The sequence below is a fragment of the Winogradskyella sp. genome, assembly GCF_965228925.1.
GTDB lineage: Bacteria > Bacteroidota > Bacteroidia > Flavobacteriales > Flavobacteriaceae > Winogradskyella.
Window position 1 is genome coordinate 288358 of the sequence record NZ_OZ245845.1, and the last position, 115343, is coordinate 403700.

At 37.0% G+C, this 115343-nt stretch carries 92 protein-coding genes and 1 tRNA gene (2 of these 93 only partly in view); 56 read left to right on the plus strand and 37 right to left on the minus strand.

Annotated features, from left to right (window positions below; all coding sequences use genetic code 11):
• Positions 1 to 2658: the 3' portion of a DNA polymerase I gene (gene polA / locus ACO052_RS01080; protein ID WP_422106158.1), read on the plus strand. The gene continues 192 nt to the left of window position 1, outside the view; only the last 2658 of its 2850 coding nucleotides appear in the window; its start codon lies beyond the left edge, outside the window; it ends in the stop codon at positions 2656 to 2658.
• Between the two features lie 84 nt (positions 2659 to 2742).
• Here the strand turns inward: polA and ACO052_RS01085 are convergent, their stop codons facing one another.
• From ACO052_RS01085 to ACO052_RS01095, 3 genes are read right to left on the minus strand one after another with little or no spacing between them, the layout of a single operon-like run.
• A complete protein-coding gene (locus tag ACO052_RS01085; RefSeq protein ID WP_422106159.1) occupies positions 2743 to 3153 on the minus strand; it encodes a hypothetical protein in 411 nt (136 codons plus the stop codon).
• A 24-nt stretch (positions 3154 to 3177) separates the two neighbouring features.
• On the minus strand, positions 3178 to 3735 hold the full coding sequence (locus ACO052_RS01090) for a hypothetical protein (protein ID WP_422106160.1): 558 nt from the start codon (positions 3733 to 3735) through the stop codon (positions 3178 to 3180).
• Between the two features lie 12 nt (positions 3736 to 3747).
• Positions 3748 to 4227, minus strand: a complete 480-nt coding sequence (locus tag ACO052_RS01095; RefSeq protein ID WP_422106161.1) for a hypothetical protein — start codon at positions 4225 to 4227, stop codon at positions 3748 to 3750.
• A 178-nt stretch (positions 4228 to 4405) separates the two neighbouring features.
• Here ACO052_RS01095 and ACO052_RS01100 point away from each other — a divergent pair, with 178 nt between their 5' ends.
• From ACO052_RS01100 to ACO052_RS01165, 14 genes are all read left to right on the plus strand, one after another.
• Complete coding sequence (locus ACO052_RS01100; protein WP_422106162.1) at positions 4406 to 6334, plus strand: tetratricopeptide repeat-containing sensor histidine kinase; 1929 nt, start codon at positions 4406 to 4408, stop codon at positions 6332 to 6334.
• A complete protein-coding gene (locus tag ACO052_RS01105) occupies positions 6331 to 6960 on the plus strand; it encodes a response regulator (RefSeq protein WP_422106163.1) in 630 nt (209 codons plus the stop codon). The genes ACO052_RS01100 and ACO052_RS01105 overlap by 4 nt, the downstream gene beginning before the upstream one ends.
• Positions 6961 to 7007: 47 nt before the next feature.
• Positions 7008 to 7991: an L-threonylcarbamoyladenylate synthase gene (locus tag ACO052_RS01110; RefSeq protein WP_422106164.1), complete on the plus strand. Its 984-nt coding sequence runs from the start codon at positions 7008 to 7010 to the stop codon at positions 7989 to 7991.
• A gap of 196 nt (positions 7992 to 8187) precedes the next feature.
• Positions 8188 to 8643 (plus strand): 50S ribosomal protein L13, encoded by a 456-nt coding sequence (gene rplM, locus ACO052_RS01115; protein ID WP_422106165.1) that lies wholly within the window; start codon positions 8188 to 8190, stop codon positions 8641 to 8643.
• Complete coding sequence (rpsI, locus tag ACO052_RS01120; protein WP_422106166.1) at positions 8643 to 9029, plus strand: 30S ribosomal protein S9; 387 nt, start codon at positions 8643 to 8645, stop codon at positions 9027 to 9029. The genes rplM and rpsI overlap by 1 nt, the downstream gene beginning before the upstream one ends.
• 298 nt (positions 9030 to 9327) lie before the next feature.
• Positions 9328 to 10131 carry a 30S ribosomal protein S2 gene (gene rpsB / locus ACO052_RS01125; protein ID WP_422106167.1) on the plus strand — a complete coding sequence of 268 codons (804 nt, stop codon included), beginning with the start codon at positions 9328 to 9330 and terminating at the stop codon, positions 10129 to 10131.
• A 110-nt stretch (positions 10132 to 10241) separates the two neighbouring features.
• Positions 10242 to 11072: a translation elongation factor Ts gene (gene tsf, locus ACO052_RS01130; protein WP_422106168.1), complete on the plus strand. Its 831-nt coding sequence runs from the start codon at positions 10242 to 10244 to the stop codon at positions 11070 to 11072.
• 149 nt (positions 11073 to 11221) lie between these two features.
• A complete protein-coding gene (pyrH, locus tag ACO052_RS01135; RefSeq protein WP_422106169.1) occupies positions 11222 to 11929 on the plus strand; it encodes a UMP kinase in 708 nt (235 codons plus the stop codon).
• A 45-nt stretch (positions 11930 to 11974) separates the two neighbouring features.
• The gene (frr, locus tag ACO052_RS01140; protein WP_422106170.1) at positions 11975 to 12529 is read left to right on the plus strand and encodes a ribosome recycling factor; all 555 of its coding nucleotides are present in this window, start codon (positions 11975 to 11977) and stop codon (positions 12527 to 12529) included.
• A 96-nt stretch (positions 12530 to 12625) separates the two neighbouring features.
• The gene (locus tag ACO052_RS01145) at positions 12626 to 13906 is read left to right on the plus strand and encodes a DUF5686 family protein (protein ID WP_422106171.1); all 1281 of its coding nucleotides are present in this window, start codon (positions 12626 to 12628) and stop codon (positions 13904 to 13906) included.
• Positions 13907 to 13982: 76 nt separating this feature from the next.
• Positions 13983 to 16403, plus strand: a complete 2421-nt coding sequence (locus tag ACO052_RS01150; protein WP_422106172.1) for an efflux RND transporter permease subunit — start codon at positions 13983 to 13985, stop codon at positions 16401 to 16403.
• A 20-nt stretch (positions 16404 to 16423) separates the two neighbouring features.
• Positions 16424 to 17857: an asparagine--tRNA ligase gene (gene asnS, locus ACO052_RS01155; RefSeq protein WP_422106174.1), complete on the plus strand. Its 1434-nt coding sequence runs from the start codon at positions 16424 to 16426 to the stop codon at positions 17855 to 17857.
• A gap of 25 nt (positions 17858 to 17882) precedes the next feature.
• Complete coding sequence (gene rpoN, locus ACO052_RS01160; RefSeq protein WP_422106175.1) at positions 17883 to 19349, plus strand: RNA polymerase factor sigma-54; 1467 nt, start codon at positions 17883 to 17885, stop codon at positions 19347 to 19349.
• Between the two features lie 190 nt (positions 19350 to 19539).
• Positions 19540 to 19971, plus strand: coding sequence for a hypothetical protein (locus ACO052_RS01165; RefSeq protein WP_422106176.1), 432 nt, complete (start codon positions 19540 to 19542; stop codon positions 19969 to 19971).
• Here the strand turns inward: ACO052_RS01165 and ACO052_RS01170 are convergent.
• The 8 genes from ACO052_RS01170 to ACO052_RS01205 all read right to left on the minus strand — a co-directional run bounded on the left by ACO052_RS01170 (position 19966) and on the right by ACO052_RS01205 (position 25141).
• Positions 19966 to 20664: a porin family protein gene (locus tag ACO052_RS01170; RefSeq protein ID WP_422106177.1), complete on the minus strand. Its 699-nt coding sequence runs from the start codon at positions 20662 to 20664 to the stop codon at positions 19966 to 19968. The two genes, ACO052_RS01165 and ACO052_RS01170, sit on opposite strands and share 6 nt — an antisense overlap.
• A 72-nt stretch (positions 20665 to 20736) precedes the next feature.
• Positions 20737 to 21198 (minus strand): ExbD/TolR family protein, encoded by a 462-nt coding sequence (locus ACO052_RS01175; RefSeq protein WP_422106178.1) that lies wholly within the window; start codon positions 21196 to 21198, stop codon positions 20737 to 20739.
• A gap of 12 nt (positions 21199 to 21210) precedes the next feature.
• Positions 21211 to 21846, minus strand: coding sequence for an ExbD/TolR family protein (locus ACO052_RS01180; RefSeq protein ID WP_422106179.1), 636 nt, complete (start codon positions 21844 to 21846; stop codon positions 21211 to 21213).
• Positions 21847 to 21853: 7 nt separating this feature from the next.
• A complete protein-coding gene (locus tag ACO052_RS01185; protein ID WP_422106180.1) occupies positions 21854 to 22318 on the minus strand; it encodes a hypothetical protein in 465 nt (154 codons plus the stop codon).
• Positions 22319 to 22336: 18 nt separating this feature from the next.
• Complete coding sequence (locus tag ACO052_RS01190) at positions 22337 to 23107, minus strand: MotA/TolQ/ExbB proton channel family protein (RefSeq protein ID WP_422106181.1); 771 nt, start codon at positions 23105 to 23107, stop codon at positions 22337 to 22339.
• Between the two features lie 75 nt (positions 23108 to 23182).
• A tRNA-Ser gene (locus ACO052_RS01195) sits at positions 23183 to 23270 on the minus strand.
• A 74-nt stretch (positions 23271 to 23344) separates the two neighbouring features.
• Positions 23345 to 24370: an asparaginase gene (locus ACO052_RS01200; protein ID WP_422106182.1), complete on the minus strand. Its 1026-nt coding sequence runs from the start codon at positions 24368 to 24370 to the stop codon at positions 23345 to 23347.
• A gap of 3 nt (positions 24371 to 24373) precedes the next feature.
• Positions 24374 to 25141 carry a TatD family hydrolase gene (locus ACO052_RS01205; protein WP_422106183.1) on the minus strand — a complete coding sequence of 256 codons (768 nt, stop codon included), beginning with the start codon at positions 25139 to 25141 and terminating at the stop codon, positions 24374 to 24376.
• Positions 25142 to 25189: 48 nt separating this feature from the next.
• Between ACO052_RS01205 and ACO052_RS01210 the strand changes: the two genes are divergently transcribed.
• A complete protein-coding gene (locus ACO052_RS01210; protein ID WP_422106184.1) occupies positions 25190 to 25657 on the plus strand; it encodes a retropepsin-like aspartic protease family protein in 468 nt (155 codons plus the stop codon).
• A gap of 33 nt (positions 25658 to 25690) precedes the next feature.
• On the plus strand, positions 25691 to 26314 hold the full coding sequence (locus ACO052_RS01215) for a response regulator (RefSeq protein WP_422106185.1): 624 nt from the start codon (positions 25691 to 25693) through the stop codon (positions 26312 to 26314).
• Positions 26315 to 26808: 494 nt separating this feature from the next.
• Here ACO052_RS01215 and odhB read toward each other — a convergent pair whose 3' ends face one another.
• Together odhB and ACO052_RS01225 are read right to left on the minus strand one after the other, a co-directional pair.
• A complete protein-coding gene (gene odhB / locus ACO052_RS01220; RefSeq protein ID WP_422106186.1) occupies positions 26809 to 28020 on the minus strand; it encodes a 2-oxoglutarate dehydrogenase complex dihydrolipoyllysine-residue succinyltransferase in 1212 nt (403 codons plus the stop codon).
• Positions 28021 to 28054: 34 nt separating this feature from the next.
• A complete protein-coding gene (locus tag ACO052_RS01225; protein ID WP_422106188.1) occupies positions 28055 to 30823 on the minus strand; it encodes a 2-oxoglutarate dehydrogenase E1 component in 2769 nt (922 codons plus the stop codon).
• 111 nt (positions 30824 to 30934) lie between these two features.
• Between ACO052_RS01225 and ACO052_RS01230 the strand changes: the two genes are divergently transcribed.
• Positions 30935 to 31480: an alpha-ketoglutarate decarboxylase gene (locus ACO052_RS01230; RefSeq protein ID WP_422106189.1), complete on the plus strand. Its 546-nt coding sequence runs from the start codon at positions 30935 to 30937 to the stop codon at positions 31478 to 31480.
• Position 31481: 1 nt separating this feature from the next.
• On the opposite strand, the gene ACO052_RS01235 is transcribed toward ACO052_RS01230, so the two are convergent.
• On the minus strand, positions 31482 to 31913 hold the full coding sequence (locus ACO052_RS01235; RefSeq protein ID WP_422106190.1) for an RrF2 family transcriptional regulator: 432 nt from the start codon (positions 31911 to 31913) through the stop codon (positions 31482 to 31484).
• 121 nt (positions 31914 to 32034) lie between these two features.
• On the opposite strand from ACO052_RS01235, the gene ACO052_RS01240 reads away from it, so the two are divergent.
• From ACO052_RS01240 to ACO052_RS01290, 11 genes are all read left to right on the plus strand, one after another.
• Positions 32035 to 32514 (plus strand): c-type cytochrome, encoded by a 480-nt coding sequence (locus ACO052_RS01240; protein WP_422106191.1) that lies wholly within the window; start codon positions 32035 to 32037, stop codon positions 32512 to 32514.
• Positions 32515 to 32537: 23 nt separating this feature from the next.
• Positions 32538 to 33122, plus strand: coding sequence for a fasciclin domain-containing protein (locus ACO052_RS01245; RefSeq protein ID WP_422106192.1), 585 nt, complete (start codon positions 32538 to 32540; stop codon positions 33120 to 33122).
• A 30-nt stretch (positions 33123 to 33152) separates the two neighbouring features.
• Positions 33153 to 35105, plus strand: coding sequence for a Sec-dependent nitrous-oxide reductase (gene nosZ, locus ACO052_RS01250; protein WP_422106193.1), 1953 nt, complete (start codon positions 33153 to 33155; stop codon positions 35103 to 35105).
• 94 nt (positions 35106 to 35199) lie between these two features.
• Positions 35200 to 35817 (plus strand): hypothetical protein, encoded by a 618-nt coding sequence (locus ACO052_RS01255; RefSeq protein ID WP_422106194.1) that lies wholly within the window; start codon positions 35200 to 35202, stop codon positions 35815 to 35817.
• Positions 35814 to 36245 (plus strand): nitrous oxide reductase accessory protein NosL, encoded by a 432-nt coding sequence (locus tag ACO052_RS01260; RefSeq protein ID WP_422106195.1) that lies wholly within the window; start codon positions 35814 to 35816, stop codon positions 36243 to 36245. The genes ACO052_RS01255 and ACO052_RS01260 overlap by 4 nt, the downstream gene beginning before the upstream one ends.
• A gap of 7 nt (positions 36246 to 36252) precedes the next feature.
• Complete coding sequence (locus tag ACO052_RS01265; RefSeq protein ID WP_422106196.1) at positions 36253 to 37494, plus strand: nitrous oxide reductase family maturation protein NosD; 1242 nt, start codon at positions 36253 to 36255, stop codon at positions 37492 to 37494.
• Entirely contained in the window at positions 37488 to 38195 is a 708-nt protein-coding gene (locus ACO052_RS01270; RefSeq protein ID WP_422106197.1) for an ABC transporter ATP-binding protein, read from the plus strand. Before ACO052_RS01265 ends, ACO052_RS01270 begins: the two co-directional genes overlap by 7 nt.
• Positions 38188 to 38970, plus strand: a complete 783-nt coding sequence (locus ACO052_RS01275; protein ID WP_422106198.1) for an ABC transporter permease — start codon at positions 38188 to 38190, stop codon at positions 38968 to 38970. The genes ACO052_RS01270 and ACO052_RS01275 overlap by 8 nt, the downstream gene beginning before the upstream one ends.
• 82 nt (positions 38971 to 39052) lie before the next feature.
• Positions 39053 to 39448, plus strand: a complete 396-nt coding sequence (locus ACO052_RS01280; RefSeq protein ID WP_422106199.1) for a hypothetical protein — start codon at positions 39053 to 39055, stop codon at positions 39446 to 39448.
• Positions 39449 to 39546: 98 nt separating this feature from the next.
• The gene (locus ACO052_RS01285) at positions 39547 to 40392 is read left to right on the plus strand and encodes a hypothetical protein (protein ID WP_422106201.1); all 846 of its coding nucleotides are present in this window, start codon (positions 39547 to 39549) and stop codon (positions 40390 to 40392) included.
• Between the two features lie 107 nt (positions 40393 to 40499).
• A complete protein-coding gene (locus ACO052_RS01290; protein WP_422106203.1) occupies positions 40500 to 42503 on the plus strand; it encodes a TonB-dependent receptor plug domain-containing protein in 2004 nt (667 codons plus the stop codon).
• 31 nt (positions 42504 to 42534) lie between these two features.
• Here ACO052_RS01290 and ACO052_RS01295 read toward each other — a convergent pair whose 3' ends face one another.
• Entirely contained in the window at positions 42535 to 42882 is a 348-nt protein-coding gene (locus ACO052_RS01295; protein WP_422106204.1) for a hypothetical protein, read from the minus strand.
• Positions 42882 to 43856 (minus strand): polyprenyl synthetase family protein, encoded by a 975-nt coding sequence (locus ACO052_RS01300; RefSeq protein ID WP_422106205.1) that lies wholly within the window; start codon positions 43854 to 43856, stop codon positions 42882 to 42884. The genes ACO052_RS01295 and ACO052_RS01300 overlap by 1 nt, the downstream gene beginning before the upstream one ends.
• Positions 43857 to 43976: 120 nt before the next feature.
• Here ACO052_RS01300 and ACO052_RS01305 point away from each other — a divergent pair, with 120 nt between their 5' ends.
• The 7 genes from ACO052_RS01305 to ACO052_RS01335 all read left to right on the plus strand — a co-directional run bounded on the left by ACO052_RS01305 (position 43977) and on the right by ACO052_RS01335 (position 55253).
• The gene (locus tag ACO052_RS01305) at positions 43977 to 44582 is read left to right on the plus strand and encodes a TetR/AcrR family transcriptional regulator (protein WP_422106206.1); all 606 of its coding nucleotides are present in this window, start codon (positions 43977 to 43979) and stop codon (positions 44580 to 44582) included.
• 6 nt (positions 44583 to 44588) lie between these two features.
• A complete protein-coding gene (locus tag ACO052_RS01310) occupies positions 44589 to 45932 on the plus strand; it encodes a TolC family protein (protein WP_422106207.1) in 1344 nt (447 codons plus the stop codon).
• A 23-nt stretch (positions 45933 to 45955) separates the two neighbouring features.
• Entirely contained in the window at positions 45956 to 47119 is a 1164-nt protein-coding gene (locus ACO052_RS01315) for an efflux RND transporter periplasmic adaptor subunit (RefSeq protein WP_422106208.1), read from the plus strand.
• Between the two features lie 19 nt (positions 47120 to 47138).
• On the plus strand, positions 47139 to 50810 hold the full coding sequence (locus tag ACO052_RS01320) for an efflux RND transporter permease subunit (protein WP_422106210.1): 3672 nt from the start codon (positions 47139 to 47141) through the stop codon (positions 50808 to 50810).
• A 159-nt stretch (positions 50811 to 50969) separates the two neighbouring features.
• Entirely contained in the window at positions 50970 to 52718 is a 1749-nt protein-coding gene (gene aspS, locus ACO052_RS01325; RefSeq protein ID WP_422106211.1) for an aspartate--tRNA ligase, read from the plus strand.
• A 109-nt stretch (positions 52719 to 52827) separates the two neighbouring features.
• Entirely contained in the window at positions 52828 to 54609 is a 1782-nt protein-coding gene (locus tag ACO052_RS01330) for a chloride channel protein (protein WP_422106212.1), read from the plus strand.
• Positions 54610 to 55061: 452 nt separating this feature from the next.
• Positions 55062 to 55253 (plus strand): cold-shock protein, encoded by a 192-nt coding sequence (locus ACO052_RS01335; protein ID WP_422106213.1) that lies wholly within the window; start codon positions 55062 to 55064, stop codon positions 55251 to 55253.
• Positions 55254 to 55405: 152 nt separating this feature from the next.
• On the opposite strand, the gene ACO052_RS01340 is transcribed toward ACO052_RS01335, so the two are convergent.
• Positions 55406 to 55861 carry a hypothetical protein gene (locus ACO052_RS01340; RefSeq protein ID WP_422106214.1) on the minus strand — a complete coding sequence of 152 codons (456 nt, stop codon included), beginning with the start codon at positions 55859 to 55861 and terminating at the stop codon, positions 55406 to 55408.
• 11 nt (positions 55862 to 55872) lie between these two features.
• A complete protein-coding gene (locus ACO052_RS01345; protein WP_422106216.1) occupies positions 55873 to 56322 on the minus strand; it encodes a nucleoside deaminase in 450 nt (149 codons plus the stop codon).
• 59 nt (positions 56323 to 56381) lie between these two features.
• On the opposite strand from ACO052_RS01345, the gene ACO052_RS01350 reads away from it, so the two are divergent.
• Positions 56382 to 58157 (plus strand): 1-deoxy-D-xylulose-5-phosphate synthase, encoded by a 1776-nt coding sequence (locus tag ACO052_RS01350; protein WP_422106217.1) that lies wholly within the window; start codon positions 56382 to 56384, stop codon positions 58155 to 58157.
• On the opposite strand, the gene ACO052_RS01355 is transcribed toward ACO052_RS01350, so the two are convergent.
• Together ACO052_RS01355 and dgt are read right to left on the minus strand one after the other, a co-directional pair.
• Complete coding sequence (locus ACO052_RS01355; RefSeq protein WP_422106218.1) at positions 58131 to 58301, minus strand: hypothetical protein; 171 nt, start codon at positions 58299 to 58301, stop codon at positions 58131 to 58133. The genes ACO052_RS01350 and ACO052_RS01355 overlap by 27 nt on opposite strands.
• Before the next feature lie 80 nt (positions 58302 to 58381).
• A complete protein-coding gene (dgt, locus tag ACO052_RS01360) occupies positions 58382 to 59722 on the minus strand; it encodes a dGTP triphosphohydrolase (RefSeq protein ID WP_422106219.1) in 1341 nt (446 codons plus the stop codon).
• A 247-nt stretch (positions 59723 to 59969) separates the two neighbouring features.
• Between dgt and ACO052_RS01365 the strand changes: the two genes are divergently transcribed.
• Both ACO052_RS01365 and ACO052_RS01370 read left to right on the plus strand, forming a co-directional pair.
• Positions 59970 to 61304, plus strand: a complete 1335-nt coding sequence (locus ACO052_RS01365) for a hypothetical protein (protein WP_422106220.1) — start codon at positions 59970 to 59972, stop codon at positions 61302 to 61304.
• Between the two features lie 64 nt (positions 61305 to 61368).
• On the plus strand, positions 61369 to 64203 hold the full coding sequence (locus tag ACO052_RS01370; RefSeq protein WP_422106221.1) for a TonB-dependent receptor domain-containing protein: 2835 nt from the start codon (positions 61369 to 61371) through the stop codon (positions 64201 to 64203).
• A 95-nt stretch (positions 64204 to 64298) separates the two neighbouring features.
• Here ACO052_RS01370 and ACO052_RS01375 read toward each other — a convergent pair whose 3' ends face one another.
• A complete protein-coding gene (locus ACO052_RS01375; protein WP_422106222.1) occupies positions 64299 to 64658 on the minus strand; it encodes a toxin-antitoxin system YwqK family antitoxin in 360 nt (119 codons plus the stop codon).
• Between the two features lie 285 nt (positions 64659 to 64943).
• On the opposite strand from ACO052_RS01375, the gene ACO052_RS01380 reads away from it, so the two are divergent.
• From ACO052_RS01380 to ACO052_RS01395, 4 genes are all read left to right on the plus strand, one after another.
• Entirely contained in the window at positions 64944 to 67217 is a 2274-nt protein-coding gene (locus ACO052_RS01380; RefSeq protein WP_422106223.1) for an inorganic phosphate transporter, read from the plus strand.
• Positions 67218 to 67365: 148 nt separating this feature from the next.
• Positions 67366 to 68217, plus strand: a complete 852-nt coding sequence (locus tag ACO052_RS01385) for an OmpA/MotB family protein (RefSeq protein WP_422106224.1) — start codon at positions 67366 to 67368, stop codon at positions 68215 to 68217.
• 98 nt (positions 68218 to 68315) lie between these two features.
• Complete coding sequence (locus ACO052_RS01390; RefSeq protein WP_422106225.1) at positions 68316 to 69035, plus strand: DUF6503 family protein; 720 nt, start codon at positions 68316 to 68318, stop codon at positions 69033 to 69035.
• A gap of 6 nt (positions 69036 to 69041) precedes the next feature.
• Complete coding sequence (locus tag ACO052_RS01395; protein ID WP_422106226.1) at positions 69042 to 69464, plus strand: hypothetical protein; 423 nt, start codon at positions 69042 to 69044, stop codon at positions 69462 to 69464.
• A gap of 46 nt (positions 69465 to 69510) precedes the next feature.
• Here the strand turns inward: ACO052_RS01395 and ACO052_RS01400 are convergent, their stop codons facing one another.
• Positions 69511 to 71982 carry a ribonucleoside-diphosphate reductase subunit alpha gene (locus tag ACO052_RS01400; RefSeq protein ID WP_422106227.1) on the minus strand — a complete coding sequence of 824 codons (2472 nt, stop codon included), beginning with the start codon at positions 71980 to 71982 and terminating at the stop codon, positions 69511 to 69513.
• Between the two features lie 190 nt (positions 71983 to 72172).
• Positions 72173 to 73153: a ribonucleotide-diphosphate reductase subunit beta gene (locus tag ACO052_RS01405; RefSeq protein ID WP_422106228.1), complete on the minus strand. Its 981-nt coding sequence runs from the start codon at positions 73151 to 73153 to the stop codon at positions 72173 to 72175.
• Positions 73154 to 73840: 687 nt separating this feature from the next.
• Here ACO052_RS01405 and ACO052_RS01410 point away from each other — a divergent pair.
• Together ACO052_RS01410 and ACO052_RS01415 are read left to right on the plus strand one after the other, a co-directional pair.
• Positions 73841 to 74575, plus strand: a complete 735-nt coding sequence (locus ACO052_RS01410) for a LytR/AlgR family response regulator transcription factor (protein WP_422108027.1) — start codon at positions 73841 to 73843, stop codon at positions 74573 to 74575.
• A gap of 8 nt (positions 74576 to 74583) precedes the next feature.
• Positions 74584 to 76512 carry a tetratricopeptide repeat-containing sensor histidine kinase gene (locus tag ACO052_RS01415; protein ID WP_422106229.1) on the plus strand — a complete coding sequence of 643 codons (1929 nt, stop codon included), beginning with the start codon at positions 74584 to 74586 and terminating at the stop codon, positions 76510 to 76512.
• A gap of 3 nt (positions 76513 to 76515) precedes the next feature.
• Here the strand turns inward: ACO052_RS01415 and ACO052_RS01420 are convergent, their stop codons facing one another.
• Positions 76516 to 77088 carry a DUF3109 family protein gene (locus tag ACO052_RS01420; protein WP_422106230.1) on the minus strand — a complete coding sequence of 191 codons (573 nt, stop codon included), beginning with the start codon at positions 77086 to 77088 and terminating at the stop codon, positions 76516 to 76518.
• Between the two features lie 166 nt (positions 77089 to 77254).
• On the opposite strand from ACO052_RS01420, the gene ACO052_RS01425 reads away from it, so the two are divergent.
• The 3 genes from ACO052_RS01425 to ACO052_RS01435 are packed head-to-tail and all read left to right on the plus strand — an operon-like array spanning position 77255 to position 78659.
• Positions 77255 to 77836 (plus strand): MarC family protein, encoded by a 582-nt coding sequence (locus ACO052_RS01425; protein ID WP_422106231.1) that lies wholly within the window; start codon positions 77255 to 77257, stop codon positions 77834 to 77836.
• Positions 77837 to 77847: 11 nt separating this feature from the next.
• Positions 77848 to 78051: a hypothetical protein gene (locus ACO052_RS01430; RefSeq protein ID WP_422106232.1), complete on the plus strand. Its 204-nt coding sequence runs from the start codon at positions 77848 to 77850 to the stop codon at positions 78049 to 78051.
• Positions 78048 to 78659, plus strand: coding sequence for an NAD(P)-binding domain-containing protein (locus ACO052_RS01435; protein ID WP_422106233.1), 612 nt, complete (start codon positions 78048 to 78050; stop codon positions 78657 to 78659). Before ACO052_RS01430 ends, ACO052_RS01435 begins: the two co-directional genes overlap by 4 nt.
• Here ACO052_RS01435 and ACO052_RS01440 read toward each other — a convergent pair.
• The 3 genes from ACO052_RS01440 to ACO052_RS01450 all read right to left on the minus strand — a co-directional run bounded on the left by ACO052_RS01440 (position 78649) and on the right by ACO052_RS01450 (position 81375).
• Positions 78649 to 80256 (minus strand): S41 family peptidase, encoded by a 1608-nt coding sequence (locus ACO052_RS01440; protein ID WP_422106234.1) that lies wholly within the window; start codon positions 80254 to 80256, stop codon positions 78649 to 78651. The genes ACO052_RS01435 and ACO052_RS01440 overlap by 11 nt on opposite strands.
• On the minus strand, positions 80256 to 80687 hold the full coding sequence (locus tag ACO052_RS01445) for a deoxycytidylate deaminase (RefSeq protein ID WP_422106236.1): 432 nt from the start codon (positions 80685 to 80687) through the stop codon (positions 80256 to 80258). Before ACO052_RS01445 ends, ACO052_RS01440 begins: the two co-directional genes overlap by 1 nt.
• A 94-nt stretch (positions 80688 to 80781) precedes the next feature.
• The gene (locus ACO052_RS01450; RefSeq protein WP_422106237.1) at positions 80782 to 81375 is read right to left on the minus strand and encodes a HupE/UreJ family protein; all 594 of its coding nucleotides are present in this window, start codon (positions 81373 to 81375) and stop codon (positions 80782 to 80784) included.
• 363 nt (positions 81376 to 81738) lie between these two features.
• On the opposite strand from ACO052_RS01450, the gene ACO052_RS01455 reads away from it, so the two are divergent.
• Together ACO052_RS01455 and ACO052_RS01460 are read left to right on the plus strand one after the other, a co-directional pair.
• Entirely contained in the window at positions 81739 to 82233 is a 495-nt protein-coding gene (locus tag ACO052_RS01455; protein WP_422106238.1) for an OmpH family outer membrane protein, read from the plus strand.
• A 10-nt stretch (positions 82234 to 82243) separates the two neighbouring features.
• Positions 82244 to 82414, plus strand: coding sequence for a hypothetical protein (locus ACO052_RS01460; RefSeq protein ID WP_422106239.1), 171 nt, complete (start codon positions 82244 to 82246; stop codon positions 82412 to 82414).
• A gap of 118 nt (positions 82415 to 82532) precedes the next feature.
• Here the strand turns inward: ACO052_RS01460 and ACO052_RS01465 are convergent, their stop codons facing one another.
• Both ACO052_RS01465 and ACO052_RS01470 read right to left on the minus strand, forming a co-directional pair.
• Positions 82533 to 82862, minus strand: a complete 330-nt coding sequence (locus ACO052_RS01465) for a hypothetical protein (protein ID WP_422106240.1) — start codon at positions 82860 to 82862, stop codon at positions 82533 to 82535.
• 9 nt (positions 82863 to 82871) lie between these two features.
• Complete coding sequence (locus ACO052_RS01470) at positions 82872 to 83894, minus strand: RHS repeat-associated core domain-containing protein (RefSeq protein ID WP_422106241.1); 1023 nt, start codon at positions 83892 to 83894, stop codon at positions 82872 to 82874.
• Between the two features lie 460 nt (positions 83895 to 84354).
• Here ACO052_RS01470 and ACO052_RS01475 point away from each other — a divergent pair, with 460 nt between their 5' ends.
• Entirely contained in the window at positions 84355 to 85401 is a 1047-nt protein-coding gene (locus ACO052_RS01475) for a T9SS type A sorting domain-containing protein (protein ID WP_422106242.1), read from the plus strand.
• Positions 85402 to 85964: 563 nt separating this feature from the next.
• Here ACO052_RS01475 and ACO052_RS01480 read toward each other — a convergent pair.
• From ACO052_RS01480 to ACO052_RS01505, 6 genes are read right to left on the minus strand one after another with little or no spacing between them, the layout of a single operon-like run.
• Positions 85965 to 86648: a hypothetical protein gene (locus ACO052_RS01480; RefSeq protein WP_422106243.1), complete on the minus strand. Its 684-nt coding sequence runs from the start codon at positions 86646 to 86648 to the stop codon at positions 85965 to 85967.
• A gap of 9 nt (positions 86649 to 86657) precedes the next feature.
• Complete coding sequence (locus ACO052_RS01485; protein WP_422106244.1) at positions 86658 to 98987, minus strand: hypothetical protein; 12330 nt, start codon at positions 98985 to 98987, stop codon at positions 86658 to 86660.
• Positions 98988 to 99005: 18 nt separating this feature from the next.
• A complete protein-coding gene (locus tag ACO052_RS01490; protein ID WP_422106245.1) occupies positions 99006 to 99707 on the minus strand; it encodes a hypothetical protein in 702 nt (233 codons plus the stop codon).
• A gap of 4 nt (positions 99708 to 99711) precedes the next feature.
• Positions 99712 to 100902 (minus strand): hypothetical protein, encoded by a 1191-nt coding sequence (locus tag ACO052_RS01495; RefSeq protein WP_422106246.1) that lies wholly within the window; start codon positions 100900 to 100902, stop codon positions 99712 to 99714.
• 40 nt (positions 100903 to 100942) lie between these two features.
• Positions 100943 to 106882: a hypothetical protein gene (locus ACO052_RS01500; protein WP_422108101.1), complete on the minus strand. Its 5940-nt coding sequence runs from the start codon at positions 106880 to 106882 to the stop codon at positions 100943 to 100945.
• A 7-nt stretch (positions 106883 to 106889) separates the two neighbouring features.
• On the minus strand, positions 106890 to 107477 hold the full coding sequence (locus tag ACO052_RS01505) for a hypothetical protein (RefSeq protein ID WP_422106247.1): 588 nt from the start codon (positions 107475 to 107477) through the stop codon (positions 106890 to 106892).
• A 498-nt stretch (positions 107478 to 107975) separates the two neighbouring features.
• On the opposite strand from ACO052_RS01505, the gene ACO052_RS01510 reads away from it, so the two are divergent.
• Positions 107976 to 109055, plus strand: a complete 1080-nt coding sequence (locus ACO052_RS01510) for a hypothetical protein (RefSeq protein ID WP_422106248.1) — start codon at positions 107976 to 107978, stop codon at positions 109053 to 109055.
• Positions 109056 to 109064: 9 nt separating this feature from the next.
• The gene (locus ACO052_RS01515; RefSeq protein ID WP_422106243.1) at positions 109065 to 109748 is read left to right on the plus strand and encodes a hypothetical protein; all 684 of its coding nucleotides are present in this window, start codon (positions 109065 to 109067) and stop codon (positions 109746 to 109748) included.
• Between the two features lie 563 nt (positions 109749 to 110311).
• Here the strand turns inward: ACO052_RS01515 and ACO052_RS01520 are convergent.
• Positions 110312 to 111358, minus strand: a complete 1047-nt coding sequence (locus ACO052_RS01520) for a T9SS type A sorting domain-containing protein (RefSeq protein WP_422106242.1) — start codon at positions 111356 to 111358, stop codon at positions 110312 to 110314.
• Positions 111359 to 111818: 460 nt separating this feature from the next.
• Here ACO052_RS01520 and ACO052_RS01525 point away from each other — a divergent pair, with 460 nt between their 5' ends.
• Together ACO052_RS01525 and ACO052_RS01530 are read left to right on the plus strand one after the other, a co-directional pair.
• Entirely contained in the window at positions 111819 to 112895 is a 1077-nt protein-coding gene (locus ACO052_RS01525) for an RHS repeat domain-containing protein (protein ID WP_422106249.1), read from the plus strand.
• Between the two features lie 103 nt (positions 112896 to 112998).
• The gene (locus ACO052_RS01530; RefSeq protein WP_422106250.1) at positions 112999 to 113397 is read left to right on the plus strand and encodes a hypothetical protein; all 399 of its coding nucleotides are present in this window, start codon (positions 112999 to 113001) and stop codon (positions 113395 to 113397) included.
• A gap of 119 nt (positions 113398 to 113516) precedes the next feature.
• Here the strand turns inward: ACO052_RS01530 and ACO052_RS01535 are convergent, their stop codons facing one another.
• Positions 113517 to 114566, minus strand: coding sequence for a T9SS type A sorting domain-containing protein (locus tag ACO052_RS01535; protein ID WP_422106251.1), 1050 nt, complete (start codon positions 114564 to 114566; stop codon positions 113517 to 113519).
• A 348-nt stretch (positions 114567 to 114914) separates the two neighbouring features.
• On the opposite strand from ACO052_RS01535, the gene ACO052_RS01540 reads away from it, so the two are divergent.
• Positions 114915 to 115343: the 5' portion of a lipocalin family protein gene (locus ACO052_RS01540; protein ID WP_422106252.1), read on the plus strand. It continues 3 nt past the right edge of the window; 429 of the gene's 432 nt are visible here — the first part of the coding sequence; the start codon lies at positions 114915 to 114917; its stop codon lies off the right edge, out of view.

Genomic DNA, 115343 nt, shown 5'->3' on the forward strand with positions numbered 1-115343 from the left:
GGCGGTAGTGTGGATCGTGTTGAAATGTACGAAGCCTACAAAGCTAATAGAGATGAAACCCCCGAAGGTATTAGAACGGCAATTCCCCATATTTGCAACATCCTAGAAGCCATGCATATTCCTATTATGGTCAAGGAAGGTTACGAAGCTGATGATGTTATCGGCACACTCTCACGACAAGCTGAAAACGAAGGCTATAAGGTCTTTATGGTCACTCCAGATAAGGATTTTGCACAATTGGTGACCGATAATATTTTTATGTATAAGCCTGTTTTTGGCGGTGGTTATGAAACCTGGGGCATTCCTGAAGTTCAGAAAAAATTTGAGGTAGAGAACCCGCTTCAGGTGATTGACTTTTTGGGCATGATGGGAGACTCTAGTGATAATATTCCTGGACTGCCAGGTGTGGGAGAAAAAACGGCAAAGAAGTTTATCAATCAATTTGGGAGTATGGAAGGCCTCTTGGCTAATACAGACCAGTTGAAAGGTAAAATGAAAGAAAAAGTTGAGGCCAACGGAGAACTGGGATTACTCTCTAAGAAACTGGCGACTATTATGCTCGACGTCCCTGTACAATTTGATGCTAAAAACTTTGAATTGGACCATCCTGACATTGAAAAGGTAAAACAAATCTTTCAGGATTTAGAATTTAGGCGATTAACCGAAAATTTCTTAAAAACCTTCGCTACGGAAACTATAGCAACCGCTACCGAAACCCCTGAGAAAAAAGAACCCCCCAAAGCAACGCCTAAAGAGCAGAAAGCTGCTGGCGCAGGTCAGTTTTCGTTATTTGGTGCTGAGGACACAAATGGTACAGATACTGAAACGAGTTCAGCATATGAGAGAAAAACCGCCAAAACCACCTCGCATTTTTACCAAAGCATTGCTCCTGGAATGGCCACTAAATTGTTCGTCAAAAATTTAATGAGCCAAACTTCGGTATGTTTTGATACGGAAACTACTAGCATCAATCCACTGCAAGCCGAACTAGTGGGTATTGCCTTTTCTTGGGAAGCAGGTAAAGGATTCTACATACCATTCCCAGAAGATCGACAAGAAGCACAAACGCTTATAGAAGCCTTAAGGCCTTTCTTTGAAAGTGAAAGCATTGAAAAAATAGGTCAGAATTTAAAATACGATATCAAAGTCCTTGCTAAATATAACATTGACGTTAAAGGCAAACTCTTTGATACCATGTTAGCGCATTATTTAATCAACCCAGATATGCGCCACAATATGGATGTATTGGCCGAAACCTACTTAAATTATACACCTATTTCCATCACCGAACTCATTGGTAAAAAAGGAAAGAATCAGTTATCGATGCGCGAAGTCCCTCTTGATAAGCAAACTGAATATGCTGTAGAAGACGCTGACATCACACTTCAATTAAAAGAGCATTTTGAAAAGGAGCTCGGCGAAGCCAATACCCAAAAATTATTTGATGATATAGAAGTGCCGCTTCTAAGGGTTTTGGCAGATATGGAATTGGAAGGGATTAATTTAGACAAGGCCTTTTTAAATGCATTGTCCGAAGCCTTGGATACTGACATTGCCAATCTTGAGCAACGTATTTATGATGCCGCAGGGGAGGAATTCAATATTGCTTCTCCAAAACAATTAGGGGTTATTCTTTTCGAAAAAATGAAGTTGGTGGATAAGCCTAAAAAAACCAAGACCGGTCAGTATTCAACGGCAGAAGATGTCCTAAGTTATCTCGCCAAAGACCATGAGATTATTCAGAATATTTTGGACTTCAGAGGACTCAGTAAATTAAAAAGCACCTATGTAGATGCGCTTCCAACACAAGTGGATGAAAACACAGGTCGCGTCCATACCGATTATATGCAGACGGTCGCTGCCACTGGTCGATTGAGTAGTAATAATCCCAATTTGCAGAATATTCCCATTCGCACTGAACGCGGAAGACAAGTGCGTAAGGCCTTTATACCTAGGGATGCCGATTACACCTTACTAGCCGCGGATTATTCGCAAATAGAACTGCGAATTATTGCTGCCTTAAGTGAAGAGGAGACCATGATAGAAGCCTTTAAGAATGGTGAAGACATTCACGCTTCAACCGCCTCCAAAGTCTTTAATGTTCCTATTTCTGAGGTGACAAGAGAACAACGTAGCAATGCCAAAACCGTCAACTTCGGAATTATCTATGGCGTCTCTGCCTTTGGCCTGAGCAACCAAACCAATTTAACGCGTTCTGAATCCAAAGAACTGATTGACACCTATTATGCCACCTATCCAAAACTTAGAAATTACATCCAAGATCAGGTAGATTTTGCAAGAGACCATGGTTATGTGCAAACCGTCCTAGGGCGTCGACGTTACTTAAAAGATATCAATTCACGGAACGCTGTTGTTCGAGGTGCGGCAGAGCGCAATGCGGTTAATGCGCCTATACAAGGTAGTGCTGCCGATATTATTAAAATTGCCATGATCAACATTCACGAGAAATTAAAAGCCGGTAATTATAAATCCAAAATGCTTTTACAAGTCCATGATGAATTGGTATTCGATATTTATAAACCAGAGCTTGACGGTTTAAAAAACTTGATAAAAAGCGAAATGGAAAACGCCTATGAGCTTTCTGTGCCTTTAGATGTGGATTTCGATATTGGTGACAATTGGCTGGAAGCGCATTGACAAAAAAACGGAAAGCAAAAAACTGCTTTCCATTCTTCTCAAATAATTATAAGGATTGGTTAATAGCCTACATCATATCGAGCATCAAAAATTTTGAAAACTGAGGTCAAATGCTTCGCAAAAGCTAACAATGCGCGGTAAATCGTCTAAGGACTCTGGTCTTGAGTCTGTTCTTACGGATACGTTAGCGTCTGCAACAACATCATCATCAGATTGCTGTCTTACCTGAACATTTATAGATTCCCCATCTTCAACTAAAAGGTTAAGAAATCCCGTACCTTGGGGAGGTAAATCAATAAAGGCTTGGATATCGCGATAAGATACTACAAAGGTTACTGAATAGCTTGGAAAACATCCGCCGATGCCACGATCATTATTAAACGTTGCCAATACATTTTTTCGTTCTGGTTCTTCATTCTCATCTTCCTCTTCTTCACAGCCTAAAAAGAGTGTAAAACAAAGGCAAAATGTGAATATATATTTTATTGTTTTCATGGTTAACAAGTTTTTAATTGATCCTTATATATCTGGTTTTATAGTCACCGTACAGCTAATGGACACATCTGTGATGAAACTTACGGGATTATCCGACACCGATCCCGAATAAAAAAAAGCAATAACCCTAAGTTGGGTTAGCGCTTCATTCACATTAGTAAAATCGCCTTCTAGCGTAAATAAAGTATTGTTAAAATCTGCTTGCGATAAGTTAACTACGGCGGTTTCAAATTCCTCTCCAGCTTGTCCGACGGCTATGACAATTTCACCCTCGACAAAAGCATTTGTGTTACCCACAACATCTTTGTAAAAATAGCGTATGCTATTAACCCGAATTTTAGTAATCTCATCAGAATCTCCCAAGTATTCCATCACATTTGGATCTTCTCTAAAATCCCACAGGCCTGAATGGGATTGAAAATCCATAGGCGTTTCTGGTGTTGGGCCATTAGGAACATTAATTTCCAGCTCCGTGATAAACGTTGTTTCAATATCAATTTCTTCTTCTAATAATTCTTCTATTTCATCACAAGAGAAAAACACTAAAGGGCAAAAAAGGACTATGTATCTTAATATTCTCATTGTAACACACATTTAAATAGGGCATTCAATATAACCTTCTATAGCTTCTTCTGCCCCCGTTTCTAAATTCATCATGGTACCTTGAAATCGCATGCTGGTAGCTGTGCCCGCATCTACCAAATCCGCACTTCCTGATGTACTTACATAGGTTTCGACGACAACACCATTATCTGTTATTTGAAGGACCAAGAACGCATCGCTAGGGTCATCCAATTCGTCATTTAGATTAAAAGTCGCAGAAGTGCAAAAACCTTCATGGCTAATGGCAATCCCATAGGTCAGCCCATCCAACTGATAAAATCCAGAATAGACACAAGCCGTATCTAATCCGCCTTGAGATTCTACATTGCAGCCGCCTGTAGCTTCTGTGGTTTCTCCCAAAAAGGTCACAAAGCTGTCGTTGATAGAGCCACCATCATCGTCATCGCTGCTGCAACCGCCACCCTGTAAAACAATAAATAAGGGTAGTAATACAAGTAATTTGAGTTTCATAGTTAATAGCTTTTTGGTTATTGGTATAAAACTATTGCCACTAAAACTCCCATCATATACCTAATTGTAGGTATATAAAACTTTTGTTTAAGATGATATTTTTGAATACAAACCTAATGGTGGCTTTAAACCCGGTATAAAATATTTAGTAACTTTAGTACTTCGCTATTAACCCATTATGACCAAGCATCTCTATGCCATACTGTTAATGCTTTTATTTGGCGTGACATTTTCGCAAACCAAAGACATCGATAGTTTAATTACCGTCATTGAAAATACATCTAATCCCTATGACATTGCCAAAGCCAACTTATTATTGGCAAAACTCCATGAGCGCATAGACCTAAGTAAAGGAAAGGACTATGCCTATAAGGCTTACACCTACAAAACCGATGATTCCCTTTTGGCAGAAACCAATAATCAATTGGGACGTTTTCAGTTTTTTACCAATCAATTAGATTCGGCAACTGTATACTTTGAAAATGCCAGAACACTTTTAGAAAAATACAATGACCGAAACCGTGTAGCCATTATTAATATTAGTCTTGGCGCTATTTATTTGAGACAGGGCAACTATGAAAAAACAATTGCAACACTGACGGAAAGTGCTTCTTTTTTCGAGGCTACCAATGACGCGCTAAATGCCGCTAAATGCTACAGTAATATTTCGAGTGCTTTCGCCGAATTAGACAACTTTGACAAGGCCATAGACTATAGCGAGAAGGCTCTCAAAGTTTTTAGCGAAAATAACCTTACTCAGTTTCAGCTCATTACTTTACCCAATTTGGCTACACAACATTATAAAAAAGGAGATACTATAAGAGCCATTGATTATTACAATGAAGCTGAGGATTTAGCCAAAGCACTAAATAATAAGCGCTCACTATCTATGATATATAATAACCTAGGTAACCTTTATTTAGATAGTGATACAGATAAATCCAAAGCCTATTTAGAAAATGCACTAGAACTTAAAAATGAGCTTAACTTAACTTCGGGTATCGAGGTTACAAAAAGTAATTTGGGTTACATCCATCTTAAACAAAAGGACTTCCGAAAAGCTTTATCCTTTTTAAATGATGCTTTAATTGATGTAAAGGGAAAACAGGAGGTATTTGTTTATAATAACTTGTCCAAAGCCTATAAAGGGTTGAATGATTTTCCTAAAGCCTTAGAGTTTTCAGAAAAAGCGAAGCGGCTCAATGATAGTTTGCTAAGTGCTGCCAATCAAGAAACTATTTTAAACATTCAAACCAAATACGAAACTGAAAAGAAAGAAAAAGAGATTTTACAACTTCAAACAGAAAACCTACAGGCTAACTATAAGCGCAAACAAAATCGAAACCTATTGTTTGTGGCTTTGGCTGTATTGGTTCTATTATCGGTATTTATTTATTTGCAGTTAAAAAATGCACGTAGAAAACGTATCATCTTGCAGCAGGAACACACCATTAAAGCGCAAGAATTAGAACAAAAATTACACGAACAGGAGCTAGATGGTATTGACGCCATATTAGATGCACAAGAAGAAGAACGTTCTAAAATGGCTTCTGATTTACATGACAACTTAGGAAGCAAAGTCGCCACCCTTAAGCTTTACCTAGAAAGCTATGATAACAATGATGATTTTTCGGGCTTTTATAACAAACTGAAAACCTTAATGAACGACACTTACAATGAAATTAGGAGTATTTCAAAGAATAAAAACTTTGGAGCCCAAATTGACAAAGGTCTCATTCCTTCTGCAAAAAGTATTGCTAAACAAATATCGGATTCAAAAAAAATAGATATTAAGGTCATTAATGTGGACGTTAATAAGCGTATCGAAAACACACTCGAAATTCAGATATTTAGAATTATTCAGGAGCTACTGACCAATATAATTAAGCACGCTGCTGCAACCGAAGCTATAGTCCAATTTTCAGAACATAACAACGCACTTAATATTGTGGTCGAAGACAATGGAAAAGGATTTGACACTAAGTCAGCTAAAACGGGGATTGGATTGATTAATATCGAAAAACGAATAGAGAAAATTGATGGAGAGTTTGTTATTGACTCATCCAGGGGCAACGGCACTACTGTCATCTTAAATATTCCTATATGAGTATAAAAGTTATCATAGCAGATGACCACCAGCTCTTTATAGATGGCATAAAATCCATACTATCAAAGGCCATCGATATTGAAATCATTGGCGAAGCCAACAATGGTGTTGAAGTCTTAAAGCTTCTAGAACATGGTCTTTTACCAGAAATTATACTTACAGATATCAGAATGCCTGTATTAGATGGGGTTTCCTTAACCAAGACCTTAACAAAAGACTATCCAAACATTAAGGTTTTGGCACTCAGTATGTTTGATCAGACGCCCGATGTTATAGATATGCTCGATGCTGGAGCGAAAGGCTATGTGACTAAAAACGTCGAAAAAACAGAGTTGATTTCCGCAATCCATACCCTAATAAAGGGTGATTATTTTTTCAGTAACACCATACCAAAAGACATTAAAAACTGGTTTAATAAAGAAACAGCCTCCTTGCCAGAATCGGACTTAACCAAGAGAGAAAAAGAAATTCTTCAGCTTATAGTGAAAGGTCGAACATCGTTAGAAATGGCAAATCAGCTCAACTTAAGCAAGTATACCATAGATACACATCGCAAAAACATACATAAAAAATTGGGTATAAAAAGTAATACTGGCTTGGTCAACTATGCCTTAAAGCATTTATAACATACATTACATTTTTTTGAAGTAATATTGCAGTCATATGTAGGACTATGAGTATTATCTCTAAAGACATTTCAAAAGCAGCAGCACTATTATCTAATGAAGAATTAGTAGCCATACCTACCGAAACGGTTTACGGCCTGGCTGGTAACATCTACTCAGAAAAAGCGATTAAGGCTATTTTTGAAACCAAACAACGCCCTTTTTTTAATCCGCTGATTGTACATATACCGTCCGTGGATTATTTAGATCAAATCGTGGCGTCGATTCCAGAAAAGGCGCAACTCCTAGCAGATGCATTTTGGCCAGGACCTATTACCTTGGTCTTAAAAAAGAAAAGTACCATCCCAGATTTAATCACAGCTGGTAAGGATACGGTTGCCGTACGTATACCTAATCATCCAACAACGCTGGAGTTATTAAACCAATTAGATTTCCCTTTAGCCGCACCTAGCGCTAACCCATTTAATCGTATAAGTCCCACTAAGGCTGAACATGTAGAGGATTATTTTAGAGATCAAATCCAAATGGTTTTAGATGGGGGGCCTTGTAAAAAAGGTATTGAATCTACTATTATTGGCTTTGAAAATGACGACCCTATTATCTATCGTTTGGGCTCAACACCTCTTGAAGCTATTGAGGCCGTTGTTGGCAAAATCGAAATAAAGAACAGCACGGCTTTAGGTATTGAAAGTCAAAAAAAAATGGCTCCTAGTGCTCCTGGAATGCTGGAGCGTCATTATGCGCCAAAAACAAAAACCGTACTTACCGATAATCTTCAAAAATCCATTGCACAATATCAAGGAAAACGTATTGGGATATTACTTTATAATGACGTTTTAAATGATGATGGCATTGACTTCAAAATTGTTTTGACCCAAGGTCGAAATCTCAATGAGGCAGCATCCAAGCTCTATGATGCCCTTCATCAGCTCGATAAGCAAGATCTAGACATCATTATTGCGGAACGCCTCCCCGATTATGGGCTTGGCAAATCTATAAACGATAGATTAGACCGTGCTACTAAGCCATAAATGGTGACCTTATTACGCTTTTAGGCGCTATTGACCCCTGGATATCTCATTAGGAGTTAACACCTCTGATTTACAGTATAAAAAAACCTTGTATAGGTTTGGCAATCCAATAAGTTATCGTACATTTGCAAACTCTTTTTTGGAAGAGGCATGTTTAATCTATCACGCATTTTGCGTGATTATAAATCAAATTAGTGTGGATACATTAAGCTACAAAACAGTTTCAGCTAACAAAGCTACCGTTAATAAGGAGTGGGTTTTAGTGGATGCTGATGGACAAACTTTAGGTCGCTTGGCTTCGAAAGTAGCAGTACTTTTAAGAGGTAAGCACAAACCTAACTTTACGCCACACGTTGATTGCGGAGATAATGTGATTATTATCAATGCAGAAAAAATCAACTTAACTGGAAACAAGTGGACCGATAAGACTTATGTCCGTCACACGGGTTATCCAGGTGGTCAAAGAAGCTTGACTGCTACTGAAATGTTTGAGAAAGATCCAACCAGATTGGTAGAAAAGTCAGTAAAGGGAATGTTGCCTAAAAACAAATTAGGATCGCAACTTTTCCGCAACCTAACTGTTGTTGCTGGTGCTGAGCACGCTCACGAAGCTCAAAAACCAAAGACAATTAATTTAAACGATTTTAACTAATGGAAGTAATTCACAAAATCGGCCGTAGAAAGACGGCTGTTGCCCGTGTATATGTTGCCAAAGGAAAAGGTAACATTACGGTGAACAAAAAAGACATGGCAGATTACTTTGCTACTGCGCCATTGCAGTATAAAGTGAATCAACCTTTAGTCATGACTAACAATGATGGCAACTTTGATATTACTGTTAACGTATATGGAGGTGGTATCACCGGCCAGGCGGAAGCGATACGTTTAGCATTATCTCGCGCTATGTGCGAAGTAGATGCTGAAAACAGAGCAATATTAAAGCCAGAAGGTCTATTAACTAGAGATCCAAGAATGGTTGAGCGTAAGAAATTCGGTCAGAAGAAAGCGCGTAAGAAATTCCAGTTCTCTAAACGTTAATATCCAACACAAGCTATGTTATGCTGAGCGCAGTCGAAGCATATTTAAAATTCTATTGCGCTCGGTTAACATTAAACCTAGCCACGAGTTGGCATTTTATTGAAAAAGAACCTGAAACGATCCCGATAGCTATCGGGACAGGTAAAATTAACCAGTTATTGTTGTCCATGACGGTTCACCTTGGTTAAAACTATGGTGAACAAGTTGTCAGGATTTAGTTTAGCATCTAAATGCTAAAGGCCTTTACAAAAGCCACTTTAGCATTGCTAATTCAACAGAACGTAAACTATTACAAAAAATGGAAAAAGTAGAAGTAAAAGAACTACTAGAAGCAGGTGTACACTTCGGACACCTCACACGTAAGTGGAATCCTAACATGGCCCCTTACATTTATATGGAGCGCAACGGCATCCATATTATTAACCTTTACAAAACAGCCGCTAAAATTGAAGAAACCTGTGCTGCATTGAGTAAGATTGCAGCTTCAGGAAAGAAGATCTTATTTGTAGCTACCAAAAAACAAGCTAAAGATATCGTTGCTGAAAAAGCAGGTGCTGTCAACCAACCTTATATTACTGAGCGTTGGCCTGGTGGTATGTTAACCAACTTTGTGACAATTAGAAAAGCTGTTAAGAAAATGGCTTCAATTGATCGTATGAAAAAAGATGGTACGTTCGATTCTTTATCAAAGAAAGAGCGTTTACAAGTCAATCGTCAACGTGCTAAATTGGAAAAGAACCTTGGTTCTATATCCGATATGACCCGTTTGCCAGGTGCCTTATTTGTGGTTGATATTTTACGCGAGCATATTGCCATTAAAGAAGCACAAAAATTGAACATCCCAATCTTTGCAATGGTCGATACAAATTCTGACCCACGCCAGGTAGATTATGTCATTCCTGCAAACGATGATGCTTCAAAGTCTATCAATAAAGTTTTATCTATCGTTTCTTCTGCCATCGAAGATGGTTTAAACGAAAGAAAAGCAGAACGTGCTGAAAAAGACAATAAAGCAAAGGCTGATGCTTCGACAAGCTCAGCAACTGCTAAGAAAGCTGAAAAAGCCGAAGTAGCAGTAGCAGCACAAGAAGAAGAAGAATAAATAACATTAACACAATATTTAAAAGTCGTTTAATTCTTTTCTCCTGTCCTGAGCGTCGTCGAAGGGTTGTTGAAACTTAATTAAACGACTTTTTCAAATTTTAATATACTATGGAAAATACTGTAAAAATTACAGCGGCAGATGTGAATAAATTAAGAAAAGCTACTGGCGCTGGTATGATGGATTGTAAAAAAGCCTTAGTTGAAGCTAATGGTGATTTTGATAAAGCCATTGAAATCCTTCGTAAAAAAGGACAGAAAGTTGCTGCTAAGCGCGCCGACAGAGAATCTACAGAAGGTGCTGCTATCGCAAAGGTAAATGATTCTAAAACGGTTGGTGTATCTATCGTATTAGGTTGTGAAACAGATTTTGTTGGTAAGAATGACAACTTTGTAGCTTTGGCTCACGAATTAGCAGACTTGGCTTTAAACTTTAACTCTAAAGAAGAATTTTTAGCTGCTGATTTCAACGGTATCACGGTTGCTGAAAAATTAATTGAGCAAACTGGTGTTATTGGAGAAAAATTAGATATCAATGCTTTTGAAAAAATAGAAGCGCCTTACGTTGGGTCTTATATCCATGCTGGTAACAAAATTGCAACCTTAGTTGGTTTATCTGCTAATGTAGAAGGTGCAGATGTCGTTGCTAAGGATGTAGCTATGCAAGCTGCTGCAATGAACCCGATTGCGCTTAACGAGGAAGGTGTTGATGCTGCAACTATCGAAAAAGAAATCGAAATTGCTAAAGATCAATTACGTCAAGAAGGTAAGCCAGAAGCTATGTTAGATAATATTGCTAAAGGTAAATTAAAGCGTTTCTTCAAAGACAACACTTTAGTCAATCAGGCATTTATCAAAGACAGTAAGGTAAGCGTTGCCAATTATGTAAAAACTATTGGTGATGTTGAAATTACTGTATTTAAGCGTGTTGCTTTAGGATAATTAAAGCTCAATGCTATAAACATAAAGCGCCTTTCTCGAGAGAAAGGCGCTTTTTTTTCCCTATAGTGTGGATAGCTATCGGGATCGCGATTTTTCACTTTTACAGATGCTAATAATTATGTAGTTTTGTTCAACTTTCAAATGAACTAATGAAATACAAAAGAATACTACTTAAATTGTCCGGTGAGGCGCTAATGGGAGATCGTCAATATGGTATAGACCCTAAGCGACTGGCAGAATATGCAAAAGATATTAAAGAGATTACAGATCTCGGTGTAGAAGTTGCAATCGTTATAGGTGGAGGAAATATATTTAGAGGTGTCGCAGGAGCAATGAATGGTATGGATCGGGTACAAGGCGACCATATGGGTATGTTAGCTACAGTTATAAATGGTTTGGCATTGCAGAATGCCTTAGAAGATGCGGATGTAAAAACGCGTTTGCAAACGGCTATAAAAATCAATGAAGTTGCGGAACCATTTATTAGAAGAAAAGCACTGAGCCATTTGAGCAAAGGACGTGTTGTGATATTTGGAGGCGGTACTGGCAATCCGTATTTTACCACTGACTCTGCAGCAGTATTGCGCGCTATAGAAATTGGAGCCGATGTTATTCTAAAGGGAACACGTGTAGATGGTATTTATACGGCAGACCCAGAAAAAGACAGTAATGCCGTAAAATTTGACTATATTACTTTCGACGATGTGTTGAGTAAAGGACTTAAGGTTATGGACACTACGGCTTTTACGCTAAGTCAAGAAAATAAATTACCAATTGTAGTCTTTGATATGAACAAGAAAGGAAACTTACTTAAAGTAGTTTCTGGTGAGCCTATCGGTACCGAGGTTAATCTGTAATATTTGGCGCAACTTTTGATAGCTCTCAATTAAAATTATACTGATATGAACGAAGAAATTCAATTTATAATAGATACTGCAAAAGAAGCCATGGACAATGCCGTAAAGCATTTAGAAAAACAGTTGGCCAATATTAGAGCTGGTAAAGCAAGTCCCGCCATGCTTGGAAGTGTGATGGTCGATTACTACGGCTCACAGACTCCACTTAATCAGGTCGCCAATGTTAATACCCCTGATGGTAGAACCATTTCGGTGCAGCCATGGGAAAAAAGTATGCTCCAAGAAATTGAGCGTGGTATTATGCTAGCCAATTTGGGCTTTAATCCTATGAATAATGGAGAAATGATTATCATTAACGTACCTCCTTTAACCGAAGAACGTAGAAAAGACCTTGCCAAACAGGCTAAAGCTGAGGCCGAAGACGCTAAGATAGGGGTTCGTAATGCGCGTAAAGATGCCATGAACGATATCAAAAAAGTTGATGTCTCCGAAGATTTCCAAAAGAATTCAGAAATAGATGTACAAGAACTTACGGATTCCTACGTTAAGAAAATAGATAAAATTCTTGATGTTAAGGAAAGTGAGATTATGACGGTTTAGAAATAGTACTATTTACATTATTCTGTACCGATTCGGCAGATTTCAGACCCAGAACAGAATATCAGCTTTTTCTAATTTTAATTTTAATCCATTTAAATGCCAAAGCATCTCGTTGTTGTTTTTCTTTTTTGTTTTGCAACACATTGTTTTGCTCAGAATCCAATTACCAAAGAAAAGGATTCATCTAGAATAGCGCGAGACTCTATAAAAAAGGCCGAGCTTTTAAAAAATATCGGAAATGGTTATCTACCTATTGGCCCCTTTAACTTAGACCTGCGTTACCTTATAAAATACAATCAGTTCGAAGGTATTAGAACAGGATTGGGCGGCCTTACCAACGAACGTTTTTCTAAGCGTTACCGCATAAATGGCTATTTGGTTTATGGATTTTTGGATGAACGCTATAAGTTTAGTGTTGGCGGTGGTTTTAGAGTCAACGAAGCTTCTAATACTTGGATAAATCTATCGTATACCGATGACCTTCAAGAAACTGGCAGCTCTACATTTTTGACCGACAAACGTTTCTTTACTTTTTTTGAGCCGCGCCTTCTAAATATCAACTTATTTCATAGGCACATCACTAAATCCATAGGTTTACAGCATAAAATTTCTAACCATCTTTTGTCCGAAACACAATTCTCCAATAGCAAAGTAAATCCAACTTACAATTATAATTTTGTCCTAGATAATAATACTTACAATAGTTTTAATCTTAGTACAGCAAAAATAAGTTTACAGTGGAGTCCTTTTAGTAGGTTCGATATCAAAGATGATCGCGTCGTTGAAACCAAAAATGCGTATCCCAAATTTACATTACAGGTCACTCAGGGTTTTAAATCCGTCTTTGGTAGTGATTTTAATTTCTCCAAGCTAGACTTTAGAACCGTACAACAATTCGAGCATAAAAATGACGCCATTACTAACATAACCTTGGTTGCAGGTATTGCCGGTGGTGAGGCACCATTAACGCATTTATATCACGCTTATCCAAATAACATTAATAAAGAAACTATATTACAGCGGTTCTCCGTGGCTGGTCTTAATAGTTTTGAAACCATGTTTTTTAATGAATTTTTTAGCGATAAGTTTGCCACATTTCAGTTTAAGCACTTTTTTAGCCCGTTTAAAATCTCTGAGTGGTTTAAACCCCAATTGGTGCTTATTTCCCGTTACGCTCTTGGGGATATGAATAGTATAAACAGGCATCAAGGCATCTCCTTCGATACCCTTAATCACCTTTACTCAGAATCTGGCTTCGAAATCAATAAAATCCTCTTTGGTTTTGGACTAAGTTTTGCGTATCGATATGGGGCCTATCACCTCCCAAATTTGGAAGACAATATTGCTTTTAAATTTACCTTTAACATCTCCCTATAATTTAAATTATAATACTGTTAATATAATGGCTAATCCTTAGGTTTTTTCTACCTTTGCGGCTCATTTCTAAGCAGGCATGTTTAAACTATTAACCACAGGATTTTGGGAGGCTATTGCAAGGCTAATTCTTCGCAATAAAATCTTTATTCTCATCGCTGTAATTACAGCTACTGTGTTTTTTAGTATGCAGTGGAAACATATGCGCTTTACCTATACCGAAGCGAATATGCTACCTGATGACCATGAAGTCAATTTGGTGTATAACGATTTCCTAAAGGTCTTTGGGGAAGAAGGCAATCTTATTGTGCTCGGTGTAAAAGATTCGACTGTATTCTCCGTAGCGCAACTTAATCATTGGAACAGACTTGCAGAATCCTTTAAATCTTATGACGAGGTCGAAACGGTGCTATCCATCAAGGATCTTCAAAAATTAGTTAAGAATTCCAAAAAGGAACGCTTCGATTTAGAACCCTTCATAACGGATTCTATTACTAGTGTAGCACAAATCAATGCACTTCAAGAAGACTTGTTTAAGAAATATCCATTTTATGACAACTTCTTATTCAATGCAGAAACGAAAACGATACGAACGGCCATTTATTTAAAGAAAGAGATTGTAAACACCTCTGCAAGAAAGGATTTTATCATCAATATTCTAGATGCAAAAATTGAAGATTTTGAGGCACAAACAAATCTCGATGTTAGGGTTTCTGGCATGCCGTATATCAGAACGCTCAACTCTCAAAACATCGTGGATGAAATACCCATATTTATTGGGGCGGCCCTCTTTATAACATCTTTAATTTTCTTTTTATTTTTTAGATCTTTCAGAGCCACTTTCATTTCACTCATAGTGGTTTGTGTTGGGGTGATGTGGACCTTTGGCATCTTAGGGCTCTTAGGTTATGAGATTACCGTACTAACGGCTTTGATTCCTCCTTTAATCATTGTTATAGGTATCCCGAATTGTATTTTCTTAATCAATAAATACCAGCATGAAGTAAAGGCTCATGGCAACAAGGTTAAATCACTTCAGCGTGTCATCACAAAAATTGGCAATGCCACATTGATGACCAATGTCACTACAGCCTCGGGTTTTGCCACTTTTATCCTTACAGAAAGCACATTGCTAAAAGAATTTGGTATTGTCGCTTCGTTGAGTATCCTCGCTATATTCATCTTATGCCTACTCATCATACCAATAATGTATACGTTTTTGCCTTATCCAAAAGAACGGCATTTAGAGCATCTTAATAAACGTTGGATTGGCGGCTTTGTGGATTGGATGGAGCGTATGGTAAAACATAAAAAAATCACCATTTATGTCACGGCCTTTATTTTGATTATGGCAAGCATGATCGGTATCAATCGTATAGAGATATCTGGTAGTTTAATAGAAGATATGCCTAAGGATAAACAGTTCTTTATGGATATCCGTTTTTTTGAAGATGAATTCAATGGTATTATGCCCTTGGAAATTATGGTGGATACCAAGCGTAAGAAAGGGGTCATGAAATTAGCCACTTTAAAACGTATCAATGAGCTCGAAGAACTTATTGAAGACATTCCTGAACTATCCAAACCTATCTCGGTAGTAAGCTTGGTAAAGTATAGTAAACAAGCGTATTACAATGGTAACCCGAAATACTATCAATTACCGACCAGTCAAGAAAACAGTTTCATTTTATCCTATACCAAGAACTCATCCACTGATGTTGATTTGTTAAAGAATTTTGTAGATAGTACAGGTCAGTATGCACGTGTCACCACCTTTATGAAGGATATTGGAACCGATAAAATGGAACGCATTCAGGAAACCCTTCAAAATAAAATTAATAAGTTATTTCCAGAGGAACGTTATGAAGTCACCATGACCGGTAAGGCCTTGGTATTTCAGAAAGGTACCAAATACCTGGTGAGGAATCTCGTCATTTCATTGACACTGGCCATATTCTTGATTTCGCTGTTTATGGCTTATTTATTTCGTTCGTTTAGAATGATTATCGTTTCATTGATTCCTAATTTATTGCCACTCTTGGTGACTGCTGGATTAATGGGTTACTTGGGTGTACCTATAAAACCATCTACAATACTTGTTTTTAGTATTGCTTTTGGTATTTCGGTTGATGATACCATTCATTTTTTGGCAAAATACAGACAAGAGTTACAGGCCAATCATTGGAAAATTAGAAAATCGGTCTATGCAGCATTGCGCGAAACAGGTATTAGCATGTTCTACACCTCTATTGTGCTATTCTTCGGGTTTTCGGTATTTACTATTTCGAGTTTTGGCGGTACGGTAGCTTTAGGAGCATTGGTATCCATAACCTTGTTATTCGCCATGCTTTCTAATTTATTATTATTGCCTTCCCTTCTGTTGTCCTTAGAACGCAACATCGCTAACAAAGAGGTACTGCGCAAACCGGCAATTGATATTATTCCTTCAGAAGATGACGCTGAAGACCTTGTAAAAAACAAATCAGAAAATTTATCTTAGCATTTTCAAAATAATTTAAAATGACAACAAAAACTGTATCAGAATTATTATCACAGGATATTACTTTACAAGATGTTTCCGTAAAAGGATGGGTAAGAACCTTTAGGGCCAATCGTTTTATCGCCTTAAATGATGGTTCTACTATCAATAATATTCAGTGTGTTGTTGACTTTGAAAATTTTGAAGAAGACTTCCTAAAACGCATTACGACGGGTGCTGCCTTACACGTCAAAGGTGAATTGGTAGAAAGTCAAGGAAAAGGACAATCTGTAGAAATACAGGTAAAGGAATTGGAAATCTTAGGGGATTCCAATCCAGAAACTTATCCAATTCAACCTAGAAAGCATGGATTTGAATTTTTACGAACGCAAGCGCATTTAAGGACTCGTACTAATACATTCAGTGCCGTAATGCGTATGAGTTCTGCGCTATCCTTTGCGATTCACAAATACTTCACCGAAAACGGCTTTTACAACATGCATACACCAATTATTACTGGTAGTGACGCTGAGGGTGCAGGTGAAATGTTTCGCGTGAGCACTTTAGATGCTAAAAATCCTCCTCTAACTGATGATGGGGAAGTTAATTATAAGGAAGACTTCTTTGGTAAAGAAACCAATCTTACGGTTTCTGGTCAGTTAGAAGCAGAAACCTATGCCATGTCCCTTGGAAAGGTCTTTACATTTGGGCCTACCTTTAGGGCAGAAAACTCAAACACATCGCGTCATTTGGCCGAATTCTGGATGATCGAACCCGAAGTTGCCTTTATGGATTTGGCCGGTAATATGGATTTAGCTGAGGATTTTCTAAAATCTGTGCTCAGCTACGTTTTAGAGCACAACAGAGAAGATTTAGAGTTTTTGGATAAGCGCTTACAAGATGAAGAAAAGCGACTTCCACAAGCAGAACGCAGTCCTATGCCATTAATTGAGAAGATTAAATTTGTGGTAGACAATAACTTTAAACGTGTTAGTTATACCGAAGCTATCGATATTCTCAGAAATAGCAAACCCAACAAAAAGAAGAAATTTGCGTATCTCATAGACGAATGGGGAGCGGATTTACAATCTGAGCATGAGCGTTTCCTTGTGGAAAAGCATTTCAAATGCCCTGTTATTTTGTTCGATTACCCTGCCAATATAAAGGCCTTTTACATGCGCTTAAACGATGATGGAAAAACGGTAAGAGCCATGGATGTTCTTTTCCCTGGAGTCGGTGAAATGGTAGGTGGATCACAACGTGAAGAACGCTTAGAGGTTTTAAAGGAAAAGATGAAGGCACTAGACATTCCTGAAGAAGAATTATGGTGGTATCTTGACCTCCGTAAATACGGTACTGCCGTACATTCTGGTTTTGGTTTAGGATTTGAACGCCTTGTGATGTTCGCTACTGGAATGAGTAATATAAGGGATGTAATTCCTTATCCTAGATCCCCTCAAAATGCAGAGTTTTAATTACCTTTATCACTAAGGAAATTCTATGTCATTAAAACAGTACCTACAATTTAAACTTTCGCAAAAGCTGTCACCTCAGCAGATTCAACTCATGAAGTTGATTCAGCTTCCTACTCAAGCTTTTGAACAACGTTTAAAACAAGAACTGGAAGAAAATCCTGCACTTGATACGGGAAAAGAAACCGATACGTCCGAGGATGGTTTTGATGAATTCGATAATTCTGCAGACGACTTTAATGATAATGAAACTATCGAAGCGGAAGATATTAATGTGGATGAGTATTTAAGCGATGATGAAATACCCGATTACCGTACACAAGCCAATAATTATAGCTCTGATGATGAAGAAAAGCGCGTCCCTTATGCGGCTGGTACGTCTTTCACCCAGCATTTGATTAATCAGTTAAACACCTTTAGACTTTCTGAGCAAGAGGAGGAAATTGCTTATTTCTTAGTCGGCAGCGTGGATGAGAGTGGCTATATACGTCGTTCGCTATCTGATATTACTGATGATTTGGCTTTTACCCAAAATGTCTATACTACAGAAAAAGAGGTAGAAAAAGTGCTGAAGGTTGTACAGCAACTAGATCCCGCTGGTGTTGCTGCACGGAATCTTCAAGAATGCCTTAGTATTCAATTGAGCAGAAAAGAACAACATCCTGATGTTGAGTTGGCATCTGCCATAATCAACAAAGCCTTTGAACAGTTTACCAAAAAACACTATAAAAAATTAATGCAAAAATTTAGTGTTAATGAAGCGCAACTCAAGGATGCTATTGAAGAGATCGAACGGCTCAATCCAAAACCTGGGGGATCCTATGCAGGCAATAACAAAATTGTTGAACATATTGTCCCTGACTTTGCTATTAAAATAGTTGATGGTGAACTCGAGTTGACTTTAAATGGCAGAAATGCACCTGAGCTTCACGTTTCTAGGGAGTATAACAACATGCTTAAAGGCTATAAAGACACTAAAGAAAAGTCTAAAGCACAAAAGGATGCCGTACTATTTATTAAACAAAAGCTAGATGCAGCGAAATGGTTTATTGAAGCGGTAAGACAACGTCAGCAGACACTTTTTGTGACAATGAGCGCCATAATGCACTACCAAAAAGATTATTTTTTAACAGGCGATGAGCGTAAGCTACGACCTATGATCTTAAAGGACATTGCTGACGAAATTGATATGGATGTTTCTACAATTTCTCGGGTAGCCAATAGTAAATACGTCGATACACCTTATGGTACCAAGTTGATTAAAGAGTTCTTTTCAGAATCTATGACTAACGATCAAGGTGAAGAAGTTTCTACTAGAGAAATAAAAAAGATTCTCGAAACGGTCATTGAAGATGAAAACAAAAAGAAACCTCTTACCGACGAAGCACTTTCCAAGATTCTAAAAGAAAAAGGCTATCCAATCGCTAGACGCACAGTTGCTAAATACAGGGAACAGCTAGATATTCCTGTTGCGCGATTAAGAAAGGAGCTATAATAAAAACACTTGGATGAAGGATTTTATTCTTAGAAGCATATCGTTCGTTTTTCATCCGTTGATTATGCCACTGCTTGGTGTTATGTTTTACTTCCACAAAACACCTCGGTTTATACCAGAACCTTTGAAGAATGCTAAAATTTTTTCCATAATAATTTTAACTATTATACTTCCTATACTGCTTTTCTTCTTGCTTAAAACCATAAATAAGGTTAATACTATTTACTTAAAAAGTACCAAAGAGCGCTTAATTCCATTGTTTATCAACTGTATCATCATTACATTAATTCTGATACGAGTTTTAACCCCTAATGAAATTATAGAACTATACTATTTCTTTTTAGGTATATTATGCTCAACGCTGTCTTGCTTTATAATGGCTATTTTCAAAGTAAAAGCAAGTATTCATATGATAGCAGCCTCTGGGTTTTTTATGTTTGCCGTGGCTATTGGTATACATTTTAAAATAAACATTAATGGTACTATCGCATTAATGATGATTATTTTAGGAGCCATTGCGACATCACGCCTACATTTAAAGGCTCATACCAATCAAGAATTAATCATTGGCTTGTTCACAGGACTCTTCCCACAGTTGGTGTTAATGAACTATTGGCTATAATATATAGAACATCAACCCAATTTTGAAAGATCTCATATCAATAGCTTGATCATTCAATCTTGCCGAATTATCAAAGATGGAATTAAGACCGTAATACGCATGGAAATTCCAGGTGCCATAGCCTACACTGAGCGTCAATCCGTATTGGAGTCTATTAAATTCATCGATATTAGACAGCAATGTATCACCAGCATCACTCCTATACTTTGTGGAGTTATAAAAAAGATAGCCTACTTTAAATCCTGGATAAATTCGCAAAAAATTATAAACTGTTGGACTGGATCTTCGCCATCTGAACTCAAAAGGCACTTCTAACAGGTAGGTTGTAAACTTATTTTTAGAGACATCCACTTCACTCTCATCAATAATATTGAATACGACTTCATTATTGGCCTCTAAAATGGCAATGTTCTGATTGTATGAATTTGAAGACAAACCCAAGCCTATACCTATTGCCACATTTCTTTGGTCATTAATCGGCATGTCCCTAATAAAACCCAAATGAAAACCAGTAGAGAACCCACTCTGATTAACGTCATCGGGTTTTGTACTGAGAAGATTATAGGTCACCGAAATGTAGAACTGATCTTCCCGATAGTTTTCGTATAATTCTGATTTATCTGCATTATCGTTATTCTGCGAAAAACCAAAACCGCTTATTAAAAGCAAGACAACCAGTTGTACATTCTTCATAAAACTAAAAGTACATAAAATAAAAACGTCCTAATTACTCAGGACGTTTTATATATAAAATTAAGACTATTATTATTCTACTCTGGCATTAGCGATGTACATCACCTTTAGTGTATTTGCCTTTCTGAGTTCTTGTTTGATGTCCGATACTAAACCTGCATGCGTGTCTTTATCTATTTTTAGACCCACTACAAATTTAGGTTGCAGTTCTTCTACCAATTCAGCCTGTGCCGCCAAGACACTTGGTTTTACCTCCTCAACACTGATGATAACATCATTAAACTGAATTACTGGTTCCGTACCTAATTGAGAAAATTGGGCACTTGGCTTACCAGCATAAATGAAGGCTGTTCTATCTTTTTTTAACTTTTCTACCTGATCTGCACTCGGTAGCACATTCTCAATCATCAAGCTACTATCGCGCATTACCGTGGCCACCATGAAAAAGAAAAGCAACATAAATACAATATCCGGTAAGGATGCCGTAGAAATAGCCGGCAAATCTCCTTGTTTTCCTTTTTTAAATTTTGACATACTGTTACTTTTTTAATTTTTATCGGGCTCTGCTTCAGACAATTTCATAGGATATAATTTCTTAATGGTCTCTATACGACCATTTAAAACGGTATCCTTACTAAACTGGTTTTTCTCTTTTTCCTCGAGCATAGCTTTGTAAACGTTTTCTACATCTGGATAAAACCTTTTGTACAAACGATTAGCCTCTCTTTCCCTGAGGAAATTATATGCCGCCACAAGTTCGTTTTGCACATCCATATACTGCTCATAAGAGGTTTCTCTATCATGCTTCATAGAGATAATTGCTTTATCGGGATGATCGGACGAAGACGCCTCTCTTTTTCCTTTACAATAATCACAACTCTGCCCTGCTGCATTCGTGCCACCACCATTATCTAGAAAATCTATTGCTGCCTGTCTCAAATTCTTTAACTCCATTTGCTCCTCTTCTACAAGCAATTGGTTCTGACGGTTTATAAGCACTGTAAATAAATTCTTCTGCTTAATAATAGGTGGTTCAACTTCAGAATCATCAATAGGTGGCAAACTTCTTAATAATCCCTTATCTTTTTCTATAGTCGTTGTCACCAAGAAGAAAATAAGTAATAAGAAGGCAATGTCAGCCATTGACCCTGCATTTACTTCTGGTGCTGCTCTTTTTGCCATGTCCTATTTATTTACTAATTGTTTTTTTAACACCTGAAAAAATCATTGAAACCGCTGCAATAACGATTAAAATGTAGAAAGCTATCAGCCCTCCACCTACGATTTTTGATTCGCCCTCAGAGGCCATTGTATCACCGTACTTGTAGAATCCGGCATTGAATGATTCGTCAGGACCTACTGAAATAACATACGATATAATTAATACCGCTGCAAAAGCTCCTACGCCTATTAACGTGTTTTTTAGGCCTGAAGTATTAGTGAATAGATTTTTAACTACAAAAACTACCACAAATAATAACACCAGTCCCAATATAATATAGGCCACTATGGCCATTGGCTCCACGATAGCAGTATCACCTGCTAGAGCCGCTGCTTTAATCTCATCATCGCCTTCAGCTATTATTCTTCCTAGAAAAATAATACCTGCTACGCTTAGAATTAAAGCTACTATTTTTAATATTTTGTGTAACATAATGTAATGTGGTCTTTATTATTTTTTGTGTCTAACAAGTAAATCCATTAATGTAATTGATGCATCTTCCATATCATTTACAATACTATCTATCTTAGCAATGATGTAGTTGTAGAAAATTTGAAGAATAATAGCCACAATAAGACCAAATACCGTTGTTAAAAGTGCTACTTTAATACCACCTGCTACTAATGATGGTTGCATGTCACCTGCTGCTTCAATCTTATCGAAGGCCTGAATCATACCGATTACCGTACCCATGAAACCAAGCATTGGTGCTAAAGCAATAAATAAAGAAATCCAAGATACGTTTTTCTCTAATTGTCCCATTTGCACGCCGCCATAAGCTACAACAGCCTTTTCCGCAGCGTCAATGTCTTCATCAGCTCTGTCTAAACCTTGATAGAAAATAGAGGCAACAGGACCCTTAGTATTTCTACAAACTTCTTTTGCCGCTTCGATTCCACCAGATGCTAAGGCATCTTCTACATTCTGAGTCAGTTTTTTAGTATTTGTGGTTGAAAGATTTAAAAAGATAATTCGCTCTATAGCAATCGCCAACCCAAGAATTAAACATAAGAGTACAATACCCATAAAGCCTGGGCCACCTTCAATAAAACGCTTTTTTAATTCTTGATGAAAACTCAAATCTTCGGCTGGTGCCTCATCTTGAGTCACAGTAGTTGCTGTTACAGTTGCTGTCGTAGAAGCTAAAGTTGTTGCATTAGCGTTAACAGTTCCGATAGCCATTAAACAAGTTATGGCAAGGATAGAAAATAATCTTTTCATTGTTCTTAATCTTAATTTTATTAGTTAAAGTGTTAAAGATAAAAAAAATAATGTAACCTTTTTTGAAAATCTATGCAGAGAGGAAGGGATTCGAACCCTCGATACCCTTTTGGGGTATACACACTTTCCAGGCGTGCGCCTTCGACCACTCGGCCACCTCTCTGTAGGTTTTAACAATAGTTACGGTCTGCCAAATAACAAAAAAAACTTCAAACACTAAAATTTGTGTCGTTAATTTTAGGTCATTTCGCCCCTTAAAGGTTTTTCAAAATAAAACTGAAATTCTTCTGGACTAATATTGTACCCCAAAAGGTACATTAATTTAGCTGCCGCAGCTTCTGTGGTAATGTCTTTACCAGATATAACACCTATGCGTCTTAATTGAGCACTTGTGGCATACTTTCCCATAATAACACCTCCGCCAGAACACTGTGTCACATTAATAATGTGCAACCCCTTGTCGATAGCCGCTTTGAGTAAATCTATAAACCATTTTTCGGTGGTGGCATTTCCGGAACCATAAGATTCGATGATTAATCCCTTTAAGCCCTTAGTGTTTAAGACGGCCTCTACCAAAGGCTTGGAAATACCAGGGAATAGTTTTAGTACGCCAATATTTGTATCTAATTGGGTTCTTACTATAAGTCTTTCCGTAAATTCCTCTTTTCGCAAAAACTCATGGTTAACTTTTAGGTGAACTCCAGATTCAGCTATTGTCGGATAATTTGGCGAATCAAAGGCCTCAAAGTGTTCGGCATTAATCTTAGTGGTTCGGTTTCCACGGTAGAGCTTGTATTCAAAATACAAGCTTACCTCCTTTATAATAGGAATTCCATCATTGTGCAGGGAGGCTAGTTGAATTGAAGTGATTAGGTTTTCTTTGGCATCCGTGCGCAGATCACCTATAGGCAGTTGAGAGCCTGTAAATATAACTGGTTTTTCGAGGTTTTCTAGCATAAAGCTTAAAACGGAGGCGGAATAACTCATGGTATCGCTTCCATGTAAGACCACAAAACCACTAAAAGTATCGTAATTAACTTTGATAATCTCAGCCATAGCTTCCCAATACTTCGTATTCATATTCGAGGAATCAATGGGCTGATCAAAGGATACGGTGTCTATGTCGCAGTCTAATAATTTGAGTTCTGGAATTCTCGTCAATAAACTATTAAAATCAAAGGCTTCGAGTACCCCTGTATCTGCATCTTTTACCATTCCAATGGTACCACCGGTGTAAATTAATAAGATCTTCGGCTTTTTCATATCCTAGATACCAAATATGTGTTTTGAATTTTCGGTTGTGATTTTGGCAATCTCTTCCTTGCTGATGCCGTAAAGTTCGGATAATTTTTCCAATACCTTATTAATATAAAGGCTTTCATTTCGTTTACCGCGATAAGGTTTAGGAGCGAGATAAGGCGCATCTGTTTCTAGGACAATATGTTTTAAATCTATCTGATTGATAAATTGATCTATTTTCCCGTTCTTAAAAGTCACCACACCACCAATACCTAACTTCATATTATAGGATATGGCTTTATGTGCGTCTTCTAAGGTGCCTGTAAAGCAATGGAAAATTCCGAATAAGTCTTCAGATTGTTCTTGCTCCAGAACATCGAAAATTTCATCAAAAGACTCACGGCAATGAATAACAATAGGAAGTTTGTATTGTTTAGCGAGATGTATTTGATGTTTAAAGGCCTCTATTTGAATATCTAAGGTACTTTTATCCCAATATAAGTCAATCCCGATTTCCCCTACAGCATAAAACTTTCGATTTTTCAGCATCTGTTCTACATGTTCCAGTTCCTCTTTATAATTAGCTTTTACGTGTGTAGGGTGTAGCCCCATCATTAAAAAAATATGCTTTGGAAAGTCTCTTTCGAGCTGAAGCATGGCCTCGGTATAACTCGAGTCAATAGCAGGAATAAAAAAACGTTCTACATGGCCTTCTAGCGCTCTTTTAATCATCTCATGCCTGTCGTCTTCAAAAGCTTCACTGTACAAATGTGTATGTGTATCCGTTATAATCATTTTCCAAAAATAATCGTTTAGAATATTATATTTGCACAAATTTTAGAAATGGAAACGTTAAAAGATTTTCTCCTCAATAAGGGATACTCCAAAATAAAACTCAAACTAACCAAAACCAATCATTTTGAAATTAAAGCCTCTATAAATGGTGTTAAAGGTCGTTTTATTCTAGACACTGGCGCTTCGAGTAGCTGTGTAGGATTTGAAGCTATCCATCGGTTTAATCTAAAGGTAAAAGACTCCGAGATAAAAGCTGTTGGGGCCGGGGCATCCAACATGTCGACCCAGATTTCCAATTCAAATAATTTAAGAATTGGCACATGGAAAAAAAACCGTGTTGCTTTAATTCTGTTTAATCTGTCGCACGTCAATAACGGTCTTATTAATCATAACGCCGATCCCGTTGATGGTATTATCGGTGCCGATGTTCTAAAAAAAGGGAAAGCCATCATTGATTACGAAAAAAAATATCTCTATTTAAAACTAAAAGAAGTTTCATTACCTAAAGATTCTTAGTATATTTAAGTCCCTAGTTGAATTAATTGCATAATGAGTCCGACCATCATAATTGCAGATGATCACCCTTTAGTGCTTAAAGGTCTGAATGATTTTTTGTCCGAAAACAATTATAATGTTTTAGCAAGTGCTAAAAATGGCAAAGAAGCTTTAACCTTGATAAAAGCGCACGTCCCCGACATTGCTATTTTAGACATCAAGATGCCTTTTTACACCGGTTTACAAATTGCCGAAAAGTGCAAAGCGGCTAATATTGCGACTAAGATTATACTCATTACTTTCGAAAAGGATGAAAAGATTTATAATGACGCCAAACAATTGGGGATCTACGGTTATGTCCTAAAAGAATTTGCATTAGATGAAATAGAGAATTGTATTGCATCTGTTATTAAAGACAAAGCTTATTTTAGTCCTGAACTTTTGGCCTATATTGAAGTGGACGAAGCTCCAGAGGGTTTAGACACCTTAACTCAAGCTGAAACTAAAATTTTTAGGCTTATTGGAGCCAATAAAACGGCCACTGAAATAGCAAAAGAGCTCTTTATTTCGGTTAGAACGGTAGAAAAACACAAAAATAACATCCGACGCAAGCTCGCATTAGACTCAAAATCAGCCAGTTTGTATTTCTTCGCCAAAGAAAATCTAAAATATCTGTAAAAATACGTAGTTCTACGTATAGTATGGCATTATTTTATTTATGACATTTACATTGTTATTAATTAAGGGTTAATAACGAGCTATTAATTAGTTCTTAGGGGATTATTGAGCCTCGAACAACGTTCGGGGCTCTTTTTATTGAAAAAACCTGAAAAATACGTAGTTCTACGTATAGTATGGCATTATAATTATTCGCAATTTTACAGAGCTATTAATCAACGCCTCAGATTAAATTCTCAAAAGCTCTGAGCTGATTTAAAGTTTAGGGCTTTTTAAAAATATACTTATGCAGACAATGAAAGACAATACAGCGAAGAGGGATAGAATATTTATGATACTATTGATTGTAAGTTCTATCGTAGTCATTTCAGCCAATATAGCTGTTAATTTTTTTAGTTAATTTTAGTTAGTTGCTCTTTTTAGTTAGAGTATGAAAAAGCGCAATTTTGAGTAGAATTGCGCTTTTTTAGTTATTTATGTCTTTTTCTTAGGCCTTATAACTCTAATGCCTTTTTAGGATTATTATCCATCAATAGTTCTATCGGATTTTCAAGGGCCTCTTTTACCGCGACCAAGAAACCAACGGACTCCCTTCCATCAATAATTCTGTGGTCATAGGATAAGGCTACAAACATCACTGGGCGAATTTCTACCTTACCGTCTATTGCTACCGGACGTTCTACAATATTATGCATCCCTAAAATACCACTCTGTGGAGGGTTAATAATCGGTGTTGACAGCATACTACCAAATACACCACCGTTAGAAATAGTAAATGTACCACCTGTCATTTCATCAACGGTGATCTGACCATCTCTCGCCCTTAGTGCTAATCGTTTAACTTCCGATTCTACACCTCTAAAGCTTAGGTTTTCAGCATTCCTAATAACTGGTACCATTAAACCTTTTGGTCCCGAAACAGCAATACTAATATCCACAAAATCGTAGGTAATCATCTCTTTACCATCAATCATGGAGTTAACCGCAGGATATAGTTTTAAAGCCCTTACGACCGCCAAAGTAAAGAAACTCATAAAGCCAAGACTTACACCATGTTTTGCTTTAAAATCTTCTTTGTATTGTTTGCGTAAATCGAAGATTGGAGACATGTCGACCTCATTAAATGTGGTTAACATTGCTGTGGTATTTTTAGCTTCGACTAAACGCTCGGCTACTTTACGACGCAACATAGACATCTTACTTCGGGAAGAACCTCTGTTGCCACCTGTAGGCGTTCCCATGGAAGGTATAGCATTCACGGCATCATCTTTTGTTATTCTTCCGTCCCTACCGGTACCCGAAACTGTACTGGCATCAATGCCTTTCTCATCCAAAATTTTCTTTGCAGCTGGACTCGGTGTTCCCGTAGCATAAGTTTTAGCTTCAACTGGTGCAGCTTTTACCTCTTCCTTTTTAGGTTCTTGTTTCGGTGCTTCATCAGAACTGGTTGCTGAGCTTTTTGGAGCTTCTGCACTAGTATCAATTAAACATACCACTTCACCAACGGCTACCGCATCCCCTTCCTCTGCTTTAAGTGTAATAGTACCACTAGCTTCAGCGGGTAATTCTAGCGTCGCTTTATCACTATCTACCTCAGCAATAGCTTGATCTTTCTCTACATAATCACCATCTGAAACCAACCATTCTGCTATTTCTACTTCAGTAATAGACTCGCCTGGCGAAGGCACTTTCATTTCTAAAATCATACCTAATATTGTATTTAACTTTTATGGAGTTGAATTATTCTTTATATCTAACTTGGTTATTTTTGCTTTTATCAAAAACGTAATCTATAACTTCTTGATGTCTTATTTTTGAACGCACCGCACTTCCTGCTGCAGGTGCTCCATACGGTCGTCTACTTGCAGCCCTCCATTGTCTGGCTTCTTCAAGATGCATCAACATATGTCCATAGGCTCCCATATTTCTTGGCTCTTCTTGTGCCCAGACGACATCATCGGCATTACTATATTTCTTTAAGATAGTTCTAATACCCTCAGCTGGTAATGGGAATAATTGTTCTACCCTAACCAAGGCGACATCTGTTCTTCCCAATTTCTCTTGTTCTTCGAGCAGGTCATAATAGAATTTACCCGTAACAAACACCAGGGTTTTCACCTTAGCCGCATCGGCAGTTTCATCATCAATCAACATTTGGAAATTTCCATTAGCAAATTCATCAACGCTTGAAATGACTTTTGGGTGGCGCAATAGACTTTTTGGTGTAAATACAATCAGAGGTTTTCTATAATCGGCCTTCATTTGTCTGCGCAGTAAGTGAAACATGTTCGCTGGAGTCGTACAATCAGCCACGAACATGTTGTCCTTGGCACATAACTGTAAATAGCGCTCCATTCGACCAGAAGAATGCTCTGCGCCTTGCCCCTCGTAGCCATGTGGTAATAATAATACCAATCCATTAGACATTTTCCATTTATCCTCCCCAGAGGATATATATTGGTCTATCATGATCTGTGCACCATTACTAAAATCACCAAACTGTGCTTCCCATATAGTAAGCGTGTTAGGACTAGCCATGGCATAACCATAATCAAATCCTACAACCCCATATTCGGATAACAGTGAGTTGTAAATATTGAATTGTCCTTGATCTTCCGAGATACGATTTAATAAGACGATTTCTTCTTCGCTATTTTCAACTTTAACCACGGCATGGCGATGCGAGAATGTACCGCGTTCTACATCCTGACCAGAGATTCTTACATTAAAGCCTTCCAACAAAAGAGACCCATAAGCCAAATGCTCTGCCATAGCCCAATCCAGTCGATCCTCATCGAACATGACTTGTCTCGACTCCACGAGCCTCTGAATCTTTCGGAAAAATTTTTGATCCTGAGGAAGGTTGGAAATCACTTTGGTGATATCCGCCAACACATTTCTAGAAACCGTTGTATCAACCGACTCCATCATTTCAACTTCAGTAACGCGCTTAAAACCTTTCCATTCTTCTTGCATAAATGGCGTTATCTCGGTTTTATCTTCTTTGCGTGAATCTTCTAATTTTTCCTCGAGCTTCTCCTTATACTTTGCCTCTATATGCTTTACATAGCCTTCGTCTATAACACCTTCATCCAATAAGCGCTGTGCATAGATATCTCTAGGATTTCTGTGTTTTGCAATAGCTTTATACAAAAGTGGTTGGGTGAATTTGGGTTCATCACCCTCATTATGACCGTATTTTCTGTATCCCAATAAGTCTATAAAGACATCACGCTTAAACTTCATTCTAAAGTGCAAGGCGAAAAGGGCTGCATGAACCACAGATTCGGCATCATCTGCATTAACATGTAAAACCGGTGACAGTGTCACTTTTGCGACATCTGTACAATAGGTACTCGAACGACCATCTAGGTAATTCGTAGTAAATCCGATTTGGTTATTAACAACGATATGAATGGTCCCATTGGTCTTGTAACCATCTAGTTTTGCCATCTGCACTACCTCATAGACCAAGCCCTGACCTGCAATGGCAGCATCACCATGCACAACGATGGGCAATACCTGAGAGGCATCCGAAATCTCGTTTTTGTCTTGCTTAGCTCTTGTAATGCCCTGCACAACTGCACCAACAGTCTCAAGATGAGATGGGTTAGGAGCAATATTTAAGTTGATTTTTTTATTGTTATAGGTCTCACGGTTACTTGTCCAACCCAAGTGGTATTTTACATCACCATCAAAGACCTTCTGTTCGTAATCCTTGCCGTCAAATTCACTAAAGATATCTTTCGCCGATTTCCCAAAAATATTGGTTAAGGTACTTAAACGGCCACGATGTGCCATACCCATCACAAACTCTTTAACCCCTTCATCGGCTGCGCGTTCTATGATGGCATCCACAGCAGGCATTAGGGACTCGTTGCCCTCTAGGGAAAATCGTTTTTGACCCACGTATTTTGTGTGGAGGAAAGACTCAAAAGCCACCGCCTGATTCAACTTTTTAAGAATGTATTTTTTTTCGTCTACCGAAAACTGCGGATGGTTATCGTTGATATTAAGCTTATCTTGAATCCATTGAATTTCCTCAGGTTTTCTAATGTACATGTATTCGACACCAATAGCGTCGCAATAGATCCGCTCTAAGTGATCTATAATTACCTGTAAGGTGTTGGGGCCAATGCCTATAATATCTCCAGCCGAAAAAACGGTGTTTAAATCGCTCGCTGAAAGGCCAAAATTCTCAATCTCTAATGTAGGCGCGTATTTTCGTCGCGCTCTTACCGGATTGGTTCTTGTGAATAAATGGCCTCTACTTCGATAACCATCTATTAGCTTTACAACTTGAAATTCTTTTTGAAGTTGTTCTGGAATTTGAGTGGATACACCTTCTACAATTTCTCCATCCATCCCGTAATTTTCAGATCCAAAATCATAGCCCTGAAAAAAGGCGCGCCAACTGGGTTCTATGGCATCTGGATTTTGTAGGTATTGGTCGTATAAATCAGCAAAATATGCTGTATGTGCTGCGTTGAGAAAGGAATATTTATCCATTATTTTTACGAGACATTGTCGTTTCAACAAAATTTCTTCAAAAATACAACATTTAACAAAAATAACGGCTGTTTTATTATATTTATAACATAAAGAAAAGAACCCATTTTTATGATGAGAATATCAGATTTAACACGACTTAGAAAGGGTGGTATTATTGTCCTTTTGGGACTTGTTTTCAGCCTTTCTTCCTTAGCTCAAAATTCTAACGGCGGTAGTAATTTTTGGCGCAATGTGCAATTCGGAGGTGGTCTAGGTCTTAACTTTGGGGATGGCTTTTTTAGTGGAGCCATAGCCCCCAATGCGCTGTACAATATTAATCCTTATGTTGCTACCGGTATTGGCTTGAATTTTCAGTACAGTTCGCAGCGCGATGTCTTTAAATCTACGGTTGTTGGCGGAAGTGTTATAGGTTTGTTTAATCCTTTTCCTGAATTGCAATTGTCGACCGAATTTGAGCAGCTCTATGTCGATAGGGATTTTGATGAGCAGTTTGTGAGCAATGTAGATGATAATTATTGGTACCCTGCCCTGTTTTTGGGAGCCGGTTACCGAAGTGGAAACGTCACTTTCGGCATACGCTATGATATTCTTTATGATGAGGATACAAGCATACAAAACCAAGCTTGGATGCCTTTTATTAGGTTTTGGTTTTGATCTATATGGGTAATATAGATTTTCCGGTTTTAATATGTTCTACTAATTCCTCTAAACTTGTATTATTAAGTTTTCGAATTATAGTTTCTTTTTCATTATAAGCCAGATGATGGAGAGAACAAGGGTTGCTAATATTACACTCTTTTAGGCTTAATAGGCAAGAATTTATTCGTTGTTCCTCATCCATAGCTACGACTATATCATAAACTTTTACCCTCATATTCTCTTGACTTAAATAGAATCCCCCTTTTGGCCCTCTTGTTGAAGATATAAGATTTTTTTTTGACAGATCTTGTAAAATTTTGGCAATATATGCCTTTGGAACATTAATAGGCCTAGCGATATCATTTACAACAATCTTCTTTTTTTCGGATGAATTTACCGCTAAATACAGAACGGCTTTTATTGCATATTTAGTAGAATTAGAAAACATAAATCTAAACTTAAGATTTACACAAAAATAAAAAAGACCTTTTTATCTTAAATATGATTATTATCATATTTTATTAACAAACGGGCATCTATATTTGCTTCACACCAAATTATAGATTCCAATGAAAAAAACACTAAAACTCTTGACGTTTCTTATCATAGTACTACTATTTAGTTGTGGAGGAAATGATAAAAAGGAAGACGTCTCTTCTGATAAAAAGGAACCCGTAAAGAAAGACGTAAAGGTACCAGCATCTAAAAGAATTGACTTAACTAACAAAGGGGTTGGATCTATTACTTCGGTTGATTTAGCATTAGTTGTTGATCAAGACATGGCGGCAAATGGAAAAGAAATATATGATAGATTGTGTACTGCATGTCATAAGCCGGATAAGAAATTTATTGGCCCCTCACCGAAAGGAATTTTACAGCGCCGTACCCCAGAATGGGTGATGAATATGATTCTCGATCCTGAAAGAATGGTTAAAGAAGACCCTTTAGCGAAAGATTTATTAATAGAGTTTAACGGTTCACCAATGGCCAATCAAAACTTAACCAAGGAAGAAGCTAGAGCTGTTCTAGAATATTTTAGAACACTTTAATAAATAACTTTAAGATCAAACCAATGAAAACACTTATCAAATTATTCTATTCTGTTGTGCTTTTGGTTTGTTTTATTGCATGCAATAACAACACAAAAACAGATGAAAACACTGCTGAGAATAGTACGACTAACGAAAGTACTTCAGAAAAAAAAGGACAAGCTTTTATTCAAGATGAAGGAGGTAAGCCCAATGCACTTCAATTAGCAGTACAGTCAGAAGACCATACCACTTTAGTAGCTGCTGTACAAGCAGCTGGTGTAGAAAACGCCTTAGTTAATGTTGGTCCATTAACAGTTTTCGCCCCTAACAATACAGCCTTTGCCAAAATAGATGAGGCTACACTTAACGACTTATTAAAGCCTGAAAACAAAGGACAGTTAGCATTTATTTTAACCAACCATGTAGCACCTAGCAATTACCCTGTAGAAATGCTACAAAAAAATGCTGCGAAAAACAGAAAGCTATATATGGCTTCCGGGGAGTATGTAGAGGTCACCGAAAAAGATGGTGATTTATATGTAGGCGGTACAAAAATTATTGCCACAATCAATGTAAGTAACGGTTGGGTTCATGTTGTAGAAGATGTCATTTTACCCAAAGAATAAATAAATCAACTCATAATAAATCAGTACAATATGAATAAAATAGGTAAATATGTTTTGGGTATTGCTGCATTAGTTTTTATAACAAATTGTGGGAATAACGCCAACACAAATAATTCTGGTGCTATGGCTTCGAGCAAAGCTGAGAAGGTTTATGTTGCACCAGGCGAACATGATGAGTACTATGCCTTTTTCTCTGGAGGTTACAGTGGAAACATAACGGTTGCTGGGTTGCCTAGTGGTCGTATGTTAAAAGAAATCCCTGTATTTTCTCAATTCCCAACTTCAGGCTATGGCTACTCTGAAGAGACAAAACCCATGCTAAACACTTCTTTTGGATTTGTACCATGGGACGATTCTCACCACCCAGATATTTCTCAGACTAATGGTGAATTGGACGGTCGATGGATATTTATAAATGGAAACAACACACCACGTATTGCGAGAATAAGCTTAGAGACATTTGAGACTGAAGAAATAATCGAATTACCAAACTCTGCTGGTAATCACGCTTCTTCATTTATAACCGAAAATACCGAATACATCGTAGCAGGCACACGCTTTGCTGTGCCAAACCCACAGCGGGATATGCCTATAAGCGAAATGAAAGGAGAGTTCAAAGGCCCACTTTCGTTTGTAAGTATTGCTGAAAACGGAAGAATGAACTTAGAGTTCCAGCTAAATATGCCCGGTTTTAACTACGATTTAGCACATCCTGGGCGAGATAAATCTCATGGTTGGTTCTTCTTTACCAGTTATAACACTGAAGAAGCCAATACCTTGATGGAAGTCAATGCATCTCAAAACGATAAAGACTATGTAGCTGCTGTTAATTGGCAAAAAATTGCTGAGTACGTCAAAAATGGTGGAGGAAAAAAAGTTGATGCCACCTATGCTCATAATGTATATGATCATAAAACACACATGGCAACTTCCACCATGAAAGAAGATGTGACTATGGTAGACCCAAGAGAGGTAGAAGGTGCCGTATTTTATATACCAATTCCTAAATCACCTCACGGTTGTGATGTTGACCCGACTGGCCAGTATATAGTAGGTAGCGGTAAGCTTTCAACAGACTTAAGTGTGTATTCTTTCGATAAAATGATTACTGCTATTGAAAATAAGGATTTTGTTGATGAGTCCTACGGCATCCCCGTCTTAAGCTATGAAAACACTTTAGCAGGTGTTGTTAAGCAACCAGGCTTAGGCCCCTTACATACTGAATTTGATGATAAAGGTAACGCTTATACAACGTTCTTTATATCTTCTGAAGTAGTTAAATGGAGTTTAGAAACGTTTGAGGTATTAGACAGAGCACCAACATTTTACTCCGTTGGTCACCTTATGATCCCTGGCGGTAACTCTCGCAAACCATTTGGTAAGTACTTAGTGGCCATGAATAAAATTACTAAAGACCGTTACTTACCTACGGGGCCAGAGTTAGAACATTCTGCTCAACTATATGATATTTCTGGTGATAAAATGGAGTTATTATATGATTTTCCAACGCACGGAGAACCTCATTATGCAGCAGGTATAAGAGCGGATATTATTAAGGAAAAGAGTAAAAAGTATTATGACTTATCCGAAAATGAACATCCTTACGTAGCCAAGAGTGAGGCAGAGGCCAAAGTAACACGCAATGGCAATGAGGTGCATATTAATATGACTACCATTAGAAGCCACTTTGCACCAGACAACATCGAAGGTGTAAAAGTTGGAGATAAAGTATATTTTCATATTACTAACCTAGAACAGGATTTTGATGTCCCTCATGGATTCTCAATTATTGGCGCAAATACATCAGAGATATTAGTAATGCCTGGACAAACCAAAACTATTGTTTGGGAACCCAAAAAAGAAGGTGTCTGGCCATTCTATTGTACAGATTTCTGTTCTGCCTTACACCAAGAAATGCAAGGTTATGTTAGAGTTTCTGCTAAAAATTCAAACACACCACTAAAATATACATTAGATGAATAGAGTAAGAGTTAGATAGTTTTAGTGTTAAAAGATTAGTTAACTCAATTATGGGCGAGTAAAATTAGCTCGCCCATTTATTTTAAATCACAGTCTTATGAAATCAGCAAGTATCTTAATGATCATAGGTTCTGCTTTACTCTTAGGCTTGTTTATATTTCCGCTTTGGAGTATTAGCCTTGAAGCCCCTCAATATCCGAGTGGTATAGGAATGAACATTCATTTAGATGGATTAGAAGGGAAAGAAAAACATGACCTACAAAATATCGATGGTTTAAACCATTACATAGGTATGCGAAAGTTGCCAAAACCAGAAGACATGTGGGAATTTAGTGTATTTCCCAAAGTTGTTGGTGGTATGGCAATATTGGGTATATTAATTGGAATCTTTGGTCTATTTAGAAATCTATCGTCTAAATGGTTCTTAGGTTGGTTAATCTTAATGTGCATTCTTGGTATACTTGGCATGTATGACTTTAATGCTTGGCTTGTAGATTATGGTACTAACCTAGATCCAAAGGCTATTATGAAAATGACAGATGCGGATGGTAATCCTCTAAGCTATAAACCTCCTCTTTTTGGAACAAGACATATTTTAAATTTTGTAGCGCATTCCTATCCACACACAGGAGCTTATATGATGGGATTTGGAATGTTTTTAACTTTTGTAGCCTATTGGATAGGGAATAAAAAAATGAAATCTCTCAAGACATGAAACGTTTGAGTTTAATTATTGTGCTTTTGCTTTTCATCAGTTGCAGTAAGACCCCTGAGCCGATTAATTACGGAACAGACATGTGTCATTATTGTAAAATGACCATTGTCACAAAAACACATGCAGCACAGATGGTAACAGACAAAGGCAAACAATATAAATTTGATGCTATTGAATGTATGATTCGTTTTTTGGAAGACAAAGAAGACCTAAAAACCAATAGTAATTTACTAATTATAGATTACAAGCAACCGGGAATAATGGTTAATGCCAGAACGGCTGGATATCTCATTTGTGATGAGATTGCAAGTCCAATGGGAGCCAATCTCACTGGTTTTTCTTCAGTGGAAGATGCTAAAAAAACTATTGATAGTAGCAATTCGGCCATGTATTTTGATTGGAATGGCATTTTCAAAAAGATTAACTAACTTCACTATGAAAGTAGCTTTTTGTTTTCTATGTCTTTTTATTTCGACCTGCTTTGCAACAGCAAAAACAATAACAATTTGTAAAGCAGGTTGTGATTTTAATAACATACAAATCGCTATAGACAACTCTAAAAGTGGTGATAGTCTTTTTATAAAAGCTGGCCGTTACAAGGAATCAAATATTATTATTTATAAAAAATCACTTCACATTTCTGGAGAAAAGGGTACCATAATAGATACACAAAACAATGGTTATGGTTTTTCTGTTGAAGCGACAGATATTATCATTAAGAACTTGACCATTAAAAATATTAAGGTAAGCTACACCAAAGAATTCGCGGCTATATTACTATTTAAATCTTACGATTTTGTTATTGAAAACATTACAGTAGATAATGCCTTTTTTGGGTTCTTAATTCAAAAATCAAAAGATGGTTTGGTAAAAAACAACACGATCTCCGGTGAAGGGACAGCAGAAGCAGATTCTGGTAATGCCATTCACCTGTGGCATTGTGAAAACATAAAAATCATAAATAATGATGTTCGTAGAATGCGTGATGGTATTTATCTAGAGTTTGGAAATAGCAGCTATATTGCCAATAACTATTCAACAGAGAACATGCGCTATGGACTTCACTTTATGTTTTCTAACGATAATACTTATGAGAATAACATCTTTGAAATCAATGGTGCCGGTGTAGCGGTTATGTTTTCGAAACGTATAAAAATGTATGAGAACATCTTCAAAAAAAATTGGGGTACTGCATCCTATGGCATCTTGCTGAAAGAAATAAACGATGCCGAGTTAAAACACAATGTTTTTGAAAACAACACCATAGGTATTAACGCCGATGGCACTAACAGAATTACCTATACCGAAAATACCTTTAAAAATAACGGCTATGCCATAAAAGTGCATGGTGCTTGTTACGACAACATCTATTCAAGAAATAACTTTTTGTACAATTCTTTTGATCTATCTTATTCTGGTAAACTTAACAGCAATAAATTTGAAAACAACTATTGGAGCAATTATACAGGCTACGACTTAGATAAAGATGGTATTGGAGACATTCCGTATAGACCAGTGAAGTTATTTTCATACTTGGTTAACAGAACACCGGAAAGTATCGTGTTATTAAGAAGCTTATTCATAGATATTATAGACTTCTCAGAAAAAGTATCACCGGTGTTTACACCAGAAAATCTTATCGACAACCAACCATTAATGCATCAAATTACATGGTAGAGATCATAGATTTACATAAAAAATTTGGTAAGAATAATGTACTAAATGGTGTTGATTTAAAAATTGATAAAGGAGGTATTTTTGCTGTTTTGGGACCCAATGGTTCGGGTAAAACAACAATAATAAAATCTATTTTGGGCATGGTTATCCCAGATTGTGGCACAATAAAAGTGTTTGACACCAATATCAAAAGAAACTCTGATTACAGGTTTAAGATTGACTATCTACCGCAAATAGCCAACTTTCCCAACAACTTAAAAGTCATAGAACTTTTTAAGATGATTAAAGATTTACGTGGTGATACAGATAGGGACGAACAGCTTATCGAAACCTTTAAATTGGGGCCCTTTTTAAACAAAAAATTAGGCACACTTTCCGGAGGAACCAAGCAAAAAGTGAATCTTGTTCTTACTTTCATGTTTAATAGCCCCATGATTATATTAGATGAGCCCACTACAGGCTTAGACCCTATTTCTCTTATTAGGTTGAAAGAACTTATTGCAGAGGAAAAACAAAAAGGAAAAGCCATCTTAATAACGTCTCACATCATGAGCTTTGTAGAAGAAGTAGCCGATGAAATTGTTTTCATTCTTGAAGGTAAAATATACTTTAGAGGTAGTATCACAGCACTAAAGACAAAAACAAAACAACAAGACTTTGAACATGCAATCGCCAACATTTTAATAGAACATAGTGTTTAAAATTTTAAAATATAGTTTTTATGATCTCATGCGCAGTAGCTGGAGTTATGTGTATTTAGGGTTTTATCTCTTACTGGGAATTGTACTTTTGTTCTTAAATAATGACCTCTCTAAGGCCGTTATTACGTTAATGAATGTCATCATTGTTTTGGTACCATTGATAGGAACCATTTTTGGAGTGATGTATTATTACAATTCAAAAGAATTTACTGAACTTTTACTGGCACAACCTGTAAAGCGTTCCTCCATTTTTTTAGGGCAATATCTAGGCGTATCCATATCACTGTCTATGAGCTTAATTTTAGGCTTAGGACTGCCTTTTGTTGCCTATGGCCTATTTAAGTCTAATGCCATTTGGGACTTTTCATTATTGCTAATCATTGGGATGTTTCTAACCTTTATTTTTAGTGCTCTAGCATTTAACATTGCGCTATCCAATGAAAACAAAATTAAAGGCTTTGGTTATGCCATACTCATGTGGTTGTTTTTGGCTGTTGTATACGATGGTCTTTTCTTGGTGTCGCTCATTTTGTTCGAAGACTATCCATTAGACAAATTATCATTAATTGCTACAATGCTCAACCCAATTGATTTATCTAGAACACTCATAATTCTTAAACTCGATATATCAGCATTACTCGGTTACACAGGTGCTGTATTTAAACAATTCTTCGGAACAAGTTTTGGGTTGATTATATCTTTTACAATGCTATTGGTCTGGGTAGTATTACCTGTACTTCGCATTGTGTTTAAGTCTAAAAGAAAAGACTTTTAGTTTTAACGAAAAAACTTGTAAAACCACGCAAACACTGATATTTATCAGCTTATTTCGGATAAAATAGTCCGAAATTTGTCATGTGATAAAACAGTTCATAAATAAAACTACCGCCATAGTCTTGGCCTTTGTTTTGCTAGCCAATAACATCAATACAATCGTTATTGTGACTGATTTTGTCATTAACCAAGATATTATAGCAAAGACATTGTGTATTCAAAAAGAAGCTCAAAAAGGATGTCTGGGCAAGTGCCAATTGCGAAAAGAATTAGCTAAAAACAATTCTACCAGTGATTCTGATTCACCTTTTAACACTGTAGAGAGAATGCAATTAGATCAATTCTTAGCCTATGATCTCATTAGCCTAAAAAATCACTTCCAAAGTGTTGAATCTACATCTATTAATATCATTTTAAGAAAGCGCTCTACATCTCAAGGGTTTTTTGAAGTAGACACACCACCACCAAATTTAGTTTAGTTTTTTCGATACCAATTATGCTCGCTTCTTTTCTGCTGAAGTTTACTGTACAGCTTCAAAAGAAGCTCATTATGTCTAAAAAATAAAACGATTAAAAAATGAAACTTAAATATATATTACCACTAGTGCTATTTGCACTTATAACATCATGTTCAACAGACGATAATGATGATCCAGCACCTATCAACGAAGTTGCAGACCTCTTACTCATTAAAGAAATTGTAAATGGCGACCAAACCATAGAGCTTTACAACGAAAAAGGAATGTTCGAAACTGGCTACAACGCCATTAGTATTCGATTAAAGAATAATACTACCGATACTTATTTTGAAAATGCAATGTTTTCGTGGATGCCCATAATGCAAATGCCAACCATGCAACATTCTTGTCCAAAATCCTCAATTACAAAAGCTGCAGGAAAGGACACAGTTTATGAAGGCTTTATCATTTACCAGATGACCAATACGGATGGTTCTGGCTGGTCACTAACTTTAGAGTACACCATTGATGGTGTTGATTATTCAGTAACAGAGACTATAGACGTTATGCAATATGAAAACCAAAACGTAGCAAGTTTTATGGCAACTGATGATACACGCTATATCTTGGCTTTAATAGCACCTAAAGATCCTAGCATAGCCATCAATACCATGAAAGTTGGTCTTTTTAAAATGGAAAATATGATGACTTTCCCGGTGGTAGAAAATTATACGATTGCCTTAGACCCTCGCATGCCAGGCATGGGAAATCATAGCTCACCAAATAATACAGATTTAACATTCAATAATGTTGATAAGCTTTATTATGGCAACTTATCGCTAACCATGACAGGTTACTGGAAACTAAACCTAAAACTAATGGACGAGAACGATACTGTTCTAAAAGGTGAGGATGTTACCGAAGAGAATGAGGCCAGTAGTCTATATCTGGAGTTAGAGTTTTAAATTCAGGATCTCTCTGATCATTACTGTTACTGTTGGCACAGTTGTTAGTGAGGTAACAACTGTGCCTGTAATGGCAAATCACATACACTTAATTTAAATATTTAGCTATGAAAAGGCTAATTACCATATTGTATTGGCTCATCATTTCGGGTTATGGGATAGCACAAGAACAAGAAACCATAGCCACTAAAAAAGACACTACCAAACTAGAAGAAGTCGTTATTGTTACACGCCGTAAACTAAGTAACCATCGACAAGAAAAGACCTTGTCTAGTATTGATGATTATTTAGAGAAAAGCAACAATATTACCATGATAAAACGGGGCAACTATGCATGGGAACCCACGTTGAATAACATGGTCAGCGATCGCCTAGTAGTAACTATAGATGGTATGCAAATCTTTGGGGCCTGCACGGATAAAATGGATCCTATAACCTCTTATGTTGATGTTTCTAATCTCGAAAAAGTAATTATTGGTTCAGGGCAAGAAGGTACCGAGAATGGTCATTGTGTTGGTGGTGGTATCGATCTGCGATTGCCATCATCTAAATACACTGATTCTGGCTTAAAAACAAGTGCTGATCTGGGCTATGAGACCAATGGTAATTTTATTGCCACAGGACTTGATCTGGAATATGCAGGCAACAAGTTCTTTATTAGCGCTGATGGTATTTTTAGAAACTCCGATAATTACGATGCAGGTGGTAATGAAGAGGTTGCGTTTTCTCAGTTTCAAAAGTACAACATATCACTGCAATCGGGTTATAAGTTCTCAGAAACAAATAGCTTAGATGCCAATGTTATTTATGATAGAGCCACAGATGTTGGTTATCCTGCCTTACCCATGGATGTTTCTCTGGCTGAAGCATTGATCACTTCTTTGACACATTATTATAGACCACAAGACAAACCCTTAAAATCTCTGGAGACAAAATTGTATTTCAATACCATTACGCACATAATGGACGATTCTAATCGACCAGATGTGCCAATCCGAATGGACATGCCAGGTTGGAGTGATACCTACGGGTTTTACAGTAAAGCCGATGTTATAGAAGGCATACACCATTTGACCTTGAACTTAAACGGGTTTTACAACCGATCGCTAGCGGAAATGACCATGTTTTCCAATAATCCTGGCGAGCCAGATATGTTTATGTACACATGGCCAGATATTAGAACGTTATATACAGGGCTTTTTCTTAAAGACGATTGGCATATTGACAAGCGTAAAGTACTTTCCTCCTCCTTAAGGTTAGGCTATCATAGCAACAGGATTGCCAAAGAAGTTGGTGTTGAAAGTCTTCAGATATTCCACCCAGATATTGACGATCAGCAAAACCGATTTTTAATGAGTTTAGCCAGTACGTATCGTATGACTGAAAAGAGCTCTAATCTTTCCTTTGGTGTAGGCTATGGCGAGCGCGCACCATCAGTAAGTGAAGGTTATGGGTTTTTCCTGTTCAACAGTTTTGATAATTACGATTATGTTGGTAATCCAAATCTTAAAAATGAAAAAGCACTTGAAGTTAATATTAACTTTTCTAAGACTTATAAGAATTTTAAGTTTGGCATAGAAGCTTCTTACTTCTATATAATGGATTATATCATTGGCGAAATTGAACCCAATGTAAGCTCTATGACCATTGGGGCCAATGGTGTTCGTGTGTATGAAGCTTTAGACAATGCTTCCATTTTTGATATATATCTCAACGGAAGCTATCGTATAAATGATCAATTTTCGGCCAATGCCACTCTTGGTTATAACTATGGAAAAGGCAGTAATGGTGAGAATTTACCTTTAATTAGACCTTTTTCTTACTTTGCAGAAGTCAACTATGCATTATCAAAATTTAATGTAGCACTTCAACTTGAAGGTAATGGTAACCAAAGTAACTTTAGTAGTTTTTATGGCGAAAATGAAACCCCTTCTTATGCTGTTCTGAACTTAAATCTTGGTAACGCATTTTATGGTAAAAACGGAAGAACAATCTTAAAGTATGGTATTGAAAATATATTGGATGATAACTATTCTACTTTTGCAGACTGGAATAATATTCCGAGACAAGGACGTAATTTCTATATAAATCTTTCCTATTTATTTCCTTAACTATACCGAATGGTCATTGCTTTATCGCAAATCAATTATTAAACTTGTACCACACCTTTTGCCACTCGCGTTGAAGAATTAAAAACGTGACCTCTTCAGAAAGTTTATGCAGATCATCACCATCTAAAGCACGGATTTTAGTTTCGGAAACATCGACCTGGTAAAGCAAATTCAGATAGTCTGAAAATTTATTCTGGATCAAATGAAAAACCGCCTCATGCATCACTAATTTCAAACTGCTCGGAAGCGTTTCTTGGTCGAATTCTAAATCGATATTGGCATACAACAAATCCTTATTCAGTTGGCTGATAAGATTTTGATACAATTTTAAGGCCTCAGCTTTCGCTATGAGTTCTTCGAAAGTTGCAGGTAATGCCATTAGACGCGCCTATTCATTAAATATTCGCCAAAAGATCGCAGCATTTGTTTTTTTTCATTTGAAATATTTAAGCTTTCAAGAATATGGAATGCTTTATTGGTGTAAATCTCAACGGCGTCTTGGGTCGCTCTTGAGGCCCCTGAACTATCAAAAAGTGCTTTCACACCATTAATTTTTTCACCGTCGGAAATTGAACGATTCGACATTAAAGCCACCATATTGGACCTATCCTTTTCAACACCCAATTCTAGGGTTTTAAGATACAAATAGGTTTTCTTGTGCTCTAAAATATCACCTCCGACTTGTTTTCCAAAGGTTTCTGGATTGCCGAAAGCATCCAAATAATCATCTTGTAATTGAAAGGCAATTCCCAAATAGCGCCCAAAATCGTAAATCAATTCCTGATCTTCAGATGAGGCCTTTGCTACAATGGCTCCCATTTTCATAGACGCCCCAACCAAAACAGCCGTCTTGTACTCTATCATCCTTAGATATTCGGGAACAGTCACATCGTTTCTAGTTTCAAAATCGATATCGTATTGCTGTCCTTCGCAAACTTCCAGGGCTGTTTTACTAAACAACTGAGCTAAGGACTGAAACATCGCAGATTCATAGTTTTCAAATAACTGATAGGCTAAAATCAACATGGCATCCCCAGAAAGTATGCCTGTATTTAAATCCCATTTTTCATGGACTGTTTTTTTACCCCTGCGCAAAGGGGCATCATCCATAATATCATCATGAATCAAGGAAAAATTATGAAATACTTCTACAGATAGTGCAGCATTCATGGCATCTTTAACATCGCCTCCAAAAATTTCACAAGCCATTAAGGTCAATACTGGGCGTAAGCGTTTACCACCAAGTCTAAGGATATAATTTATGGGCTCGTAGAGATTTTTTGGTTCTTTTTCAACAGCAAAATCTTCCAAATAGGTTATGAAAGATTTTTGATAGGCTTCAATATTTTGCATAAAACAAAAATAAGGCTTAAAACATATTTGAAACTAACGTTACCAATGTTAAATAATTATTAAAACTTTGGAAACTTTTATTGTTTTTAAAGTTTCCTTACCTAATTTTGCTGCCGATTTATGAGAGAAAAAATTATATACAAGGCTTCCGAACTTTTCCTAAACCTTGGCTTTAAGAGCGTTACGATGGATGATATTGCTAATGAAATGGGTATCTCCAAAAAAACCATCTATGTGCATTTTAGCAATAAGACCAAGTTAGTCGAGGCAGTTACCTTTAATCTATTTGATACCATTTGTGATGGTATCGACGACATTTGTGAGAATGCGCCAAATCCCATCGAGGAATTGTATTCGATTAAATTATACGTGATGCATCATTTAAAAAATGAAAAAACATCGCCGCAGTATCAGTTAAAAAAATATTATCCGCAAATACATGCGCAACTAAAGTTTAAACAATTCGAAAAAATGCATAGCTCGGTTCAGGATAGCTTGCAGCAAGGTGTAGACACAGGTGTGTTTAGGGACACCATAGATGTCGACTTTATTTCAAGGATGTACTTTACGGGTATGACTGGTATTAAAGACAACATGTTTTTTCCACCAGATCAGTACCAAATGGAATATTTAATGGAAAGTTACCTTGAGTACCATCTCAGAGCTATCGTTACAGAACAAGGGTTCAAAATATTAAATCAATTTATAACAGAAAATCAATCATAAAAACTAATGAAACAAATTTCAATAGTCATAATGCTGACGTGTTTCAGTCTTGGAATTTCACAAGACATACCCAATAGTTTCTCCTTACAAGAAGCTATTGACTTCGCATTAGAAAACAATAGAATAGCTAAAAACGCAGCGCGAGATATTGAGGCTGCCGAAAAACAGAAGTGGGAGACTACCGCTACTGGTCTACCACAACTAGATGCCAATATTAGCTATCAGAACAATTTAAAGCAACAGATATCCTTAGTACCAGCCGAATTCTTTGGAGGCCAACCAGGGGAATTTGTTGAGGTCATATTTGGGGTACAACACAATGTAAACGCAACTGCGACCTTGAATCAGCTCATCTTTGATGGCTCATATCTTGTGGGCCTTCAATCTGCTAAAGTCTTCCTTGAGATTTCCGAAAATGCTAAGATTAAAACGGACTTGGAAGTGAGAAAAAATGTGATTAATGCTTACGGTAATGTTCTCCTGTCCGAAGAAACCGTGACTATTTTAGAGAACGATATACAAGTTCTTCAAGAGACCCTAGATGAAACTACAAAAATCTATGAAAACGGATTAGAAGAACTCGAAAGTGTTGAGCAGTTGCAAATTACATTATCCAATCTTCAAAGTAGTTTCAACAATGCTAAGCGTTTAAAAATTATAGCTTATCAAATACTAAATATTGCCATGGGAATTGAATATTCGGCTTCCATTACACTGACTGATCAGCTTGAAGATTTAGCGCTGAAAAATATCTCTTTGGAAACCTTAGATCAGGAAGAAGATGTTACCACAACCATCGACTATCTTATTGCGGAAAACGACAGAAAATCTAAGGAGTTGTTATTAAAGTTGGAAAAATCAAAAGCTTTACCAAGACTAAGTGCTTTTTTAAACGGAGGTTATTTAGGGTTCAGTGATGAATTTACATTTTTAAACCGCGATCAGGATTGGGCAGGGTTTTCTACGCTTGGATTCAACCTTGATATTCCCATTTTTAGCTCAGCCGGAAGAAGTGCGGCAACGCAACGTGCAAAAATCAATCTCGAAAAGTCTAAAGACGAACTCATTGAAACAGAGCAGCGTTTGAGTCTAGAAATTGAAACCGCCAAAAGCAATTATAGATTTTCAACAGAGGATTATTACAACAAAAAGCAAAATCTTGATTTGGCACAACGTATTGAGAAAAAAAATCAGACCAAGTTTTTTGAAGGTATTGGCTCTAGTTTTGACCTAAGACAAGCACAAACCCAATTATATACGGCTCAACGCGAATTATTACAAGCTATGCTAGACGTTATAAATACGAAAGCAGAGCTCGAAACTATTACAAATAGAATTTCTGAAAACTAAATCAATTAATAAACGTAAAAACAATGAAACATATATTATCCATCGTATTAATTGCCACCCTGTTCATAGCATGTTCAGGTGAGAAAAATAACGACTCTGTAGATTCGGTTATTGCTGAAGGAGATTTGGCAAAAATGAAAAGTAAGAGAGATCAAGTTTTAAAATCTTACGATAGCATTGGTAAAATTTTGGGCACTCTTGAAACTGCAATTTCAGAAAAAGATACATTGAAACGTCTGCCTTTAGTGACTTCTTTCAAGGTTAAAGACACCTTGTTTAATCACTTTATTGACATACAAGGAGATGTAGATACTAAGGAAAATATCATTATATACCCTGAGTATTCTGGCACCTTGACTCATATATATGTTAAGGAAGGACAAAATGTTTCAAAAGGGCAACTATTAGCTAAAATTGACGACGGTGGTTTGGCTAACCAGTTGGCACAAATGAAAACACAATATGAATTGGCCAAGACAACATTTGAGAGACAAGAACGCCTTTGGAACCAAAAGATTGGAAGCGAAATTCAGTACCTCCAAGCTAAAGCCAGTATGGAAGGTCTAGAAAACTCGGTGAAACAGATGCAGTCGCAACTTGGCAAGACCTCAATAAGAGCGCCATTTTCGGGAACTATTGACGAAGTTATAACTGATCAAGGTCAAGTCGTAAGCCCTGGAGCCAATCAGTTAATGCGTTTAGTAAGTTTAAAAAACATGTACGTAAAGGCATCAGTACCTGAAACCTACCTCGGTACTATCAAAAGAGGTACATACGTGAATGTTGCATTCCCATCGCTCGGTCAACAAATTGATGGTAAAGTTAGGCAGGTCGGTAATTTCATTAATCCAAACAATAGAACTTTTGAAATTGAAATCGCCATTCCTAATAAAGAACAACTCATAAAACCTAACCTTGTTGCAAACCTTGAAATCAATGATTATCGAAAGGAAAATGCTACTGTAATTCCAGATAATGTTGTTCAAGAAAATGCGTTAGGGCAAAAATTTGTTTATCTAATACCAAGTCTAGAGGATTCTGAAGCTACCGTAGTAAAAACTCAGGTCAATTTAGGACTGGCTTATGATGGCTATGTAGAAGTTTTAGATGGTATTACCTCTGGTGATGTCATTGTTAAGGATGGCGCCATAACCATGAGAGATGGCCTTACAGTAAAAGTAAAATAATTAGTAACTACCAATTATTATGGAAAAAACAAAATTTAAATATTTCGGGGTCTCATCTTGGTCCATAGATAACAGAAAAACGGTCTTTGTTATCATCGCCATAATCTTAATTGGAGGGTTATTGAGCTATTCGAGTTTACCACGGGAATCATTCCCCGAGATTATTGAGTCTAAAATATATGTGAGTTCTATATATCCAGGGAATGCTGCGGAAGACGTCGAAAAATTAATCACTAAACCTTTAGAGGAAGAGTTTGATGATATTACTGGTGTTACCAAAATCACATCGACTTCGGTACAAGATTATTCATCAATTCAGGTAGAATTTCAGGAGGACATTACCCCCGAAGAAGCAAAGGTTAAGATTAAAGATAAAATCGATAATGTAAAAGCACAGCAAGACTGGCCTACGCTTGATGGTGGCGTAAAAGTGGAACCTAATGCGTTTGACCTCAACATTTCTGAAGCAACACCAATAGCAAATATTAATATCACCGGAGATTTTACTTCTGAGCAATTAAAAGATTATGCAGAATTGCTACAAGATGAAATCGAAGAACTTGCTGAGATAAAAGAAGCACAGATCTTAGGTGCAGAAGAAAAGGAAGTTGAGGTAGCAGTTGATATCTTTAAGATGAATGCATCCAGTCTTAGTTTCAACGATATTATCGGTGCCATTCAATCGGAAAATGTCACAATTTCTGGTGGAAATGTCATTCAAAATGGTATGCAGCGTAATATTAGAGTGCTTGGGGAAATTGAAGATCCTCAACAACTTCAAAACGTCGTCGTTAAAAATGATGGTGGACGAATTCTATTAAGAGATATTGCCAAAGTTAACTTTAGGGAGAAAGACCGAACTACTTATGCCAGGGAATATTCAGATCCTGTTGTGATGTTAAGCATAATGAAGAAGAGTGGTGAGAATATGATTACGGCTATCGAAAAAATAAAAGTCATTTTAGAAGAAGCCAAAGTTAATTACCTCCCAAGTAATTTAAATATTTCAATTACCAACGATCAATCTACTAGAACCGAAGCACAAGTATCGGAGTTAGAAAACAGTATTATATTTGGTGTATTACTCGTTGTAGGTGTTTTAATGTTCTTCTTAGGCTTTAGAAATGCCATATTTGTTGGTATTGCCATACCGCTTTCTATAATGATGTCCTTTTTAATATTACCCATATTTGGTGGGTTTATAGGCATCAACATAACGCTCAATACTATGGTGCTTTTTGCTACGGTAATGGGGCTTGGTATGTTGGTAGATAATGGTATCGTGGTGGTTGAAAACGTCTTTCGATTGATGGATGAAGGTGTGCCTAGGCTTGAGGCTGCTAAACAGGGTGTTGGTGAAATAGCCTGGCCCATTATAGCTTCTACCGCAACGACACTGGCTGCGTTTTTACCTTTAGGGTTTTGGCCGGGCATTATGGGGAAATTTATGATTTATTTTCCTTTAACCTTGGCAACCGTTTTAGGCTCTTCCCTATTCGTGGCGTTGATCATAAATTCAATGCTGACTTCGGTATTTATGAAAACTGAAGAAGCGAAAATGGAAAGAAAAGCGCTTGTTAGAATAAGCTTAGGCCTATTAGTCTTTGGTGTATTGTTAACCCTTTCTGGGATATTAAAAACTAATGCCATCTTCTCAGCTATAGGTCCTATTTTACTAATCATTGGTATTTTCATGACCATAACAGGATGGCTGAATAGAGCAAAAACCAAACGATTAAAAAATGGGTTAGCGATTGTCGGCGCAGGTATTTTAATGTCCATTATTGGATTTACAGGAGGGCCAAAAGCCTTTTTAGGTTTTGGTAATCTATTTATTTTATTAGCTGGTATTTTATGGTTTCATAAATACCTTTTGTTACCACTTTCAGAAAAATTTCAGAATAGTTGGTTGCCTAAATTAGAAAACAGATACAAACGCTTTTTAGATTTTGCACTTAGAGGTAGTAATGCCTATAAGTTCTTCTTCGGAACATTTGGCTTGCTTCTTCTTTCGTTTGTTGTTTTTGGAGTATCTTCAATCAACACCTTATTCTTTCCAGAAAATGAAGCCAATCAGGCCATTGTTTATATTGAATATCCAGAAGGTACAGATATTGCAAAAACCAATGAAGTCACTCAAGATATTGAAGCTAAAGTCATTGAGACCTTAGATCAATACACCTACATGAAAGACGGAACACCTTATAATTATATGGCCGAATCTATCATTTCTCAAGTAGGAGAAGGTGCCGGTAATCCTCAAACTGATGGAGGTTCTCAAAACGAAATGCCACACAAAGGTAAAGTCACCGTTTTATTCAGGGAATATAAATATCGTTTAGATGTCAATGGCGAAAAGGTTAGTAGTAACGACGTTTTAACCGCCATGCGAAAAGCGGTCCAAGGCTATCCGGGAGTTTCTGTGATTGTCGACAAAAACCAAGATGGGCCTCCTGCGGGCTATGCTATAAATTTAGAGATTAAAGGCGAGGATTACAACGAATTATTGGCCGAGGCAGAGGGCATTCAGCAATTTGTTAATGAGGCTAATATTCCCGGGATAGAGGAGTTGAAAATCGATGTCAATCAAAATAAACCTGAGATGGAAGTTTTTGTTGACCGAAAAAAGGCAGGTGATCTCGGGGTGAGCACAGCCATGATCGGTCAAACCTTACGACAGGCCATATACGGTTTTGATGCATCAACATATAAAGAAGGTGAAGATGATTATGATATCTATGTGCGTTTTAACAATGAAAACCGATATAATGAAAGTGCACTGTTTAATCAGTCGGTAACATTCAGGGATAATAATGGTAATCTCAAAAAGATACCTATTTCCTCTGTTGTAAACAAGCGAAATATTGCCACATTCAGTTCTATAAAACGTAAAAATTTAAAGCGTGTTATTACAATATATTCTAATGTTTTACAAGGCTATAATGCCACTGAAATTGTTGGTAAAATAGCTAATCTAATGACTAATTACAGCTTACCTAGAGGTATATCTTACGAATTTACTGGTGAGCAAGAAGAGCAAGCTAAGAATATGGCTTTCTTGAGTAAAGCATTGGTGATAGCATTAGCGCTTATTCTTTTGGTTATTGTAGCACAATTCAACTCTATAAGTAAACCCATTATCATTTTTGGAGCCATCATTTTGAGTTTTATTGGTGTGTTATTTGGTATGGTCATTTTTGGCGATGACTTTGTAATCATCATGACAATGATGGGTATCATAGCCTTAGCTGGCATTGTGGTAAATAACGCCATTGTACTTATTGACTATACCCAATTGCTTGTGGACAGAAAAAAGCTCGAGCTTGGCCAAGAAGAAAATAGTCTTTTAACCAGAGAGCAATACCGAGAAGTCATTGTTGAAGGCGGTAGAGCGCGTTTAAGACCAGTTTTATTAACCGCAATTACGACCGTATTAGGTTTATTGCCTTTAGCGATTGGTTTTAACATTGACTTCTTCTCTTTATTTACAGAGTTTGATCCTAAAATCTATTTTGGTGGTGATAATACCATATTCTGGGAACCAATGTCATGGACGATTATCTACGGATTGATATTTGCCACCTTCTTAACTTTAGTGATTGTCCCAGTAATGTTTTACCTATTAAATAGAGCAAAAATTAGGTTTGCCCCCAATGAAAAAAGTACTGAATTCATGATAGATAAGCAGTAATTAAAAAAGCCTTGAGACATTTTCTTAAGGTTTGGTTAATAGCGAAAAAAGCTTCAACAATTGTTGAGGCTTTTTTACTTTTTTATCCTTTAAGTTGATTAAATTTGCACCTTTGTTCGCCATAGCTTCACGCAAAGGCGAAGTATTTAATTTTTGGATATGTATAGAAGTCATAATTGTGGTGAATTAAGAGCCGGAGATAATAATACAGAAGTTACCCTAGCAGGCTGGGTCCAAGGTGTAAGGGATAAAGGATTTATGATCTACGTCGATCTTAGGGATCGTTATGGTATAACTCAGCTCTATTTTGATGAAGACCAAAGCTCTAAAGGTTTAATGGAGCAAGCCCAAAAATTAGGAAGGGAGTTTGTGATTCAGGTTAAAGGCAAGGTTCAAGAGCGCGCTTCTAAAAACCCAAATATTGCAACTGGGGATATTGAAGTTCTAGTTTCAGAGTTGACGATTTTAAACAATTCTCTAGTTCCACCATTTACCATTGAAGACGACACCGATGGTGGCGATGATTTACGTATGAAGTATCGTTATTTGGATATTCGTCGTAATCCTGTGAAAGAGAGCTTAATTTTTAGACATAAAGTGACGCAAGCGGTCAGGAATTATATGTCTAATGAAGGGTTTATTGAGGTGGAAACCCCATATTTAATCAAATCAACACCCGAAGGTGCCCGTGATTTTGTGGTGCCGTCCCGCATGAATGAAGGTCAGTTTTATGCCTTACCACAATCGCCTCAAACCTTCAAACAGTTATTGATGGTAGGTGGAATGGACAAGTATTTCCAGATCGTGAAATGCTTTAGGGATGAGGACTTACGTGCCGACCGTCAGCCTGAGTTTACCCAGATTGACTGTGAAATGGCATTTGTAGAACAGGAAGATATCTTAAATACCTTTGAAGGCTTAACACGACATCTTCTAAAAGAAATCAACGGTGTTGCCATTGAAAAATTCCCGAGAATGCTTTATGATGATGCCATGCGTTTGTATGGTAACGATAAGCCCGATATTCGTTTTGGGATGGAATTTGGTGAACTTAACAACGTTGCTCAACACAAAGATTTTAAGGTCTTTAATTCTGCCGAATTGGTAGTAGGTATTGCCGTGCCGGGAGGAAATAGTTATACAAGAAAAGAGATCGATAAGCTTATTGACTGGGTAAAACGACCTCAAGTAGGTGCTTTGGGAATGGTTTATTGTCGTTGTAATGACGATGGTACCTACAAGTCATCTGTAGATAAATTCTATGACCAAGACGACTTAGCTAAATGGGCCGAAGTTACAGGCGCCAAAGCAGGTGATTTAATCTGTGTACTTTCTGGTGAGACCCATAAGGTGAGAACACAATTAAGTGCTTTGCGCATGGAATTAGCAGAACGCTTAGGCCTGCGTAAACCCGATGAATTTGCACCACTTTGGGTAATGGATTTCCCACTGTTGGAATGGGATGAAGACACCGAGCGTTATCACGCCATGCATCATCCGTTTACCTCCCCAAAGCCAGGGCAGTTAGCATTATTGGACACCAATCCTGGAGAGGTTAAAGCCAATGCTTATGATTTGGTATTAAACGGCAATGAAATTGGAGGAGGTTCTATTCGTATCCACGATAAAGCCACTCAGGCCATCATGTTAAAGCACTTAGGCTTCTCAGAAGAAGAGGCCAGAGCCCAGTTTGGCTTTTTAATGGATGCTTTTGAATATGGTGCGCCACCACACGGAGGTATTGCTTTTGGACTAGATAGATTGGTAGCCATATTAGGAGGCCAAGAAACGATTCGGGATTTTATCGCTTTCCCTAAAAATAATTCAGGTCGCGATGTAATGATCGATGCTCCTGCCCCTATTGATAAGGAACAGCTTGAAGAACTCAATTTAAAATTGAATTTATAGATGTTTTGTCATTCCTGCTTAAGCAGGAATCCAAATAAAAGTGAAAAAGATAATTAGATTAGATTCCTGCCTTGGCAGGAATGACAGTTATTTTTATTAGCTTTAAACTATGCCTTTTAAATCTAAATTATTTAAACGCTTATACATCTGGCGATATAAGCATATCTCCGAGAAAAACTTTGTCTTTTTATTAAGCTTACTCATTGGGTTATTGGCAGGATTAATTTCGGTGTTTATCAAAAACATCACCTTCGCCATTGAAGCCATTTTTGAAAAAGGTGTCATTCTTTCTGAAAATAGCATCTACTTTATTTTGCCAATTATTGGTCTTTTTCTGGTGTATCTATTTGTAAAATACATTTCGAAACAACCCAGTAAACATGCCATCCCATCCATATTGTTTGCCTTGTCAAAACGCGATGGCATTATAAACAAAAGAAATATATACTTACCGCTCATTACAGCACCCTTAACTGTAGGCTTTGGTGGTTCTGTTGGTCTTCTAGGACCTGCCGTTGCTTCGGCTTCAGCCTTAAGTTCTAATCTAAGTCGCTTATTGCACAATGATCGTAAAACCAGAAGTCTGCTCATTGCCTGCGCGGCCGCAGGAGCTATCGCCTCTATTTTTAAATCGCCTATAGCTGCCATAATTTTCGCTATTGAAGTCTTTAGTCTGGATTTGACCTTTGCCTCTTTGCTTCCCCTGTTAATGGCATCGGTATCTTCTGTAATAACCTCTTACTTCTTTTTGGGAGACAGCGTACTTTTTGATTTTAATGTCACCGATAAATTCGCCATTAAAGACACTTTATTCTATATCTTATTGGGTATTGGTACAGGAGTTGCTTCCATCTATTTTTCAAAAATATATTTTGGCATTACGGCCTTTTTCAACCGATTTAAATCGGCACGTCAAAAGCTCATAATAGGTGGCCTTGCTATTGGGGTCATGCTATTTTTTATTCCACCACTTTATGGGGAAGGCTTTGGTTTTATCAACGACCTAATGATTGGAAATGATATAGAAGCCCTTGGGAATACGCCTTTTGACAATTATTTGGATAATATTTGGATTGTCATCGGATTGCTTTTTGGCATTACCATTTTTAAAGCCATTGCCATGACAACGACCTTTGCTGCAGGTGGAACCGGTGGAATTATTATTCCTTCCTTAGTCATGGGAAGTGCACTAGGTAATGTCGTTGCCAAAGTAATTAACAATTGTGGATTGGGTTTTTCCGTTTCTGAAGCCAACTTCACTTTAATCGGAATGGCTGGGTTAATCGCCGGGGTGCTTCATGCGCCCTTGACTGCTATTTTCTTAATTGCAGAAATTACTGGTGGCTATGAACTTTTTGTCCCCCTCATGATCACCTCTTCAATGTCCTTCATGATCAATAAAAATGGTTTAGACCACACAATTTATACCAAAGAACTTATAGAAAAAGGGGCGCTTTTAACACAGAATAAAGACAAAAGTGTCTTAACCCTTATGAAACTCGACTCGGTGATAGAACAAGACTTTATAGCCCTTCATCCTGAAATGACTCTAGGAGACATGCTTAAAAATGGGGTTTCAAAATCCAACAGAAATTTATTTCCAGTCATTGACGAAGCACAGAACTTTATGGGTATTATTCTATTGGATAATATTAGGTCCGTCATGTTCGATCAAACGCTTTATGATTCTACCACTGTAGAAACCTTTATGCAAAAACCACCCGAAATCATTTATTATGAAATCGATTCTATGCAAAAGGTGATGAAAAAATTTCAAACCTCTCGGGCCTGGAATTTACCCGTGGTGAAAGACAACAAGTACTACGGTTTTGTATCAAAATCCAAACTCTTAACGGCCTATCGCCGCGAATTGATTAACTTTACATCATAGTAAATAATTACTGTCACTTTGAGTTTAGTCGAGAAGCCTTTTTTAATGAATTAAGGTTATGATCTCGACTGCGCTCGACCCGACAGAGTAATTGAAAAAATAATAAATGAAGCTTATTCATATAATTACTCTTATAGCTTTTATAGCCTCCTTAGCAAGTATTGTTTGTGGTTTCGTTTTGGAGGTCGCGTATTCACAAAAATTGATTGGCTTTGGTGTTTTGGGGCTTTTTTTAGTTGTTTTCCCATTATTCTCATATTACCGCTGGAAAGGAAAGGACGTTAAAGATTACATGCTTACCAAGGAAAACCTAGAGAAAATGCGCGAAAATCAACGAAAAAATAAGATTTAATTGAAGTGCTTAATTTTCAAAATATTAAAATAAAACGATTTGTTAACCTTGCGTGTTGGTTAATAGACTACCTTTGAACTTTAATTTTTATTTTTTTATAATGACTGGAACAGTTAAATTTTTCAATGATTCCAAAGGCTATGGATTCATTACCAACGAAGAAACCGGAAGAGACATCTTCGTACATGTATCAAACCTTAATGGTGTAGAATTACGCGAAGGTGACAATGTCGAGTACACCGAAGAAGAAGGCAGAAAAGGAAAAGTAGCTGCTAACGTGCAGGTACTATAAGAATATATCTTATGCATTTTCAACGCTCAACCTTTGGTTGGGCGTTTTTTATTTAGCGAAACTCTGTTTTGAAAAGTTGTACAGCAGTACATTCAAAATAGATAGTTGACCTTGGGCTCACCTACCTTCCGAAGTAGGAATCTCAAGGCTATTTACTTAAAACGTATGGGGCGGTCACTTTTTATAAGCTTAGCGATATAATAGGGTTGCATCATTGCTGTATTCGCTATGCCATCAGGAGATTTGTATATGACCTCTATTAAAACGTGGTCTGAATTATCCATAACATTTAGTGCTATGCTATGACCGCCGGTGGTTTTCACCTCATCAAAAACAGCAATCACTCGAAATTTTGAAAAATCAATTTCGGTTTCCGAAAAACCGTCAGACACCTTATTAACCGAATTCATTTTTTGCAATAGGCCTTCCCAATCCTCAGGATTAGAAATGACTAAGTTCGTCTTGTCAATACCCTCAGCACCGGAACCATATAAACTGCCTCTCCCTATAACCACCACTTTTTCATCAGTCATGTCCTTGGGTTGCTGTGTGGATTTACAATTTAGGGCGAAGAGTAGAATTAATAAGCCTAGAAATTTATTCATCATTTTAATAGGTTTCAATTGAGATTTCGTTTTTCGATAAAAAACCGTTTTAGTAATGCCGAGGCTTCCTCGGCCAGAACACCACTCACCACTTTTGTTTTGGGATGTAGTTTTGTACCCATAGCTCTAAAACCCCGTTTTTCATCAGCTGCGGCATAGACAATTTTAGCAATCTGACTCCAGTACAAAGCGCCCGCACACATCTGGCATGGCTCTAAAGTGACATAGAGCGTACATTTGGTTAAGTACTTTCCTCCTAAAAAATTAGCAGCTGCTGTTATCGCTTGCATCTCGGCATGTGCCGTGACATCATTTAATAGTTCTGTGAGATTATGGGTTCTTGCAATGATTCTATCCTCAACCACAATGACAGCACCTACAGGAATTTCCCCTTTCTCAAAAGCGACCTCTGCTTCCTGGAGGGCTTTTCGCATAAAATAGGTGTCATTGTAGGGTTGTATCATAGCTGTAAAAATACGATTCTATTTGAACTAATAATATAATTTCAATATGGTACATTTGTATGGTATTGAAAACGCTTCTAGAACATATCAATCTCCCTAAGGATCTGCGCCAACTTCAACCAAGTGATTTAGCACAGCTTGCCCAAGAATTACGTGACTTTATCATCAATATTGTTGCGACCAAAGAAGGGCATTTAGGGGCGAGTTTAGGCGTTGTGGAATTGACCATTGCCCTGCATTATGTGTTTAACACTGCTGAAGATCTGTTGGTATGGGACGTTGGACATCAAGCCTATGGTCATAAAATCTTAACTGGGAGGAAGGATATCTTCGATACTAATCGACAGCTAGGTGGTATTAGTGGTTTCCCGAAACGAAGTGAAAGTCTATACGACACCTTTGGTGTTGGCCATTCGTCAACCTCTATTTCTGCGGCTTTAGGAATGGCTATTGCCTCACAGTTAAAAGGTGAAGACAGACATCATATTGCTGTTATTGGCGATGCCTCTATTGCCAGCGGTATGGCCTTTGAAGGGCTTAATCATGCCGGGGTTACAGATGCTAATTTATTGGTCATTCTCAATGACAATGCCATTGGCATAGACCCAAGTGTCGGTGCATTAAAGCAATATTTAACCAACGTTAAAAAAGGGACTCAAAAACAGGATAATATCTTTGAAGCTTTAAACTTTGACTATTCTGGTCCGATTGATGGTCATGATTTGCCCCTTTTAATTTCAGAATTAGAACGTCTAAAAACCATAAAAGGCCCTAAATTCTTACATGTCATCACCACGAAAGGGAAAGGCCTAAAACAAGCTGAAAAGGATCAAGTAAAATACCATGCGCCGGGTAAATTCGATGCTAGCACTGGTGAACTTATTGCCAAATCTCAATTTAGCGCGCCTCCAAAATACCAAGATGTCTTTGGTGAAACCATTGTTGAGCTCGCTTCAAAAAATGAAAACATCATCGGTATTACTCCTGCCATGCCTACGGGGAGCTCTCTAAAATATATGATGGAAAAAATCCCGGAGCGTGCCTTCGATGTCGGCATTGCCGAACAGCATGCCGTAACGTTAGCTGCTGGTATGGCTACACAAGGTATGATTCCATTTTGCAATATCTACTCTACCTTTCTACAACGCGCTTACGATCAGGTGATTCACGATGTAGCTCTGCAAAAGCTTCCAGTGATTTTTTGTTTAGACCGTGCAGGATTGGTAGGTGAAGATGGTGCTACACATCACGGTGTTTTTGATTTAGCCTATCTGAATTGTATTCCCAATTTAGTCGTTTTTGCCCCGAGAGATGCCATAGCCCTCAGAAATATAATGTATACCGTTCAGTTAGGTATTGACTTTCCTATTGCCATTCGTTATCCTAGAGGAAGAGGTCACCTTTTAGATTGGAAAACACCTTTTGAGAGGATTACCATTGGGAAAGGTGTCCGCCTAAAGCAGGGAAAACAACTCGCTGTTCTCTCCATAGGCACTATGGCGAAAACTGTAGAAGAGGCTATCATTGATTTGGAAGTATCCCACTACGACATGCAATTTGTGAAACCTTTGGATGAAGATCTATTACAAGACATTTTCTCTAATCATGAAGCTATTGTAACGATTGAAGATGGGACTGTAGTAGGCGGTTTTGGCAGTTCTATTTTGGCCTATGCCAATACACACAACTTCAGGCAGCAAATTACAGTATTAGGCATACCTGATGCATTCGTTGAACATGGTTCAGTGGATCAATTGCATACGCTTTTGCAATTAAACACCTCATCTATAAAAAAGAAAATTGAAGATTTACTCTTCGTTCTCAACAACAGCTAAATCGGTTTGGTTTTCAATGGGATCGACTTGTACAGAAGTCTTTGTGGTCGATTGTTCTTTCGGGCTAGAGATGTCATCAAGCATCAAGAGGCATGTGAGTACCACCATGAAAATGACTAAGCCCCCGAGTATATTATTTCTCATAAGTAGGTATTTTGGGACTGATTATGAGATAAATAAAAACAATTTATCGGCAAAAAACAAAATTAATCGACGAAATGCTTTTATAAAATTTGGCCTTTTAGCTTTTGGTGCAACAATAAGGCATTGGTATCCGATAGTTTTGAGATGTACAAACAGACCGCTATAAGATTGCTATACAAAGACGTATTACCCAAAATTACAGTCTCTGGCAGAAGGCTTAAAACCAGTTTGTTATAGTGCGACAAGTTATCGGTGTAGTAATTGTAAGCTAAATTACCATGCACATGGAGCAATTGATTTAAAATCTCATATCCCGCAATTTCTTTGTCAATGACTTCTTTGGACCGGTAGACATTTTTTACGCTTAAATTAATAATATCCTTTATTTGCGCTTTGTATTGACTTACATCTAAAAGTGCGGTTTCAAAATTCCCTTTTAGAATAGCCTCTTCATTTTTCATAAAAATCAAAGCCGCTTCTTCTATTAAGGTACTTATGGCCAAAGCTCTTAAATAGCTTACCCTATCTTCAGTTGTTTTTAATGCATTATAGCTTTCGGTGATAATTCTCCCTTTCACCAATTTTATCAAATATTCTAAAGCATACTCTTCTTCAATGAGTCCGAGGTTAATTCCATCTTCAAAATCGATAATGGTGTAGCAAATATCATCTGCCGCTTCCACCAAATAGGCTAATGGGTGCCTGTTATAGCTGAGATATTCATGACTTCTCTGTATCAATCCTAGCTCTGAAGCCACATCCTTGAACATCTCCTTTTCACTCTGAAAAAAACCGTATTTCTTGTCTACAATATGTTTGGTAGGTTTTTTAGGCAATGATTCCTTAGGGTATTTCATAAATGCTCCAAGCGTGGCATAGCTTAAACGCAAGCCCCCTACTCGTCCCGGCCTGCTCTCCGTTAAGATTTTAAACCCATTTGCATTGCCTTCAAAATCGCATAGATCTTGATATTCCCCTGGACTCAAAAGGGATTTAAACGCAGCTCCCTTTCCATTCGTAAAATAAGAGCCTATAGCTTTTTCCCCGGAATGACCAAAAGGAGGATTCCCGATATCATGAGCCAAAGCTGCAGCAGCCACAATAGCACCAAAATCGTTAATCTTATAGCCGTGTACTCGCGATAAATGAGGATGTTTTTCTAGAAGCAACTGCCCCACCTTTCTCCCCAAAGATCTGCCCACAACACTTACTTCTAAACTATGGGTTAATCGGGTATGTACAAAATCTGTTTTTGACAAGGGAACGACTTGTGTTTTATCCTGTAAACTCCTAAACTCAGAAGAAAAAATAATTCGGTCATAATCCACTTCAAAACCAACCCGAGTTTCATCTTGCTCTTTTCTGAGCCGTTTATTAGTATCGCCAAAGCGCTTTAAGGATAGTAATTGTTCCCAATTCATAAACTAATTCTTTAGTCTTGCAAGATATGTAAATTGAGGTTGAAACGTGTAAAAAAAGAATTTCAAATTGCACAAGCTTTAATGTTAATAAATTGTATCCTTAATAATAACTTGCTTAATAATTTGCTAACGCTGAACTAACTTTTTCATTACAAATCTTTAATCATTGTCTAACCTATAACAGCGAATATCACAGTTTCTTTGCAGCACAATGATAACTAAAAATTGTTTACTAAAATTTAACTCAATGAAAAAATTACTTTTAATCGCGTTAACAGTTTCAACACTAGTATTTACTGGATGTTTTAAAGATGATGATACTCCAATAATCATTGAAGAAACCACAATAATTGTTAATGATCCCGGAGATGGTGGAGAACAATGTCCTGTTGTTGCCGTTACTGGAGAAATTGCTGATGGAACTGTTTGGACCAATGACAATATTTACCAATTAAATCAAAAAGTTGTTATTCCTTCTGGTGCAACTTTAACTATTAACCCAGGTACAATCATTAAAGGATCTTCAGGTACTGGATCTTTGGCCTCTGCTTTAATCGTTGCTAGAGGTGGAACGTTAAACGCTAATGGTACTGCTGATGCACCTATTATCTTCACTTCGACTTCAGATAATATTACTTGTGGTCAAACAGCTGGGACTAACCTCGACCAAGATGATAGAGGGCTTTGGGGTGGTTTAATCGTTTTAGGTAATGCTCCTTGTTCTTTCTCTGGAGATATTCCTGAGGCACAGATTGAAGGTATTCCTGCTGATGATACGTTTGGACTTTATGGTGGTTCAGTTGCTGACGATAATTCTGGAAGTTTAAGATATATCTCTATCCGTCATGGTGGTGCTTTAATCGGTGAGGGTAACGAGATCAACGGTCTTACTTTAGGTGGTGTTGGTAGCGGTACTGTTATCGATAATATAGAAGTCGTTGCTAACGTTGATGACGGTATTGAGTTCTTTGGCGGTACTTGTAACGCTTCAAACTTATTAGTTTGGGCTCAAGGTGATGACGCTATTGATATCGACCAAGCTTACTCTGGTACTATAGACAACGCTGTTGTTGTTTTAGGTGATATTTCTGACCACGCATTCGAAATTGACGGTCCAGAAGGATCAACTCCAGCAGGTAGCGAAGGTTCATTTATATTAAGAAATGCAACCATCATTGGTAACTCTGTGACTTCTAATGGCGAGTACGCCGACTACAGAAGTAGAGCTCGCGGTCTTACGGAAAATGTATATGCCATTGGATTCCCTGATGGTAAAGATGTTGAGTTGGATAGAAATAATGTCTCTCAAAACTTCCTTGATGGTTTATTAAACTTTGGTACTTGGGAAATCGTTGGTTTCGATAACTCCATCTTTGTTGAAAAAGTGGGTTGTATCGCAAATTGTGATGACGAGGATGAAAGTAACGATGTTGACGAAATGGAAATCATTTTGAATCCGACTTTTACAGAAAGAGCTGCTAACTGGGCGTCTCAAGTTACTGAAGGTGCACAGACTGTTGGTGCTACAACTTCAAACCTAAGCTGGACCTATTCTAACGTAGCTGGTGGTTTAGGATTCTAAAAAATCACTTTTCATTCATAGATCCATCGTCTACAAGGTAGGCGGTGGATTAATAAAATTTTATATGAAACACATACAAAAAGTCTTAGCTTTTGTTTTATTTCTCGTGACCAGTTCTGTGGTTTTTTCTCAAGGAAAAGTAACTGGAACAGTAATCGACGGTGAGTTTAACGAGCCTATGGCCTTTGCTAATATTTTAGTAAAAGGGACCACTACAGGTGTCACTTCGGACTTTGACGGGAAATATGAACTCGAGTTAGAGGAAGGTACTTATACATTGGTCTTTTCTTTTGTTGGGTATGCTACTAAAGAAATATCAGACATAGTTATTAAGGATAATGAAGTCTTTACCCTGGATGTAGTTATGGAAACCAATTCTTTAGACACTGTTGTCATTACGACTTCTACTAGAAGAAATACAGAAAATGCCGTATTGAATATTCAAAAGAAGTCCGCCGTTGTTTTAGATGGCCTTTCGTCGCAGGCGATAAAAAGTACAGGTGCCAGTAATGTAGCTACAGCTGTAAAAAGTGTTCCCGGCGTATCTATTCAAGGGGATAAATATGTTTTTGTTCGTGGTCTGGGGGATCGTTATACTAAAACCACACTGAATGGCATGGATATTCCTGGATTAGACCCTGACCGAAATACCATTCAGATGGATTTATTTCCTACCAATATTATTGAAAATGTTATTGTATTAAAGTCAGCTGCGGCCGAATATCCTGCTGATTTTACTGGTGGTATTGTAGATATTGTTACGAAGGACTTTCCGTCAAAGGCCGAGTATTCCATTTCTTTGGGAAGTGGCTATAACCCTGATATGCACTTTAATGATCAATACCTTAGGTCTGAAGGGAGCGATACTGATTTTTGGGGTTATGACGATGGTACGAGAAATTTACCGATTAACCGATACCAACGTATCCCTGGAACATTCGACAATAAATTATTGCTGACCACACTAACAGGTCGATTCTTAAATGAACTTGCAGGCGAGCAAGCGACTAGTGGAATGAACTTTGATTTTGGTTTTACATTGGGGAATCAATATGATATCGATGATAATAAATTGGGTTATCAAGCATCCTTCTCTTACAAAAATGAAACAACGTTTTATGAAGACAGACAAGATGGTGCCTACGTAAAAAACAATGCGGATACATCAGATAATGACTTAAACTTTACTCTAGCTTCTAGTGGTTCTGAAGGTATCAACAATGTGATTCTTAATGGAATGTTAGGTTTAACCTATAAAACTGATAAAGCCAAGTATAAAGCGAATTTACTCCATATTCAAAATGGTGAATCGGCTGCTGGTTTCTTCAACCAGACCATTTCACAAGATGGTGTTGGAGGTGGCTTAGAGCCTTTAACTAAAAATTCCGTAACCTATACTGAGCGTTCTATCACTAGCGTATTGTTAACTGGTAAACATAGACTAAATAGCATTGCAGAGAATAATGCTTTTAATATGGAATGGAAAATAGCTCCAACCTTTTCTAAAGTAATGGATAAAGCGCATAGAATTACACCATTACAAAGAGCAGATAACGGTGAGTTTTTTGTGAGTCCATCTGCAGCTACTTTCCCTATTCAATTATGGAGAAACCTCATTGAAGAGAACTGGGCAGCTAAAATAGATTTTGACAAAACAGTAGAACTATTTGGCAGACCGGCAAAAATTAAGTTTGGTGGTGCCTTTACTTATAAATTCAGAGATTTTAGTACCGATGATTATACCTTTAATATTCAAGGTGAGGACTCTTTTATAGCTAGTGGCGATGTCAATCAATTATTAAATCCTGACAATATCTGGACTCCACAAACAGATAGTGGTACGTATTTAATTTCAATTGATACATTTAACCCTAATGATGCCTATGAAGGTGAACATCAAATAGCGGCAACCTATGCTTCTGCTGAATTTAACGTATCGGAAAAACTAAAATCCGTCTTAGGTTTAAGGATAGAATCTTTTAATTCTTATTACACAGGGCAGGACAATGAGACGGTGTTTGAGCGGGAAAACATTTTGGATGAATTGGATTTGTTCCCTTCAGCCAACCTTATCTATGCGGTTAATGACAAGTCAAATATAAGATCATCCTATTCTCGTACGACGGCACGTCCTTCGTTTAGAGAAGCTTCACTAGCTCAAATCTTTGATCCTATTACCAATCGGTTATTTTTGGGAACATTAGACTTGGTACCAACTTATGTCAACAATTTCGATATAAGGTATGAGTTCTTTGGTGGAAACGGCCAAACCTTTGCGATAAGTGGCTTTTATAAAGATTTTACAGATCCCATAGAACAGGTGTTCTTTCAACAAGCTCCAACACAGATTACCTATGGTAACCTTGGTAATGCAGAAGTATTTGGTGCAGAATTTGAGTTGAGACAACGTTTAGGATTCCTATCTGAAGGTTTAAACAATCTTAGGTTAATTACCAATGTTACTGTTACTGAATCTCGATTAACAATGGGTGATGACGAGTTTAGCAGTAGACAATTAGCAGCAAGGGATGGTGAAACCATTGACCGCGAAAGGGATATGCAAGGTCAGGCGCCCTATGTCATAAATGTTGGATTAGATTATAATAATTCTGATGTTGGATTGCAAACAGGTCTATTCTTTAATGTACAAGGTGAAACCTTAGAAGTTGTAGGTATTGGTTTAGTACCAGATGTATTTACACAACCTTTTAACAGTTTAAACTTTACCTTAAATAAGACGTTTGGAGCAAATGGACGTTCTGCCATTGACCTTAAAGTAAACAATATTTTAGGTGCCGAGCGATTAAGTGAGTATGTGTCTTTCGGAACAAGCAACGAGGTGTTTTCATTGAGACAACCAGGCACGGAGTTTTCATTAGGCTATACCTATAAATTCTAGGAACTTACTTAGAGAAAATCACGCGCGTTATTGAAATTAAAAAGGGCTCTCATATATGAGAGCCCTTTTAATATTATGTGGAGTACTTCTTGAACTTATTTGTTATTTAGGGCAACTTTTGTTTTGTTATCCCACTGGTTAACACTTACAATTTTAGAATCTATGTAGTCAACCTCCTTTAGTGAGTCACCTTGCCAAAAAAACCATTTACCCACCTTTTTACCATCATCGTAATTACCCATAGCCACTTTATTACCCTTAATATCATAACTCTTCCATTCACCATGCACCTTACCATTAACGTTAAACATTCCGGTTTGACTTACTTCTCCATTGTCATGATAATATGTTACATATGTCAAGTCCCCTTTCTTTTCTAATTTGGGTTCGTTACTATCTTGAGCATAAATAAAACTCACGCTTACCATTAATACAAGTATCATTAATCTTTTCATATCTATTGGGCTTTATTAATATTTACATTACAAACATAACATTTATTTTACATTTAAACAACTTTTAGGTAACATTAAATTAACATTAGGCTTGTAATACACTGATTATAAATAATTTAAATGTTACGCAATTATTTAACCTGAGACATGAATTGAAGCACTACCTTTATTTACTTGAAAAGTAAATATCTCTTTTTTTTCTTATGATTTAGAACATAACATTTTGGTAACATTGCGTTCAAATTAAAACAAGTAATTTGCGTACAATTATAGCTAAACTATTTCATGGAAAATCTTTATGTCTATATGCTAGCTGCATTAGCGTTCTTGGCCATTGCAGATTTAGTAGTTGGTGTAAGTAATGATGCCGTAAATTTTTTAAACTCTGCCATTGGCTCTAAAGCCGTTCCCTTTAAAACTATAATGGTCGTTGCTAGTATAGGCGTTGCTGTTGGTGCCTTGACCTCTAGTGGAATGATGGAAGTCGCTCGTAAAGGCATATTTAATCCAGGTGAATTTATGTTTAACGAAATCATGGTCATATTCATGGCGGTGATGCTCACGGATATTCTTCTTCTCGATTTCTTCAATACATTAGGCTTACCTACGTCTACCACGGTTTCTATTGTATTTGAATTATTAGGTGCTTCCGTTGCGGTAGCATTAATCAAAATTTACAGCGATCAAGGCCAATCGATCATTGATTTAGGCAAGTATATTAATAATGAAAAGGCGATCGAAATTATACTAGGTATACTACTATCCGTCGTTGTGGCTTTTACCATTGGCGCTATCATTCAATACATCTCGAGGCTTTTACTATCCTTCAACTTTAAAGAAAAGCCCACTTGGTACAGTGCTATATTTAGTGGATTTGCCATCACTTCCATAATGTATTTTATTATTGTGAAGGGTCTTAAAAACGCTGCATTTATGCCTCCTTCCGTTAAAGAGTTTTTGAGCGCAAATCCTTTTACTTTTGTTGGTATAAGCTTTTTAACATTTACTATCTTATCGTATTTGGCAATAAAATTGTTCAACGCCAAAATTTATACGCTTATCATCATTGTCGGTACTTTTGCTTTGGCTGTAGCTTTTGCCGGTAATGATTTAGTTAACTTTATTGGTGTTCCTATCGCCGCTTATAACTCCTATGAAGCTTGGTCGGCTAGTGGTGCCAATCCCTCAAACTATGTGATGACAGCCTTAGGCGAGCCTGTACAAACCGAACCTTATTTACTGCTTATTGCTGGTTTAATCATGGTCCTAACCCTTTGGTTCTCTAGTAAAGCAAAAGCTGTTGTAAAAACCTCTGTAGATTTATCGCGACAAGATGAAGGTACGGAACGTTTTGAGCCCAATTTCTTATCGAGAAATGTCGTAAGATTGACTATTGGCGTCAACGAGACCATAAACCGCATTCTTCCCGAATCCTTTAGGAATTGGTCCAACCGGCAATTTCAAGAACCTAATGTGATCATTAAAGGTAATGATAAGCCCGCCTTTGATTTAGTGAGGGCAGCCGTCAATTTAATGGTGGCTAGCGTTTTAATCTCTATTGCTACGTCTATGAAGCTCCCTTTATCAACCACTTATGTAACGTTTATGGTGGCCATGGGTACCTCTTTAGCAGATAGAGCCTGGGGTACCGAAAGTGCCGTTTATAGAGTTGCTGGTGTGCTCAATGTTATTGGGGGTTGGTTTTTCACAGCTTTTAGTGCATTTGTTGCCGCCGCATTTATGGCCTATGTCTTATATTATGGTGAGGGCTATGCCTTAGCTGGACTTTTGGTTTTAGCCATTGTTTTACTGATTAGAAGTTATTTATCGCATCGCAAGAGCACAAAAATAATGAAAGAGGAAGATCATCTCGAACGTGCCGAGAGCAGCTCGACGCAAGGCGTTATTCACGAAAGTGCTGCTAATATCGCCAATGTTGTAAAACGGGGCAATAGAATTTACACTTCAGCTATCAATGGTCTTGCCGTACAGGATCTAAAGCGCCTTAGAAAAAACAGACAACAAATCGAAAAATTATCGGACGAAATAGACGATTTAAAAGGTAATATTTTTTACTTCATCCGCAATCTCGAAGAGCCGAGTGTCGCTGCGAGTAATTTCTATATCAATATCTTGGGGCACTTACAAGATATGACACAATCTCTTGAGTACATATCAAAAGCTAGTCATAAGCACATTAATAACAATCACAAGAAATTAAAATTTAGTCAGGTCAAAGAGCTTAAAGATTTGGACACGAAACTCGAAACTTTGTTTGAAACCACTCAAATTGCTTTCGAAACGCGATCTTTTGAAATGATTGGGGCGGTCATTAAGGATAAAATCAAAATCTTTGATTTGGTAAAGGAAAAAATTCAAAGGCAGGTAGAGCGTACCAGAAGCGAGGAATCGAGTCCAAAAAATACAACGCTTTACTTTAGTTTGCTCTTAGAGACTAAAGACTTATTAACCGCTATGATGAACCTCTTAGAGGAATACTACCATTCCCACGATAGTTCGGTAGCCCCGGCACAACCTAGCTTAGAGCAACAACAATAGACAACAATCTCAGAAAAATCATTAATGCTTTAGAACTATTCTAAAGCATTTTTTTTGAATTTTTTAAAAAAATTTGCCATTCAACATCTAAAACATGCATTTGGTCGTATATGTAATTGTATAAAATAAACTAACCTAAAACGTAAACATGAAAAAAATTTCAATCCTACTAGCAATGACCATCGTATTGAGTTCATGTGTTTCGAAAAAGAAATATATGGCCTTAGAACAAGAAAATGGTGAGATTAAAAGCCAACTGACCAAAACTCAGGTAGAAAAGGAAGACCTAGAAAACAAATTCGCAAAAATTCAAGAACGCGTTGATCGCTACAATCAAAAAATCAACTCCCTAAATGAGGATGTTGAAGGTCTTAAAATAGAAAACGACATTAAATTAGATGTTAATGCAGACGGCACCCTAATGTCTAATGAAAGTAAACGCAGGATGTTAGCAACCTTAGAAAAGGTCGATGCTACAAAGTTAGCTGAAGCCAAGACTTTAAAAGATTCTATGAATTTAGCCGTTCAGTACAATCTTGAAAAAAGTTTGGAAACTACAGATCTTAATGAGGACGAAGATATCGCTGTAAATATTAACGAAACGGTTGTTATGATTTCGATTTCAGATAAGATGTTATTTAACACTGGAAGTTATAGAATTAGTAGTAAAGCTAATACGATCTTACAAAAGTTGGCAGATGTCATCAATTCTGAAGAAAGTATAGATGTCATGGTCGAAGGCCACACCGATTCTAGAAGTATCAATACCGAAAAGATTAAAGATAACTGGGACTTAAGTGTATTAAGAGCGACCTCTGTGGTCAGAAAATTACAGAACAAATACAATGTAGATCCGGCAAAATTAATTGCTTCTGGCCGTAGCAGCTATCAACCTTTAGTAGAAAACAACACTAGAGAAAATCGTTCTAAAAACAGAAGAACACGCATTATTTTAATGCCCAACATAGATAAGTTTTTTGCCCTAATGGAGGCAAACTAATTGATCCATTATTTTTATAGAGGTGAAAAAAAGCACTCTCCCGTATAATTGGGCATTGAGTGCTTTTTGTTTTTTAGATTTGTGTAAAATCTAAAACTATGAGATCCTTCTTCGTCCTTACCTTATGGTGCTTCTCTTTTTTATGCACGGCTCAAAACATCTCGGCCAAACAACTATTGAACAATTCTATTACTTACCACGATCCTGCCGGTAAATGGGAGTATTTTAATGGTTCATTCACTGTAGAAATGACCACGCCCAGTGCCGCTCTGCGACGAAGTAACATTACCATAGACTTAAAAAGCGAATATTTCAATGTAGATGCCAAAAGGGACACTGTTATTACAACTTATACGGTGGACAAAGGGACATGCAAAATGGCCCATAATGGTAAGCTATTAGATAGTTTACAGGCCAAGACAAAAAACATGTCTTGTGATAGAGCCACACTTTATAAAAATTATTACACTTACCTATATGGTTTACCTATGAAGTTGAAGGATCCTGGTGCCAATCTTAGTGAAACCGTTGAAAAGAAATCCTTTAAAGGCAAAGATTATTTGGTTTTAAAAGTCACCTATGACAAAGCTGTAGGTAGTGATGTGTGGTATTTTTACTTTAATCCAAATACTTATGCTATGGAAGTCTATCAGTTTTTTAAAACGGATGAAAACGGTAATGAAAAATTAGATTCGGGCGAATACATTTTACTTACAGAAGAGGCCATCGTTCAGGGGATTAAAATGCCAAAAGTACGCGCTTGGTATTATAATAAGGATGATAAGTATTTAGGAACGGATACTTTGATTAAAGAATAAACAGTTATGAAATTTACCAACGATGAATTTACTGAGATAGCCTTCATTTTTGAAGACTATAATGGTGCATCGCATGGTGATTTTGAAAAACGCATTGTCAAAGAGTCTAAGCTAACAAAATATTCTATTGAGGAGTTAAAGTCTGACATCATTAAAGGTTTAAATTCAAATCTCTATTTAGAAGATTCCGAAAGGGTAAATGCGTATTGGGCTCTATCAAAGCTAAATGATAAAGCACTTATCCCAGTATTGAGAAAGTGGCTCAAAAATGAACTAAAAAGTAGTAATTATATCCCTGTTTTTCAAATTCTAGTAGCTTTGGACAAATTAGAAGAACCTGCTTTTGGTCAAGATCGCAGTAGTAGATATTACGATGACATGGAGCTAAATATGCGCGATGCTAAAAATTACCTAGGTTATATAAAATAAAAAAGCCAACTCTTTTGAGTTGGCTTTTAATAACACTTAATTTAATCTAAGAACCGCACATTAAGCAATCATCGCCTTCGCTTTCTTTAGCTTGTGCAATTAATGCTTTCATCTCCTCGGCTGTCATCGGTTCTACCTCAGTAGTTTCTTGGGCAAACTTCGCTGCTGTTTTTGCCGCTTTTGCCTTTTGTTTAGCTACTACTGTTTCTTCAGTTACCTGTACAGCTTCTGCTACTGGTTCTTCTTTCTTTTTGTTGGTTAATGTAAACTTAATGGCATCAACCGCACTCTTGGTTCGCAAGTAGTACATTCCCGTTTTTAGGCCACTCTTCCATGCATAGAAGTGCATGGAGGTTAATTTGGCCATAGTCGCTCCTTCCATAAACAAGTTAAGCGACTGGGATTGATCTATAAAGTAGCCTCTTTGACGAGACATATCTATAATATCCTTCATACTTAGTTCCCAAACCGTTTTATAAAGTTCTTTGATATCATCTGGAATAACATCAATATGCTGTACCGAACCATTGGCTCTCATAATATCTTGCTTTACGGCTTCGTTCCAAAGTCCTAATTCTACCAAGTCCTCGAGTAAGTGCTTGTTTACGACAATGAATTCCCCAGACAATACACGTCTTGTATAAATGTTAGACGTATACGGCTCAAAACATTCATTGTTTCCTAAGATTTGAGAAGTCGATGCTGTAGGCATTGGTGCTACCAATAATGAGTTACGCACGCCGTTCTTAGCAACTTGCTTACGCAATTTATCCCAATCCCAACGACCACTTAATTCTTCGTCCTTGATATTCCAAAGGTTGTGCTGGAATTCTCCTTTACTCATTGGTGAGCCTTCATAAGTCTCATATGCCCCATCGATTTTGGCTTCTTCCATAGATGCGGTTACCGCAGCGTAATACAGCGTTTCGAAAATATCTTGGTTGAGCGCTTTGGCCTCATCACTTGTAAACGGCATACGCAATTTAATGAACGTATCTGCCAAACCTTGCACTCCTAAACCAATAGGACGATGGCGCATATTAGAATTTCTAGCCTCTGGAACCGGATAGTAGTTTCTATCAATGACACGGTTTAGGTTTTTGGTAACGCGTTTTGTAATTCTAAATAATTCTTTATGGTCAAACTCGCCATTCTTTACGAACATTGGTAAAGCGATAGACGCCAAATTACAAACAGCTACCTCATCTGGCGATGTGTATTCTAAAATCTCAGTACATAAGTTAGACGACTTAATCGTCCCTAGGTTCTTCTGATTAGATTTACGGTTAGCTGCATCTTTATACAACATGTAAGGTGTTCCCGTTTCTATTTGAGATTCTAATATTTTCTCCCAAAGTTCTCTAGCCTTAATCGTCTTGCGGCCTTTTCCTTCTGCTTCGTACTTAGTATATAAAGCTTCAAATTCTTCACTATGTGTATCTGCTAATCCCGGACACTCGTTAGGACACATTAAGGTCCAATCCCCATCTTCCTGTACGCGCTTCATGAATAAATCTGAAATCCACATCGCATAGAATAAGTCTCTTGCTCGCATCTCTTCTTTACCATGATTCTTTTTGAGATCTAAGAAATCAAAAATATCAGCATGCCACGTTTCTAAATAGATGGCAAAACTACCTTTACGCTTTCCTCCTCCTTGATCTACATAACGCGCTGTATCATTATACACACGAAGCATTGGTACAATACCATTCGAAGTTCCATTGGTCCCAGCGATGTAACTTCCTGTTGCTCTAATGTTATGGATCGATAGACCTATACCTCCAGCAGATTGCGAAATTTTTGCGGTTTGCTTTAAGGTATCGTAAATACCATCGATACTATCTTCTTTCATCGTTAATAAGAAACAAGACGACATCTGAGGTTTTGGAGTCCCAGAATTAAACAATGTAGGTGTAGCGTGTGTAAAGTATTTTTTAGACATCAACTCATAGGTCTCCAGAGCAGCATCCAAATCATTTAAATGAATACCTACGGAAACACGCATTAACATATGTTGTGGACGTTCGGCAATCTTACCATTTAATTTTAGCAGGTAAGAACGCTCTAAGGTTTTAAACCCAAAATAATCATAGCCAAAATCGCGATTATAGATGATGGCAGAATCTAACTTGTCTTTATGTTCCTTGATGACGTTGTAAACATCATCCGATAAGAGCGGTGCTTTTTTACCGGTACGAGGATTGATATAGGTGTATAAATCTTCCATCACCTCACTGAAAGATTTCTTGGTATTCTTGTGTAAGTTAGAGACCGAAATACGTGCAGCCAGTTTCGCATAATCTGGGTGACTGGTCGTCATAGTTGCCGCAATTTCGGCTGCTAGATTATCCAATTCGCTAGTCGTTACGCCATCATACAAGCCTTCAATAACGCGCATGGCTACCTTTACAGGATCGACTAATTCGTTTAACCCATAACACAGTTTTCTCACTCTGGCAGTGATTTTGTCGAACATCATTGGTTCTTTCCGACCGTCTCTTTTTACAACATACATATACAATAGTTTTTAGATTTCCCTGAACACAGCCATTCAGAAAAATGATAGTTAGTTATGGTGAGCCCCATTAAACATGCAACCCACTTAGTTAGATTAATTAATTTATTCTTTTGGACTATTTCCGTTAAAAACAGAAACAGAATTGGCATTGAATCTTTAGTCTTTTAGGAAGACCCCATTCAATTAATTAAAAGTCAGCGTCGAAAGAAAACTTATCCTTCTCCTCTTCTTTATTAAGCACTCCTGCTTTTTGATATTCCGATACACGCTTCTCAAAGAAATTGGTTTTTCCTTGAAGCGAAATCATATCCATAAAATCAAATGGATTTGATGCATTGTATTCTTTTTCGCAACCCAACTCGACCAACAATCTATCCGTTACAAACTCTAAATATTGCGTCATGAGTTTAGCATTCATACCGATAAGGCTCACTGGCAATGACTCTGTAATGAATTCTCTTTCGATAGTTAGCGCATCAACAATAATTTCTCTGATGCGCTCTTTTGGCACCTTATTAATCAAGTGCTTGTTGTGTAAGTGTACCGCAAAATCACAGTGTACACCTTCATCTCTAGAGATTAATTCGTTAGAGAAGGTCAATCCTGGCATTAATCCTCTTTTCTTTAACCAAAATATTGAACAAAATGCCCCAGAAAAGAAAATTCCCTCAACAGCGGCAAAAGCGATTAAACGCTCTGCAAAGCTTGGCGATTCAATCCACTTTAAAGCCCAATCGGCTTTCTTCTTGATGGCAGGAAAGTTTTCAATAGCCTTAAAAAGTGTATCTTTTTCGGCTTCATCCTTAACATAAGTATCGATTAACAACGAGTAGGTTTCACTATGGATATTCTCCATCATAATTTGGAATCCGTAGAAAAATTTAGCTTCGCTATACTGTACCTCGTTAACGAAGTTTTCTGCTAAATTTTCATTTACAATTCCATCACTTGCGGCAAAAAAGGCTAATATATGTTTTATAAAATAACGTTCATCGTCATTTAATTTTGTCGTCCAATCGGTTAAGTCTTGATGCAGATCAATTTCTTCAGCGGTCCAAAAACTAGCTTCAGATTTTTTATACCATTCCCAAATATCATGATGTTGAATAGGAAATATTACAAATCTATCTTTATTTTCAGCTAAAATTGGCTCTACTGCTTGCGACATGGTTGACTACTTTTTTTGAGGATTAATTTTGAAATTTTTTGTTCTGGTTTGGGACTGACAAAGATTTAAAAATGTATAAGAAAATGAAAGACAATCTTATAAACATTGTCAACAAGTTTTTAACAAACTTCGGCACGGCCTACAAAGTCTAGAAAAGACAAATTATCAATTTAAATAACTGATAATCAGTTATTTAATAAATAATAAATTCATGATTTTTTTGTAGGTTTTATCGTATTAAATCAGAGGCTAGTAGGCGTATTTATTGAAGGTTTTCATTTTCGTTTTAAGCAAAAAAAAGAATGCTTATACAGCACTCTTTTTTTCATAATAACTAACTAAGTAATGAAAAAGCAACACTTAAAATTGCTTATAACAAAATTAAAACTGAAAATAAAAGTCAAGATTTGGCAATCCTGACTTTTGTTGATTAATAGCATTTAACTGTCTTAAGAACAAACCCTCATTTACTCTTAATATTGGTCAGTTTTATTTATTCAAATATCAAAATAAATATACTTGGAGCCTTAGACTATTGTATAATTGGTAAAAAAAAGTGTATGGATGGGTGGCATAAATCTAAAGGATTAAATTTTAACACATTATACATAAAATGCGACACGATATACATAAACATATTAAGGAAACCCTTTATATGTATATCTTTATAGGGTAGAAATTATAATGATGTTAAAAGCCGTAATTGTTGATGATGAGCCAAAAGCTATTCAAAGCTTAATTTGGGAACTGGGGAACTTCAAGGATGAAATCGAAATTATGCAATCCTTTACAAGCCCTGAAGACGCTTTGAAGTACTTGGCCTTAAACACACCTGATTGTCTGTTCTTAGATATACAGATGCCTACCATAGGTGGGTTTCAGTTTTTAGAACAATTAGACGATATCAATTTTGCAGTAGTAATTACAACAGCATACGATGAGTATGCTATAAAAGCATTGAAACACGACGCTATAGATTATCTATTAAAGCCTATAGACTCTGATGATTTAAGAGACACCCTTAGTAAAGTAAAAAAGCATAGTAATCGGCAGTTCAGCATTTCTAAACTGGAAAACATGTTATTGAATTTTAATTCGAAATTCGATAAAAAACGTATCACCATTAATACGGATGGGAAACTTCTGTTTTTAGATGTGGATGATATTATCTATGTGGCCTCAGATGGTAACTACAGCACCCTATTCCTTAAAGACGAAAAGAAAATAGTGGTGACCAAAAAGTTAAAAGAGGTCGATGCCATTTTACCTGAGCACTATTTTTTTAGAATACACAACTCTTATATTATTAACCTTGGTAAAATAAAGGCTTTTATAAAAAATGAAGGTTATGTCGTTATGGACAGTAATCATAAAATTCCTGTGGCAAGACAACGTAAATCCGATTTTCTCGAAAAGCTATAATCTTAAAATTGAGCCTTAAATTACCATATCACTTTTTTGTTCTTCTACTATCCTTACTAGTAATCCAAATTAGCAATGCCCAGAATTTAGAGGCGTTTAACAGTGCCATAGATTATTTAAGTAAAAGCAAGCCCACTGCTTACTCTAGTATTGACTCTTTACTAAAACCTTTTGAAAGGGATAGCTTAAAAATGAAGCTGTTTTTAGAAGCTTCAAAGTTAAATTCCTATAACGAAGGGGCTAGCTATGCCTTAAATGCCCTTGGTGTCATTAATAGGAATATTTCTAACTACAATAAATCCATAGCGCTTCATAAAGACGCAAATTCTTATGCCGATAAAGCTAACAGTAACGAACTGAGAATTGTTAGTTTAAATATGATAGGTGTCGCTTATCGAAGAATGGATGTTATTAAATCTGCTTTGGATTACCACACCCAAGCTTTAAAAATAGCCTATGAAGTTAATAATCCCTCACCAACAGTGAGTTATAATATTGCTGTTTCTCAAAACAGTATTGGAAATATTTATTTGGCGCTTAAACAATATGACATTGCTATAATTCAATTTCAAAAATCATTAAAGATTGAAGAAAAAGCGGACAATAAGCTAGGCTTGGCCATTAACTACCATAACATCGGTTATGCCGAAGAGGGAAAGGGTAATTTGGATGTGGCCTTGGCCAATTATGAAAAGTCCTTGTTTTACAATGAAGCTATTAATTCTGATATCGGACGCATGATTTGTTTTAATAGTATCGGGGGTATTTATTTAAAAAAAGAAGATTACGATAAGGCCGAACCTATCATTAGAGACGCTCTTAAAAAGGCATTAGCCCTAAAAGATCAGTTTTACATTGCATCATCATACATTAGCCTTGGGCAGCTAGAAATTGAATTAAATCAAATCCCCGAAGCTGAAACGAAGCTTAGGAAAGGGTTGGAAGTATCGCAAACGTATAACCTTAAATCCGCAGAAGCTTCCTCCAGTAGATTACTTTCCGAAATCTTTCAGAAGAAAGGGAATTATAAGGCCGCTTTAGATTACTATCAAAACGCTGTTGATATTGAAAACACCATATTAACCGAACAAAATCTACAATATGTTAATGATATTGTTATTCAGTATGAAAACGAAAACAAAAACAACCAGATTAAGGCCTTAGCTTCAGAAAATGAAAAAGTGAGACAACGCTTAGAACGTAACAAAAACGTTTTTTGGTATTCTATGCTCGTGTTAGTTTTAATCGTAACGGTGATGTTTATTATTAGTAGAACCCGAACCCTAAAACAAGACAAACAAATTCTAACCTTAGAACAAGATATGCTGCGCAGTCAGATGAATCCGCACTTTATCTTCAATTCATTGAATTCTATTAAGCTTTATATCATAAATAATGAAAAGGAAAACGCTGTGTATTATCTCAATAAGTTTTCAAAACTCATTCGTAAGATTCTCATTGCCTCTAAAGAGAAGGAGACGTCACTCCAGGATGAATTAGAGACCATGCGGCTCTATATGAACATAGAAAATATAAGGTTTGATAACGAAATAGATTTTAAAATCAATGTTGACGATTCCATAAATACAGAAGTGACTAAAGTACCTTCCTTAATACTCCAGCCTTTTTTAGAAAATGCGCTTTGGCATGGCTTATCTTCTAAAACGGACGACAAAAGAATTGACCTTAATGTTTTTAAAAATACATCCGATTATATCACTGTAGAGATCATTGATAATGGCATAGGCAGAATTGCATCAAAGAAAATTAGAGACAATAAAAAGCTGAAACGTAAATCTGTCGGTATTGATATTACAAAAGCACGTTTGGCCAACTTCTCTAAGGCTTTTGACAACTCTTACACCCTTAATATTGACGATCTATACGAGAAGAACACCCCTAGCGGAACACGCGTTACGCTTAATATTCCTGTTTAGTATTTAGTTTCCGAGTTTATGTTCTGCTACCTTTTCTAATTCCGCATACCAATCTTCTCCAAACTTTCTTATGAGTGCCTCCTTGACAAACTTGTAAACAGGTACTTGCAACTCTTTTCCTAATGAGCAAGCAGGATCACAGATGTCCCATTTCTCATAGTTGACACCCGAAAATTCTGAATAGTCCTTAACACGTATAGGATATAAGTGGCAGGATAAAGGCTTTTTCCAATCGATTTCCCCTTGATTATAGGCCTCTTCAATGCCACAAAGTGCCGTATTGTTCTTATCAAAAATAACATAGGCACATTCGGCTCCATTGACCAATGGCGTCTCTAGATCTCCAAATACCGTTTTTACCGACGTCCCTTGGGCCTCAATAACCTCAATCCCTTCTTTTCTTAGGAAAGGTTTTACTTTGGGATAGATCTCATCGAGAATTTTTACTTCATCGTCATCTAAAGGTGCACCCGCATCACCATCGACACAACATGCCCCTTTGCAAGCGGATAAATTACAGACAAAATCCTTCTCTATAATATCTTCTGAAACTATGGTTTTTCCCAGTTGAAACATACCGCAAAAATAGTTAAACTTTACTGTAATTTAATATTGTAAATCGGTAATTAAATTGCACCTTTGCGGCGAATTTTAAGCCCATAATGGGCATTTGGCAAATTTAACTTAAAAACCTTAGTTAAATACCCTAATTTTAAAGTGTAATGACTTAAAGCATAAGACCATGCAACTTAATTTTAAAGAAATATTTACAGCATTTATGGTGTTATTTGCCGTCATAGACATTATTGGCAATATACCTATCATAATCGATTTGCGTAAAAAAGTTGGGCATATTCAAAGTGAAAAAGCCTCCTTAATTGCGGGTATTATTATGATTGCATTTTTATTCCTCGGAAAGAGCATGCTCTCATTAATCGGTATCGATGTCAACTCGTTTGCGGTTGCTGGTGCATTTGTATTATTTTTTATCGCATTGGAAATGATTCTTGGCATCACCTTATACAAAGACAATGGTGACGATGCCATTACAGCTTCAGTATTCCCCTTGGCATTTCCACTTATTGCCGGCCCCGGTAGTTTAACAACGCTATTATCCTTACGTGCCGAGTTTAGAATAGAGAACATTATTGTAGCTGTGATTTGTAATGTGATTTTTATTTATCTCGTACTCAAAACCTCAGCAAGAATTGAACGTGCCATAGGAAAAAACGGAATTAATATTATAAGAAAAGTTTTTGGTGTAATTTTGTTAGCCATAGCCGTAAAATTATTTGCTCATAATATCAAGGCTTTATTCGTTTAACACCTGTTCTTATGAAAATATTTACTTTAATTCTAACGATAATCGCTATCGGCCTTATCATTTTTAACGCCACAAAATTGAATTTTGAAGCTTTATTTGAAGGTGAAAGCTACACAGCTATTCTCACGATTATAGCAGCTTTATGCGCTATTATTTTACTGCAGATTCTTAGAATTTCTAAAAAAATAGAAACCCTTAGCAAAAAACGGAAATGACATTCGACGCTCTCATTATTGGTGGTGGAGCTGCTGGATTATCTTGTGCCTTGGTCTTGGGTTCTGCAAAGGACAAAGCTTTTGCAAAAGATAAGCGAATAGGGATTATAGCACACCAAAAGACATCACACTTGCAGAACGCCTTATTTAATAATGTCCTTGGCTTACAACCAGGAACTTTGGGGAAAGACATTTTGGAAAGCGGAAAGCAACAGTTGAGCGATTTATATCCTCATGTGGTTCAAGTTGAAAAAGAAAAAGTCAAATCCATAGAAAAGCAAGCTGAAGGCTTCAAGGTTATTACCAATAAAAACGACTATCATTCTAAGATTGTTGTAATCGCTGTGGGCTATACCAGTCTTATGACCATTAAAGGATTAGAACCTTATATAGAAGCTCATCCTAGAGCCGTCATTGAAAAAGACAGAATCTGGCTAAAAAACACGGGGCACTTAATAGAAGAGGATCTCTATGTGGCAGGTACTCTGGCGGGCTGGAGAAGTCAGTTCTCTATGGCCAGTGGTAGCGGATCGCATGTGGCTACCGACATCCTTACCCTTTGGAATGGCGGTAAACACACCAAAGTGCACGATAAGATTACTGTTTAAAATTAGGGTATTCTGTACTGAGCAATATTACTTCTTGCACCATGACATCTTCTTTATTGAGAATCTCCTCAAAAGCGTTATCGTCGAATAACTGTCTGGCTAAAGTGGCCTTTATCAAGCGTCTAATTTCATCATTATAGGCCACAAAGGTAATGTTAGTGCCTTCGCGCCGATTCACATAATCTTGAAAGCGCACCACAATATCATCGCTGACTTCAAAGTTGTTGATAAAGTCATATTTGGTGACATGTTCATAGGCTTTTCTGTCTTTGTCTAGCTCTTCAAAAACAAAATAGCCAAAGTGCCCTCTTCGTCTCAAATAATTGATGGTTTCATTATCAAAGGATTGATCAACGGGTACAAAAATATCTGGAATGATACCACCACCGCCATAAACCACCTTCCCTTTAGGTGTAACAAATTTTAGAGAGTCATCGACTTTAATATTATCTTCATCAGCCAGTTCACCAGTTCTTAAACGTTTAAAATAATCATTATAATACGACCGATTATCCCCATTGGTATAAGGCCTTTGAATGGATCTTCCAGTTGGTGTATAATATCTAGATACGGTTAGCCTAACGGCACTACCGTCACCTAAAGCCATTTCGCGCTGCACCAGACCCTTACCATAAGATCGTCTCCCAACAATAATACCTTTGTCATTATCCTGAAGGGCCCCTGCAATAACCTCACTCGCAGACGCAGAATTTTCGTTAATTAAAATATAGAGTTCTCCATTTTCAAAATCCCCACGCTTTGTGGCATAGGTGCGTTCTTCTCTTCCTTTTTTATCTCTAGTGAATAAAATGAGCTTATCGTCTTCTAAAAATTCATCGGCAATCTGCTCTGCGATGCCCAAGAATCCGCCAGGATTATCCCGCAAATCCAGCGCTAACTTCGTCGCGCCCTGATCTTGCAGTTCGTCTAAGGCCGATTTAAACTCTTTAAAACTGGACTCGGCAAAGCGATTCATTTTAATATAACCTAATTCATCAGTCAACATGTAGGCCGCATCAACACTTTTAATGGGAATATCTTTTCGCTTTATATCGAACTCTAGAATTTTATCTTCACTTTTTCTATACACCGTAAGCTTAACCCTTGTGTTTTTATCACCCTTTAGTCTTTTTGAAATGTAGTCGCTCGTTATCTGGGGGCCATGAATAACAGCACCATCGGCCTTTAGGATACGATCTCCGCCTAGAATCCCCGCACGTTCACTTGGTCCACCTTCCGTAGGCTTTATTACAGCTATGGTATCTTTATAGGGGTAATAATTAATCCCAATACCCACAAAATCGCCTTTCATGTTTTCCGTAATACGTTCCAAATCTTCCTTAGGGATATATGTGGAATGGGGATCGAGATTATCCAAAATACCATTGACCGTAACATCGACGATACTATCGGTATTGACTTCATCGACATATTCATAATCAATATAATCGATTAAGCGGTTAAGCTTGTCCTTTTTACTGTTCGTTGTAAATAAACGGTCTGATGTATCCGTAAAATTGAGTTTTCCACCAATAACAACTCCTGCTGCTATGGCAACACCGATAATTAGGGGTATGTATTTATTTTTTGTAGCCATTAGGCTTCTAAATCTTCAATATGTTTTAATTCTACTCCGGCCTTTTCTAAAAATTCAAGACCTGAACAGTCTTTGTAGGCCTGAGAATACACTACTCTAACGATACCTGCCTGATGAATTAGTTTACTGCAATCCGTACAAGGCGACAAGGTAACATACAAAGTGGCACCTTCACAAGATTGTGTTGAGGCTGCCACTTTTGAAATAGCATTAGCTTCGGCATGCAGCACATACCATTTGGTATAGCCTTCTTCATCCTCACAACAGTTTTCAAAACCTGTTGGTGTACCATTGTAACCATCTGAAATAATCATACGATCTTTCACTATAATGGCGCCCACCTGTTTACGCTTGCAATGCGACAGTTTTGCCCATTCGTGCGCCATACGAAGATAAGCTTTATCGTATCGTAACTGTTTAGTCTCTGACATTTATCTTATTTATGGCACAAACGTACGATGTTATTAACGAATATAAAAGGATAGAATTGTAATAGCAATTTACTAGTCGTTAAAGTTTTACCAATTAGGAAGCGTTTAACAAATCGCTACCCGTAATCATTGGTATCACTAAACCAATAACAATGGCCGAAAGTACCATTACCCAATCGCGACGTGAAAATCTAAAAATGGTCTGAAATAAAAAGCCTAAAAACAGAACAACAAAAACGATAATAACCTGTGCAATCTCAATTCCTAAGGCAAATTCTATAAGAAGTTCTATCTTGTTTTCAGACGTACCGGCAAACATTTTAAATTCCCTAGCAAATCCGAGACCGTGAATAAGTCCAAAAGCTAAGGTTGTAAAAAAGAGTAATCCAATTTTGTTGGTCTCTTTTTTCCCCGCCGTAAAGACATTATATATGGCTGCTATCAAAATAGTAACCGGAATTAAAAATTCTACCAATTTACCATTAACCGAAACAATATCATAAGCCGCTAAAACCAAAGATAGCGTATGCCCCAAGGTAAACATGGACACCAATAGAAGTACACGCTTCCAATCTTTAAATACATAGGGTACGGCTAAAACCATTAAGAACAGAACATGGTCGTAGCCATTAGGGTCAAGTACATGATTAATGCCGTATTTAACATTAAACCAAAAATTTTCTAACATAATTAATTTGTTTGGGATGTTGGGATGACCAAAGTTACGATTTAAATTGCTAATAATAAGTTAAAGATGGCCTTGGTTTCTGGTGGAACAAGCAGGGAATATACTCAAGCTGATTTCATAAGCTCAAATGCCAAATAAAACTTTTTTTTATTTCAGAAAATTACTACGTTTATCGTATTGAACTAAAGTTAACAGACTAAGATGAGCAAGTTTAGGATTCGGTCAAAATAGCACAATATTCATCCTAAAAAAGCTATCATAAATTGTTTAAAAAACGGGAAAAGAATACCTTAGAACACATAAAAACTATAAAAGTCCACAAGGTCTGTAATGGATAGCACCCTAAAATAATTGAATAAAGCCATGAAAATTTATAAAGTCCTTACCCTCTTAAACAGTATTTGTATTTTAAGCGGCTTGGTGTTTTATGTTTATACGACTAATGACCAGCAAAGCGCCATTGTCTATGTTAATGATGCCAAGTTATATAATGCGTTTGATATGACAAAAGAAGCTAAGGCACAGATCAACAATACCTTAAAATCAGCATCCTTTGAAATTGATAGTCTGGTCTCGACTTATCAAGGCTTAAAGGATAAGACCTCTGAAGAGGCAAAGCTAATGCAGAATCAAATTATGATAAAAAACAGAGCCTTACAAGAGCGTCAGGATAGCTATTTTCAGTCCTCGAACGCGCAAATCACACAACGTTTACAAGATTACTTAAAGGCCTATGCCATTAAAAAGAACTATCGTATGGTCATTGGCTCTAATGTCTTATATAGCGATAGGCTAATGGACAAAACTGATGAGGCTTTGCTTTTTATCAATCAGAAATACCATGGATTAAATCCTTAAAACAAGACCCATGAACAACAACTACTTATATCTTCTAGTATTCGTCTTTTGCACCCAACTCAATTTTGCTCAAGTCACCACAATAGTTGATAATCTCAATGCTATTGAAAGTACTCGAACACACATTCATGATGATATTATTATCTGGATGAAGAAGATAAAAATATGGTCTTTAGAATGATTGATAAAATACTTACTACTAAAACATTCAAAGAGTTCTTTGATAAAATGTAGCTTCGCTCTAAAATATCAAAAAAGCTACCGTTGCCGATAGCTATATTTTCTACTTTTTATCACAACTAATCTGACCCACTATTTATTAATTGATTGTCAATAAATTCAACAGATGACTTTATATAGTGTCTCAAAATGCTTAAATCTTTAGTTGATAACTTAAGTATTGGATTATCCCAATCATCTTCTTTTATAAGGTATAAAATAAAAACTCCCTTGAGGTTTTTCGTACTACCATACCATCCTATGTCAAGGGTGATAGAAATATCTTCGTATATAGAATAGAACATATCTTCATATAAATCATCCAATTGATCCTTCAAGGGTTTATCAAAAGAAATAAAATTATCTTTTATTCGTGAAGCTTTATCAAAATTAAAATAATTGCTTAACATAAGTGTAAATTAACCGTCAGTATCATCTACTGCTTTAGTATATTTTTCATAATCTCTTTTTGTAATCGGTGATGCATGAACTTCTTTAGTACTTGGTGTCATCTCGACTCTCATATATTTGGTTTCCTTACCAGCCGCAGCTCCAACAACGTCACTAGACTCATAAACTTTCCATGGTTTCCCATTATTTACAGCAGTGCCGTTATCCCATGCTTCCTTGATTAGATCATCCTGACTAATATCCCTTCTAAATTTCGAAGGTCCACTTTTAGTCCCCTTAACTATGTCATTCCAAGCTTTGTTTTTTGCAGCTGTGTGTTTTAAATATTGCACTATTTTCAAGTCCTTTGCAGGTGTTTTTAATGCTGCAAGTATAGCAGGATTTCTCATTAGAAAAACAGGAGCGTTTAATCCACCTACTTTAGCTGGCGTAAACATAGCAGCGACCACTACTATATCTCCAACAATCCCTAAAAATTCTTTGAAATCACTGTCTTTAGGAACAATATATGGTCTTGATTCTGTAAGAATAGATTCTCCAGTTGCAGGATCAATTGCATAACCCCACTTTATAACCATTGATGGATTGTCAGGTAAAAAACCAAAATCTTTTATCTGTTTCGCGGCAATTCTAGCATAGATTTCTGCTCCCATGGTATTGGGTGTACCAGGTGCACTCATGTGCATAAGACCTAAAGTCATTAAGTTTTTAATGGAAAATCCTATTTCCTGAAAAGTGGCTACAGTTGCAACAGCCATATCTTCAGCAGTTGGCCCATTTTCTAAATCTACTTCCAAACCTTCTAATTCAACACCGTCAACAACTCTATTTTCACTAAAGGCATAAGGTGAGTTCCATGGATATGATTTCTCTAACGGATCAGTAGCAAAAAACCTACCCACTCTAGGATCATGCATCCTATACTTATAATTTATAGAATTCCCTTCCCCCTTAACCTCATCATCTTTCTCCTGGCCCTGGAAGCCGTAACGGTAGCCATCCACGGCGCTGTGGCGTTTTGGCAGGAGCATTCCAAAGGAAGCCTAATCAAATCTTGCTCAAGGCATTTTATTTAAAAGAACATAAGCATTTAAAAATACTCAAAAAACAACCACTTTTTACATTTTTACATGATTTTTCAATGCCAAAAACAGACTATTTTCACCCTTAAAAATACACTTTATTTGATAAATAATTTCAACCTTTTTTATGCGCTTTTCTAAAAAGAAAAGCCGCCCGTTTAAGTGGTTTTCGCTTTTTATTGTTGCATATGCATAATTTAAAGTTTAATACTAAACCAAATAGCGATATTATAGGTTGCTTGCTTAATAAGAAATACCACGGCAATATGACCTAATCTCTTGATTACATTACTTTTATTTTGAATAATTGTAAGAAAAAGAGACTAGTCCTTATACTTTTTTATTAAGTTTACAGAGAATGGTTTGAAACAAATGTGTTAACGGATAATCCAAAATAATAACCCAAACTATGACCAAAAACTACTTATATCTTCTAGTATTCGTCTTTTGTGCCCAATTTACTTATGCCCAAGTCACTACAATAGTTGATAATCTCAACGCTTCAGAAGGTCCCCGAATATTAATCCACAATGACATTTTATATTACAGTCTGGATACCGAAATCTTATATTTCAATATTAACGAGGCCGATCCCAACCCAGTACTCCTAATCGATAACCTTAACAATCCAGCCGGTATGGCGATTAAAGACGGATTTCTGTATGTAGCGCGTTTTGGAACCGGGGATATTATTAAATTAGATTTGAGCCTTCCCAATCCCAGCCCAATTGAGCTTACCTTTTTTGGCCAAACCCCAAATATATTAGAGTTTGAGGGGGATGACCTCTATTATTCCGACAATAACGGCGATAGGATATATAGATACGATACTACTAGTGGCTCTTCTTCAGCAGAAAACTTTTTGAATACCACTCCTACAGGACCGATTGGTTTGGCTATAAAGGATGATTTTATCTACTTTAATCTTCCACTTCAGGACACCGTCTTTAAATTAGGATTAGATGATCCACAGGGCACTCCTATTGAAGTGGTTTCAGGACTAAATCACCCCTTGGGTATGGTATTTAAAGGGAACGATTTGTATGTTGCCAATAGAGACGATAACAGCGTTGTAAAACACAATATTACGGACAATATACCCATCGTTGAGTCAGTTGTTTCTAATATAAGTCTGCCCTTGGACATTGCTTTTGCTGGTGAGGTTTTATATATGATAAATACTGATGAAATCTCCAAGATTGATTTATCACTTAGTATAGATGAGCAAAGACTCAATAATCTTAAGCTTTATCCCAATCCAGTAAACAACTATCTCAAAGTGGCTAATATGTCCCGCGATCTCGAGTATAATATAAGCGATATCAATGGCAGACATTTACAAGAAGGAGAGCTTACCCGTAATGGACAAATAGATACAACGGCCCTTGCATCGGGCACTTATTTCATTTCCTTTTTTGGTGAAACCATTGAAACTAGGAAATTTTTTAAGCAGTAGTCAATAAACAAAAAGAAACCTTTACGCCCTTACAAAAGTTCTTTTTTGTTTCCTTTTGCCACGCGATAGAATCGTGCGGCAGCTAGGGAAAGATGGTTTTAGTATTTATTAATAATTTTACAGTACTTGGAAATATTCAAGTACTAGGAATTTCGAAGATGATCATACAGTTTTGGAAATTTAAGCAGTTCTAACTTAGGGGGAAGCTTGCACTGCCTAACAGGTAACTTATTAATATTTAAATCAACTCATTATTTAATGATACCCTTATTCATTTCGATTGCAATAGTTATAGCTTTTGCTAGTCAAGCAAAAAAGAATAATAAAAATCCCATTAAATGGGGTTTTATTGGGTTGCTTTCGTTTTGGGTTATCACCATAATACCTATCTATATTTTTATTGAGTTTATTATTGTAAATCCAAATAATACTTCAGGTATTATTCTCATCAATATCGTAATTTTTACATTTTTTATCTTTGGGGTGATAATATGCAATAAAATTTACAAGCATTTAAAAAAGACGTAATCCTTTTATTCTCAAAATTGTTATAACCTAAAACTCTATTTTTCCTTACAAAAATGTTCGCTTTCCATAATTATATACTCAAATATATCGGGTCGAGTTGGAAAATCTGGATATTTTGAAGCATGTAAAATTTCATTCATATTCATATGTACCTCTGATTTTGGGTCGCAAGAATTTAAAGTATAATCATAAATAAATTCCCAGAAACCATTTCCTTTAAAGGTAAACTCTTTTTCAGATATAAAATCTGGAATTTCATTTATTCTACTATCCATATTCACGATGTCATTTGCATCTGTGTTTTTCAATAAATAAGGAATTAGATCCATAAATAAGGAATTAGCAGACAGTTTCTTGCGGATCTTATCAATGCCATGTTTAGGATAGTGGTGTGTTGTTTTATCTCTTAATCCATTAAACTCCTCGTAAAAATTTACGGAATCTAACTTTTTTAAATCTTCGTAATTTTTAACTAAGAGATAAGATCGGATTAAATGTCCTGTTGTTTCATCAATATAATAGCCTGAATCTTTAACAACATTGTAATAAAGTGTATTACCCTTTATAAAAGATGTATCCCTTACTTTTAACCCAAATTCATTAAGTGATTTTTGAAACTTAAGTTGAATTTGTTCACTGTTTTTTGTGTTGATTTTCTCTTGAGCATCACAAGAGAAAATCAATATAAAAATTCCTAATACAACGGATAATTTGTCCATAATTTCTATCTATTGGTTTTTTCTTATGTAATCCCCATATTTAAGAGTATCCCCTTTCTTAGCATTATAATTAGCTTCTGCTCGCCTTAAAGAATCTTTTTTTGTTGTAAATGCTGAATAGGTATCAGACCATCTAGGTGCTGGACCTGTTTGAGGCCAAGAATAGCCAATATTCCAACCTACATCATCAATAGTATTATAAATCCCATAAATAACCGTTCCTTCATCATCTTTACCAATAAATGTAGCTGTCTCCCAAAAACTCATACCTCCAGAATGGGAATAAATCTCAGTTGCAGTATTTAATATATCGACTAAATTGTTTGTTTGCAGCTTCTGAGCAACACTCGGGTTAATTTTTATAGTAACATCGCCTCCTGCTAAATCTCCAAGACCCCATCCGCCTGACCATTCACTCGTCACACCTCTTTCCCAATAACCTGAGCCTTCTTTAACACCACCTTCTAATTTGGTCCATTGATATACAAATGGTCCAATGCTCTTCCATTTCCCTCTAAACTTTGTTTCTTGAGGCATAAATTTAGCCGCTTCAGGTGTGTTTTTATCCTCTTCTGGGTTTGTTTCTTTGACTAAATGAATATTTAATTTTTCATCTTTATTAATATTTGCATCCCAGAACCCTTTATCGCCTCTATCGCTATAATTTTTGACATTACCATTTTTATTAATATAAGTATCTTTGTTCCAGTTTACTATATCTTCCCAAGATACTTCCATATATCCATTTTCTTTAGCCCAGTTATTTATGCTTTGAGCCATTTGGGTTGGACCTTCATTTTTTTGTACGTTATATTTCCCTGTTGGGTTTCCATCATTATCAACAACAACTTCTAACCCTTCTAATTCATAACCATCAATAACTCTATTTTCACTAAAAGCGTAAGGTGAATTATATGAATATTGCCAATCTAACGGGTCAACAGCAAAGAACCTACCCACTCTAGAATCATGCATCCTATACTTATAATTTATAGAATTCCCTTCTCCTTTTATTTCATCATCTTTCTCCTGGCCCTGGAAGCCGTAACGATAGCCATCCACGGCGCTATGGCGTTTTGGCAGGAGCATTCCAAAGGGATAGTAATCATTAAAGGCAAGAACGTCGGGTACAAAGGTACCATATAAATCGATTTGATTTGAGGATTCGGCAACTTCACTAACATCCGCGATCATTAAATTATCAATGGTAAAGGTTCCCGCACCATAAAAATTACTATAGACATAGACCTTAATGGTATATTCTCCCGATTGCTCAGCCGTAAAGGTGGTACCTACCGTTTGGGATGCATTTACAAGGGTCTCGTAAATAACCTGCCCTTCGGGATTGCTGAGCTCTACCTTTAGAATGGCCGTAAAATCATCCTTGTTTATATTAAACTGTAACGTATAAGTGCTTCCACCACTAAGTTCATATATACCCATGGCGCCTGTTTCTTTATCATAACAGGTAACATCTATACTGTAATCGTTATTAAAATTTAAACTGGCTTTACCCAATTCTTTCCAAAACTCTCTTATCCTTTCATCTGTGCCGTACCACTCGCGTCCTACATTTTGCGCTGGTAACTTACGGTCAGAAATAACAGAGAGCACATTGCTGAGGTGGTTACTCAGCTCAAAGCGTTTATCACCAACCAATCGTGCATAAGACCCCCAACTGATCATTCCGGGGACTAAAGGATCATTATCTTTAGAATCCAAGAAGTCTGGGTGTCCATCACTGTCGGTATCATCATTCTCAGGTAGGCCATCCCCATTATCATCTTCTTCAGCAGTAATATAGCCATCGTTATCATCGTCTATATCCAAATGGTTTGGACTACCATCGCCGTCAGTATCTAATAGATAGACGTTCTGTCCGTCATTAGGATTAGCATCAAAGGTATTTTCAAAAGCGGTCGGCACATTGTCGTTATCATCATCCGTATCAAGGTAATTTGGTGCACCATCATTATCAAAATCGTCATTGTTAAGATACTCATCGGCCGTAAGAACCGTGTCGTTATCGTCATCATTATCAAGATAGTTTGGTAGACCATCATTATCCCAATCGTCCGAGTTAGGATCGCCGTCATTATCCAAATCTTCATTAGCCGTATCAATACCATCACCATCGTCATCAGGATCTAAATAGTTAGGGATGCCATCCATATCCGTATCTACAGTAATGACTGCATTGCCTGTACCTCCGTCCTCGTTAATGGTTAAGATACCGTCATTATCATCATCAGGATCCAGATAGTCTGGTATCCCGTCGTTGTCCGAATCTTGAGCGTCTGAAAAGTCTCCATCCCCGTTCGGGTCCATGAGCTCTGCATCATTCAACACGGTATCGTTGTCGATATCATTATCCTCGCCGCAGGATTCTACCCATTTATTGGCCGATAAATCATCGAGTGTTAAGGTCAACCCATTTGAGACAGGCGAGGCACCGATGACATTAAATTTAAAATCCCTTAAATTGCCATTGATATTATAGGTGAGGTTACACATTTCAAAATTCGCATTCGACACGTACGAATTCGGAATGAGAATAAACTGCGATTGGGAATTCGTTGTCGTAAGACTCAATTCCCCAAGTTGCGATGAATAGGTCATCCCATTATGCACCAAAGTAACATTAAATTGATTGCTTCCTGTCGGAGTTACGGTATAATAAATCTCGTGCTTATCTAAATTCTCTATCACGGCAGATGGGTCATTGAGCTCGTATTTGTTTTCAACAATATCATAACCACCACCCTGAATCGGCGTATGATTTTTTAGGGTTAATACCGGAACGTATTTATAATTATTGTTTCCTGTATCAATCTCCTCAATACTGACTCTTATCACATTATGTACTCCCGAGGCATCCATATCTTGTAGGTGATAGATAATTCGCCTACTAGAAAGGTAATCTTGAATAGTAAGATTGGTATCGAGCGTATAGGATTCCCCACTACTAAAACCAATATCTAAGTTTGGGTCTGAAAAATAAGTAAAGCCATTTGAACCATTAAAGTTGTAGGCGCAATTATCACAATTAACATTTAACTGTATATTCCCAGAATTATCGGCACTGCGTTTTAAGTCTTCGCCACTGTAAGAGACTTCACCTAAATCATATTTTATATAATCTTGAAGCCCAAGTCGACTAGAGCCGTACATATGATGTTCCTTTAACATATATACGCCCGAGCCTTTGGTGCTACCTCCTTTAATACTCTTAGGTGGTGAATCTAAAAGCTGATTGACAGCGAGGGTATTGCCTTGTGCGTCCCTCATGTAATAGGTGGATGTAATATCACCGCCTTCTTTGGATTCTGACAAATCATCTATTTTTGCTAATCGATTGCCCAGACCATCATAAATAAAGTAAATAATTTGCCCATTGTCTTTCTTAATATAGTTTACTTTTCCCGATACGTTCCAGTCAATGGATAAACCTTCCGAAGCATCATGAGTGAGCTGACCTATATCATCATAGGTATAATTCCCGTAAGGTTGATCATCAATATCTACAGCGAACAGGTTGGCATCAGCTGCATCCCGTACTTCTCTCAATCGATTGGTACCATCGTAGTAGCGATAGTATAAGTGGTCCATAGGCGTTCCGAAAGCTGATCTTGTGAGTTCACCAAGATTGCCATTTTTGTCATAGGTATAAGAGGTATTGTAACCCGCCTCCGAAACGGTAAAGCCACCAACAGCATTTTTTTCAATAGCCTCTTGATTAGTACTACGCTTAATGCGATTCAACTGATCATAGGTATAGCTATTCGATAGGCTTCCTAGCTTCTCTTCCTTCAAACCTCTAAGCGAAGTGGTCATCTGTTTTATATTGCCGTTATAAAGGTTTTGCTGTGATGACGATATCACAGAGGATAAATTTTGTAACCTAGCGGCATGATTGGATATATAATCCTTAAAATCATCATTATTGAAATAGTTGAGTGTATAACCCATAGCATCTTTGGCCACCTTATTGTTGGTCCCATAATGACCATCATTACCTATATCGTCTTCGGCATCTAATTTTTCGGAATTGACGCCTTTTAACCAACCTTGTATTGTGTAAGCGTAATCCAAGCCTTGTACTTTTTTGTCTCCGATCTGCGTCCTTGCCAAAGGCCCATGTTTGTAGTATTCATAGGCGGCCTCCTTTTCCCAAATAATACCATCTTTCGAGGTTTGAACGTCTAAAATTCTATTATCCGCGTCATAGGTATAGACATGGATAAATTGATCTTTTTGCCCAGGCTGATAGGTGACCTTATCTACATTACCACTTATTAAGTCGTAGTCGTAGTTCACTTTCTTAATGTTCTGTTCCATCATATTGAGCAGTGGATTGTTGATATAGGTCATAAACTCTTTGACGTTACCATGGATATCGTAACTATAGAACAAACCATTGTTAAAATCCAACTGATCAACGGGATAATTATTGTAATAGAGTACTGCGGTTACTCGGTTTCTATTATTGAAGGCATCGTAATCCTCAAATAAACTGACAGCCTCATTACTAAAGGGGGCGTCGTATTTGGTCACGGTTACTTCTTCTCTGAGTGTTGAAAGGTTATCTGGAAACCCTAATGCATTAACCTCTTCAACTAAGGTTTGCTGGTCAAAGCTATAGACCAATCGCCCCTCATCGTTAATCATATAGACATCAAGAGGTAGTCGAAGCTGTCCCGCTTCGTTGATTCGACCCAAACCGTCGTAGGCGGTATAACTGAAGCGTTCTAAGGCCGTACTCGTATTCACTAGGATAATGTCATTGATTTCATTGTTAAGATCTCTTAACTTCCCTCTAAAGCGTAATGGTGTATCAGGAAGACTTAAACCATGCGTGTGTACGCTAACATTATTGACGAAGAATTCAATAGTATTATTTGCTTTAGACACTTTAAACACATCTCCAGCATTATAGGTGCCTAAAGTAGAGGTGCTAGATGAATTGCCGTTATCATTAATCTCAACCCAGTAGTTGCCCCCAGGGTGTATTAAAAAGTTAAAGCTTAAGTCAGAGGTACTCACCAAATCATAATATGACAGCCCCACTCTAAGCCCCCTACTTTTAGCAATATCCTCATTAAGTGTAAATTGAATATAGCCATCATTATAAATCAGTTCTTGGGACGACGCGTAGGCATTCCATCGGCCATCTATGGTTTTAGTAATGTTGTTGCCACTGACAGAAACGCCCACTTGATCGATAAAATTGGGCGTACTGACCACTTCCTCAAGAAATCCATAAGATGATTTTATTTGTTCCGCATTTTGGGACATAACGATACGTCCTAAGTTGTCATAAGCAAATCTGGTAATTCCGCCATCCGGGGTCTCCTGATAGACCAATTGATTTAAGGAATTGTATCTATAAGTGGTATGAAGTGAATGGGCCGGATTGACATCAGTTTGTGTGGAAGTGCCATTGGAGGCACGTACATCGCTAATAGCAGCCGTATTAGGGGTCTCCATACGCGAAACGCCCTTTGGAGATACGGTACGGGTTAAATTGCCTGCCTGATCGTAATAATAAAGGGTGTATTGATACTCCTTATCGTCATAGGTCAACTCTAAGTTTTCCACCAATTTGTCTAGGGCTGCATTAAGATATTTACTTCTAAAATACTGACGCTGTGTCTCTAAATACTGCTCATAAAGATCATTGGCATAGGTTTCTTGAATGTTATTAATAAACTCATTGCAGTCGTCTGTGGCTTCAACACCTGGTGTATCCACCTGTATCGGAGCCGATGGGCAGACATCCGTTTGTATTAAAAAGACCTCACTAATATATTCTAACCAATTTAAGGGTATAATGTCGTTATCGCTATTGCCATCGTTATTGAGCGGGTCATTTATATTGGCGATTAAATAATCGCGATAGGCATCAATGGCTTCATTTGTATTGGGATGGCCTGCACCTAGATAATGGGTGCCGAATGAGAAAAATGAGATATAATAATCACTATCTATACCTGTGTTCTGTGTATCTAACGGCATTACCGTATTGACATAATAGATGTAATGGTCAATATTGTATTTGTAGCCTAATTGACAGAATATATCCTCGGTAAGCCAATCGTCTTCATTACTACCCACAGGGACTTCATATCCCGGTATAAAGGTGCTATAGCCATTGGCGTCAGTATAACCAACAGTAGTCATAAAGGTGGTCCAGGCTTCAGTACAGGACTTTGGTGGTACCGGTACAGGGATACAGGTGATACAGTTGTCATCCTCTTCAATAGAAATTGTAGATTTTGATTGGACATAGAAATTCCTTTCTTGATTAATATCACACCATAACCTTAAATCAGCGCCACTTGCTCTATTACCGTACCCATGCCTAACTTGTAATTCTTCTGTACTTGAGTTATTATAATTGGCAGTAATTCTGGCTTCTTCCCAAGTAGTCGAGTTATAATCAAATGTTTCAAAATTTGAGAAACTGGCTGTATTGTTCAAATCACTTACTGTAAAATTAGTACCATCACTTTTTGAAAACCTTGATAGCAAAATATAGTATTCGACACCTGAGGTACTGTAGAAGTAAATTTTAATCGCGCTTAATACATCAAATATATTGACCGTAACATTCCACTTCGTTAAAGAATGATTGATCTCACCAGGGGGAAAAGCTCCTAATTGGTGTATTTCAAAAAATGCCTTTAAAAAATCTGTATATTCTGGATAATTAATTAGGAGTAGATTATCATTGATATAATTCCCTGAATCGTGAACTGCATTAATGAGGTTTAACATGTCCGTATGGAAAGCAATGTCATAGGTGCCATTGATACAATAGTTGTCAATATCAAATTCATCGCAGGCATCATCTATACCATCACCATCAGCATCCCCAATATTAAAGTCATTTGGACAACTATCGCATAAATCAAAAATACCGTCACCATCGGTATCTGTATCACCACAAAGACTCGAGCCTGAGGAAGAACATGGAAGTGTTGAACGAAAATAGTCAAAGAATAATTCTTGACCCGAGGTATTGATAGCGTTAATTATTCCGTAACCATCTATATTATTACTTGCAGCCTCGATCGAAGTAAAACTTGCTATATTAGGTAAGGGCGTCTGCAATAAGATGTTCATAAACAGATTACCGTTTAAGGTAATTTGGTAATTTACTGGACTTATAGCACTACTTTTTCTCCAAATGAAGAGATCACCAGACGTAATGTTGAAATACTCATCGACATTGGTATTGAAAAAATCGGAATTGGTCAAGATATTATATCCAGCAGTATTTTCTAATTCACCTTGCGCTAATACATAATTAAACAACTCTGTAAGCGTCGAAAAGCATAGATCTGTATTATTGGGATTAGATATCGGATCACAGCAATTAAAATCAATAACCTTTATATTTTCTATACTAATCGGAGGACCTGCTGAGAATACGCTATTAATCGTATGGGTTATACCATTAATCTCTTCATAGGTGATACTAAGGTCATTATAACCATCTTCATAATTGGGTTCTATACTGAGATCAATAATCTGTTCAAAGCTATAGCTAGAATCGACCTGCAAGTCTAATCCTATTATAGTGCTTCCATTGAGCTTAATATAACATATTGTATTCGTTGGTGCATACTCATAAGTCACTGTAGTCTGTAGATTTGGGTCTTGAAAAAATTCTGGCAAAGAACTATTTGTATAAGAGTTATATGTATTTAACACAACGGGAACAGTACTAAAGAAAGCATTATTGGTATGAAGCTCATTAAATACATTTATTAAACCTTCCTCAAAGCGTTCTTGTTTATCACATTCGTAAGGATTAGGATAGTTAATGCCGATATTAGGATCAAAGAAATCGTAATCGTCATTGTCCGCTTCAGCCGGGTCTGTTCCGCAATTACCAATGTTGGCGCAGGATTCGCCAGAAAAGACCACTTCTACAGGGTTATCGGTATCACCATTTTCCACAACGATAGCTAAAAATTGAAAGGACTGATTGCCATTAGCTAAATGCTCGGCATATATCAAATCCATCGCATCAGTGATATACCATTGCCCTGCACCGCTACCATAGTTCGCCCAGTTAAAGTTAGCATTGGTACTTTGAATGATAATAGGGCAGGTCTCGCCATTTATGTCGTTAAGGTCACTGTCGTTGGCATCTGCAATATTGATGATAAGGTTTGATGCATTTGTTGTTGTAAAGAGTTTAATGCCATCTTGATCTCCCATTTGTGGCTCAATCCCATCAATAATCACTCCTCCTAAAGCCGTATATAAATCAGAGGTTAAATACTGGGCCATATCATAAGGGCTACCAGATGTTGGTAAACTTGTACTGGTTGAGAAGAAGCCCTTCATAAAGATGGTCATATCCAATACACCAGGGCAATTCCCAGTTTCTAACCAGGTGATATAATCCGTATCACTTTCTAAATCCGTGTAATAGGCTTCATCCTCACCGTCATCCTCTGAGATGACATCATAGGGTAGGAACCGTCTCTTCTTATCATCATAGGCGTTGGCGATGCTATTGTCGTTTTCGCAAACGCCACTGGCACTAGAAAAATTGTTAACATTGGCTAGAGTAGAAAATACATTGACCAAAGGCTGCGGATAGGTGTCAACAACATTGACTGGGTTGCTATTTAAATCTTCGATACAACCGTTGTAAAACCCATTTTGCTTCGCATAAATATTAGATAATAAAAACTGAATCTTATCCTTGGTACTGAGATAAATGGACCTGTAGTTGATCCAAAAACTTTGGCGTTGACTTGGACTTAAATCGTCATAGGCATCGCTAAGTTCATAACCCAAGGGGATGGCACATTCAAATAGCGAATCATCCCCACAGGCCACCATACGATAGGCCATTTCCCACATCGGGATTTGATAGCCATCTATATTATATTTTAAGGCATAATCCATTAAGGCATTTCTGGCATCAAATTCACCAAGAATAGTATAGCTTACCGTTTCACCAGGGGTCTGTGCCGAAAAGGTCTCTATAGTAATGGTTTGGGAAGTGTAAGTATTGTCGAGTTTTGAGTTACCGTTTAAAATGGAATTGATATTGGCCGTATAGGTATTTGAAAAGTAGGGGTCGTACGCCATCAACAATGTTGGATCTTGAAAAATAGCTTCCAAAGCTACCGAAAACGGAATTTCATCTCCTGTAGGAGGTGATAAAGTAAGCTTCTTTAAAAACTCGTCATAAGCGGAGGAACTCAGTAAATTAGATTCTACATTTAAATCCGTGGATACCGTAAAGGGGGTACCACAAATCGCTTCGAAAAAGCGGATATAACCTACTTCTGGGTGATAGTACAACAAGGCTTCTGCCCAAGAATTTTGCCAGTTGCTAATAAAATCGGCCTCGTACTTAAGGTGTTCTGGACGTACCTCGACAAAGCCATCTTGATTTAAAATTGGCGTCCCGTCGGGATTTAAGTAATTGGGAATTTCCGCTTCGAGAATGGCCGGGGAAAACACTATATTAAGATCTATGTCCATTTCATAATTACCATTATCATCGGTTTGTGGAGTTACTTCCACATAGGCCTCGTTACCCTGTTCATCACGGTATCTATTATTGGTTGACGAGAAAATTACAGGGCCATTATCGATATCAATAGGATGTCGCCATAAGGGCAATTCGGTCCCCGCGGGTAAATTTCTAGCATGGATTAAATAGGAGTTATTGAGGTTGCTGGGGTTCGATCCCTCATAGAAGATACTAAAGCGGTCTTCAACAACGTTATCGGCATCATCCAAAACATCCTCAATGGCATACTGCTCGCCTGGTCTAAAGTCTTGGAGCAAGCGTAATTTTGCCAAGCTACAATTGGTCGTAAAGCTATAAGTCCCTGCAGGCTCGGGTTCCTCAAAACCCTGAATGTCGTTACAGGTACTTAATTTAGCTTCATAAATGGCCTCATAAGCTATGGTATAAGAATCAATCTGTGTCTGTGTGAGTACCGGTAAATTGGCTTGGGATAGTTGTTGTTCAATCGCCGCAATTTCGGCTGCTGCATAAACAGCCTTAGCTTGATCGATATCGGCCTGAGTAGGGTCAACAGGATCGCTTAAATAAGCATAGATGGCGTTACAATCTTCGGCTGTGGTGACACAGTCCTCATCAATAATATTGATGGTAAAATAGTCCAATGGCAATATACAATCGCTCTCCATATAATCCGCTAAGTATTGATTATAGGCTGCTTCATTAATTAGGATTTCTTTATTGATGGTATAATTGCCCACGGAAAGTGCGCCAGCTGCCGTTTCAAAACTAATTTCAAACTCTGAAATATCGGTCGCATTTGCTATAGATGGCGTGCCTATAATCTGGTTAATCAAGGACACATTCTCACCACCTGTATTCACCAGATTACCACATTCATCGGTAAGGCTTAAAGAGAGGTCATAGACAAAGGGATAGTTTTTCCCGCAGACCAATAGCGTATCCAAAGAAGCCTTATAAAGCACCTTAAGTCGTTCGTTTTGGTTGGTAACAAATTGATTACCGGTATACACCAGTCCATTATCAATAGCTCCAAAGGCTCCCGTGGAGATCCTGTAGTTTTTATCGCTTGGGGTATCGGGACTTGTAGCAAAAGGTTTATCTAACAAGTCCAAATTAAATTGAGCGTGATTACCACTATCGTGTTCTGGCAGTGCATTTAAATTAGCTGGTGTGTTTCCTGATAAGGCGGTCGCAATGGTTCTTCCCTGTGGATCAATATAACTGATACTAATTTGCGAATTGGGGTCTATGATCGTATTTTTCTTGTAGAATCTACTTAGTCCCACACTGTAACCAAACAAGCGATCGAGTTCATATTGTTTGGCCGAGCCATAGTAATATTTCATCTCATGGCCACTACCCAATTGGTGCGCTAAGCCGACTCCAGATTTGCGTTTTATACGACCCGTATTGTCATCCGTATACTGAATCTGGGAAAAGGGGTACTTCTGTGCATCGGGAATAAAATAATCCTTAGGCGTTGTTTTAAGTGCTGTATTTTGCGAATAGTAAAGGCTCGCCCCACTGGTACTGATCATTCCCGAGGTCGTAATGCTCTCATCACAGTTGAGTGCTGTGGGATCTGACCAGTCAAAATCGAAGTGGGTATAAATCTTGTCATTAGTATTTCGATTGAAATTGTTATGGTATTTAAGGGCACTTACAGCTGATGGTGCGGGCAGCACTTCGACTGCTGGACGACCCTGATTATCATAAATCACCTCACCAACAATGGCCGAATTATCCGTATTTATTTTAGTAACCGTTTGGCGATTTCTAAGTGTCCCATCAAAATAACTGATGACTTCTTTTTTCTTTCCTTCTTCGGCATAGGAAGCCTGAAACTGCCAGTTCTTTGAGGCATCGTGTTCTACCGTACGTATGTAATGTGTCCATTGACTAACGACACTCTCATTAGCATTGCCGCTAGTCCAATTGCCTAAAAATAGTTGATCGGCATTGGTGACATCATCCGGTCGAAAACCTACAGCTCTTACCCGATAAATGAGAAAACCATTGTTGTAGATCAGCGGGATGCGGTAAAAAGTGTTAGCGGTACGAATTCTGGTATTATTCAATTCAAAATCTCGTGTGCTCATCGGTACCTGATCTGCCGTGAGTAAAGCGGCTCCATCGCCATAACTATCAACCCATGTCCATTCTAAATCGTAATATTCGGCACCTGTGGTAGACGTCCAATTGATCTGAACCTCATCGGCGTTTTCAAGACTTGTAGCGTATTCCCCATTTGCATTGTAAGCCAAAAAATCATGAGTAATGGTTGGTAGTACCGTCGTTAATCGCTTATAGCGATTTGAAGAAAAGCGAAGTTTTAAGTACACATTGCCCGGGTTGGTCACACCCATATTTTCCCCATTGGATTTATTGGTGATATTAATTTCTTTTATGGCAATCGATAAACTGTGTGCCCCATTTAATCGTTTTAAATCCAAATCCGTAAAATTACCGACATTGCCATAAGGACTGTATTCAATCTCAAATTTTTCCGCAAAGGGCTGGTTGGGTTGGCCGGAAATCATATCAATCGTGGTGATATCGAGTACGATAGAATACGAAAACCAGATCGACGGATTGATCACAATATCATCTAAAATCCCTATGGAAATCTCAATAGCAGCATCCTCAGACAAGCTGTTTGGGCTAAAAAAATCCGGATCCTCAATTGACAAGGTGTTGCCTATTGTTAATTCGGAAGGCTGCAAAGTTTCAATGTGTTCATAGTCTTGGCTATAACTCGTTGCAGTAATGAGAAAGCAGATAGCACATGAGAGCAAATGAATGTAATACTTCATAATTATTGATTTAGATGGCTATTGTACGATGATCTTATAATTCTTTGTGTAATTGCTTGAAGTCAAGGTATTATCCTTGATGTCTAAATATCGGCTCAGTTCGAACTTCTGAGTGATGTCCTTAGGGGATGTCGTAAAACTCTTGGTAACAATCTCGAGCCTTTCATTGCCGGTAATGGCCGCATAACCCACATTTTTAGAGGAAGCCCTGTTTAAAAAATAAACCTGTTTTAAAATCTTGTAATCCCCCTTTTCTATGTGTAGTATGATCTTTCGATAAGGAATGGAAATGGAGGTATTATCGGTCATTAGGCATTCCCAATAGGTGCCTTTATCCTTAATGGTCTTTGTAGAGAAGTTCCGTTCTAAGTCCATATAGGGCAATTGACTTGAGGGAGACTGTGACCCATAAGATTTTGAATACAATAGTATTTGTTCCGAATGACTGATCTTGAGGCTAAACGCTTCAGTTTGTATAAGTTCGGATTGAGCCATTTTAAAATATAGTGCGTTTTGACGCTTTATAAAAATGGACTTTTGCTGATCGATGAGAGAATCTGAATCACTGTCGGCATATAAGTTATAGTCGGCATCAATCTGATACACCTCAGAAGTTATGTATTTGTCGGTCGCTGCTTTTAAGATGGTATCAAAATCCTGAGCTTTAGCCGAAGCTATCACCAAACAAAAGGTGATTACCGTATAAATTGAATAGTTCATTCGTTTAGTTTGAGATTGTAGTTCCACTTCTGGTTTCTTGGATAGTCATGACCCCGCGTTCGGTTTCTTTCTTTACACGCACCAGTCCACCTTCTTGATCATACTCGTAGTAGGTGGCATAATTATTCTCGTCGAGCTCCGCCATTAACCTATAATTTTGATTATCGTAAACGAAAGACTTCATGTTTCCATGGTAAGGATGTACCCGAACATCATCAAAAAAAGATTTTACATTGCTATCCGGATTATTATTGATTAAATCAATACTAATATCTACGGCCCCACTTGGCACGACAAACTCACCGACAATACGCTGCCAGCCTTCAATAATTTTACCAGTCGTACCGAATACTTGAGCTGAGCCAATTGGATTATCACTTTGATCATAAAAGTTGACTGCTACTTTTGGATATGTATAACTAATAGGCTGTGTTTCCAAGAGTTCTTCTGGAGTATTAGGGGTAAAGTTTGTTATTTCTTCTCTAACCCAAGTACTTAATACATATTTACGATTTCCAATAGGAGAAAAAGAACTGCATTCGCAAGCTTGAGGTTCGGTTACAGTACCGCAATCAGGACCTTGTATGGATATCCCATCTATAACCATATACATATGACTGTATCCTGTATTTAGTGTCGAAGAGCCCAAGGCAGGTACAAAAGATAATTCTTGGGTTGGGTTGTTAGCAACAAATGATAAATTCACTTGTGTCCATTGCGGAATATCCTCAATGAATCTGTCGGGGCTGAACTGCGTTTGACTTCCAAAGGTCACTTTCCACCTTAGACTTGTTGGGATTTCTTGAGTTTTATTTGTTGCAGGAGCTTGATAAAAAGTAATGGTATAGTTTTCACCAACCGTTAAATTTGTAATGGTGGCAAAAAAAGACTCTTGGGAATTGGCAGTCCATATAGCACCCGCGTAAACACCACCATCGGGAGATAAATTTAGGTTTGAGTTTAAAAACGAGCCAAATGGACTAGAAGGTGAATTAGCCCAAGTATCTGCACTACCGAAGCCATTTTGCCAGCCTCCACAAGTGACATTATGATTAAAATCAGTTGTTCCTGCGACATTTAGGCAACTCTCAAAAGTACCATCAATGCCTTGTGGTAAACATCCTTGTGCTATTCCGATTTGAAAACATAAAAATGACATTGATAGTATGAGTAGGAGTTTTGATTTATTTTTCATGTTGAAGACGTTTTTCTTTAATACTTTATAAATTTTAACACTACTGTGAACATCGCGTTAGATTTAACGTTGCAGTATCACAATCCCCATTACTATCGCATATTTGATAGACAATGACCATCGTTGGAGGATAACATTGCGATGGTGAATTTGGAAGATCGATCATATCATCTGTTACATCATTCGGTGTATTGTTATCAAATACTGTCGCTATCAAACAGCTAGGTGATGTAGACAAGATTTCGATGCCAACGGTACCGGGCCCATCATCACCGAAACTATCATTCAACAATACTGGAAAGGGTGCATTGGTAGAACACATGTGATACGTATCATTTTGTGCGTTAGGAAGACTTAAATCACATTCCACGATTCTACTCTTTAAACGGACTTTACTATTGGACTCAACTACGACACTATAATTACCGGAATGCGCGAATTGGTCTGAAATATTCAAATTCTCAACACCTTTAAAACTGAAGTGATCCTTATCACAGTCGTCTTGATTATAAGTTTCGAAGCCGTCAAATCCAATTTCGCGATAGGCGCTATTTGAGGCAACAGCGATTGGAAAGTTATAGCTATAGCCATATTGTGCAGAAGAATAACGATCTAAGGCATCTTTATTTTCGAGTTCTGCACCGTAAGGACTATATAAAGTCACTTCAGAAGCGGATGTCCAATTATTGGTGTCTATAGTCCAATTGCCTACATTATCTATCTTATAGAAAGCACTAAAGTCCTTAAAGAACCCTGAGTTTCTTGGGTTAAAATCCTGATCACTGTTGTAACGGCCTGTTAAATAGGCATAGGACTCTTTAGCACGCCATTCCCCTTTCATATTATACAGATAGGGATTAAAGGCATCGTCACCCTCATGCCTTATAAGCAGTGTTCCATCCTCATCGAATCTTATTTCGGGTATGTCACAATCACAAGCTAAGGGCCAATCGTCGCTGTATTTTACGGCAGAAGCATTAACGATGCGTTTCTCGTCCCAATTAGCCGCTTCAAAAGTGGTATTGGTAATAGGATCATATTGACCATCAATATCAAAATTATTACCCAAATCAATGGGGTTTTGCATTAGGGTAATACTCGCCATATTAGCGCTTTGTAAGTTTTTGTACCCCGAGCGAATGACTTTTAACTTGGTAGCAAAGTCAATATATAGCCCTGATCTATTAATGATAGAAAAATTGGCTCCGGATAGATTGGTGACCCAACCGATGTCCTGATCATCGACCAATAGTACATCACCATTGGATAAGTAATTACCGATATCCGTCTCACCACTAAGCTCGTATTGGTGATCGGGGATGTAGTCAATATTTAGCTCTAGCCCTATATTCCTGGAAGCTGCTCCCATTTGCACATAATTCCAATAGGCCGGGTAGTTGAAATTATAGTATGTATCTTCGTATTCGTTATCGGTTTGGGTTAAAATAACCTGACCGGATTGTGCATCCCAGGCCACATTTTTCGTGGTGACTTCAGCACCCAAATCGAAAGCTTTCTTTTCGATTAATATGCCCGTTTTATGCACCACCTTTGTAGTGGTTGCCATTCTTAAATCTGTATCATGAAAGGCCAACTGCGGGGTAGCAGACCCAATAGAGAATGGAATACCAAAGGCCGGAGATGGCAATACGGCGATATTAACATCACCTCCATAGGTTTCCATAGCGCTTTTAGAACGACGGAAGTCGTTGATGACATTATAGTCTAATCCCAAAGTCTTGGTTGTTACCGATCCGTTCTCATTGATTACGGGCAATTCATTGTAAAGCTTACCATCTTCGTCTACATTGTAATGGTACTCCACTTTCGAAATAGGTGAATTATCACCAATGGCCGACTCTTGAAAGACCATTTGATTTTTCGGTTTGCCATCCATGTCATTTGTAACAACACTAAATCCTTGGGACATAGAAATACGCTTTTTGGTGACAAAATTGAGTCCAAACATAGAGGCTATGATCGATACACCACCTTCGGGATAATCTTCAACATGGGTTTGCCCCAAAGGCGTGTGCTCTGCAATTGTAGGGAAATCTGCAGAGGTATAAAATTCGTTGACCACTCTACCCGTACCATTATTGCCTACTTCTAAAACCGTTTGCCCATTATTGTAGGTCCCGCGATTAAGATTGGCAACTGTTACCCGACCATACGTAACTTTAGGAGATGGGAAAAACGAGGTTCCAAAAGGTTTTTCAGTAAAGTTTTGTTCTTGAGGTGCCAACAATCGATCATTATCCACATCGTCATAAAAGGGTTCTACAAATGGATTTTCCTTACTGCCAAAAGGCTCAAAAGTTGCTACGCCGCTGGTTAAACCATCGGTACCCAAATAATTGTACTCTTGCCCATAGGACATACGATACAGATCGTTATTGGCATTCCCTGTCATTTGGTCCCACTCATCAAACATTTCAATTCGCGACACACGAATGCCTCCACCAATTTTAGACTGATTAGGGTTCTGGAGTCGCACCCAAGACTTGGTAGTACTAAATCTTTGGGCTACACCTTTATCTTTTAGTTCATTATGAGGGCCATTAAATAAAGCGAACATGCCACCAATTTGTCCAACAATAGTTTCGGCAATATCCAATACATTAAAATTACTGACTTCGGCCTGCCCATAGACGATTCTATTGAGATGCTGTCTTCCGTAATACCATCCCGCTTTGCTAAATGGGCTTTCGCCATTATCATCGTAGCTACTCCGGTTTTTATGGACCAATCTTACCGGAATGGCGGCGTATACTGATGTTGAACCGCCATCATTGTGCGTAAATATACCGATAGGTCGCTCTGCAAAATCCATGTTTTGCCCATGGTCTAATTTGAAATAACCTGATACAAAATCATAGGCGTAGCTCTTATTTCGCACCATATTTAGCATGAATTTAAAGAATATGGGTTGATCTACTAAATCTGATAAATAGGAGTTGATAAACGCAGTTTCAGTCAATACATCTGAAGGATTTTCATTGGGAAGTTCTACATAGATATAGCGTTTAGCTCCAGACGAATCATACAATAAATTGCTACTGGAGTTGGCAAGACCAGCTACGGTATTGGTAGTCCCTACGCCCCGCACTTTAAACATCTCTAGGGCACGTTTGTTTTGTACGCTCTTGTAATCGTCCGCTTCATAAGTCATTTGAAGCTTTCCGCCAGAGGGCAAATCAATGGAGGTCATAGTCCAAGCTGATGCATTAGCGTCTTCAATTGTTCTATCCTTTTGATCGACATATGGAAATTCTGCTGTGGTGGGATCATTACCTTGATTTAGTCCCATCCCGGCCATTTCCGGGTTTTTGTAGTTGCCCCACATATTGTAGCCCTTAATATGATAGTTAGGGTTTAAGCCTTTATAATTGAATGTGTAAGGCGTGTATTTCCCCATATTAGAACCTCTGTAGGTAAAATAAACGTTTTTTAGCGTTAGCTTTCCACCCTGATCTGCAGACTCATTATCATCTAATTGTGTACTGTCCGCATTGTTTGGAACTCCTACACATAAGGAATAATCATATTCAAAATGAGCAATTTTTATAGCTTCTCTGGCTTTGGTAGCGTCGCTTAGGTTTTCAAAAGCGGTACCACTAGTAAGATTCTTATATACTGGTTTACTGTACAGATAAATTTTGTCTAGTTGATACATTTTAGAGGTTTGGGATAGTCCTCCGTTTTCGTCTGTAACCCCATAACCGTCATTTCTTTCATTCAATTCGAAAATCGCAATATGTGTTTTGGTTTCAATTTTATCGACATAAAACAGCTCCTTTTCTCCATAGACATAATTCCCCATATCATCTTGCTGTAGTGAATTAAAGCCCTTGTTCGAGGTTGCCATATTAGATTCAAAAGGCACCCGCCAACGGTATGGAGTCGATGCCGTGTTATGATCGATATAGTGAATTTTAGTATAGGCTCCTAAATCATCATCCGTAGGGCCATCACCCGTTAAATCCTCATAATCTGAGGATAATACTTCCGATAACAAATAGGTATGAACATAAGCTGGAGTTTCTACACGATTAAAATAGTTATCTCTTCCACGGTTATTGTTGGGGGTATTATCTCCCGAATTATATTGTACTAATTCTTCACTTGATGAAGAACTGCCATGGCCTGCTCCAGTAACATTAAATGTGGCTTCCACTTTTTTGGTATTATAAGCGGGTTGCCCAAAAACGTAAGTACTGCCATCAGGTTGTGTGATTTTTGTAACCACATTATGATGTTCCTTTGATAAAGCGTTGATCTGCGGAGGGTTCTCATAGTTGGCAAACAGACTACTAGCTTCCTTTTTTGTGAACGGTTGAATAGCCTGATTTCTGAGCATGCGTTTATCTCTTTTCACCGTTCCGTTTACAAAATTAGTCGCCGTGGTCATCAACGCATCAGACCCTCTTAAATATCTATTAGGTACGGTTTCTTTTTCAAAATTACTTCCAGTAAGTTCTAATTTGATAGGTGCTTCACCTCCAAGCTGATTGGTAAAAAGGCTAGCATTGGGGTCAATATTGAGTTCGCCTATGGCTTTATAAAACACTTTTTCATATGCTTTGTTGTCACTGCTGGTATTTTCGATAAAATTAGCTCTTGCAAAATTATTATTGGCCCAAAGTCCCGTATAAGACTCCGAAGGCGCAGATCTATATTCCACACCGACGTGAACATAGGCACCGCCACCAACTTCGATACCCAAATGCCGATCCTTACTAATATCTTTCACATACTTATCATAGACATAACCCACTTGCGATCTATAAGGTTGATACATCCCTGAAATCCCCTGTCCATTTATGGAATACAGGTCATAAGTATAGTTGGTTACTGGTAGTACATTGACATTTTTGGTAATTAAGCGATCATTTTCGCGGTTAATATCTAGAATATCGTTCTTGGAGGCATTTTCGGTAAAATTAAAACCATAGGCATTTTCGGTTTTGTCTTTTTCTTCTTCCGCTAATGATTGTTCAGAAGCATACACATAAATCTCACCCTGACCTTCAATGCCAAACACTTCAAACCCTAGTGCCCCGTTGGCCGCCGAATTTACATTTACCAATTGATTGCGTTTTTTTGGCGTATAGGAGGTGGGTACAAATGATTTGGTTCCATTGCCCAATGCCCCATAATTACCTTTGATCTTCTTCTTATCTGAAGATCGTTCAAAAGAAGTATTCAGTGATGGATTGATACTTAAAGAGGTTAAGCCTTGTCGTGAATTAAATGTTGTCCCAACAGAAGTGCCTGCAGAGAAAGAAAATTTATCGTCTCCAAACGAATTGGTGTTTAAACTTAAGTTTGGTGAAATGGATACGCCTTGTGTGCTCGAATTGGTCATTTGCGCTCCAATAGTGACATTGTCAGAGAGTTTAAAGCTTACCCCACTCGTAGCAGAGTAGGACCACCCTGTATAATTATTATAATCCACACCAAGTCCAAGAGCGACATCAACATTACCAGTGTCCCCAGGATTAGCAGTCGCTGTTCCATTAATTTCAACAGGAATATCTACTCCAATTACGGCAGGGTGAAATGTAACCGTCGCTCCAACCGTTTTGTTGTCCTTTAAATTATTTTGATAGGTCATTTCATCACCATTAAAATCGTCCGGTAAGCCCCTGACTTGACGGTTGATCTGACCCACATTCAAATTCCAGCCTAGTCCTACCCATGAAGCTTCCTGATCCATCGTAATTCCAGAATCATAAGACAGATTAATGGGATACCCTCCAATATCCATAATAGGAATGTTATAGTTAAAATCCCCAGATGAGAGATTAACCATATCCGATGTCCCGATAGGAGTAAACGAATTGAACTCAGGTTGAGCGGGACCACCAGTGAGTGCAAACAAATTTGAGGGCTGTATGGTCGTCATAATGAGCTGTATCGCAAGATAACTTGCAATGACTTTTGAGAATCTACTGGTTCTAATTGCGTGAATCATCATCTATTAATTATAATTTTAATGGTGTGTCTTTAAAGTTGAATTTAATCATGCCGTTTCCAAACAAATGGTCTTGGTAGAGTAACTGAATATGATCGTCAGGATTAATATTATCGAAGTAAAGCAATGCTCGCTTAAAAGGCGCGACTTTAAAGTTACGCTCAAAATGGGAGCCAGAACAATTAATGGTATCGCCAGAGGAGGTTACCACTTTAAAATCGTTTGTGATTTGAAAGGCCATATACTTGACTGCATCCTCGTATGTTTTGTTGGTATAAGAATCTAACAACAAGTCTTTTTTATCAATATGCTGAAATTCTATCTCAATGATGCGCTCGTCCTTATTAAGCTCATATAAGGAATCGATAGTGGTCAAATCTTCGGCTTGGGTATTTTTAAGGAGATAGTATTGTAGAGGAACTTCGGTAGCTGAATAACTAATGTCATTAATTAATTGTATGATCTTATTGGATTTCCAACCTTGCTGACGAAAGTTATATATTTTAGACTCCGTTTGTGTCTGATTTTTAGGGGAAGAATTACACTGGAAAATTAAGAATGTACAAAAAAATAGCAAAGGATATAAGTAATCCCTCATAGTCGTTACATGAATTAATTGATGGTTATTGTCTGTATAAACTTACAAATTAAATGTTAATAAAAAAAGGAAAATGATTACGGTTTTTCCGCAATACATTTGAAATATTTTCTTACAAAATCAATTATTATACAGAATACTAATAACTGATAATCATTTATTTACATAGAATCGTTGATTTCCGAGAGAAGTTTCATGACGCTAAAAAGGAGGCATACTCTAGATTAGAAGAAAGCTCGTAAGTGCATTTTTTTGGCATATAAAGACTACAAACCTTTATTAGGCTGAGAAATTGAAGTTATTCTAAAGGAGCTTCGGTTTTTTATGGCGTTTTCCAATGCCCTTTATTTTAAAATTATTGTAACTTTATTGAGCCCTTAAACACTAGTAAAAAAGTATATGTTTTGGTCAAATCATGCACTTTTGTGCTTATTTGTAATCCTAGTACGTTCTTTTAAATACTAATATCGTAGCAATTTTGATTACTATCCCTTTGGAATGCTCCTGCCAAAACGCCATAGCGCCGTGGATGGCTATCGTTACGGCTTCCAGGGCCAGGAGAAAGATGATGAAATAAAAGGAGAAGGGAATTCTATAAATTATAAGTATAGGATGCATGATTCTAGAGTGGGTAGGTTCTTTGCTGTTGACCCGTTAGATTGGCAATATTCATATAATTCACCTTACGCTTTTAGTGAAAATAGAGTTATTGATGGTTATGAATTAGAAGGGTTAGAAGTTGTTGTTGATAATGATGGAAACCCAACAGGGAAATATAACGTACAAAAAAATGAAGGTCCAACCCAAATGGCTCAAAGCATAAATAACTGGGCTAAAGAAAATGGATATATGGAAGTATCTTGGGAAGATATAGTAAACTGGAACAAAGATACTTATATTAATAAAAATGGTAATGTCAAAAATTATAGCGATAGAGGCGATAAAGGGTTCTGGGATGCAAATATTAATAAAGATGAAAAATTAAATATTCATTTAGTCAAAGAAACAAACCCAGAAGAGGATAAAAACACACCTGAAGCGGCTAAATTTATGCCTCAAGAAACAAAGTTTAGAGGGAAATGGAAGAGCATTGGACCATTTGTATATCAATGGACCAAATTAGAAGGTGGTGTTAAAGAAGGCTCAGGTTATTGGGAAAGAGGTGTGACGAGTGAATGGTCAGGCGGATGGGGTCTTGGAGATTTAGCAGGAGGCGATGTTACTATAAAAATTAACCCGAGTGTTGCTCAGAAGCTGCAAACAAACAATTTAGTCGATATATTAAATACTGCAACTGAGATTTATTCCCATTCTGGAGGTATGAGTTTTTGGGAGACAGCTACATTTATTGGTAAAGATGATGAAGGAACGGTTATTTATGGGATTTATAATACTATTGATGATGTAGGTTGGAATATTGGCTATTCTTGGCCTCAAACAGGTCCAGCACCTAGATGGTCTGATACCTATTCAGCATTTACAACAAAAAAAGATTCTTTAAGGCGAGCAGAAGCTAATTATAATGCTAAGAAAGGGGATACTCTTAAATATGGGGATTACATAAGAAAAAACCAATAGATAGAAATTATGGACAAATTATCCGTTGTATTAGGAATTTTTATATTGATTTTCTCTTGTGATGCTCAAGAGAAAATCAACACAAAAAACAGTGAACAAATTCAACTTAAGTTTCAAAAATCACTTAATGAATTTGGGTTAAAAGTAAGGGATACATCTTTTATAAAGGGTAATACACTTTATTACAATGTTGTTAAAGATTCAGGCTATTATATTGATGAAACAACAGGACATTTAATCCGATCTTATCTCTTAGTTAAAAATTACGAAGATTTAAAAAAGTTAGATTCCGTAAATTTTTACGAGGAGTTTAATGGATTAAGAGATAAAACAACACACCACTATCCTAAACATGGCATTGATAAGATCCGCAAGAAACTGTCTGCTAATTCCTTATTTATGGATCTAATTCCTTATTTATTGAAAAACACAGATGCAAATGACATCGTGAATATGGATAGTAGAATAAATGAAATTCCAGATTTTATATCTGAAAAAGAGTTTACCTTTAAAGGAAATGGTTTCTGGGAATTTATTTATGATTATACTTTAAATTCTTGCGACCCAAAATCAGAGGTACATATGAATATGAATGAAATTTTACATGCTTCAAAATATCCAGATTTTCCAACTCGACCCGATATATTTGAGTATATAATTATGGAAAGCGAACATTTTTGTAAGGAAAAATAGAGTTTTAGGTTATAACAATTTTGAGAATAAAAGGATTACGTCTTTTTTAAATGCTTGTAAATTTTATTGCATATTATCACCCCAAAGATAAAAAATGTAAAAATTACGATATTGATGAGAATAATACCTGAAGTATTATTTGGATTTACAATAATAAACTCAATAAAAATATAGATAGGTATTATGGTGATAACCCAAAACGAAAGCAACCCAATAAAACCCCATTTAATGGGATTTTTATTATTCTTTTTTGCTTGACTAGCAAAAGCTATAACTATTGCAATCGAAATGAATAAGGGTATCATTAAATAATGAGTTGATTTAAATATTAATAAGTTACCTGTTAGGCAGTGCAAGCTTCCCCCTAAGTTAGAACTGCTTAAATTTCCAAAACTGTATGATCATCTTCGAAATTCCTAGTACTTGAATATTTCCAAGTACTGTAAAATTATTAATAAATACTAAAACCATCTTTCCCTAGCTGCCGCACGATTCTATCGCGTGGCAAAAGGAAACAAAAAAGAACTTTTGTAAGGGCGTAAAGGTTTCTTTTTGTTTATTGACTACTGCTTAAAAAATTTCCTAGTTTCAATGGTTTCACCAAAAAAGGAAATGAAATAAGTGCCCGATGCAAGGGCCGTTGTATCTATTTGTCCATTACGGGTAAGCTCTCCTTCTTGTAAATGTCTGCCATTGATATCGCTTATATTATACTCGAGATCGCGGGACATATTAGCCACTTTGAGATAGTTGTTTACTGGATTGGGATAAAGCTTAAGATTATTGAGTCTTTGCTCATCTATACTAAGTGATAAATCAATCTTGGAGATTTCATCAGTATTTATCATATATAAAACCTCACCAGCAAAAGCAATGTCCAAGGGCAGACTTATATTAGAAACAACTGACTCAACGATGGGTATATTGTCCGTAATATTGTGTTTTACAACGCTGTTATCGTCTCTATTGGCAACATACAAATCGTTCCCTTTAAATACCATACCCAAGGGGTGATTTAGTCCTGAAACCACTTCAATAGGAGTGCCCTGTGGATCATCTAATCCTAATTTAAAGACGGTGTCCTGAAGTGGAAGATTAAAGTAGATAAAATCATCCTTTATAGCCAAACCAATCGGTCCTGTAGGAGTGGTATTCAAAAAGTTTTCTGCTGAAGAAGAGCCACTAGTAGTATCGTATCTATATATCCTATCGCCGTTATTGTCGGAATAATAGAGGTCATCCCCCTCAAACTCTAATATATTTGGGGTTTGGCCAAAAAAGGTAAGCTCAATTGGGCTGGGATTGGGAAGGCTCAAATCTAATTTAATAATATCCCCGGTTCCAAAACGCGCTACATACAGAAATCCGTCTTTAATCGCCATACCGGCTGGATTGTTAAGGTTATCGATTAGGAGTACTGGGTTGGGATCGGCCTCGTTAATATTGAAATATAAGATTTCGGTATCCAGACTGTAATATAAAATGTCATTGTGGATTAATATTCGGGGACCTTCTGAAGCGTTGAGATTATCAACTATTGTAGTGACTTGGGCATAAGTAAATTGGGCACAAAAGACGAATACTAGAAGATATAAGTAGTTTTTGGTCATAGTTTGGGTTATTATTTTGGATTATCCGTTAACACATTTGTTTCAAACCATTCTCTGTAAACTTAATAAAAAAGTATAAGGACTAGTCTCTTTTTCTTACAATTATTCAAAATAAAAGTAATGTAATCAAGAGATTAGGTCATATTGCCGTGGTATTTCTTATTAAGCAAGCAACCTATAATATCGCTATTTGGTTTAGTATTAAACTTTAAATTATGCATATGCAACAATAAAAAGCGAAAACCACTTAAACGGGCGGCTTTTCTTTTTAGAAAAGCGCATAAAAAAGGTTGAAATTATTTATCAAATAAAGTGTATTTTTAAGGGTGAAAATAGTCTGTTTTTGGCATTGAAAAATCATGTAAAAATGTAAAAAGTGGTTGTTTTTTGAGTATTTTTAAATGCTTATGTTCTTTTAAATAAAATGCCTTGAGCAAGATTTGATTAGGCTTCCTTTGGAATGCTCCTGCCAAAACGCCATAGCGCCGTGGATGGCTATCGTTATGGGTTTAATGGTAAGGAAAAAGATGACGAGATTAAAGGAGAAGGAGTTCAGTATGATTACGGTTTTAGGATTTATGATGCTAGATTAGGTAAATTCTTAAGCACGGATCCTTTATTCCAAAGTTACCCTAGTCTAACACCTTATCAATATGCTAGTAACACACCTATAGCGGCAATAGATTTAGATGGTTTAGAAGCTTTAATAACTACTGATTACAAAACCTTAGATGACTTAAAGAAAGATGTTCGAATCAATCATTATAGGGCATTAGGTTCAGATATATTGCAGGTTTCCCATAAATATCTTGGCAAAAAAGATAATGATATAGTGATTAATTGGGTTGAAGATGGTGCATCAGAAACAGATTTACAAAATGCTTACAAAGAGATTCAAGCAGCTGGGGATATTGGTTTTTGGGATAAAATAGATATCGCAAATAAATATAATATTAGTAAAGTAGATTTGATAATTGCAAATTCAAATGTTGATGAATTAAAGGCAATAAAGAATATTACATACGAGAAAAGAGGATTTCAGCTTAAAAATATAGGTGTATTATTAGCTACGAAATTAAAAAATACCGACTTATTAATTTCAGATGCCAAGCAAGAAAATGCTTTTGGCTTGACTAATTCATTTAGACATGTAGCAGGTCAAGCAATGTTAACTTTCTTTTTTGGTAAAGATGTTACAGATTGGGTTGCGGATAAGCATGAGTTAAAAAAGGAAGGGTTAGCTAATGGAACAATGCCAAACCTTGAAGTCCAAGAAAAGATTGATACTTATGTTGATTTAGTAAACAATACTTGGGGTCAAAAATTAGGAGGAGAATTGAAAACTAAATATGCTAATGTTTCTAGTTATAGTAATAAAGATGCAGAAAATATCCTAAATGAATTTGTAGATTATTTTAATGATACGTGGGACGAACCTATTTTAAATAGATTTGATCAAGATAAAAGTGCAGACGATAAAAAAATCATAAAAGCTTTCCAAGAATTTTTAAATTATGCAAAGAAGAAATCTGAATAAAAGGCATTGTCAATTTATTTATATAATTTTTTTTCTAATACTTTTTTTTTCTTGTAGAAAAAAACCTGAGAAGGATATAAACAATAGCCTAGAAACATCTTGTTTGGAGGATAATATTATTGAAAAAAAATATTGTTTATATTATTATCAAGGTAAAACATTTAAGGTGTTCTTTGGAAAAGGTATAGAATTGAATAAAAAATATAACCCTGATATTGTAGAGAGCGTTTCCGATGAAGAAGATAGTGATAATTATACATCGTTTACTCAAAGGACTTATTCATCTGTTTTTGATGTGCGAGGTGTTAGAATAGTCAAACACCTTTCATTTTGTAGAGATTCATTGTTTGAAGTCAAGATTTATAGCTCTACTAAGAAAATAGATTCTCTTACTACATTTGTTAATAAAAATATGTGTATAGGAGAAGAGCTGAAGATAAACAAAAATGATGATTTTTATTCTTTTAGTTTATTAATCAATAATGGGAATATAATTAATTGATTTCTAAGTACTTTACAGGTGATATCCCCCGCTGCCGTACGATTCTATCGTATGGCAAAAAGAAACAAAAAAAGAAGCTTTTATAGAGATATAAAGGTTTCATTTTTCATTATTAGTTGTTACTGCTTAAAAAATTTCAGGGTTTCACTAGTCTCACCATAAAGGGTAATAAAATAAGTCCCTGAAGCGAGAGCGGTGGTGTCGATTTGTCCATTGACAATCAGTTTACCTTCTTGTAAATGTCTACCGTTAATATCGCTGATGTGATACTTTAGGTCGCTTGAGGTATTGGCCACCTTAAGATAGCTGTTTACTGGATTGGGATAAAGTTTAATAGTATTGAGACTTTGCTCATCTATACTTAGCGATAAATCAATCTTGGAGATTTGATCCGTATTTATCATATATAAGACCTCGCCAGCGAAAGCAACATCAGAGGGTAGATTAATATTAGAAACAACTGTCTCAAGTGTGGGAATAGTCTCCGTAATATTGAATTTTACGATACTATTATCATCTCTATCAGCAATGTATAAATCGTCTCCTATAAATGCCATACCTATTGGTCGATTTAGACCTGATATTACTTCTATAGGGGTCCCTTGGGGATTATCCAATCCTAGTTTAAGAATGGTACCTTCTGTCGGTAAGTTGAAATATAAGAAGTTGTCCTTTATGGCCAAACCTATTGGTCCAGTAGGTGTAGTATTTAAAAAGTTTTCTGCTGCAGAGGAGCCACTGGTGGTATCATACCTATATATCCTATTGCCATTATTATCAGAATAATAGAGGTCATCGCCCTTAAATTCTAGCATATTCGGGGTCTGGCCAAAAAAGGTGACCTCAATAGGGCTGGGATTGGGTAGGCTAAGATCTAATTTAATGATATTCCCTTCCCAGAAAAGGGCCACATATAAAAAGTTATCTTTAATCGCCAAACCACAAGGGTTATTAAGGTTATCGATCAAAAGTACTGGAGTGGGAATAGTTTCGTTAATATCAAAATAGTAGATCTCGCTATCCAGACTATAATATAATTGGTCATTATGGATTGCCATTCTATTAGCTGCTTCCTGAGCATTAAGCCCATCAACAACTGTAGTGACTTGGGCATAAGTAAATAGGGTGCAAAAGATAAACACCAAAAGATATAAGTAGTTGTTATTCATAATCTGGGTCATTATTTTGGATTATCCGTTAACACATTTGTTTCAAACCATTCACTGTAAACTTAATAAAAAAGTATAAGGACTAGTCTCCTTTTCTTACAATTATTCAAAATAAAAGTAATGTAATCAACAGATTAGGCCACATTGCCGTGGTCTTGCTCATTGATCATGCAACCTATAATATCGCTATATGGTTTAGTATTAAACTTTAAATTATGCATACGCAATAATAAAAAGTGGAAGCCATTCAAACAGGCCGCTTTTTCTTTTTAGGAAAGTGTACAAAAAAGATAAAATGGTTTATTTTTAGCGTCCAAAAATCACGACAAAATAAAACCATAAAACCAAATGAAAAAACTAGTATTCGTAGTATTAGCCTTAGGATTAATGTTCAACTGCAGCAACAATGATGATTCAGAAGAGGTTGCACTATCAGAAGATCAAATTGTTGGTAGATGGAATCTTACCCATCAAGAGTCTTTTGGGATAACGATAAACGATACTCCATGTCATCAACAATCCTATATCATTTGGAACGCAGATTTTACATCAGAGCGAAAGACTTATGCTAATAATGGCCAAGGTGGCCCATGTTTTATAACGGGTGAAGGCGAAGGGTCCTGGGAGCTTATTCCGGACTCAGAATCGGCTTCAGGAGAAAACTATAGATTTATGGGGAATAATGGCACTTCAATAGACGAAAAAATTGTTTTTGTAGATAACAACACGATGTATATAGAGTATAATTTGATAGATTTTTATTACGTTCGGACTCAG

Coding starts and splice junctions, on each gene's coding strand:
- ACO052_RS01085 (WP_422106159.1), bottom strand. CDS start 3,153: ATGAAAACAATAAAATATATATTCACATTTTGCCTTTGTTTTACACTC.
- ACO052_RS01090 (WP_422106160.1), bottom strand. CDS start 3,735: ATGAGAATATTAAGATACATAGTCCTTTTTTGCCCTTTAGTGTTTTTC.
- ACO052_RS01095 (WP_422106161.1), bottom strand. CDS start 4,227: ATGAAACTCAAATTACTTGTATTACTACCCTTATTTATTGTTTTACAG.
- ACO052_RS01100 (WP_422106162.1), top strand. CDS start 4,406: ATGACCAAGCATCTCTATGCCATACTGTTAATGCTTTTATTTGGCGTG.
- ACO052_RS01105 (WP_422106163.1), top strand. CDS start 6,331: ATGAGTATAAAAGTTATCATAGCAGATGACCACCAGCTCTTTATAGAT.
- ACO052_RS01110 (WP_422106164.1), top strand. CDS start 7,008: ATGAGTATTATCTCTAAAGACATTTCAAAAGCAGCAGCACTATTATCT.
- rpsI (WP_422106166.1), top strand. CDS start 8,643: ATGGAAGTAATTCACAAAATCGGCCGTAGAAAGACGGCTGTTGCCCGT.
- rpsB (WP_422106167.1), top strand. CDS start 9,328: ATGGAAAAAGTAGAAGTAAAAGAACTACTAGAAGCAGGTGTACACTTC.
- tsf (WP_422106168.1), top strand. CDS start 10,242: ATGGAAAATACTGTAAAAATTACAGCGGCAGATGTGAATAAATTAAGA.
- pyrH (WP_422106169.1), top strand. CDS start 11,222: ATGAAATACAAAAGAATACTACTTAAATTGTCCGGTGAGGCGCTAATG.
- frr (WP_422106170.1), top strand. CDS start 11,975: ATGAACGAAGAAATTCAATTTATAATAGATACTGCAAAAGAAGCCATG.
- ACO052_RS01145 (WP_422106171.1), top strand. CDS start 12,626: ATGCCAAAGCATCTCGTTGTTGTTTTTCTTTTTTGTTTTGCAACACAT.
- ACO052_RS01150 (WP_422106172.1), top strand. CDS start 13,983: ATGTTTAAACTATTAACCACAGGATTTTGGGAGGCTATTGCAAGGCTA.
- asnS (WP_422106174.1), top strand. CDS start 16,424: ATGACAACAAAAACTGTATCAGAATTATTATCACAGGATATTACTTTA.
- rpoN (WP_422106175.1), top strand. CDS start 17,883: ATGTCATTAAAACAGTACCTACAATTTAAACTTTCGCAAAAGCTGTCA.
- ACO052_RS01170 (WP_422106177.1), bottom strand. CDS start 20,664: ATGAAGAATGTACAACTGGTTGTCTTGCTTTTAATAAGCGGTTTTGGT.
- ACO052_RS01175 (WP_422106178.1), bottom strand. CDS start 21,198: ATGTCAAAATTTAAAAAAGGAAAACAAGGAGATTTGCCGGCTATTTCT.
- ACO052_RS01180 (WP_422106179.1), bottom strand. CDS start 21,846: ATGGCAAAAAGAGCAGCACCAGAAGTAAATGCAGGGTCAATGGCTGAC.
- ACO052_RS01185 (WP_422106180.1), bottom strand. CDS start 22,318: ATGTTACACAAAATATTAAAAATAGTAGCTTTAATTCTAAGCGTAGCA.
- ACO052_RS01190 (WP_422106181.1), bottom strand. CDS start 23,107: ATGAAAAGATTATTTTCTATCCTTGCCATAACTTGTTTAATGGCTATC.
- ACO052_RS01200 (WP_422106182.1), bottom strand. CDS start 24,370: ATGAAAAAGCCGAAGATCTTATTAATTTACACCGGTGGTACCATTGGA.
- ACO052_RS01205 (WP_422106183.1), bottom strand. CDS start 25,141: ATGATTATAACGGATACACATACACATTTGTACAGTGAAGCTTTTGAA.
- ACO052_RS01210 (WP_422106184.1), top strand. CDS start 25,190: ATGGAAACGTTAAAAGATTTTCTCCTCAATAAGGGATACTCCAAAATA.
- ACO052_RS01215 (WP_422106185.1), top strand. CDS start 25,691: ATGAGTCCGACCATCATAATTGCAGATGATCACCCTTTAGTGCTTAAA.
- odhB (WP_422106186.1), bottom strand. CDS start 28,020: ATGATTTTAGAAATGAAAGTGCCTTCGCCAGGCGAGTCTATTACTGAA.
- ACO052_RS01225 (WP_422106188.1), bottom strand. CDS start 30,823: ATGGATAAATATTCCTTTCTCAACGCAGCACATACAGCATATTTTGCT.
- ACO052_RS01230 (WP_422106189.1), top strand. CDS start 30,935: ATGATGAGAATATCAGATTTAACACGACTTAGAAAGGGTGGTATTATT.
- ACO052_RS01235 (WP_422106190.1), bottom strand. CDS start 31,913: ATGTTTTCTAATTCTACTAAATATGCAATAAAAGCCGTTCTGTATTTA.
- ACO052_RS01240 (WP_422106191.1), top strand. CDS start 32,035: ATGAAAAAAACACTAAAACTCTTGACGTTTCTTATCATAGTACTACTA.
- ACO052_RS01245 (WP_422106192.1), top strand. CDS start 32,538: ATGAAAACACTTATCAAATTATTCTATTCTGTTGTGCTTTTGGTTTGT.
- nosZ (WP_422106193.1), top strand. CDS start 33,153: ATGAATAAAATAGGTAAATATGTTTTGGGTATTGCTGCATTAGTTTTT.
- ACO052_RS01255 (WP_422106194.1), top strand. CDS start 35,200: ATGAAATCAGCAAGTATCTTAATGATCATAGGTTCTGCTTTACTCTTA.
- ACO052_RS01260 (WP_422106195.1), top strand. CDS start 35,814: ATGAAACGTTTGAGTTTAATTATTGTGCTTTTGCTTTTCATCAGTTGC.
- ACO052_RS01265 (WP_422106196.1), top strand. CDS start 36,253: ATGAAAGTAGCTTTTTGTTTTCTATGTCTTTTTATTTCGACCTGCTTT.
- ACO052_RS01270 (WP_422106197.1), top strand. CDS start 37,488: ATGGTAGAGATCATAGATTTACATAAAAAATTTGGTAAGAATAATGTA.
- ACO052_RS01285 (WP_422106201.1), top strand. CDS start 39,547: ATGAAACTTAAATATATATTACCACTAGTGCTATTTGCACTTATAACA.
- ACO052_RS01290 (WP_422106203.1), top strand. CDS start 40,500: ATGAAAAGGCTAATTACCATATTGTATTGGCTCATCATTTCGGGTTAT.
- ACO052_RS01295 (WP_422106204.1), bottom strand. CDS start 42,882: ATGGCATTACCTGCAACTTTCGAAGAACTCATAGCGAAAGCTGAGGCC.
- ACO052_RS01300 (WP_422106205.1), bottom strand. CDS start 43,856: ATGCAAAATATTGAAGCCTATCAAAAATCTTTCATAACCTATTTGGAA.
- ACO052_RS01305 (WP_422106206.1), top strand. CDS start 43,977: ATGAGAGAAAAAATTATATACAAGGCTTCCGAACTTTTCCTAAACCTT.
- ACO052_RS01310 (WP_422106207.1), top strand. CDS start 44,589: ATGAAACAAATTTCAATAGTCATAATGCTGACGTGTTTCAGTCTTGGA.
- ACO052_RS01315 (WP_422106208.1), top strand. CDS start 45,956: ATGAAACATATATTATCCATCGTATTAATTGCCACCCTGTTCATAGCA.
- ACO052_RS01320 (WP_422106210.1), top strand. CDS start 47,139: ATGGAAAAAACAAAATTTAAATATTTCGGGGTCTCATCTTGGTCCATA.
- aspS (WP_422106211.1), top strand. CDS start 50,970: ATGTATAGAAGTCATAATTGTGGTGAATTAAGAGCCGGAGATAATAAT.
- ACO052_RS01330 (WP_422106212.1), top strand. CDS start 52,828: ATGCCTTTTAAATCTAAATTATTTAAACGCTTATACATCTGGCGATAT.
- ACO052_RS01335 (WP_422106213.1), top strand. CDS start 55,062: ATGACTGGAACAGTTAAATTTTTCAATGATTCCAAAGGCTATGGATTC.
- ACO052_RS01340 (WP_422106214.1), bottom strand. CDS start 55,861: ATGATGAATAAATTTCTAGGCTTATTAATTCTACTCTTCGCCCTAAAT.
- ACO052_RS01345 (WP_422106216.1), bottom strand. CDS start 56,322: ATGATACAACCCTACAATGACACCTATTTTATGCGAAAAGCCCTCCAG.
- ACO052_RS01350 (WP_422106217.1), top strand. CDS start 56,382: ATGGTATTGAAAACGCTTCTAGAACATATCAATCTCCCTAAGGATCTG.
- ACO052_RS01355 (WP_422106218.1), bottom strand. CDS start 58,301: ATGAGAAATAATATACTCGGGGGCTTAGTCATTTTCATGGTGGTACTC.
- dgt (WP_422106219.1), bottom strand. CDS start 59,722: ATGAATTGGGAACAATTACTATCCTTAAAGCGCTTTGGCGATACTAAT.
- ACO052_RS01365 (WP_422106220.1), top strand. CDS start 59,970: ATGAAAAAATTACTTTTAATCGCGTTAACAGTTTCAACACTAGTATTT.
- ACO052_RS01370 (WP_422106221.1), top strand. CDS start 61,369: ATGAAACACATACAAAAAGTCTTAGCTTTTGTTTTATTTCTCGTGACC.
- ACO052_RS01375 (WP_422106222.1), bottom strand. CDS start 64,658: ATGAAAAGATTAATGATACTTGTATTAATGGTAAGCGTGAGTTTTATT.
- ACO052_RS01380 (WP_422106223.1), top strand. CDS start 64,944: ATGGAAAATCTTTATGTCTATATGCTAGCTGCATTAGCGTTCTTGGCC.
- ACO052_RS01385 (WP_422106224.1), top strand. CDS start 67,366: ATGAAAAAAATTTCAATCCTACTAGCAATGACCATCGTATTGAGTTCA.
- ACO052_RS01390 (WP_422106225.1), top strand. CDS start 68,316: ATGAGATCCTTCTTCGTCCTTACCTTATGGTGCTTCTCTTTTTTATGC.
- ACO052_RS01395 (WP_422106226.1), top strand. CDS start 69,042: ATGAAATTTACCAACGATGAATTTACTGAGATAGCCTTCATTTTTGAA.
- ACO052_RS01400 (WP_422106227.1), bottom strand. CDS start 71,982: ATGTATGTTGTAAAAAGAGACGGTCGGAAAGAACCAATGATGTTCGAC.
- ACO052_RS01405 (WP_422106228.1), bottom strand. CDS start 73,153: ATGTCGCAAGCAGTAGAGCCAATTTTAGCTGAAAATAAAGATAGATTT.
- ACO052_RS01410 (WP_422108027.1), top strand. CDS start 73,841: ATGTTAAAAGCCGTAATTGTTGATGATGAGCCAAAAGCTATTCAAAGC.
- ACO052_RS01420 (WP_422106230.1), bottom strand. CDS start 77,088: ATGTTTCAACTGGGAAAAACCATAGTTTCAGAAGATATTATAGAGAAG.
- ACO052_RS01425 (WP_422106231.1), top strand. CDS start 77,255: ATGCAACTTAATTTTAAAGAAATATTTACAGCATTTATGGTGTTATTT.
- ACO052_RS01430 (WP_422106232.1), top strand. CDS start 77,848: ATGAAAATATTTACTTTAATTCTAACGATAATCGCTATCGGCCTTATC.
- ACO052_RS01435 (WP_422106233.1), top strand. CDS start 78,048: ATGACATTCGACGCTCTCATTATTGGTGGTGGAGCTGCTGGATTATCT.
- ACO052_RS01440 (WP_422106234.1), bottom strand. CDS start 80,256: ATGGCTACAAAAAATAAATACATACCCCTAATTATCGGTGTTGCCATA.
- ACO052_RS01445 (WP_422106236.1), bottom strand. CDS start 80,687: ATGTCAGAGACTAAACAGTTACGATACGATAAAGCTTATCTTCGTATG.
- ACO052_RS01450 (WP_422106237.1), bottom strand. CDS start 81,375: ATGTTAGAAAATTTTTGGTTTAATGTTAAATACGGCATTAATCATGTA.
- ACO052_RS01455 (WP_422106238.1), top strand. CDS start 81,739: ATGAAAATTTATAAAGTCCTTACCCTCTTAAACAGTATTTGTATTTTA.
- ACO052_RS01460 (WP_422106239.1), top strand. CDS start 82,244: ATGAACAACAACTACTTATATCTTCTAGTATTCGTCTTTTGCACCCAA.
- ACO052_RS01465 (WP_422106240.1), bottom strand. CDS start 82,862: ATGTTAAGCAATTATTTTAATTTTGATAAAGCTTCACGAATAAAAGAT.
- ACO052_RS01470 (WP_422106241.1), bottom strand. CDS start 83,894: ATGCTCCTGCCAAAACGCCACAGCGCCGTGGATGGCTACCGTTACGGC.
- ACO052_RS01475 (WP_422106242.1), top strand. CDS start 84,355: ATGACCAAAAACTACTTATATCTTCTAGTATTCGTCTTTTGTGCCCAA.
- ACO052_RS01480 (WP_422106243.1), bottom strand. CDS start 86,648: ATGGACAAATTATCCGTTGTATTAGGAATTTTTATATTGATTTTCTCT.
- ACO052_RS01485 (WP_422106244.1), bottom strand. CDS start 98,987: ATGAAGTATTACATTCATTTGCTCTCATGTGCTATCTGCTTTCTCATT.
- ACO052_RS01490 (WP_422106245.1), bottom strand. CDS start 99,707: ATGAACTATTCAATTTATACGGTAATCACCTTTTGTTTGGTGATAGCT.
- ACO052_RS01495 (WP_422106246.1), bottom strand. CDS start 100,902: ATGAAAAATAAATCAAAACTCCTACTCATACTATCAATGTCATTTTTA.
- ACO052_RS01500 (WP_422108101.1), bottom strand. CDS start 106,882: ATGATGATTCACGCAATTAGAACCAGTAGATTCTCAAAAGTCATTGCA.
- ACO052_RS01505 (WP_422106247.1), bottom strand. CDS start 107,477: ATGAGGGATTACTTATATCCTTTGCTATTTTTTTGTACATTCTTAATT.
- ACO052_RS01510 (WP_422106248.1), top strand. CDS start 107,976: ATGCTCCTGCCAAAACGCCATAGCGCCGTGGATGGCTATCGTTACGGC.
- ACO052_RS01515 (WP_422106243.1), top strand. CDS start 109,065: ATGGACAAATTATCCGTTGTATTAGGAATTTTTATATTGATTTTCTCT.
- ACO052_RS01520 (WP_422106242.1), bottom strand. CDS start 111,358: ATGACCAAAAACTACTTATATCTTCTAGTATTCGTCTTTTGTGCCCAA.
- ACO052_RS01525 (WP_422106249.1), top strand. CDS start 111,819: ATGCTCCTGCCAAAACGCCATAGCGCCGTGGATGGCTATCGTTATGGG.
- ACO052_RS01535 (WP_422106251.1), bottom strand. CDS start 114,566: ATGAATAACAACTACTTATATCTTTTGGTGTTTATCTTTTGCACCCTA.